Here is a 104,055-nt window from a genome sequence, read left to right as displayed (position 1 = left end):
ACCAGATCCGGGCGGTCGTCCATCCGACGACGGATCCGAACGAGCCGACCAGCCTGAGCGCCGACGATCTGATCAAGGTGACGGCCACGATCACCGACAAGGACGGCGACAGCCAGTCGGCCTCGGTCGACATCGGCAAGAACCTGACCTTCCTCGACGACGGTCCGACGGTTCTCGACAAGACGGATCTTTATTTCGCCAACAGCGGGACTGTCAGCGGCACCGGCGTCTTCGACTACTCCATCGGTGCTGACGGACATACGGCGTACAGCAGCCTCAATTCGGACTTTTCCGCCATCACTTTGGCTGGCAGTGTGGCTGGGAGCGCAATCACGGCGCCGACCGTGATCTGGGCCTCTGAGACGTCAACAACGGCCGTCTTCAATGTCAGCTTCAACTATCTCACGGGTGGGGTGTCTACCCAGGAAACGGGCACCCTCACGTTCGACAAGGTTGCGGGAACCTACACCGTGGACCTGACCGACCCGATCTCAGCAGTAACGATCAGTACAGTGAGCAATTCGTCCTCTATCGTTGGCTATCAACCGGGATCCTCGACGGTTGACAACAGCCAGCCGGATGTGGCGGTAGCCCAGGTCAATCCAAATCTGTTCATCCAGTTTACCGGCTACGCGGAACCGGGAGCTGGCACCGGGGCTGACAACCTGCAATCGGGTTCGATTGATGGCAATTCGCTTACCTACGTGAACGGAGAATTGCTCACCCAGAGTTCGGCATACGTGTCCATCTCCGGCACAGCAAACGGCGTTGCGGGCGATACAATGGGCAAGGGAGAAGTCATGGACATGGACTTCTTCACCACAAACCCGACTGGATTCACGAATTTGGCCCCTGACGCTCAGGTAAGTTCGATGTTCCTGAAGTTCGATGGCATCGGGAACTCCGAAGACTTCATCGTCATCCTGAAACTCTACGATACGGTTGCCGGCACCTATACGACCAAGGCAATGTTTGTCGAGAACGGCGACATCTTCAAGGGCCCGGGCACTGGTCCGGGCATCTACTCCAGCGTAACGCTCGACAACAATGACGGCCTGTTGATCATCGAATCGAATGACTACAATGCTGCTGGTCAGCACTACGTGCTGGTGGGCGCACAGATCACTCCGACCGATGAAGGCATCACCGGCACAGCTATCAATCTAAACGGTGCGATCGGTGCCGGCGGAGCGAGCACGACGACGCAAAATTTGAGTTCGGATGTCAACGATCTGGGCTTCAAGGTCTCGGACATCGGCCTGGTCAGCACCACGACGACGGCGCAAAATGCCGATCTAACTTTCAATGTCACCGTGAAAGACGCGGACGGCGATACGTCACCGGCACAGCAGCTGGACGTTCACGTTGTCAACGGTGTTACCTATGCTGGCACGGCGGATGCCGAGACCATGCAGGGTACGGCCAATGGCGACACGCTGAACGGCAACGGAGGCGACGATATCCTGCAGGGGTTTGGCGGAAACGATACACTGACCGGCGGTGCCGGCGCCGACACGATGACCGGCGGCGCTGGCGCAGACACCTTCGTGATTGGGGCTGGCGACTCGACGCCCGTCATCAGCGGATCAGGCGACCTCGGCACGATCTCCGGCTATGACATCATCACGGACTTCGTCGCCGGGACCGATAAGCTAAGCCTGCCAGGCACCCTCGTGGCTGCGACGGGCGGCAACGTCGATGGGGGGAACACCACCTTGACGATCGGCGGAGACACGGTTCAGTCCCATTCGGTCACGAATGGCATCGCCACGTTCTTCGGGACGGACAGCTTTACAACACCGTTGACGGTCAACTCGACCGCAAGCTTGGCGGCGGCTGTCCAGTATCTGACGATAACGGATATCGGAAACGCCGGGGCGACGCTCGCCTTCACCGCAACGATAGCGGCGGTGAGCCATACATTTGTCTACACCCAGACTGGTGCAGGTGCCGGCGTGGGAACTCTCGTCGATCTCCAAGGGGTCACGATCGCGAACCTGAACACCCTGCTCACAGGGTCGATCGATCCCATTATCCTCGACCTGAACCACAATGGGTTTGCCTTCTCAGACGTCAGTCATGGTGTTCAGTTCGACATGAATGGCGATGGTGCCAAGGAACAGCTTGCCTGGAACACATCCCATGATGGGATGCTGGCGGTCGATCTCAACCATGACGGCAAGATCGACGATGGCACCGAACTGTTCACGCCGAACTTCGGCGGTGGCAACTTCGCCAGCGGCGCGGCGGCATTGGCTTCGCTCGACAGCAACCATGACGGTGTCATCGACCACAACGATACCGCCTTCGACAGCCTGCTGATCTGGAAAGACGCCAATGCCAACGGCACCAGTGACGCCGGAGAATTGTCACACCTCGCTGACAACGGTATCGTCTCCATCAGCACAGCGGCTACTCCGACTGTCGGCGAAATCGACGGACAGACCGTGACAGGCAACGGAACCTTCCAGATGGCCGACGGCACGACCGGCAACTATGTCGAGGTCGAACTCGACACCTCACTTGTTGCGCCGGCAGAGCAGACCGCCGGCAGCACGGGCGCCGACACCTTCAAGCTTGACAACCTCGACATCAAGGATCTCATCACCGACTACCACGGCACAGGCCCTGGCGGTGAGGGCGACAAGATCGACCTGAGCGCGCTGTTCGACACGGCGTCGGGGGGCAACATCAATGACTATGTGCACTACGACGCCGACACGAAGACACTGAGCGTCGATACGACTGGTTCGGGCAATGCGGCCAATTTCGTGGACGTCGCCGAGTTGCAGAACGCACCTGCCGCAGGCACGATCACGATACTCTACGACGACACGGCGCATGTACAACACACGGCAACGATCTAACGCCATGGCGCACGGCCACGCGACTATGTTATACATCGCTAATATCGAGGGGAGCTCAACATGAAACGTTCTGCAAGACTGCTGGTTTCCGCTGCGACGCTGTTGCTGGCAGTCGGGTCGACGGGGTATGCCGCCGACATCATCGATGGCCCGACCGGCGATTATTGCCGTGTCGTCGGCACGTCCAACCTGGTGCTGAACGACAACATCGTCGACCTCAGGGAGCAGGTGGTGAAGCTGATGGACGAGTCGGTCGCAGCCGCCAACAGTTCGGAGTGGATCAACTCCTCCCGGCCCGTCTTCGTCTGGGCATCGGAAGCCAAGGTCGCCTGCGGCATGGCTTACGGCTACCTCAAGACGAACTACAAGGACGAAGACACCCTCAACAAATGCGAGTGTTTTCACGATCGCATGGTCGAGTACATGCACTGACCGGCTAGGCGAACCACGCCTGTTGGCCATCATGACAGCCGACGGATCCTTCCTGAAGGCGGTCGCGGGCGCGATCGTGTTGCTTGGCTTTGTCCAAACGGTCACGCCGGCCAGTGCCAACTGGCTGGAACGACCGTCCGTGAAACAACGGCTTTCGGCCGGCCTGAAGCAGGCAGTGCGCTGTGATCCGGCTACGGAGTGGACCCGGCAGACATTCAAGGCATTTGCCAGCTGCCAGGCATCGATCTATGGCCTGGAGCCGCTGCTGGCGCATGCGGTGATGGAGATCGAAAGCGGCTTCGATCCCGGCGTGCAGGGCGCCGACGGCGAAGTCGGCCTGATGCAGGTGATGCCGGCGACGGCCAGGATGCTCGGCTTTCGAGGCTCCCTCGACGATCTGAGCGCGCCGGCGGCCAACATCGCGCTGGGGGTCAAATATCTTGCACAGGCCAACAGGCTGGCCGGGGGCGATCTGTGCACCACCGTCATGAAGTATCGCGCCGGGCACAATGAAAGCCGGTTCTCGGCCCTTTCGGTCCGCTACTGCCAGCGTGCACGGGCAATCCTGGCAAGGGAAGGGATCGAAGTGACCGGACCGTTGCCGGTGGCGACATTTGGCTTTGCCGCATTTTCGCCAGGAGGGGAGGAGGGAGCCCCAGCCCAGGAAAAAGGCGTTTGCGTGCGCCGCCTGTTCGGGCCCGGGCCGCGATACATGAAATGCGCCGACTATCGAAGTGCCGGGCAAGCAAGGCAGATCAGGGCGCTCAGAGGCAGGCTTTTCGGCGGCTAAAAGAACTACAGACGGCACTGCAAGTCCGCCGTAACATGCGTTGGAGACCAGACCGGGAACAATATCCGGCGGCACATAGGGGTGGAGCATTCATGGAAGCTGGCCGACAGGTCCACTGTCCGCGGACATGGGCAATCGCCTTGGCGCTCGCCGCGATCTTATCGGGCTGCCAGTCGAAAGGCGGCGTGTCCGAAGTGCTCGATCCGGCGGCGATTGCCGCGCCTGCCGGGCAGAATGGCGCCGCCGGTGCCGGCCCCGTCCAGGCGACCCAGTCGCTGGGCACCGGTTCGACCAAAGTCACGATGCTGCTGCCGTTGTCCGGCTCCGGAACAGCGGGCGAAAACGGCAGGAAGATGCTGGATGCGGCCAAGCTGGCGATGACGGATATTGGCAATGGACTGCTTACGCTGACGGTAGAAGACACCAAAGGCGACAGCGCACTGGCCAGCAAAATGGCGATAACGGCCATAACGACGGGCTCGAAGGTCGTGATCGGCCCGACCGAACTGACGGCAGCCCAGCATATTGCCACGCTGTCTGGATCGAAGCGGCCACCGGTCCTGGCGCTCGCCGATAATTTCGCCGGTGGCGCCGGGGTTTATGCCGTGCTCCTTGGCGAAGCGGACAGCGCCGCCGCGGGCGCCGCGGGACTAGCCGCGAAAGGCAGCAAGAAGTTCGTACTGCTTGTCGCGGATGGCCCAAACGCCGGCGCCATGGAGAAGCGGGTCGCAAACAGCCTCAGCATCTACGGCGCGGCGCTCGCGGTCACTCTCCGATATTCCGCCGGCGACGGCGCCGCGAAGGCGGTCGACGAAATGGGCTCACTCGTGGACGCCCCCGACGCCGTCATTGTCGCCAGCGGCAATGGCAGTCCGTCGCCTGTCCTTGCCGCCCTCAAATCGAAGGGCATTCCGGGAAAGACTATCTCCGTCGTCGGAACGAACCGTTGGCTGGAGCACCCCATGGATCCGCTCTTAGAGGGGGCGTTTATCGCCACGCTCGATCCAAGTGAAACCGGGCCGATCGCCGACCGCTTCAGGACGGCATACAACTATCCGGCTGACGTCAATGTGGCCTATGCCTATGACATGGTTGCCCTGACGGCAGGGATTGCCAGCGCGATCGGGCCTGATGGCTTCAGCAAAAAGGTTCTCGAGAATCCAAACGGCTTTCGCGGGTCGACCGGCCTGTTCCGGTTTCGGGCCGACGGATCTAGCGAACGCTCGATGCCGTTCTATCGGATTGAAAAAGGTGCGCTCAAGCTGGTTGCCAAATCGACGTCGGGTTTCTGACCGGCGCAAATCCCTGAGATCCTGTTCAAGCTGATGGGCAGGCCGGGCCGCAGCCGCTTGGCGATCGCGCTCGGAAGCCTGCTGCTTCTGGCCGGGATACTGCTGATCATTCAAGGTGGCGCGTTGCTTTCGGTCGATCGGCCTGTCCGTGCCCCGTCGCGGGATGTTGACGATACGCAGCCTATCCGGCCGGTTGCCCCGGTAGCCGGCGCACAACGCCTGGAGCCGGCGCGCAAGGTTGCTCAAGACCTGATCGCTCCGCCACGGCTTGATCCCGCTGAGATCGAACGGACCGAGCCCCGTCCGCCACTCAGCGAGCTCGGTCTCGCCGTGCCCCCGAAAACGCCAATGCCTGGGGATTGGCGGGAGGTCTTGCTCTACCGCCCGGTTGCCACATCGTCGGCGATGTTCGAATCCATGGGCCGCAAGGTGGTCATCAGCGGAGTGCGAGGCATCGATCTCGACAGCTCCTGCTCGTTTCATGACGTCACCTGGCCTTGCGGCCTGCGCGCACGCGCCGTTTTCAATTCCTGGCTGAGGGGACGCGGGCTGCACTGTTTCGTACCTCCGGACGTCGAGCGTTTAGCCGTCGCCGCGCCATGCAGGCTAGGCAAGCAGGATGTTGGCGCCTGGCTTGTCTCCAACGGCTGGGCCACGGCGCTGCCGAGCGGCATCTACGGCAAGGCGGAGGCGACAGCCAGAAAGGCTGAGATGGGCATATTCGGCCCGGCACAATAGCCTGCCATTCAACCCTGATGCTTGTCTGTTCACCGCCACGGGCGCAGCTTTGCGTCTGTCTTTTATGCATGTCCTTTTCCCAAAGCCGAGGTCATGCATTGGGAGCAAGCCGATTTCGTCCGCAGCCTTGATGGGGTCATCGCGCAATCGATTAAATTGCAAGGTTCCTTGAAACTGAAATTGCAACACACCGGCCCTATACCAGCCCATCCACAGGAGATCGGCCAGTGACAAAGACTATGGCGAGCACCACCGACCAGGCATGGAAAGGCGTCGCTTTGCTGACGTTTCTGGGAACCACTGCAATCCTGGGCGTTTCCGTCGGCCTCAATTATCTGCTCCTGTTCTCCGAGGCGCTGACGCCATTTGGGCGCAGCATGATCACGGCAATCCTGTTGCCTGTTGTCCTTGGTGTTCCGCTTTTTCTGTTCGTTGGATTGAAACAGATCGAGCTTCGTCGCTATCGCCGGGAACTCGACAAGTCGGCAACCTTCGACACCACGACCGGCTGCCTGAACGGAGCGGTCTTCACGTCGATGGTCGAAAAAAGAACGGCAAGGCCGTCGGTGCCGGGGCCTAAATCGGGCGCCTTCCTGGTCATCCATTCGGAGCATCTGCGGTCCATCAACCTGCGCTTTGGTCTTGAATGGGGCGATCAAGCCTTGCGGCTCATAGCCTCGACCATACAATCGTCGGTGCGCGCGGAGGATCTGGTTGGACGCATGGGAACGTCGATGTTCGGGGTTTTCCTCGCCGGTGCGACCGAAGCAGAAGCCAGGGAAATCGGCCAGCGTATCGAGGCGCGGATCGCGCAAGTCTATTTCGCGCCAAAGGGGACCGAGGATGCCCTGACCGTCAAGGTCGGCGGCGTGGTGTTCGAAAACCAGGTGGAGTTCGCGGACATGTTCCGGTCCGCCGAGCAGCGCATGGCCGGCGTCCAGGACGGAGCCGCGTTTGAACTGACGCATCTCCATAGCTGACATTCTCCGGGAACCAGAGCCATTCGGAACCCAGGGGAATTGTCGGACGCGGCCGCGGTTACGCTGACGACGGGGTAGCCCGTGAAGACGCCGCCCAGGTTTCGGCTACGGCGACGATCGCGGCATTGATCGGTCCGCTCGGGATCGCCGGCATCACCGAGGCGTCGACGACAAAGGCATTGTCGAAGCCGTTCAGCCGCAAGTCAGGATCGACGACGGCCTCAGTGTCACGACCCATCCGGCACGTGCCGGCCGGATGGTGATGGGTGGAAGCAGCCCTGGCAATGAAAGCATCGAGTTCGGCATCGGACTGAACCGGGGCGCCTGGCAGGATCTCCATATCGCGCCATTCGTCCAGAGCCGCATGATGGCCGACCATGCGCGCCCGCTTCAACGCCATCCTGAATGTCGCGCGGTCGTGTTCGGTTTCGAGATAATGTGGGTCGATGACCGGCGCATCGTTGCGGCCCGGCCCGCTTGGTGTGATGCGCCCTCGGCTTGTCGGATGGGTGACGCCGCACAGGATGGTAAAGGCGGAGCCATAGGGCGGGGTCTTCAGGCCCTCGGCCGCGGACGGGGCGACGACGCAGGCGAGCACGATATCGGGACTTCCCGTAGAGCGGGTCGGATCGTCGCTGTGCAGATACATCAGCGATTCGGAGTGCTGCAGGCGGGAGGGCGGCACCGGCTTTTTCGTGCTGTAGACATTTCCGAGAGCCAGCAGATGATCCTGCAGGTTGCGGCCCACATCGCCCCGATCGGCTAGGCAGCGTATATCAGCCTGCTTCAGCGTATCGGGACAGCCAATGCCCGACCGCATGAGGATGAGCGGCGTGGATACGGCGCCGGCGCAAAGAACGATCCGGTCGGCGGAGAGTGTTCCGGTCTCACCCCCGCACACCACGCTCACGCCCGTGATCTTGTGGCCGTCCAGCACTAGATGCTCGACCTCGTGGCCGGCGAGCAAGGTCAGGTTCGGCCGCGCCATGACCCGCGGCGGCAGATAGGCGTCGGCGACGCTCAGGCGCTTGCCGTCACGTATATTGAGTGAATTGGGACTGGTGCCGACCAGTTCGCCGCCGTTGTGGTCGCTCAGGGCGGGAGCGCCCAGGGATCGCCCGGCGGCGATGTAGGCACGCACGACCGGACTGACCTCGGCGTCCGGCAGATAGACGTCCAGCGGGCCGCTCTTGCCGCGTGTCGGCGCATCGAAGGCGGTGAAGGCTTCGCTGCGGATGAAGCCCGGCAACAACCCCCGATAGGACCAGCGCTCGCCACCGGCTTGTGCCCAAGGTTCGAAATCATCGGGATGGCCGCGCACATAGGCCATTGCATGCAGGCAGCTCGAGCCGCCGACTATCCTGCCGCGCGGCCATTCATGGACGCGGTCGGCAGTGAAGGGCTGGGGCACGGTCCGGTAGCTCCAGTCATAGGCGCGGCCCTGGAGCATCGTCCATTTCAGCGGATCGGCGATGTCGGGATCGGCCGGCATCGCCCCGGCCTCGATGAGGCCGACCTGGCACGACCGGTCTTCACTGAGCCGGCTGGCAACAACCGAGCCTGCGGATCCCGCGCCGATCACCAGCACGTCGAAATGACGTTTCAATTTGAAATTCCCCGCACAGGCTCGATGTCAGAGGTGATACGATCACGCGGCAAAGGCGCCGGCGTTCGACCGTTCCATGATCTGTCTCTGCACGGACAAAAGGTGCGCGCGCATTGCGGTCTCTGCCGCTTCGGGATCGCGCTGCGAGATCGCTTCGGCGATCAGGCGATGCTCGCCGTCGCGGTGGGCGATCCGCTTGGGGCAGGTGGGTGCCGCGGTGCGCGCAACCTTCACCCGCGCATCGACACCGACCTGGCGCAGCATCTTGTAGAATTCCGCGGCAAGGTGGTTGCGGGCCGCGGCGACGATCGCGAGATGGAAAGCGAAGTCGACCTCACCCGACGGGGCGTTCTCAGGCGTGGTTGCCGCGTCGAGGATCCGCGCCGTCTCGAAAGAGGAGGCGCGCAGCGACGCCAGTCGGGCAAGGCCCGGCTCCATGATCAGGCGCAATTCCAGGACCTCGATCGGATTGGTTACCCTGACCAGTTCCTCGCCATATCTCGGAAGGGCAGTCGGCGCCCGCCTGGCGCGCGCCGGCTTGAGGTCGCCCGAAAGGCGCAGCACTTCAAGCGCCTTGCGAAGCTGATGGCGCTTGACGCTCAGATGTTCCGCAAGATCGCGCTCGGACGGAAGCTTGCCGCCGCCCTGCTGCAACTGGCGGACCGCGGCGATGATGTCGTCGAGATCCGATGGTCCGACCTGCGGCTCGAATGCGCTCAAAACCAAATCTCCTGTCCGATCGGCAGACCGCCGACTCAACGTCCCGACATCATATTGTGACACGAAAACCTGTTCGACGGCACTCAACCAATTCAACCAATCTACAACTGTACGCAATGGTTGACAACACCAGTTGCGCAATGGTTGACTGCCCATGTCGACGGTTGCCATCGCGGCGGACCGTCTTTCTCCCGAGGATCACGCATGCCGGCTGACGAAACCTTTGACTACGTCATTGTCGGTGCGGGATCGGCCGGCTGCGTGCTGGCGAACCGGCTGAGCGAAGACCCTGCCGTGTCGGTGCTTCTGCTGGAGGCGGGGGATTGGGACCGCGATCCGATGATCCACATCCCGCTCGGCTGGGGCAAGATCCTGACCGAACGCCGCCACGACTGGATGTATTTCTGCGAGCCCGAGGCCAATGTCGGCGGGCGCAAGGTCGAATGCGCGCGCGGCAAGGTCATCGGCGGCTCTTCCTCCACCAACGCCATGGCTTATGTGCGCGGCAATCGCGGCGACTATGATCGCTGGGCGGCAAGCGGCCTGACGGACTGGTCGTTCGACAAGGTGCTGCCCTACTTCAAGAAGCAGGAGCGCTGGGAAGGAGGCGAAAGCCGGTATCGCGGCGGCAGCGGGCCGCTGAACACCCAGTTCTGCCGCTACAAGGACGAACTGATCGATGCGTTCGCGACGGCCAGCCGTGATGCCGGATATCCGCAGACCGACGACTACAACGGCGCCATACAGGAAGGCTTCGGCCGCCTGCAGATGACAATTGCGAACGGCCGCCGCTGCTCGACCGCGACCGCCTATCTGCGGCCGGCTATGCGTCGCGGCAACGTCAAGGTGCTGACCGGCGCGATGGCGACGAAGATCCTGCTGAAGAATGGGCGCGCAACCGGCGTTGCCTACACCAGAGGCGGGGCGAGCCATGAAGTTGTGGCGCGGCGCGAGGTCCTGCTTGCCGGCGGCGTCATCAACACGCCGCAGCTGATGATGCTGTCAGGCATAGGCGACAGCGGCGAGCTCGCGGCGCATGGCATCGAGACGAAAGTCGATCGTGCGCAGGTCGGCAAGAATTTGCAGGACCATGTTTCGGTCATCCTGATGTATCGTCGCAAACAACCGGGACCGTTTCTCAAGATGATGCGGGCCGATCGTATCGGGCTGGATTTCGTCAAGACCTATCTCACCGGAAAGGGCTTTTCGGGAGATGTGCCTGGCGGCGTCGTGGCATTCCTGAAGAGCGACGCAAGCCGGCCGTTGCCGGACGTACAGCTGCTTTTCACCGCCGCACCGCTTGGAGCATGGCCTTACATGTCGCCGTTCAAGGCGCCGTTCGCCGACGGCTTTGCGACCCGTATCGTTGCCGTGCAGCCGGAGAGCCGCGGCAGCGTCAGGCTGGCGTCCAGCGATCCGGTCGCCGCGCCCCTGATCCATCAGAATTTCCTGTCCTCGCAGCGCGACTGGCAGTCGCTTCGCGCCGGCTTTCGTGTTGCGCGCAACCTTGCCAGCCAGCCGTCCATGGCTCCGTTCGTTGGTGCGGAGTTCTTCCCCGGCCCGAAATGCGAGAGCGACGAAGAGATCGACGAGCATATCCGCAAGACCTCGATCACCGTGCATCATCCGGCCGGCACGTGCCGCATGGGCGTCGATGCGGCATCGGTGGTCGATCCGGAATTGCGGGTGCGCGGCATCGCCGGACTTCGTGTCGTGGACGCCTCGGTCATGCCCGACCTCGTCTGCGGCAACATCAATGCGGCGGTCGTCATGATCGCCGAAAAGGCCGCGGATCTGATCCGCAGCCGCGCCCAACAGAGCGTGGCGGCCTGACAGAGGCGGCCGGAATACAACCAAAGTCTTTTGGTTGAGATTGAAAACTGCGTTGGTTGGACCGTCATGTGCCTCCGCCTGGCCGTGACGAGGCGGCTTCATGCCCTGATTTCAAGGCATATTTCGAGCATTCTTGGGCTATTTCTGCCTGTTTCTGGGCATTTGCCTCTCAAAAATGCACCTCAACCAAAAACTTATAAAATTCGCAATTTGGGTATTGTCGCGCAAAACCAATGCGAATACGGTTGAGTTGGTTAGAAGTATTTTCTTCGTGACGAGAGGTGTCCGATATGTCCCTGGCGCAACCAGCTAACGATGTGCTCACCAACAAGAAGGCAGCACTCAAGGGCCTCTATGACGCCCTCTACGCAAAGAACATGTTTCCGTTCTGGGCGACGTCGGAAGGCGTCGATCATGACGAGATCAAGCAGCTGATGGCGACGTCGAAGGCCGTTCCCTTCGTGTGGTCCTATTCGGACATCGAGCCGCTGCTGCAACGCGCCGCCGAACTGGTGACCATGGACGACAGCGAGCGCCGCTCGCTGATCCTGGTCAATCCTGGCCTTGCGCCCAAGCGTGCATCGGTCAGCACCATGTACACCGCCTACCGCCTGAATGATCCCGACGAGATCATGCCGCCGCACAAGCACTCGCCGAGCGCCATCCGCTTCGGCCTGACCGGCAAGGGCAACTTCACCGGCGTCGAGGGCGAAGACGTGGTCTTCGGCCCCGGCGACATGGTGCTGACGCCCAACGACGCCTGGCACAATCATGGCACCGTCGGCGGCGAGCAGGCGGTCAACCTGTCGGTGCTCGACCTGCCGCTGGTCGAAACGCTGCACGCCGTCCATTTCGACCACAAATACACCGAGATGGTCGACGGCAAGGAAGTCGAGAAGAAGGTGCAGACCGCCCGCTATCCCGGTGACTATTCACAGCGCATCTATGGCGAGGGCGGCCTGATGCCGCGTTTCGTCGACCACAAGCGCGGCGGCGGCCTGTCGTCTCCGATGTATGTCTATCGCTGGGAGAAGATGGAAGCGGTCCTAGACGCTCACAAGGATTGGGATGGCGACCCTCATGAAGGCATCGTCATCGACTATGTCGATCCGACGACCGGCGGACCCGTCTTCCACACCATCAATTTCTACGTGCAGATGCTGCGCCCCGGCGAGAAGACCTTGCCGCAGCGCGAGACCGCCAGCCTGCTCTTGGCGCCGTTCCGCGGCAACGGCCATTCGATCATCGACGGCAAACGATATGACTGGAACCAGTTCGACACCATCGCCATACCCGGCGGTTCCTGGGTCGAGCATGTCAACGGCTCGTCGAGCGAGCCGGTGATCTTCTTCGGCGCCACCGATGCGCCGACGCAGAAGGCGCTGCTCCTCTACAAGCGCTGGGGCCGCAACCAGGCCGGCGATCTGCTCCGTCTCGTCTAGTTCCCATCCTACTGCCCCGCCGCCCTTGGCGGCGGGGACATTGAAATGACGTTTCAGCAGCAAGGGCGTATGCATTTGGTTTCGGCGTTCAACACCAAGCAGATCGGCCATGTCGACTGCCCAGGCGGCGGCCAGGTCTGGGTCGACGGCAACATCCTCTATATCGGCCACATGCGGCCGCCGAGCGGTACGACGCTGGTCGACATTTCCGACCCGCGCAATCCGCGCAAGATAGCCACGATCGATGTTCCGCCCGGCTGGCACTCGCACAAGGTGCGCGCCAAGGACGGGCTGATGATCATCAACCACGAGCGCTTTGGCGATGCCGGCCCGGCCGATTTCGGCGGCGGGTTGGCACTCTACGACACAACCAAGCCGGCACAGCCCAAGCTCATCTCGAAATGGATAACCGGCGGCAAGGGCGTCCACCGCTACGACTTCGACGGCCGTTACGTCTACATCTCGCCGACCGCCGACGGTTATGTCGGCAACATCGTGATGATCCTCGACCTGATCGATCCCACAAAGCCGGTCGAGGTCGGACGCTGGTGGATACCCGGCCAGTGGACGGGTGGCGGCGAGGAATACCCCTGGCACGACTATGTCACGCCGCGTTGCCACCATCCTTTGCGCATGGGCGACCGGCTGTATGTCAGCTACTGGCATCACGGCCTGTTCATCCTCGACATTTCGGACATCACCAAGCCGAAGCTGGTCTCGCACGTCAATTCGAGCCCGAGCTTTCCGCATCCCACCCACACCTGCCTGCCGATTCCACAGCCGCTCAAGGGCCGCAACATCATGGTGGTGGCGGACGAGGACGTCGCCAAGCTTCGGCCATCACCGCCGGCCTTCACGTGGATCTACGACATCACCGACGAGACCAACCCGTTGCCGATCTCGACCTTCCAGGTGCCGGGCCTCGACCCGGATGGTTCACCGCAGCCGCAGATGACCGGCTGCCATCAGCCTTCCGAACGGTTCAAGGGCACGATCATTCCGTTTGCATGGTTCGCGCAGGGGCTGCGCCTCGTCGACATCGCCGACCCGTTCGCGCCAAAGGAGGTCGGCCATTTCGTGCCCGACGCGCCCGAGGGGGCGGAGCGTTCCTCGTCCAACGACGTGACCATCGACGACCGCGGCATCGTCTACCTGATCGATCGCATCCGTGGCGTCGACATCATCGAAACCAGTGTTCTCTAGGAGCAGGCATTGAGCGACAGCACGCGAAAATCCGCCAGCCATTACGCCATCGGCAACAAGAACCCGAACCTGCCGTTTCATCCGGCGGTGCGTGCCGGCGACTTCATCTTCGTCTCGGGCCAGGTGCCGAAGGACGACAACAACAACATGATCAGCGGCACGATCGAGGAAGAGACGCTGGCCACGCTGAAGACCATCGCGCGCGTCATCGCGCATGAGGGCGCGACGCTGTCGGATGTCGTGCGGATCACCACCTATCTCGAGGATACGCGCGATTTCGGCCGCTACAACAAGGCGTTCCTCGAAGGGATCGGCGATGCCGTGCTGGCGCGCACGACCGTCGAGGCAAAGGCCGTCATCAACACCAAGATCGAAATGGACGCGATCGTCTACAAGCCGCTCCCAGCGAGCAAGTAGGCATTGGACACAATCGAGGAGACGACATGTACAAGCTGTTAGGCCGCCAGACATCAGGCAACGTCCAGAAGGTGCTCTTCATGCTCGAAGAGCTTGGGGCATCCTACAAGCGCGAGGACTATGGCCGCCAGTTCGAGAACACCCAGACGGCGGAATACAAGGCGCTCAACCCGACCTCCAAGGTGCCGACGCTGGTCGACGGCGACACCGTGATCTGGGAGTCCAACACCATCCTGCGCTATCTCGCGGCATTCGGTGGCGAACAGTTGAATGGCGCCACGCCGGCGGAAAAGACCGAGGTCGAGCGCTGGATGGATTTCCTGCTGGCGGCGGTCAATCCCGGCTACCTGGCGGCCTTCAAGGGCGCCAAGCTCACACCCGAGGAACAGACCGCCGAATACAAGGAACAGGTGAAGGACCTTGTCGCGCAACTCAAGATCGTCGATGGCCACCTGGCCGGCAAGGACTTCCTGGCGCTGGACAAGCTGACCCTTGCCGACATCGCCTGCGCGCCGATCCTGAAGCGCTGCGTCGACTTCAAGATCGACCGGCCGTCGATGCCCGATCTGGAGCGTTGGGTGGCCGCGATCGCCGCCCGGCCGGCCTTCAAGGCGGCAACCACTGCTGCTCCCGCAAAGGCCGCATAATGATCAGGCGCGCCGCTCTCATCGGATTGGGAACGATGGGTCCAGGCATCGCCGCGCGGCTTTCGCGCGGCGGCCTCGATGTCACGGCGTATGATGTTTCACAGGCGTCGGTCGAGCGTGCCCGCGGCATGCTCGATCTCGCCGGCGGCGTGCTCGATCGTCTCGACATCAAGGCGCCCGGGACAGGCGCCGGCAGCGTGCGATTCGTCGAGACGATCGCCGAGGCCGTCGATGGCGCCGAACTGGTGATCGAGAACGTGCCCGAGAATATCGACATCAAGGCGCAGGCCTATCGCGACATCGATCCGCTGATCGGCCCGTCCGTCATCGTCGCTTCCGACACGTCGGGCATCCCGATCACCAAGCTGCAGGCGCATATTTCGCATCCCGAGCGGATGGTCGGCATGCACTGGTCGAACCCGCCGCACATCATCCCGATGATCGAGGTGATCGGCGGCGAGAAGACCGCACCTGAAACCGTGGCTGTTATCCGCGATCTTATCCGCTCGATCGGCCTGCTGCCGGTGGTGGTGAAGAAGGATGTTCCAGGCTTCGTCGAGAACCGCGTGCTCTATGCGCTGCTGCGCGAGGCGGTTGATCTTGTCGAGCGCGGCGTCATCGAGCCGGAAGACCTCGACACCTGCGTATCCTGGGGCATCGGCTACAAGATCGCCGTCATCGGTCCGATGGCGCTGCTCGATATGGCGGGGCTGGATATCTACAAATCCGTCTCATCCTTCCTGAATGCCGATCTCTCCAACCGCGACGATGTCGCGCCGATGGTGCTGGAGAAGACGGCTGCGTTGAAGTTCGGCATCAAGTCGGGCGAGGGCATGTTTGCCTACACGCCCGAGCAGACAAAGGCGCTGCAAGGCGAACGGGCGCGCAAGCTCGTCGCGGTGCGGCGCATCCTGGAAGGCCGGGAGTAGCTAATGTCAAACGGTGCGCAGAGGGCAGGCCGGTTCGAGGAGTTCCACCGGTCGGCTGTTTGTGTGAAGGGTGCCTTCGCCATCAAGACGGCGTGGCTGCGGCCGACGAAAGCGCGCGGGGCGACAAGCCATGCGCATTGAAACCATTCGAGCCGCCGGTGACAGGCCGGCCCATATCCGCCATGACAATCTGATCTCCGCCAAGGGCGTTTCGGTGGTCATCGCCCGGCAGCTGATCCTCAGCAACATCGATCTCTCGGTGCCGAAGGGGTCGTTTGTCTCCCTTATCGGCCCTTCCGGTTGCGGCAAGAGCACCTTGCTCAAGGTGCTGGCCGGGCTGGTGAAGCCGACCCAGGGCAGCGTTGCGATCGCCGGGCTCGCACCGGTCGAGGCGGCGCGCAGGCGCATGATCGGCCTCGTCTTCCAGGACGCCAACCTGCTGCCGTGGAAGAACGCCGTCGACAATGCCTCGATGCTGCTCGGCATCGCCGACAAGTCGCTGTCGCGCTCGGAATTGCGGGCGCGCGGGCAGGAGATGCTGGAGCTGGTTGGGCTGGGCGACAGCGCCCACAAGCGGCCAAACGAGCTGTCGGGTGGCATGCGGCAGCGGGTCGCCATCGCACGAGCCCTGGCGCTCGATCCGGCGGTCCTGTTGATGGACGAACCGTTCGGCGCGCTCGATGCCATCACCCGCGATTCCATGGGTCAGTCGCTGCTGGAAATCTGGCAGCGTACCGGCAAGACGATCGTGCTCGTCACCCATTCCATCGACGAGGCTATCCATCTGTCGCGCCATGTTCACGTGCTGGGGATCAAGCCGGGGCGGATCACCGAGAGCCTCGACATTGCGCTGCCTTATCCACGCGACCTGACGGTCACCGAAGATCCGGAGTTCGTCAGGCTGGTGGTCCAGTTGCGAACGATGCTGCGCTCCAGCCATCAACCGGGAGGCGCGTCTTGAGCGACCAACCCATCACGGACCTTTCCGAGCCGCGGCTCGCCTCCAGCTGGAGTGCGGCGACCGGCAGTTGGCTGCCGGCGGTCATCCTGCTGCTGGTGACAATCGTAGCGTGGGAAGCCGCCGTGCGGATCTTTGCCATATCCGCCTTCATCATTCCCGCCCCGTCCGAGATCGCGAAGTCGCTGGTGGCGCAATGGGGCACGCTGATGCAAGCGACGCTGGTGACCGCGGGCGAGATCCTGTTCGGCTTCCTGGTCTCGGTCGTGGTCGGCATTGCCATTGCGCTGGTCATCGTGCGCTTCGACTGGCTGGGACGCGCGCTGTATCCACTGGTGGTGCTGTTCCAGAACGTGCCGAAAGTCGCGCTCGCGCCGATCTTCATCCTCTGGTTCGGCTATGGGCTGGCGCCCAAGATCGGCCTCATCCTGGTCATCGCCTTCTTCCCGGTGACACTGTCGATGCTGGCGGGCATGCAATCGGTCGACCGCTCGCTGCTGTCGCTGATGAATTCCGTCGGAGCCAGCCCGACGCAGATCCTGTTCAGGATCCGTGTTCCGCATTCGCTGCCGAACCTGATGGCCGGAACCAAGATCGCCGCCACGTTGAGCGTGATCGGCGCCATCGTCGGTGAGTTCGCCGGGGCGTCGGACGGTCTCGGCTACGTCATCCAGTTCGCTTCGACCCAGCTCGACACGGCGCTGGTCTTCGCAGCGCTGCTGCTCGTTTCCGTGCTTGGCATCGCCTTCTACTACGCCGCCGAAATCCTCGAACGCATCGTGGTGCCGTGGGCGCCGAAATTCAGCCAGTCCTAGGTCCGCTCGATCAACCAAATTCATAAAAGGGAACAAAAAATGCTGAGACGCTCACTTATCAAGGCCGCTACCTTCGCGGCGTTTGTTGCAGCACTCGGTTTTTCCAACGCTGCTCTGGCGGCGGACAAGGTCAACGTTCAGCTCGACTGGGTGGTGCGCGGCAATCACGCCATGTTTTTCGTCGGCAAGGAAAAAGGCTTCTTCGCCAAGAACGACATCGATGTGGCCGAGATCCGCAAGGGGTCCGGCTCGCCGGACGCGATGCGGCTGGTGGGCAATGAGAACGCGGATTTCGGCTTCGGCGATCTTCCCACGCTTGCCGTCGCACGGTCGCAGAATGTCCCGGTCGTGGCGCTGGCGGCCGTCAATCAGCACTCGCCGCTGGGGATCATTTCGCTGGCCAAGACGCTGAAGCTCACCAAGCCGTCCGACCTCAAGGGACTGACCATCGGCGTTCATCCGGCTGGCTCCACCTACATCTTCTTCAAGGGCTTCCTGGCCGCCAATGGCCTGACCGAAAAGGACATGACGCTGAACAGCGTCTCGCCTCCCTATGAAAGCTATCTGCTGCTGGGCCGGGTTCAGACGGTCGTCGGCTATATCGACGCGGAGGTTCCCGAGCTGGAGGCGAAGGCCGGAGGCCCCGGCTCGCTCAGCATCATGATGGGGGCGGACCATGGGTGGAAAGCCTATGGCTCGGGCCTGTTCACCTCGCAGGCGATGATCAAGGACAAGCCGGACGTCGTGCGCCGCTTCGTCAAGGCGTACAGGGAGGCCTTCGACTATGTCGTGGCTCATCCGGAAGAGGCCGCCGAGATCACGGCCAAGGCAGCGCCCGGCTATGCGGACAAGAAGGACGTGCTGCTGGCGCAGATCAACGCCGACATCGCCTCGACATTCAGCAGCCCCGACACCAAGGAACACGGTCTCGGCTGGATGACGAAGACGCAGTGGGAGGAGACCCTAAAGACGCTGACGGACCAGGGCGTGCTCAAGGCGGCTCTGTCGGCGGACGACGTCTTCACCGACGCATTCCTGGCAAAAGAATAAGGGGCGCGCGGTGTTCGAACGGAAAGATCGATGAGCGCCTACCGGCAGACCAGGCTGTCCTGCGCGATGGCGCAGGACACATCACGCTCGCCTTTCGCCGCATCGGCGCGGTCGAGCGTGACCTGCACGCGGGTGGCATATGCCCGGCTCGCCAGACCGCACCACAGCCGCTCGACGGGCAGGTTCTCGCGCTTGTCGTTGAGGATCGTGAACGTGCCGGTCTTCGCATCGAACCAGAGCTCGACGCGGGTCTTCTTGCCCGGCTCGATCGTTGCGATCCCGGCTGAATACCAGTGGGCGAAGTCGGCGTTGCAGGAGAGGCCTTCGCTGCCCGCATTCGAAATCGTCAACGGAACCATGTCGAGCCCGTCAGTGCCGGTGCGGACGGTGACATGGTGCAACTCAACCGCGTTGGCGAAGGACGACAACGCCAGCATCACCGGAAGGGCATAACGGATCTTCACTTTGCCTGAGCTCCATATATAAATTTCGCAGGCAGTCTATCTCGCTTTCGCGCAATAACAATAAGAATGTTGATTGGTAAATCAAAACAGAGAGGGTAACATGTTAAAGATTTTCAAGAGCAGTGTAAGTGCAGTTATATTGAGCGGTGTCTTGATGAGCGGCGCGCTTGCCGGCGAGGTCAAGTCGATCGCCATCCTGACGCCCGAAGAAGGCACGGACTATGGCTGGAACCAGCAAGGCATCGACGCTGCCAAGGCGGCGGGCAAAGCCGCAGGTGTCGAAGTGGTCGTGGCCCAGGGTCTCGGCTATGGCGACGTTCGTCCGACCTTGCGGGAACTTGCCTCCGACGGCGCCAGCCTGCTGATCGCGCATGCCAGCGGCTACAACACCTCGGCGCCCGAAATCGCCAAGGAATTGAAAGTTCCGGTGGCGATCGTCGACACGCCAGCCGGCCTGGAGAAGGGCCTTGTCGCCGACTACACGCTGAGCGGCCACGAGGGTGCCTATCTCGCCGGCCGTCTCGCCGCCAAGGTGTCGCGTTCCAAGTCGGTCGGCATCGTCGTCTCGGGCGAACCGCCATCGTGGAATTCGCAGTCGGCGGCGTTCGCACAAGGCGTGAAGGCGGAAAACCCTGACGTCAAGATCACTTATGCGGTGATCGGCCCTGCCGCCTACAGCGACGCGGCCGGCGGCAAGCGCGTCACCGAAAGCGTGATCGCATCGGGTGCCGACATCATCTTCGGCCAAGGCAACGGTTCGAGCTTCGGCATGCTGCAGGCGGTCGAGACGACCAAGGCAGCCGATGGCGGCAAGGTCTATTTCATCGACGTCATCGGCGACAAGTCACCGATCGACAAGGGCTTCCTGCTGTCGTCGGTGGTGTGGAACATCGAGCCGGTCTATGCGGCAATGATTGCCGACCTGAAGGCCGACACGTTCGGCACCAAACACTATACGATCGGCCTCAAGGACGACTCGGTCAAGCTGCTGAAGACCGCTGCGATCCCGGACAATGTCTGGACGGAAATCCAGGCGCTGCGCGAGGACGTCATTTCCGGCAAGATCAAGGTCGAGCCGGTCTATGACGCGGCCGCCGTAAGGGCACTGATGACCAGCGTCGCCCAGTAAGGCGATCACGGTCAACTGCCGGAGGGGTGATCCGTTCACCCCTCCGGACGATTCCCGTTTTTTTGGTGCTGGGCTTTCATGAGCGGTTTTTCTTCATCGTCCGTTGCCGGGCGCGACATCGTCGCGCTTGAAGGCGTGACCAAACGGTTCCCCGGCATCGTTGCCAATGACAGCGTCGACCTGTCGATCCGCCCGGGCGAAGTGCATGTGCTGCTGGGCGAGAACGGCGCTGGAAAATCGACACTGATCGGCATGTTGTCCGGCCTGCAGCAGCCGGACGAAGGACGCATACTGGTCGACGGCAAACCGACGCCGATCACGTCGCCGCGCCATGCGCTGGCACTCGGCATCGGCACCGTATTCCAGCACATGATGCTGGTGCCGACGCTGACGGTGGCGGAGAACCTTCTGCTTGGCGGGCCGTGGTGGCAGCGCCCCAGGACCGGGGAACTGGCGGCGCGCGTCGCCGAGATCACCGGCACGCTCGGCATCACCGTCAAGCTTCAAGCCAAGGTATCGGAGTTGTCGCTCGGCGAGCAGCAGCAGGTCGAGATCCTGCGCGCGATGCTGCGCAACAGCCGGCTGCTCATCCTTGACGAGTCCACCTCCATGCTGACGCCGAAAGGCATCGACGAACTGGGCGCGCTGATGCGCCGCCTCGTCGAGCAAGGTCTGGCGATCGTCTTCATCACCCACAAGCTCAAGGAGGCGGCTGCCTTCGGTGACCGCATCTCGGTGCTGAAGCTCGGCCGCAAGGTCGGCGAGATCCCGCCCGAGCGGTTTCACGCGCTGGGCGAACAGGAGATCGTCTCGGAGATCGTGGAATTGATGTTCGGCAAGCAGAAGGATGACCCGGAAGCCGTCGAGCGTCCTGTCCGCACGGCCCGCGCCGGAGCAGCCCCGCTGCTTCAGGTTACGGATCTGGCGGTAGCACCGACGGACAATGCACCGGGCCTGTCGTCGATCTCCTTCGACATCCGCCCGGGCGAGATCCTGGGCATAGCCGGCATCGACGGCAACGGCCAGAAGCAGCTGGCGGAAGCGCTGGCCGGCCAGCGTACAGCTGCCGGCGGCTCGGTGCGGCTGGAAGGCGCCGCCATCGAGACGCTGAGCGTCGGCGAGCGCCGCCGGCGCGGCCTTCGCTACCTGACCGACGACAGGCTGGGCGAGGGCACTGTCGGAACCTTCCCGGTGTCGATCAACTTCTTCCTCAAGCAGGTCGGCGCGGCCCCGTTCTGGCGCAACGGCGTCGAGCAACGCGCGGAGATCGACAAGCGCGCCGCCCAGCTCGTGCGCGAATATGACGTGCGTACGCCGAGCCTGAAGACGCCTGTCGCGCGGCTGTCCGGCGGCAACATCCAGAAGGTGCTTCTGGCGCGAGAACTGGCTGAGGGCGCCAAGGTGGTGATCTTCAACAAGCCGACCTATGGGCTCGATCTCGCCAACACATTGGCGTCGCGCCAGCGCATCCGCGACACGGCGGCGCGTGGCCTCGCCGTGCTGCTGATCTCCACCGACCTCGAGGAATTGCTTGGCATGTGCGACCGTATCGCCGTCATCGCCGACGGAGCTTTGGTAGGCACCGTCGAGAACGTAGACGACGCCCGCACCAAGGTCGGTCGCCTGATGATCGGACTTGCCGCATGAGCATCGACACCGCCCCCACGGTCAGTGCTACCGCACTCGATGCCACGAGCGGGGCGGCGACGCGCCGCGACATCCTGCATCGGCTGCTGATGACGCTCGGCCCGATCCTCATCGCTCTCGTCATAGCCGGCTGTATCCTGCTTGCCGTCGGCGTCGACCCGCTCGCCTATTATGGCTTCGTGCTGGAGAAGGGACTGTTCTCGCCGCTCGGCATCCAGCAGACGCTGACGCGCATGGCGCCGCTGCTGTTTCTTGCCGCCGGCCTGATCGTGGCCTTTCGCGCCGGCATGTGGAATCTCGGCGGCGACGGGCAGTTCCTGCTTGGCGCGGTGACGGCGGCTGCCAGCGCTCCCGTGTTCGTGCAGATCATGCCAGCTTGGCTGGCGCTGTTCTGCTCGTTCCTCGTCGCCATGGTGGTGGCGATGATCTGGTCGCTGGTGCCGGCCCTGCTGCGTGCCTATCAGGGCGTCAACGAGATCATCACCACGCTGATGATGACGTTCCTCGGCACTTCGCTCGCCAATGTGCTGGTCAAGCTGGCATTTCGCGATCCGGGAACGACCGTGCCGCAGACGCGCACGCTGCCGGTGGAGGGCCGGCTGCCGCGCCTGTTCGAAACGACCATCACCAGTGGCCTGCTGCTTGGGCTGGCGGCGATCGTCATCGTGCATCTGGTGATGACGCGCACGGCGTTCGGGCTGAAGCTGAGGATCGTCGGCGCCAATCCACGCGCGGCGGTTCACTCGGGGCTCGGCGTTCCCGGCCTGACCGTTGCCGTCTTCGCCATTTCCGCCGGGCTGGCCGGACTTGCCGGCGCTGTCGACATCATCGGCGTCCAGGGCAATGTTCGCGCCGACTGGAATCCCGCCTACGGGCTTGCGGTGATACCCGCTGTCTTTCTCGCCCGCATGAACGGCTTTGCAGCCATTGGTTTCGTGTTCCTGCTCTCGGTGCTTTCGATCGGCGGCGAGAGCGCGGCGCGCCGGCTCGGCGTGCCCAATCATTTCACGCTGGTGCTGGTTTCCATCGTGCTGATCGTGCTCGCGCTCGCCGAATATTTCGATCACCGATACAACCAGTCGCGGAGGGCCTAGGGCATGACCGGGCTGTTCAGCGAAGTCTTTCTCAGCGCGCTCCTGTTCGGCGCCGTCACCGCGGCGATCCCGCTGCTGCTTGCCGGGCTCGGCGAGCAGATCTCCGAGAAGGCGGGCGTGCTCAATATCGGCATCGAAGGGATGATGCTGGCCGGCGCCTATCTCGGCTTTGTCGGCGCTTTCTATTCGGGGTCGCTGTGGCTGGGCTTTCTCACCGGTGCCGCTGGCGGCGCCGCGGTGGCGCTTGTCATGGCGCTGCTTTGCGTGCGCATCGGGCTGAACCAGATCGTCATCGGCATCGCGCTGACCTTGGGGCTCGAGGGCCTGACGGCACTGCTCCACCATTTCCAGTTCTCACGCAGCTACCCGCGCCTGCCCGCGGCGGATGCTACCGTCATTCCGCTGCTTTCGGGCATCCCGGTCATCGGGCCTGCATTCTTCAAGCATCATCTGATCGTCTATCTGGCGGTCGCGCTGGTTTTCGGCATGAGCTACCTCTATCGGCGCACGCAACTCGGCCTCAATTTGCAGGCGGCAGGCGACAAGCCGGCCGCGCTCGATGTCGCCGGCATCGATGTCGTGCGGACCCGCACCATCGCCGTGTTGACGACCGGAGCGCTGGCTGGGCTCGGCGGCGCCTATCTCGCCAATGTCGGGGCTGGGCTGTTCATTCCGTTCATCACCAATGGCGCGGGCTTTCTCGGCATCGTGCTGGCCATGCTGGCGCGCGGTCGCCCGATCTGGGTGCTGTTCGGCGCGTTGCTGTTCGGCGTCTGCCTGTCGCTGACGACGGCCATGCAGGTGGCCGGCATCAACATACCGACCGACATCATCCAGATGCTGCCGTTCCTGGCGGTGATGATCATGCTGGTGCTGTTCGGCCGGCGCGCGAGCCTGCCGGCGGCGCTCGGCATTCCATACGAGCGCGGCGCGCGCTGAGCACAATTCATGCGCGGACGGGACCCGCGCCAATAAAGGAGGCAAGAATGTCGGATACCAAGGTCTACCTGCTCGACGGCGGCTCGCTCGTTCTCGACGGCTATCATGTGTTCTGGAATCGCGGCCCTGGCGGTGAAGTGCGCTTCCCCGTCTATTCGATCCTGATCGAGCATGCCGAGGGTCGGTTCCTCATCGACACCGGCTACGACTACGACCACGTGATGAAGGTGCTGCCGTTCGAAAAGCCGATCCAGGAAAAGCACCAGACCATCCCCGGCGCCCTGGCGCTGCTCGGCCTTGAGCCGAAGGACATCGACGTCGTCGTCAACTCGCATTTCCACTTCGATCATTGCGGCGGCAACAAGTATTTTCCGCATGCCAAGAAGATCTGTCATCGGACCGAGGTGCCGCAGGCCTGCAATCCCGAGCCCTTCGAACATCTCGGCTATTCCGACCTGAGCTTTTCGGCGGAGGCTGCCGAAGCGCGTGGCGCGACCGCACAATTGCTTGCGGGAACGACACGGGCGAATTCGACCTTCGAAGGCGTCGATGGCGACGTCGAGCTTGCCAAGGGTGTCCGGCTGATCTCGACGCCCGGTCATTCGATCGGCCATTACAGCCTGCTGGTGGAGTTTCCCAAGCGCAAGCCGATCATGTTCACGATCGACGCGGCCTATACGCAAAAGAGCCTTGAAATGCTGTGCCAGGCGGCCTTCCACATCGACCCGGTGGCGGGCGTCAATTCGATGCGCAAGGTGAGGAAGCTCGCCGAGGACCATGGCGCCGAGCTGATGTACTCGCACGACATGGACAACTTCAAGACCTACAGGACCGGCACGCAATTCTACGGCTGACCGCCGCCAATCGGGAGACAAGACGATGCGCTATCTCGAACACGCTGATCCGGTCATCACCCTGACCGCGGGGCCGGTGAACGCCTATCCTGAAGTGCTACGCGGCCTCGGCCGCACGGTGCTCTACGACTACGACCCGGCGTTCCAGCTCTTCTACGAGGGTGTGGTCGACAAGGCGCAGAAGGCGATGCGGCTGTCGAACAAGCCGGTCATCCTGCATGGCGAGCCGGTGCTTGGCCTGGAGGCCGCCGCGGCCTCGCTGATCACGCCGGACGATGTCGTGCTCAACCTTGCCTCGGGAGTCTACGGCAAGGGCTTTGGCTATTGGGCGAAGCGCTATTCGCCACATCTGCTCGAGATCGAGGTGCCGTACAACGAGGCGATCGATCCGCAGGCGGTCGAGGCAATGCTGAAGGCACATCCGGAGATCACCGTCGTTTCCGTCTGCCACCACGACACGCCGTCCGGCACCATCAACCCGATCGACGCCATCGGCGCGCTGGTCTCGGCGCATGGCGGCTATCTCATCGTCGACGCCGTCTCGTCCTTTGGCGGCATGAAGACGCATCCCGAGGATTGCAAGGCCGATATCTATGTCACCGGCCCGAACAAATGCCTGGGCGCGCCTCCCGGCCTGACGATGATGGGCGTCAGCGAGCGGGCCTGGGCCAAGATGAAGGGCAACGAGGCGGCCCCCCGCGCGTCGATGCTGAGCATCGTTGACTGGGAGCATGCGTGGTTGAGGGACAAGCCGTTTCCGTTCACGCCGTCGGTCTCGGAGATCAACGGGCTCGATGTCGCGCTCGACCTCTATCTCAATGAGGGACCGGAGGCGGTGTGGGCGCGCCACGCGCTCACCGCCAAGGCCATGCGCGCGGGTGTCGCCGCGATGGGCCTATCGATCTGGGCCGCCAGCGACAGCATCGCGTCGCCGACCACGACCGCCGTCCGCACGCCCGAAGGTGTCGACGAGAAGGCGCTTCGCCAGGCCGCGCGTGCCCGCTACGGCGTGGTGTTTTCGTCTGGCCGCGGCGAGACCTTGGGGAAGCTGACACGCATCGGCCATATGGGACCGACCGCGCAGCCGATCTACGCGATCGCGGCGCTGACGGCACTTGGCGGGGCCATGAACGCGGCCGGCCAGAAACTGGCGATCGGCAAAGGCATCGATGCGGCGCTGGCCGTGATCGACGCCGACGCCTGAACAGACATCATCAGATCACGGATTGAGGGAGCATTTTCATGACTGAACGGCTTGCGGGAAAGACGGCCCTGGTTACAGGCGCCGCGCAGGGTATCGGCAAGGCGATCGCAGCGCGGCTTGCCGCGGACGGGGCAACCGTCATCGTCAGCGACATCAATGCCGAAGGCGCCGGGGCGGCGGCCGCGGCGATAGGCGGAAAGGCGAGGGCGATCGCCGCCGACATTTCCGATCCGGCATCCGTCAAGGCACTCTTCGCCGAAATCCAGGCCCTGACCGGGGGCATCGATATTCTGGTCAACAATGCCAGCATCGTGCCGTTCGTCGCCTGGGACGATGTCGATCTCGACCATTGGCGCAAGATCATCGACGTCAATTTGACCGGCACCTTCATTGTCAGCCGCGCCGGTACGGACCAGATGCGTGCGGCGGGGAAGGCCGGGCGGGTGATCAGCATCGCATCCAACACCTTCTTTGCCGGCACGCCGAACATGGCGGCCTATGTCGCGGCCAAGGGCGGCGTCATCGGCTTCACCAGGGCGCTCGCCACAGAACTCGGCAAATACAACATCACCGCCAATGCGGTGACGCCCGGCCTGATCGAGAGCGACGGTGTCAAGGCTAGCCCGCACAATGAGGCGTTCGGCTTCGTCGAGATGCTTCAGGCGATGAAAGGAAAGGGGCAGCCGGAACATATCGCCGATGTGGTCTCGTTCCTGGCCTCCGACGATGCGCGCTGGATCACGGGCCAGACGCTCAATGTCGACGCGGGGATGGTGCGCCACTAGCCAAAGCGCATCCCAAAAACGCTACGACCCTTCTGGGCGACCTGCATTTTGGGTCGCAACAGCGGATGAGCGCGGCCGTGCCCGCAAGGCCGTGCCGCAAATAGCCAATCAAGGAAAAATCATAGTGGACTTCGGATTCGACACGTCGGTTTTCGACGGGCTGACGATTGCAATGCTGATCGCCGGTCTGGCCATGACCGGAATTGCCTCCGGCGTGCTCGCCGGTCTGCTGGGGGTCGGCGGCGGCATCGTCATCGTCCCGGTGCTGTTCTGGGTGCTTAGCCTGTTCCACTTTTCGCCTGCTGTGATCAGCCATCTGGCGGTCGCGACATCGCTTGCGGTCATTATCCCCACCTCGATCTCGTCGATGCGGTCACACAACAGGCGCGGCAATGTCGATCGGCCTCTGCTCAATCTTTGGGGACCGGCGATTTTCGTCAGTGCCCTGGTCGGCGGCATCATGTCGAAATTCATCCCGGGCGCCGGCTTGCGGCTGGTCTTCGGCGTCGTCGGCCTGCTGGTGGCCGTCAACATGGCGTTGCCGAAGCACCTCGTGATCTCCGATCACCTGCCGCAAAGCGGCTGGATCAACCGCGCGATCGCTGCTGTGATCGGCTTTGTCTCTTCGCTCATGGGAATTGGCGGCGGCACACTCTCGGTGCCGACGCTTTCCAGTTTTTCCTTTCCGGTGCACCGGGCCGTCGGCACATCGTCGGCGCTTGGCCTGCTTATCGCGCTTCCAGCGGTGGCCGGCTTCATCTGGTCGGGTCTCGCAATTGCAGGCAGGCCTCCGCTCAGCCTGGGCTATGTCAGCTTGCCGGCGGTTGCCATCATAGCGCCCATGAGCTTTCTGTTCGCACCCTTGGGCGCCAAGCTCGCCCACGCGCTCAACCCGCGCTACCTGAAACTTGCCTTTGCGTTCTTCCTGGCGATCACGGCCGGGCGAATGTTGCTTTCCTGAATCCGGTTCAGCGGCCTACGGTTATTTTTCCCGCATGGCCCGGCGGAAGTTCTGCGTGATCGGCTCGGCGAGATAAGAGAGCACGGTGCGGGCACCTGTCCGGATCATCGTCTCGCTCGACATGCCGGGCAGTAGCTTGCGGCCCTCCAGCTTGCCGAGTTCGCTCTTGTCGATCAAAACGGTCGCGGCGAAATACGGTGCCCCGCTGCGCTCCTCAACCATGCGGTCAGCCGACACGATCTCCACGACACCTTCGAGTGGCGGCAGGTTGTAGCGGGCGAAGGCCGGGAAGCTGACGCGCGCGGGCTGTCCGGGTGCGATCGTCTCGACATCCTCAGGCTTGACCATAGCCTCGACCACGAGTTGTTGTCCGAGAGGCACGATCGTCATCAATGTCTCGCCGGGTTTCACGACACCGCCCGCCGTATGGACCTTCAGGTCCATGACAATGCCGTCAACGGGCGCGACGACGTTGGTACGGCTAAGCACGTCCTTGGCGGAACGCTCCTGCTGTCCGAGGTCGAACAACTCCGCCTCGACCTTGCTCAACTCATCGACGGCCTGGTTCAGCCGCACTGTGTTGAGGTTCAGGATCTGCATGTCGATCTCGGCCATGGCGCTTCCGGCACGGGCGATTGCGGCAATGTTGGTAGCGCGCTCCCCCTCGATCTCCCGCTGTTGGCGTCTGAGCAACAGGTTCCGTTCGCGGGTGGTCAGCCCTTTCTTGAGCAGCCCCTCAAGGTCTTTGCTTTCATCCTCGATTGCCTCGATCTGTTTGTCTTCGGTGACGACAAGCTGCTCCAGTCCCGTTATCTCTTCCTCGACCTGGTGACGGCGCTGGCCGAGAATTTCCCGCTCGTCCTTCAGATTGTGGTGCTTCGCGGCAAACACGTCACGCTGTGCTGCCACCGCGTCCTTCACGGCGGTGGCGGGGTTTGCGAGCAACGCCGGATTGAACTCTATCCCAGTCTTGCCGTCACGCTCGGCCCTGAGACGCGCGGCCAGCGCCTCACGCGTTGCTATCCGGTTCTGGATCAGGTCGAGCTGCGCCTTTGCCTGCGTGTCGTCGAGCCGGATGAGGATATTGCCGGCCTTGACGATATCCCCGTTGGCGGCGTTCAACTCCGCGATGATGCCGCCCTCGAGGTGCTGGATGAGCTTGCGGTCGCCGGCGACCTTGATAACGCCCGGCGCCACAGCGGCGCTGTCCAACGGTGCCAGCGCCGCCCAACCCCCGGCTACGCCGAAGAACAGGAACATGATCGCGAACCCGGTGAATTTCACGCCTCCCAGACGCAGGGGTACCGGTTCCAGGAGGGAGGGTGGGGGGAGGGGCAGCGGCACGACGTTCAATTGCGGGGGGCGGCTCATGCTTCCTTGACCTCTTTGATTTCCTTGACCATTTCGAGGGTAGGCAACTGGGCCGCTTTGGGCAGATGGGCCACCTTGCTGGCGCGATTGGCGAGTTCGTTGAAGACATGGTCGCGCGGCCCGAAGAGATCTTGCTGACCTCTGTTGAGCACCAGTATCTTGTCTATCTTGTCCAAAAGGTTGGGGCGGTGCGCGATCAGGATAACGGTTGTGTTCGTGGCCTTGGCCACGCCGAGAGCAGCAATCAATGCCTCCTCGCCCTCTCTGTCGAGGTTGGAATTGGGTTCGTCGAGGATAAGCAGCGCGGGGTCGCCGTAGAGTGCCCGCGCCAGCCCGATGCGCTGGCGCTGCCCGCCTGACAGGACGGCGCCGGATTCGCCGATCTCGGTGGCGTAACCCTTCGGCAGTCCCTTGATCAGTTCGTGGACTCCTGCCAACTGCGCGGCCTCGACCACCTTGTTGAAGACCGCCGGGTTGAGCGTCGCGAAGCGGCAAATATTTTCGGACACGGTGCCGGCGAAGAGTTCGATGTCCTGCGGTAGGTAGCCGACATGACGGCCACGGTCTTCCGCCGCCCATTGGGCAACATCCGTTCCGTCCAGCAAGGCGCGCCCCGCGGACGGGCGCCAGGCACCGGCGAGTATGCGCGCCAGGCTCGTCTTGCCAGCCCCGCTCGGACCGATCAACGCCATCGCTTCACCCGGCTCGAGGCGGAAGTTGATGCCTTTCAGGATATGTTCGCCACCCTGTCGGGCAAGCACAAGGTTCTCGGCCTCGAACCTGCCTTTCGGTCGTGGTAGCGGCAGAACCGGTGTGGATTCCCGGTGCTGTCCGGCGACAGCGGTGAGACGCCGATAGGCGGCACGCGCTCCGAGCGTCGCCTTCCATGTGCCGATGGCTTGCTCGACCGGTGACAATGCGCGGCCCATCAGGATCGAGGCGGAGATCATGATACCGGGCGAGGCCTCGTTGCGAAGTACCAGATAGGCGCCGAGGCCGAGTATCGCCATTTGCAGGGCCAGCCGGTGACAACGCGCGATAGCCGCGATGGCCCCACCCCGGTTGGCGGCAAGAACATGTCCTTTGTTCGCCTCGTCCTGCTGTGCCTTCCAGCCCTCCAACAGGGGCTTCAGCATACCCATGGCCTGGACGACCTCGGCGTTGCGGATTGCAGCCTCGGCCTGCACATATGCCCGCGACTGCGCACCCGCAGCCTCGGTCAAGGGCTTTCGCGTGACGTATTCGTTGAGCAGCGCCAAAGCGAACAGGACGATCCCGCCGCCGAGCGCCAGCCATCCAAGCCATGGGTGCATGACAAAAATGGCAGCGAAAAACAGCGGCGCCCAAGGCGCGTCGAGGATCGGGAAGACGCTCGGGCTGGTGAAGAAATTCCGCACCTGGTCCAGATCGCGCAGCGGACGGGCGTTGGCCTGGCCAGGCGCCGACGCGGCGTATTCCACCGATGCGGTCAGCAGAACCGGTCCCAAGCGCGCGTTCATCCAGGAACCGACCTTGGCCAGAAGACGCCCGCGCACCACCTCCAGCCCAGCCATCGTCGCGAGTGCGCCGACCGCCATCAGCGACAGCATCACCAGCGTTTCCAGGCTGTGGCTAGACAACACGCGGTGGTAAACCTGGAGCATGTAAAGCGCCCCGGTCAGCATCAGCACGTTGATGCCGCCGCTGAACCAGATCAGCGGCCGGATGGCGCGTCTTGCCTCTTTCATCACCACCTGCAGGGCAGGGGGCTGTTGCTTGGTTTTCATCGTTATTTCTCTGGTGTGCGGAATGACATCCCGTGCGAGGGATTGCAGGGGGCAGCAGCAGCTGCCCCCACTGGTCAAGTGTCAGGCGACGTCGACAAGTATGTGCGACTGCTCGGGCAGAATCGGGGTCAGGTCCCCGTCCGCGTCCGCCACATTGAAGGCGAAGTCGAGGCTGGCATCGACAGTCCCACTGGTCTGCTGCACAAACCCGATGTCCACGATCTTCAGAACATCGTTATCGGTCGTGTCCCAAGCCGATAGACCAGAGGTGGCATTGCTGTCACCGCCCGCTCCGATGGCTCCATTCAGGTTTATGGCGTCACCCGTCAGCCCATTGGCGCTCTGCATGATCTGCACGCCCTGTATCTGGAACGTCTCGGTGCCATCATTGTAGTCGTTGCTCTCCAAGATCAGGAGGGCATCGTTGTTATCGAGCGTGAACTCGGTGTTGTATGGGAAGGGGACATTGGCGTTGCCCTTGATCAGGTCCGAATTCTCTACATTGACCGCCCTTGTGATCTCATTGCCGTTGGCATCTTTGAGATCGAGGATCAGGACCAGGTCCTCGCTGTTGCCGATGCCGTCGAACTTGATGACGACGCCACTGGCGCTCGCGGTCGGGTCAAGCTGCTCAGTACCACCATTGGGCGCCTTCGGGTTCACATCGCCCAAAATGTTCTCGTCGAAGAACCGCAAGGTCAGAGCTTCACCCTTCTGGATTGTGTCGCCGGCGACCCCGTTCGTCGCCTGGGTTGCAGACACCCAGTCTTCGTGGACGTTGGTGATCATATCGTGGGTGGCACCGGCGTTGTTGAACGTGGTGTCACCGATCGCCGCTCCGTCGCCGGTCGAGTTGAAGCCGAACTTGATGGAGTTGGTTGTCGAGTTTGCGGTGAACTGCACGAAGAACGGATTCGGATCGCCGTCAGGCGTCAGTTGCTCGGCGACGATCAGCGGGTGTCCTGTGTTGCCGATGGGCGCCTTGGCCAACAACTCATTGGTGTGCAGCACGTCGAAGCTGAAGCCTTCGAGCGGGTCGGCCAGGGTGATGGTATAAGTGCCGTCATCCTTGTTGAAGAGGAGGGTGCCGTCCGCGGTGCCGGTCTGGACGTCATCCGCTGGGTCCTTGTCATAGGTGAAGGTGAAGTTGAACGTCGCCAAATGAGAGTCCTCTGACGCGAGCGTGACGTTCGAGGTGATGAGATTGCCTCCGCCTCCGCCGGTGATCGTGCCGGTGAGTGCAATTTGGACGCCATCAAGCGGGTCGCCATTGCTATCGACAAAGTCAGAGTGCGTGGCGTCGTAGTACAAATCCGGGCGAGCATCCGCCCCGATGTCGTAGCCGAAAGCACCGGAAGCCGTTGCGCCGGCCGCGTTGGCCAGGGTTTCGTGGGTACCATCGCTACCACCACCGGATGCATCACCGTCGAACGGCACCGTGATCGTCGGAGCATCGTCCTTGAAGATGAGGCTAGTGCCAATGTTGACAGTGTCGTCGTCTTGATCGCCGTCACCGTCGGTGATGGTCGCCGTCAAAGTGACGAGATCATCGGACGCCAACGTCGTTGCCTGATCCGGTCCGCTGTCGGGCGAGTGTATGACAGAACGCGCCTGATCGAGTGTCACAAGGCCGGCGGCGCTGACGCTGACCGTGAACACGAGGTCGCCGGTGCCGGCGGTGCGGCCTTCCACGGCACCGGCGCCATTGACCGAGAGGAGGACCGCCTCACCGGTTAAGGTGTCGGTTAGGCCGCTATCGTTGGTGACCTGGTTGATGTCAAGCACATAGCTGATGGCGTCGCCATCGGCACCGGCATTCGAGGTGAACGCCGCCGAGAAGCTCGCGCTATTGTCACCCAAGCTGGACTCGTCGACCGTGATCGTCGGCTCTGTGCCATCGGCCGTGATGCTCGGGCCGTCGTCCTTGAAGATCAGATGGTCACCGATTTCCAGCGGCGCGGCGGCAGTATCACCATCGCCATCCGTGATGGTCGCCATCAGGACAATGATGCCGGCTGCCAGCGATACGCTCTCATCGGCGCTGGTATGATCCGAGTGAACAACCGAGCGGGACTGGTCGAGAGTCACGACACCGGTGGCGGCATCCACGCTGACGCGGAATACTTCGTCGCCATTACCGTTTTCACCGATGACGACACCGCCGACGACTGACAGCGTGACCGGGGTACTGGTCAGCGTGTCGACGAGGCCGCTGTCAACGTTGCCGATGCTAAGTGCGTAGGCAACGTCATCGCCGTCTGCACCGGGAACGGGTGCGAAGTTACCGGCGAAGCTGTGCGAGTCGTTTCCGGCAAAATTGGATTCGTCTACCGTGAGGTCCGGCACAATACCCGTTGTCGAAATGCTAGGCCCGTCGTCATCGAAGTTGATGAAGGAGCCGACCTCTTCGTTATAGGCGTTGGCTACGTTGCCAGCAAAGTGGACTTCCTTGACATCGAAATAGTCTTTCTCGGTGTCGATATTCTTGATGGTGAAGCGATCAAAGGTTCCGCCAACCCCACCCGCGGTCGTGAAATCGACCGTCACGCCCTCGCCGACATCCTGTAGGATCGCTCCAGTGCCGGTGAGATCGACCGTGATGCCGAGTTGTGCGGCAGTCATCGTGACGCCGTTCAGTTTGAACGTCACGCCGGTGATATTGATCTCCGTACCGAGGGCATCACCGGGGAACGCAGCGCCCTCTTCGTTGCCGGCTTCATTATAGGCGTGGATCTCGATGTCGGCCTTGGTGTTGGTCGGCGTGGACTGTGAAATCGAGAAACCCGCGCTGGAGACGGTCTCGATGTGGGTGCCGTAGTCTGGCGCGGTGGGCGTATTGGTAAAGTTCTTACCCGCGCTCTGGGTGCCGCCATTGATCAGGTCGATCTGAAGGTCACGGCCAAAGCGCACGTCTTGAGATGAGACACCCAGGCCTTGCGTGCTGACGTTGACTTCAGCTTGCACGCCATTGTCGTGCGCCGTGACGAGAATCTTCTGCGTGCTCGCAACATCGGCGTCCAGGATATACCACTTGTTGTGTCCAGGAGGGGCGTCACCAAGCTGGCTGAAATTGAGCACGGAGGTTCCCGTGACCGAGGCATACACCTTGCCGCTCAGATCGATTAGATCGACGTCCGCCTTGTCAGGATCCGGATTCATCAACGCCACGTACTGGACCAGGTACAGGTCCGCATTGGTATTGCTCGTGCTGACCAGCCCAAACGAGAAGGCGAGCGGGCCGTTCGCAGCAGGTGCGATACTGGCAGAGGTACCGATAACGCCGATCACGACGTTTGGATGCGTTTGGTCCTGGAACAGCCAGACATATTTGCCGTCAACTGTCTGAATGCCGCTGTACACGCCAACGGTGGTGGAAAATGGAGTTCCCGAGTCGTTCTGCGTGAGAACGACCGAGGTGATGGTTTCCCCTGAGGTCGCCGAGGCCTCCACGAAGTTGGCCTGGAAGGCGACCTGCGGTGAAGCCAGCCCGCCCGCGTCGTCGAGACCCAGGAGATATTGCACCGTGGTATTGGTGTCGTACGGCGGAATGGCCGGGTTAATATCATCGTCCGTAAAACCGATGGTCTCGTCGATGATGATGTCTTGAGCTACGATGTCGAGTGCCATGGAGATTCTCCTTGGTTCAAAATGCTTTCTGGAAAAGGGATGCAGCCCCCAAACGCCGAAGATGCACCTACCCCAGTGCATCCGGTCGCATACTGAAATGCGCCCCTCCAACTTCATTGTGCCGCCGGCGCAGAGGGCGCGTCCATTCCCGCTTGGATAGTATTGCGGTCAATGTCCGCGCCTGATCGAACGATATATATCCTTCGATAGATCAGGCTGGCGGGCGCTGCGGGAGGTCGCGCAGGCACGAGCCGGATGCCGTCAGACGGCTCTCCGGCCGTTGCCGTGCGTACAATGTCGGTGCGAGTGGAGAGTGTTCAGAGCAGGCCGGTTCGGCCCGTTCCTGGACGCCCGGAGCCTTTGCCGTGCGTCATCCAGGCAAGTTCCGCCCGGCCGCCGAGGTGCAGCTTCTCGTAGACGTGATGCAGGTGCATCTTCACCGTGCCTTCGGATAAATGCAGCCGCTGCGCGATGGTCTTGTTGCGCAACCCGCGCGAGACGAGATCGGCGATTTCGGTCTCCCGCCCGGTCAGCCTGGACATTGGCTGCGGCTGCGATCCGGGCATCAGCAGCTGCTGGACGATCTTGTTGTCGATCCACTTCTTGCCTGTTGCCACCGCATTCACGCATTCGATGAGAAAGCGGTGGCTGATGCCGTCCAGAAACAGGCCGTCGACGTCGAGCGTCTGTATCTCCTTGACATCGAGCCTGCCGGTTGGCTGCACGATGAAGATGATGCCGAGAGCGCTGTTGCCGGCCTTCAGCCGTGAGGAGAGACCTGATGTTTGCTGGTCCGCGAGATCCACGCCCACGATGACGATATCAGGCTGATGGCGCTCCACATGAGCGAGAACGTCCACAGGGCGGCGGCACTGGGCGACAACATCGTGTCCAGCCTTCTGCAAAACCCATTCCAGACCGGCGAGATATACCCCTCGCGGGTCCGCCACGACCAACGTCGACATGCGAACACCGTCCGTAAAAAACGCAACGAACTTGGTTAAACACCCGTTAAATCAGGAAACCAGAGCCCAGGCAGATTGTCAAGGAATAGCTAATATGCATGTTGCTATAATGACAATCCGCCGTCTGCCAGGCGGATCGGCGCCGTAAAAAGCCAACCTATGATATGCCTGTCACTTTCAAGGTTCTAACGTCCCTTGCCGCGCGGCCCAGTCGTACGGGTACAGGCAGTAAAAATAGCCGGTGCGTTCGGTTGCGATGTATTTCAGATGCGTGCCATTGGGCAGCCAGACGATGTCGCCAGGGCGGCATTCGTGGCGGCCGTCATCCAGTTCGATCGTCAGCGTGCCTTCATGGATGAACAGCACCTCGTCATAGGTCACGGTCCAGTCGATCGAGGCGTTCTCCAGATACTCGATGCCACCGCCCATGGTCCGGCTGATCTCGGCATTGATCACGCGCGCGATCGACGACGTTCCGGTCGGCGTGACTGATGGCTTCAGAGTCAACTCGCTGTGCTTGAAAATCTTGGCCTTGGACATCGTCATCCTTTCTTTGCGCGAAGATTGGCTTTGGAGGGAGTGACGCCGGACGGAGCCATCCCGGCGAGCCATCTCGTCACCGGATCCAGCTTGCGCCCGGCATGTTCGAGATCGTCGCGCCGACGCACCGCGCCACGGACGAAATGCGCACCGACGAAGCGAAAGGGTTCGGGCGGGAAACCGCGCGCCACCGGACGCACCAGCGCCGAATGCGTCAGTTCCGATTCGCCGTCAGTCAGCAGGCCGGTGAGGATCTCGCCGCCGATATAAGCCATTGTCGTGCCATTGCCGGAAAAGCCGTAGCCGTAGACGACATCGCGGTTAGCGGGCAAAGCGCCGAACAGCGGCACGCCGCTGACCGTCCGGTCGATCGGGCCGTTCCACGATGTCTCGAGCGGGAAATCGGCGAGCGCTGGGTGGCCATCCCGCAGCGCGCGACGCATTTCGGCGACCCGTGGCGACAGGCCATGGAAACGCTGGTCGACGATGCCGCCGAAGCCAATGACGCCACCGCTGACGCCGACGGACAGCCGACCATCGCGCGTCGGAGACCAACCGCCAACGAAGACGCGGGAATCGATCATCAGCGGCGCCCGGCGGTAGCCGACCTTGTCGAGAAGGTCTGGAATGGGCTGTGACATGGCGTCGTCGCTGGAGATGTTGAAGATCGCAGGGGCCAGTTCCGGAATCGCGCCGGACCAGGCATTCATGGCAAGCACGACCTTGCCGCAGGACACAGTTCCTTTCGCCGTTTCCACCGTGAGCTTGCCACGTCGTGAAAACCGCTTCATCGGCGACTTTTCATAGATCCGAACGCCGCGGTTCAGCGCTGCACGACGCAGGCCGCGCACCAGGAACCCTGGATGCACAGTTGCCGACGAAGCGTCGAACGCACCGCCAAGGTGGCTCGTCGTACCGGCCATCGCCGCGATCTCAGGGCGCGAAACTCGCCGCGCCGGAACGTAGCCATGCGCTGCCAGCTTGTTTAACGCGTCGTCCCAGGCGCCAAGCTGTGCTTCGCACGTAGCGCCCCAGATCCAGCCGATGCGATCGAACCAGGCGTCGATTGCCTCTGCCTTGCAGAAAGCCTCGATGCCGCCGATCGCGGCTTCGGATGCCTTGATGATCGAAAGCGCGTCGTTTCCGTCGCGCAGCGCGGCAAGCGCGCTGTATTTGGTCCATGCCGAAAGCACCATTCCGGAATTGCGGCCGCTCGGGCCACCACCACAAATGTCGCGCTCTACAATGACAACATCGAAGCCTGGATTGTGCTGCTTGAGGCGAATGGCGGTCCACAGTCCGAGATACCCGCCGCCAACGATGCAGATGTCGGCCTGCGTTGTCTCTTCGAGCGGAGGCGCAAGGTCCGGGTCCTCGGGCAATGCCTGCCGCAGCCAATGGCTCCGCCAGCGGATGTCTTTTTCCGGCAACTGCATCACGATGCGCCTGCCGCGGACAGGCGGCGCTCCACCAGCCTGACCCAAAGACTGGCGCCCATCGGCAGGATAGCGTCGTTGAAATCGTAATTGGTGTCGTGCGCGGCGGCCTGGTGCGCGTCGTCCGCCTGGCCAAGCAAGAAATAGCAGCCCGGCCGCTGTTCCAACATGTAGCAGAAATCTTCAGAACCCATCTCGGGAGGCGGATCGACGACGAGACGTTCCGAGCCCATCACCTCGTTCGCAATCGCGATCATCGCGTCGGCTTGCGCCGGAGTGTTGATCGTCGGCGCGAAGGGCGTTTCGTAGCGAATATCGACGCTGGCGCCAAAAGCTTCAGCCTCGTTTTTCGCGATGCGGCGGATTGCCGTCTCCAGCGTCTTTTGAACCTGATGGTCGAAGGTGCGCACGGTGCCGGTCAGAAACGCCGCATCGGGGATGGTGTTGAAGGCTTCGCCGGCGCGCAGGCCGCCAACGGTGACGATTGCCGGAGAGTGCACATCGGTCAGGCGTCCGGGCAGGGCTTCTATCGCCAGCAGGATGCGCGCGGCGCTGGGAAGTGGATTGATCGCAAGATGCGGCATCGCCGCATGGCCGCCCCTTCCATGCACGACGATCTCGAAGCGATCGGCCGCCGCTGCCACCGTCTCATGGTGGACGGCGATCTCGCCCAGCGGCCGTTCGCAATTGTGCAGCGCGTAGACTTCATCGCAGGGGAAACGCTCGAAAAGGCCCTCATTCAGCATGGCGAGTGCCCCACCTCGGCCCTCCTCGGCCGGCTGGAAAATGAAATGCACGGTGCCGGCGAAGTCGGGCGAGCGGGCAAGCGCCGAGGCTGCGCCGAGCAGCATCGTCGTGTGACCGTCATGGCCGCAGCCATGCATCCTCCCGGGAATGCGGGACGCATGCGGCAGCGGCCGCGCCTCGGTCATCGGCAGGGCGTCCATGTCGGCTCGGATGCCAAGCCCGCGACCAGCGCCGAGCCTGCCCCTGAGCGTACCCACGACGCCTGTCCGACCGACGCCTTCGATCGTCTCGATGCCCCACGAGCGCAGTTTGTCCGCCACGAAACGCGCCGTCTCGAACTCTTCGAAGCCGAGTTCTGGATTGGCATGCAGATGCCGCCGCCAGGCCGTCATCTCTGTCTCCAACTGCTGCACCGATGGAACCAGTCTCATGCCGATGCCCTTGCGCGGAGAGTTTGCGAGCGGCTCTGAAGGATGGCGATGACACCAAGCAGGGTCGCCGAGAAGGCGATCAGCAGCACAGCGACGGCCGCGATAGCAGGGCTGATGGACTCGCGAACCCCGGAGAATATCATGCGAGGCAAGGTTCGCTCCGCGCCTGTCGAGAGGAAACTTGCGACGACGACTTCGTCGAAAGAGATGATGAAGGCGATGATGGCCCCTGTAATGACGCCCGGCGCTATCAGCGGCAGCACTACCTTGAAGAATGTGCGCATGGTGCCGGCGCCGAGCGATGCCGCCGCGCGAACCAATGTCCGGTCGAAGGTCGAAAGGCTGGCGACGACAGTCGTCAGCATCACAGGCACGGCCATCGCCGTATGCACCAGAATGATCGATAGCTTGTTGCCGACGAGTCCCAGTGTGGCGAAGAATGAAAAGGCCGCGACGCCGACGATGACAACCGGCGTCACCAAGGGCGCGGCGATGACCGCGTAGAGGATCCGTTTGCCGGCAAAATTGCCCCAGGCGAGTCCGATCGCCGCAGGTATGCCGAGCAGCAACGCCAGAACCGTGGTGGATATCCCGATGACGATCGAGTTCCACAGCGCGTTCGGCCAACGCTGGTCGACCCACAGTTCGGCATACCAGCGCAGCGACCAGCCCGGCGTCGGAAATGCCAGCGAATTGCTCGAGGTCAGCGACATAGGGATCACGATCAGCAGGGGTAGGATGATGAACGCCAGCAACGTCGCCGCATAGGCATACATCAGCCACTTCCGGAAGCGGTCGGCGCTCATGCGACATGCGCCTTGCGGCGGAAGAGGACGGACGCCGTCCAGAACAGCAACGCAAACAGGACGAGGATCATCAGCAGTTGCAGCGAAAGCGCTGCACCCATGCCCCAGTTCAGTGTGCTGTTCGTGTAGAAAGCTATGTAGCTGGAGATCATCTGGTCGGTCGGCCCGCCGACAAGCGTCGGGGTGATGTAATAGCCGAGAGCGAAGACAAAAACGATCGCCCCGCCAGACAGGATTCCTGGCAGGATCAACGGCAACTGCACGCGGCGCCATGCCGTGAGCCACGGCGCACCCAGCGAAAGTGCCGCGCGCATGTAGGTGGTCGGAACCCGCCGCATGACAGCGACGACGGAGAGCACCATCATGGGCAGCAGAACCTGAACCATCGCCAAATAGAGCGAAAAGCGTGTGTAAATGAGATTGAGCGGCTCGCTGACGATGCCGAGGCCAAGCAGCGTGGAATTCACGGGTCCGTTCTTCTGCAGCACGATAATCCAGATGACGGTGCGCACCAGCAGCGATGTCCAGAGCGGAAACAGGATCAGCGCGAACATGAGCTTCGACCAGGCCGGCGGCGCGCTGACAATTGCCTGCGCCAGCGGCACGGCGAGCACCGCGCAGATGACGGTCACCACGATGCTGATCCAGATCGTGCGCAGCAGCGCGTCGACGAAGATGGCGCGGTCGGCGGAAACGGCTTCGATCGAATTGTCCGCGCCTCGCTTCAGGTCCAGGCTCGCAAGCAGATAATAGTCCGTTCGCGCGCTTTGTTGACGCGCGATGACCTGCCAGAGATCGATGTCTTTCCAGCCGGCCTGTTTGGAGAGCACCTCGTCGCGCACGGGACGCATAGTCAGCTTGCCGTCGGCCGCATCCTTTGCCGTCTTGATGACGAGGAAACGGCTGCCGACGACGCGCTGGTTCACGAGTTGCGCCAGGACGCCTTCCTTCCCGGCGCGCCGCGCGTCGGCCAGGTCCTCGACGAGTGCTGCAAAGACGGGTTCGCCAGGCAGGCCGCTATCTGCTTTCCAGCCCGCCAGAGCGGCAATTGTACGCGGCAGGTTGTTCGAGAAATCCGAGTTGTCGACGGCCAGAGCGAGGAAGCGCGCCACCGGCCACAGAAACAGAATGACGACGAACAGGATAAGCGGGGCCGTCAACAGGGCGAGCATGCCGCCCCGTTGACGCCGCTTCATAGCCGGCTTTGCCCCGACCAACATGCCTAGGTTACTTCGCGAGCCAGGCCTTGAAGCGTTCTTCCAGTGCTTCCTTGTGCTCGGTCCAGAAGTCGTTGTCATAGGAGGCGCCGTACTGAAGGTGCTCCGGCGACGTCGGCAGGTTGGCCTTCCAATTCGCGGGAATGAGGTCGGCGGCTTCCTTGCGGCCGGTGCCATAGGCATAGAGTTTCGAGAAGCCGGCCTGGTTTTCAGGGATGGAGAACCACTTGAGGAGATCCAGCCCGGCCTGCTGGTGCGGCGCGCCCTTCACCACCGCCCAGTAGTCGGTGCCATAGAAGAAGCCAGCGTCCCATGCGATCGTATAGGGCTTCTTCTCGTTGATGGCTTCGTTGGTGATGCGCGCATTGAACCCGTCGCTGAGAGCCACTTCACCACTGTCGAGGTTCTGGATGCCCTGCGTCGTTGTGGACCACCAGACGACGTGCGCCTTGATCTTGTCGAGCATGGCGAAAGCCCGGTCGACGCCTTCCGGCGTGCCCAGCACCTTGTACATGTCCTCGCGCTTAACGCCGTCGGCCATCAGCGCGTTTTCCAGCGTGAACTGCGCCTGCTGGTAGAGGCCGCGCTTTCCCGGAAATTTCTCGACGTTCCAAAAATCCGCCCAGCTCTTCGGCGCGGCGTCGCCCTTGTAGACATCTGTGTTATAGGCAAGGACCGTGGCCCAGGTATCAGACGCGACGCCGCATTCGTGCAGGGTGCCCGGCAAATAATTGGCCGCGTCGCCTGTGATTTCTGGCGTCAGCGGAACGAACAGGCCTTCGGCGCAGCCGACTTCCATGGCGGGCGCTTCGACCGAGACGACGTCATAAGTGATGTTGCCCGCCTGCACCTGGGCACGCACCTTGGCGACCTCGCCGCCCCATTCTTCCATGACGATCGGAACGCCCGTTTTTTCGGTGTACTTGTCCCAGACCCCATCCTTATAGGCCTTATCCCATGTACCACCCCAGCCGACCACTGTGACGGGTTCGGCCGCGGACACGGCAAAACTCGAGGTCGCGAGGCAGATCGCGGCGGCAGATACGGCTTGCAGATAAGTCCTCATTGCAGTTCCCCTTTCTTTCGTCGTATATTTGATCAAATTTCAAGCGCAAAATGGATTGATTAGCAACAGGAATTTGCGATACGGTGCAAAAAAGTGAAAAAGCCAAAGGGATTTGATCGAATGCTGCAAGGCACTAGAGACGTGCGCGCCAATGTCAGTCTCGCTGCTGTTCTGGACGAGGCCCGACAGCGTTTCGCTGACGCCAACCCGAACAGCCTGGCGCGGCAGAACGAGGCCGCGGCATCGTTGCCGGGCGGCAATACGAGGGCTGTTCTATGGTATCCGCCATTCCCCGTATCGTTTGTTTCCGGCGAAGGCTGCAGGGTGACCGATCTGGACGGGCACATCTATGTCGACCTGGTCTCGGAATACAGTGCCGGTTTTTACGGTCATTCCGACAAGGCGATTTCGGCGGCCCTGGTGAACGTCATAGAGGGCGGCATCATGCTGGGTGCGCCCAACCGCTACGAAGCGCGCCTGGCTGCCGCGGTGGTTGACCGCTTTCCGGCAATCGAGCGCGTTCGCTTTTGCAATTCCGGCACTGAAGCCAACATCATGGCTATTTCGGCGGCTCGCGCCATCACGCAGCGCTCGAAGATACTCGCATTCCGCGAGGGCTACCACGGTGGTGTACTCACCTTTGCGCATGGCGGCTCGCCACTCAATCTACCGTTCCCCTTTGTCTTCGCCGACTACAACGATAGTGCCGGCGCCGTGGCGCTCATAAAGGAACAGGGCGACGAGCTTGCCGCGGTGATCGTCGAGCCGATGATGGGCGGCGGCGGCTGCATCCCGGCGACGCGTGAGTTCCTGGAAGCGCTGCGCGCGGCGACGAAGGAGACCGGGGCGCTGCTGATTTTCGACGAGGTCATGACTTCGCGCCTCGACTACCGCGCGCTCCACGGGGCGCATGGGATTTTTCCCGATTTCGTGACGCTCGGGAAGTATATCGGCGGCGGCGCCAGTTTTGGCGCATTCGGTGGACGCGCCGACCTCGTCGATCGCTTCGATCCGGCTTTGCCCGGTTCGTTCTCGCATGGCGGGACGTTCAACAACAATATTCTCAGCATGGCTGCTGGCTTCACCGGTCTGACCCAGGTGCTGACGCAAGAGGCGAGCCGCGCGATCAATGCGCGCGGCGACCGCCTGCGTGAAGCGATGAACGTTTCCCTTGAAAGGCGTGGCGTCGAGGGCATCGTCATCGGGCGAGGGTCGTTGATGAACCTGCATTTCGTCAGGGGGCCGGTGGACACTCCGGCGCGGCTCGACGATGCCGATCCTTCGGTGATTGCGCTTTGGCATATCGAAATGCTGTTGCGAGGGTACTACGTGACGCCGCGCGGCATGCTGGCGTTGTCACTGCCATTCGGCGACGCCGAACTCGACGGCTTCGCCGGCGCATTCGACGATTTCCTGTCGAGCAACCTCAAAATACTGCCGCGCCGGACAAACTGATGCTGGATCGCAAGGATGCCAATGCCGGCTCGGCCGCGCAAAAGACAGCTCATGTTCGTGTCCATATGGGCTTGAAGGAAGCACTGATGAACGGTGACTTCCTGCCCGGCCAAAGACTGGTCGTGCGACAGCTTGCCGAACAGTACCGGACCAGCGCCATGCCGGTGCGCGAGGCCTTGCGGCAACTCGTCAGCGACGAGGCGATGTTCGACCACCCAAATCGGGGCGTCATCGTCCCCGAGGCCACGGTGGCGCGTATTTCGGATCTGGTGCGTGTGCGCTGCAGCGTCGAAGGAACGGCGGCCGAGTGGGCCGCGACGACCATCACGCCCGAAGAACTCGATGAATTGGCGAAGCTGAACGGGCTGATGCGCGAATGCGTCGAGAGCAATGTCATGGCTAGCTATCTCGGCTTGAACAGGCGCTTCCATTTCACGATGTACCATGCCGCGCGGTCACCTCTCATCCAGCAAATCATCGAGAAATTGTGGCTGCAAGCAGGACCGTTCTTGAACATCGTCCGCTCGGACGTGACCTACGGCCTGGGCCTGGACCATCATGACGAAATGCTCGCGGCGCTGCGTCGCGCCGATGGCGCGGCTGCGCGCAAGGCGCTGGTGGCCGACCTGCGCGAGGCCGCCGACATCATTCTTCGCGCCGCCGCGGCGGCTGAGGCTCAGCCTGCGCGCAAACGCCCGGCTTCGGCACGCCGTGATCCCAAGGCGCAGGCGCGGTGATGGGCGGATCCCCGCGTGGCCCGGTTCATGTCGAGTTTCGTGGCGTCAGCAAGCGCTACGGGCAGACGGTCCAGGCGGTGCGTCAGCTCGACCTGGAAATCATGCGCGGCGAATTCCTGACGCTGCTGGGGCCTTCCGGGTCTGGCAAGACGACGGCGTTGATGATGCTTGCGGGATTCGAAGATACGACCGAGGGCGAAATCCTCATTGACGGTCAGCGCATCGACAACGTTCCCGCCAATCGTCGCGGCATCGGTATGGTGTTCCAGAACTACGCGCTTTTCCCGCACATGACGGTCGCCGAAAACCTGGCTTTCCCGCTCGAGGTCCGCAAACTTAGCCGCGACGAGGTGACGCGACGTGTCAGGAACGTTCTCGACATGGTCCAGTTGCCCGAATTCGGCAACCGGCGTCCGGCGCAGCTTTCGGGTGGGCAGCAACAACGCGTCGCGGTTGCCCGCGCCCTGATCTTCGAACCGAATCTTGTCCTGATGGACGAACCGCTCGGCGCCCTCGACAAGCAATTGCGCGAGCAGATGCAGTTCGAAATCAAGGATATCCATGCCCGGCTTGGCGTCACGTTCGTTTATGTGACACACGACCAGACCGAGGCGCTGACCATGTCGGACCGGATCGCGGTGTTCAGCGCCGGCCGCATCGAGCAGCTTTCGACACCACGCGAACTGTATGAGCGTCCGACGGGCAGCTTTGTGGCGAGCTTCATCGGCGAGAACAACCGCATGTCCGGCACGGTGGTTGCCGGCGGTGAAAACGGTGGCGTGGCCGTCCGTCTCGACGATGGCGATCTGGTGTTGAACGCCATTTCCCCTGGCGCGACGCCCCCTGCGGGCGCCAGGGTGACGCTGTCGATCAGGCCCGAGCGCATGTCCTTATTGCACGATGGCTCCACCGCCCTCAACGTGATTGCGGCAACCGTCGTTCAGTCCGTCTATGTCGGGGATCACATCCGGCTCGTCGCTGTGACGGCGGGCGGCCTGAAATTCATTGTCAAGCTTGCCGCATCGTCGTCTCGGTCCGAACTCAATGCGGGCGAGGCGGTTCGATTGGGCTGTGGTCGTGAGGATTGCCTCGCGCTCGATAGATAACAACAAAAGGCAGACAAGGGAGAGTTCAACCATGAAGAAATCGCCGAAAGTCGTCATAACCTGTGCGGTCACCGGCTCGATCCACACGCCGACGATGAGCCCGTATCTGCCGATAACGCCGTCCGAGATCGTCGACGCCGCTGTCGGAGCAGCCGAAGCCGGAGCGTCGGTGATCCATCTGCATGCCCGCGATCCGGAGACCGGCAAGCCTACCCCTGATCCAAAGCTGTTTATGGATTTCCTGCCGCGCATCAAGCAGCAGACCCACGCCGTGATGAACATTTCCACCGGCGGCGGGCTGAAGATGACCCTCGAAGAGCGCCTTGAAGCCGCGCACGCTTCGAAGCCGGAACTCTGCTCGCTCAATATGGGATCTATGAATTTCGCCCTGCACCACATCGCGCCGAAATACACCGACTGGAAGTACGACTGGGAGAAGGGCTACCTGGAAGACACAAAGAAGGGCATCGTCTCCAACACGTTCGAGCAGATCGAGCGTATCATCGTCGAAGTCGGCCAGGCCTACGGCACGAAGTTCGAGTTCGAGTGCTACGATGTCAGTCACCTCTACACGCTTGCGCACTTTCTAGACCGCAAGCTGCTGAAGCCGCCGCTTTTCGTCCAGACGATCTTCGGGCTGCTGGGCGGAATCGGCGCCGACCCAGAAGACATGATGCACATGCGCAGGACGGCTGATCGGCTGTTCGGAGACGACTATCTCTGGTCGATCCTTGCCGCGGGCAAGCACCAGATAAATCTCTGCACGATGGGCGCGATCATGGGCGGCAATGTACGGGTCGGTTTGGAAGACAGCCTCTATGTCGCCAAGGGCACGCTCGCTAAGAGCAATGCCGAACAGGTTGCCAAGATAAAGCGCATTCTCAACGAGTTATCGCTCGAAATCGCGACGCCCGACGAAGCCCGTCAACTGCTGGATCTCAAGGGCGCAAACGAGGTCGGGTTTTGACGCCCGGCATCGAAACCTATGTCGGCGTCGTGCATCCTTGGATGTGCGACGCGATGGGCCATCTCAACGTCCGTCATTATGTGGCCATGTTTGATGACGCCAGTTTCCAGTTGCTGGGCAGGATTGCCGATCCTCGTTTGACGCCGACCCTCGGCTGGGCGGATGTGAGGATGGAGATCGACTACGTGCATGAAACCGCGGTGGGAACTCTGGTCACCGTTCGCAGCGTTATAGAAAAGCTTGGGAAATCGTCGCTGACTTATCTGCATGAAATGCGCGGTACGCTGGACGGAGTCCTGCATGCGCGCATGCGCACTGTAACCGTGCGCTTCGATCTTCAAGCGCGGAGCAAGATCGAGATCGAAGGCGAAGCCCGGCAGGCGAGCGCGAAACTCCCGAGGGGTGAAGCCGATACGCGTGGGTGACGGCGAGAATGTCTGGTGACGGCATCGTTAGCCGCATTGGCGTCACTGAGCGAGATGCTGTAGGTCGCTGAAGGCTTCTACTAGGAAGGTCAGATATAGCCGCTATCGCACAGGACACCGCATTGGGCAGCCCGCCACAATCGGCCATTGCGTACGATAGTGGGGTTTGAAGTGGTAGCGGGAGAGGGACTTGAACCCCCGACCCCAGGATTATGATTCCCGTGCTCTAACCAACTGAGCTACCCCGCCAGGGCGGCGAAAGGCCCGAAATCCGCCTCAAATCGAAAGGCATGTCGGAGGCGTTCGCCAAGGTCGCGCGGATATAAGGTTGGGAGGGTGAGCCTGTCAAGCTTCGAAGCAACCGGCTTGCCGGCTTATCGTCATTATCGAAAAGCTTTGCCGTGCGGACATTTGGTTGCCGCCGCCGGGGTTGAGTTCGAAGGGGCACGTCGCTATGTCTCGGCCAAGAGTTTTTAGAGTTTGAAACAGATGAAGCCGCGCATAGCAGTCCTCGGTTGCGGATACTGGGGCAGCAACCACATCCGCACTCTCAAGGCGCTCGGCGCGCTGCACGCGGTCTCCGATACCAACCGGGCTCGGGCAGAAGGCTTCGCCAGCGAGCAGGACTGCCTGGCGATCGAGCCGGACCAGTTGTTCGTGCGTGACGATATCGACGCCATCGTCATGGCGCTGCCGCCGCAATTCCATGCCGACCTTGCGGTACGCGCCGTCGAGAACGGCAAGGACGTGCTGGTGGAAAAGCCGATCGCGCTGACGGTTGCCGATGCCGAGCGCGCGGTGCGGGCGGCCAAGGACAATGGCCGCGTCTTCATGGTCGGCCATGTCCTGCGGTTCCACCCCGCCTTCGAGACGCTGAAAGGGCTGATCGACAAGGGCGAACTCGGCGAAGTCCGCTACATCCACTCGCACCGCCTCGGCCTCGGCAAATTCCACACCGAGAACGATGCGCTGTGGGACCTGGCCCCGCACGATTTGTCGATGATCCTGGCGATCACCGGCACCGAGCCGATCGAGGTGCGCGGCGAGGGCGCCGCTCTGCTCGACAGTCTCAGCGACTTCGCGCATCTGCACATGCGCTTTCCCAACGGCCTGCGCAGCCATCTCTTCACCTCGCGTCTCAATCCCTATCGCGAGCGGCGGCTGACCGTGGTCGGCACCAAGGCGATGGCGGTGTTCGACGACGTCGAGCCATGGGAACGCAAGCTAGCCGTCTACCGCCACGCGGTGTGGCAGGACAGCGGCCAATGGGCCTTCACCACCAATGAGCCGTCCTATGTCGCGGTTGCCCAGGGCATGCCGCTGACACGCGAGCTGGAGCATTTCATCCAGTGCATCGAGACGCGTGCCGAACCGCGTACCAGCGGCGAGGAAGCGATCAGGGTGCTGCGCATCCTGACCGCCGGCACGGTCACCCACACCAAGTCGAATTCCTGAAGCGCGGATTATTCGGCGGGAACTTTATTCGACAGGTATCTGGGCCGGCCTGGCGGCAAGCCGGGTCAGCATCGCCTCGGCCTCGGCGCCACGCTCCGAACGCTCGATGAAGCCGCCGCCGAACACGCGAGCTTCGTTGCCGTCATCGGAGTAGAGCACGCAGGCCTGGCCCGGCGCGATGCCGGACTCGCCGTCGATCAGTTCCACCCATGTGGCACCGGCACGATGATGCAGCACGGCCGGGCGCGGCGGCCGCGTCGAGCGGACCTTGGCGAACAGCTCCAGGCCGCCAGCAGGGACGTCTGTGAGCGGTCCGTCGCCCAGCCAGTTCATATTGCGCAGATAGATCTTGTGCGTCTCCAGCGCCTCGCGCGGGCCAACCACGACGCGAGCGCGGTCGGCATCGAGGTGGACGACGTAAAGCGGCTCGCCGGAAGCGATGCCGATGCCACGGCGCTGGCCGATCGTGTAGCGCAGGATGCCCTCATGGCGGCCGAGCACGCGGCCGTCGATGTGGACGATGTCGCCCGGATTGGCCGCGGTTGGCTTCAGCTTGGCGATGATGTCGGAATACTTGCCCTGCGGCACGAAGCAGATGTCCTGACTGTCCTGCTTGGCGGCAACCGCCAGCCCCATCTCCTCGGCAATGGCGCGAACCTGAGGCTTCGACAGGCCGCCAAGGGGAAAGCGCAGATAATCGATCTGTGCCTGCGTGGTGGCGAACAGGAAATAACTCTGGTCGCGGTCGGCGTCGACCGGACGGTAGAGAGCGCGGTGGGCGCCATTGGCGCCGGAACGAATGTAGTGGCCGGTGGCCAGCGCATCGGCGCCAAGCTCCTTGGCGGTGGCCAGGAGGTCGGCGAACTTCACCGTCTGATTGCAGGAAACGCACGGGATCGGCGTCTCGCCGGCGACGTAGCTCTCGGCGAAGGGATCGATGACCGCCTTGCGGAAGCGTTCCTCGTAGTCGAGCACATAATGGGGGATGCCGAGCGTCTCGGAGACACGGCGGGCATCGTCGATGTCCTGCCCGGCGCAGCATGAGCCGGCCCGGTGCGTCGCCGCGCCGTGGTCGTAGAGCTGCAAGGTGACGCCGACGACGTCGTAGCCCTCGCGTTTCAGCAGGCCGGCGACGACCGAGGAATCGACACCGCCCGACATGGCGACGACGATGCGGGTGTTTTCGGGACGTCCGGGAAGATCGAGACTGTTCATGATGCTTTCGTTCTGCACGGCGCCTCAATGCCAATGTCGAGAATATAGGTCAAGCTTTACCGGCGCGCCAGCGTGCAGGGCGATTCACCGGTTGCGTCCGATCTCCGCCAGGGGATGCATTTTCCCCGGCAAATCAGGGTTTGCGGGCAGATGTTTCAAATGCCGGCGAAAAGACTAACGCGGCGTTCATGATCCTTACCTAGTCATTAGGGTCTGCTTAGGCAATTTTTAAAGCTGTGGCGGTAACGTGGCGGGGATTGGGTCTTTGAGTTTTTTGTAGAGAGTACGATGACCGATCTGGTTAGACCGAGAGTCAAATATGTTATCGGGCCTGACGGCAGCCCTCTTACGATTGCCGATCTGCCGCCGACCAATACACGTCGCTGGGTTATCCGGCGTAAGGCGGAAGTGGTTGCGGCCGTGCGCGGCGGGCTTTTGAGCCTGGACGAGGCATGCCAACGCTACAAGCTCACCACCGAGGAATTCCTGTCCTGGCAGGCGTCGATCGACGAATATGGCCTTGCCGGGCTGCGCACCACACGCATCCAGCAATACCGGCACTGACCATCGCGAATTTAGACGAAGGGCGCGGCTAACCCCGCGCCCTTCTGTTTTTCACCGCTCCCCCTCAGAGCGATAGCACAACCTTGCCGATCGGCTTGGTGGCGAGGAAGGCGTGAGCGGCTCCCGCATGGTCCAGCGGGAAGCTCTTCGCCACATGGACGGCAAGCTTGTTGGCATCGATCAACCGAGCCAGTTCCAGCAGGCCCTCACTGTCGGGCACGACGGACATACGCTCGACCCGAATGTCTCGCGCGCCGGCCTGGGCCCTTGTGTTGTCGCTGACATCGAGCAATGACACCAGCACGCCGCCACGCTTGAGCACCTTCAGCGAGCGTTGGGCGTGGTCGCCGCCCATTGGATCCAGCACCAGATCGATGTCGCGGATCTGATCGGTGAAATCGCCCTTGGTGTAGTCGATGACTTCGTCGGCGCCCAGTTTGCGGACGAAATCGAGCTTGCCCGGGCTGGCCGTGGCGACGACGTAGGCGCTGCGCGCCTTGGCGATCTGCACCGCCAGATGACCGACGCCGCCGGCTCCCGCATGCACCAATACGCGCCGATCCGATTTCAGTCTGCCGTGACGAACAAGCCCTTGCCAGGCGGTGAGGCCGGCCAGCGGCAAGGCGCCCGTCTGGAGGTGGTCCGCGCCCTTCGGCTTCAGTGCGATTTGATCGGCAGGCACGGCAGCCAGCTCGGCATAGGCCGCCGCCTGCTTGGGGAAGCGCGGCATGCCGAACACCTCGTCGCCGATCTTGAAGCCGGTGACGCCGGGGCCGAGTGCTTCGACAGTTCCCGAGATGTCCCAACCCAGGATGAAGGGCGGCTCGCCGAGCAAGCGGTAGTAGCCGGCACGGACGGCGCCGTCGACCGGATTGATGCCTGCGGCCTTGACGCGAACCAGCACTTCGCCGGCCTCTGGCGTGGGATCCGGCTGATCGGCGATGACAAGGACGTCGGGTCCGCCGACGGAATTCTGGATAACGGCACGCATTGAGATGTCTCCTGTTGATGCCGCTATCATTTGGATAGTAATAGTCTCTTGTCCAGTATGTACCTTTCTGATACATACGCACCTCATGGATAGTGAAGATGATTGCGGTTTCGGCTATGATGCGTTCCGGCGGACGTGTCCTTCGCACACCGTGCTGGAGATGCTGGCCAGCAAATGGGTCTATCTGGTGGTTTGCGCGCTGCGCAAAGGCCGGCTGCGCAATGGCGAGCTCGCCCGCAAGCTCGAAGGCATCACGCCGAAGATGCTGACGCAGACGCTGCGGGTGCTCGAGCGCGACGGCCTGGTGCGGCGCGAGATCTTCCCGGTCATTCCGCCGCGCGTCGAATATGAATTGACCGAGCTCGGCCAGAACCTGGCGGGACTGCTTACCCAAATCAGGTCATGGGCGGAGCAGCATGCGCCGGATATCAAGGATGCCCGTGCAAGGGCAATTGCCGAGAGTGAAGGGGATTGGGCCGCGTAGGGCGGATTCATTTTTCCCGCCGGAGCCGCAAGCCGCGACAATGCGCCAGCCTGATGGCGGGCGTTGGCGCGGCAAACCGCCAGGTCTTAGCCGATCATGGCGCTGCGGCCACCGACTTCCGCTTCGCGGATCTTCGTGTCGCGCGATTCCAGCATTTCCGCCTTGGAAAGCTCCGCTTCAGCTTCGCCGAGTAATGATTCGGCGGCGCTTCGCTGCTGGGCGAGGTCGCTTTGGGAATTCCTGAGGTTGTCGCGGCGCAGGCGAGCCGCCTTGGCGAAGGTCGGATAGGCGAAATGGTTGATGTCGGTGATGCCGGCCTTCTTTTCCTCGGCGGTGATCTGAAGCTCCAGCTCGACGGCCATGCGTTCGAACTCGGCGATCATCATGTCGAGCTGCAGCAGCTGCCGCCGCTTCTCATTCACCTGAAACTGTTTCAGCCGAACGAGGTTTTCACGTGACTTCATGATTCGGTACTCCCGGAAACGCACACCCGCATCTATCGTCCAAACCACCTGGAAACGCCCAGGCCGCACCCGTGTCCACCGCCTTTCCCCTAACTATGGGAAACAAAACCCTAAAGTTTTTTGCCGGCGGTAACCATTCGTTTACGGGCATTGTTAATCATACGGGTCAGGACTTAAGGCCGGGTAAAAATTCCGGCCACCGATGCGGAAGCGACGTCGATGAGTCCCTGGAGTCGCTTAGTCCAGGTTGTTAATGTGTTGCATTAGGAATTTGGTTCTGAGATTCGTTATTAGATTCAAGAGGGTGTAGAAAGAGGTTAAAAAATCTGGTACCGTCATGGACGGGAAATTAGGATTTGTTAACCATTCAATGGCAGCCTCTGCACAAGGCAACCACTGCTCCGGGTCCGGACGGGTCGTGAAATGGTCCGGCAGCAGAAAAGGGGAATGAAATGCGTGTTCTGCTGATAGAAGATGACAGTGCAACCGCACAAAGCATCGAACTGATGCTGAAATCGGAAAGTTTCAACGTCTACACGACCGATCTCGGTGAAGAGGGCGTCGATCTAGGCAAGCTCTACGACTACGATATCATTCTTCTCGATCTCAACCTGCCTGACATGTCGGGCTACGAGGTCTTGAGAACGCTTCGCCTTTCCAAGGTCAAGACACCTATTCTCATCCTCTCCGGCATGGCCGGCATCGAGGACAAGGTGCGCGGCCTCGGCTTCGGCGCGGACGACTACATGACCAAGCCGTTCCACAAGGATGAGCTGGTTGCCCGCATTCATGCCATCGTGCGGCGCTCCAAGGGCCACGCCCAGTCGGTCATCACCACCGGCGACCTGGTGGTCAACCTCGATGCCAAGACCGTCGAAGTCGGCGGCCAGCGCGTGCACCTGACCGGCAAGGAATACCAGATGCTGGAGTTGCTTTCGCTGCGCAAAGGCACCACGCTGACCAAGGAAATGTTCCTCAACCACCTCTATGGCGGCATGGACGAGCCTGAGTTGAAGATCATCGACGTCTTCATCTGCAAGCTGCGCAAAAAGCTCGATGCGGCATCGGGCGGTCAGAACTACATTGAAACGGTCTGGGGGCGCGGCTATGTGCTGCGCGAACCGGAAGACATTCGCGTCAGCGCCTGAGCGACGAATCGTTCGAATCTTTTCAAAAAAAACCCGGCTTCGGCCGGGTTTTTGAATGACGGGCTGGTAACGGTCTGTTTTTGGGCTTCCGAGCAGGAAACCGTCACGCACTTTTTCTGGAATTGCTCAAGGGTGCCGAATCAGGTGCGCTCTTCAAGGTGCGAAAGCGCTCGAGCAGTTGCGGGCGGTTGAACGGCTTCAAGAGATAGCCCTGGGCGCCGGCGCGCTTGGCCCGCATGATCGAAGCAATATCGAGCTCGACCAGGGAAATCAGGATCTGCGGCCTTATCGGGCTCTCCATGGCGCGGACGCGACGGATGAGATCGACCGCCGGTACGTCGGGCAAGGCGCCATCGACGACGATGATGTCGGGCATGTCGGCGGCGCACATCTCCAGCGCGTCAAGTCCGCTGGCAGCCTCGATGACAATCATTTCGGAGCCGCCCAGGATGCGTTTTGCAACCTTCCTGATGACGCTTGAATCGTCGACGAACATGCAGCGTTTCATTTCCGGGTCCTCTTTGCCTTCTGGCAGTCCGGTAGCGTCGGGGGCATCCAGGGCGGACCATAGGCCAATCTGGTAAAGAAGCCGAAAAGGCGTTAGGTAAAATTTTTACAAAGATGGGCAGGTGCCTGCTTTTATTCGCGAATGCTTTGGCACTGCCTGGACGAACAGATGCCTCCCAAGTCGATGAGCTGGAATTACAGATTTCAGTGTAGAAATACTTCGCTTTATCGGCTGCGCAATCAGGCCGCAGAAAGCACGATTTCTTCCGGCGTCGCGTGGATCGATATCGTCATGCCGGCTTCGCGCGCCAGAAGCAGCGTGTAGTAGGGCTGCACGGAATGCGCGTCGATCGGTTCCTCCGGCTTGTGGCCGGAATGCAGTTCGAGGAACTTCGGCGGCACACGCAGCATCGGGCCAGCCGACGCAAGCGCGAAACGCGGTTCGGTCTCAAGATTTTCCAGCGTCACGGAAAGCTTGCCGCCGCGCGGAATGGCGGCATTGGCGACGAGGATCAGGTTGAGCAGCAGCTTGACCTTGTTCTTGGGCAGCAACGCGCGGGGCCCGTTCCAGGTCAGTTCCGGCTTTTCGTTCTTGAGGAAGGCGATGGCGACCGCTTCGGCATCGCCGGTATCGATCAACATGCCGGCCGAGCCGGCGGCACCGAAGGCGATGCGGGCGAACTGCAGGCGGGCCGAAGCGTTGCGGGCGCTCTGGCGGATCAGCTTCATGGCGTCCTCGTCGGCGCCGCCTTCATCAAGCAATTCGAGCCCGTTGTTGATCGCGCCGACCGGCGAGATGATGTCGTGGCAGACCCGACTGCACAAAAGCGCTGCCAGATCGGGTGCGGAAAGGGTGAACAGATCGGCCATCGGCGAAAAATCCCTGCAAAATCTCACAACTCGTGGCCGGGCGATCGATCGTCGCCTGCCACACGAATCACGCACTCTCTCCTCGGGCTTTCTGAATACACAGCGCCCGTGCGTGCAGCAACAAATCCAAATTGTGGTTGTGGCAAATGGCGTGTTCACGCAGGCTGCCGGCCCCACTTGAGCGACCCCAAACAGCCTTCGAACCGCCATGTTCATGTGTGAGCTTAATGGTTGAAAAAGGATTACGGCATAGTTTGCCCCTAACAGTTACCCTTAACGGCCGGCTAAAAGAGCCGTACGGGGTGCGAGGCGTCGGCGAAGGTGCTCCCTGACGGAGATTGGAAGCATGTTTTCCCGATACTACGACCGGAGCTTTCTCCGTGTCTTCTCAATGGCGGTCACGCTCCTGGGCGTTCTCGTCTTCTCGACTTCAGCCCTGCGGGCCCAGGAATACACCGCTCAGGAGATTGTCGATTCCGGTCACAAATTTTTTGGCGCGACATCGGGCGGGCTCGCCACGGTGATCGAGAAGATTTTTGCCTCCTACGGCCTGCCCAACGGCTATCTGCTGGGCGAAGAAGGCTCGGGTGCGCTGATCGGTGGCCTGACCTATGGCGAAGGCACGCTCTACACCAAGAATGCCGGCGACCACAAAGTGTTCTGGCAAGGCCCGTCACTCGGCTGGGATTTCGGCGGCGAGGGGTCGCGGGTGATGATGCTGGTCTACAATCTCGACGATGTGGGCAGCCTCTACAACCGCTATGGCGGCGTCGCCGGTTCGGCCTATGTGGTGGCTGGCGTCGGCTTCAACGTGCTGAAGAACAACAATGTGATTTTGGTGCCGATCCGCACCGGTGTCGGTGCCCGGCTTGGCGTCAATCTCGGCTATCTGAAGCTTACCGAGCGCGCCACCTGGAATCCGTTCTAAGCTGAAGTCCTTGGCTGTCGTTGCCCAAAACCGGGACCGCTTTTGGGTCGACATGCATTAAACTCGTGGCGTTGCGGCAAACCCTTGCCGCAACGCTGGATTTCCGCCATGTCAACGTGGCACAGTCAAGCGCTCTATGCGCTTTTGGTTTATCTGGTTTGATGCTTACCGGCCACAACGGGTAGTCACTTGGTCCAGTCGGTCCTGTTCTTCGTCCTCGGCTTTCTCTGCGCTGGCTTTCTGGCGCTCATGGTGGCTCCGGCCATATGGCGTCGTGCGGTCGCGCTTACACGCAGACGCGTCGAATCCTCGATCCCTCTGACGCAAACCGAGATCCAGGCGGACAAGGATCGCATCCGCGCCGAATACGCTATGACGACGCGCCGCCTGGAAATCGGCGTCAAGGCGTTGCGAGAGAAGGCGGCCGAACAACTCGTCGAGATCAATCGCGGTCGCGAGGCCATAAAGGGCCTGGCGGTCGAGCGGACGGACAAGAACCAGGCGCTGACCGAGCTGGGCGCGAAGAACGAAGCGCTGCGTCAACGAGAGGGCGAGTTGCAGCAGCTTTCGGAGCGGCTGAAGGAAACCGAGCGCAAGCTGGAAAAGCGCGCAGTTGAGCTGGAAAAGCTGGAGCGCATGTATGACGACGCCAGTTTTTCCTCGAGCAGCCGGCAGATCGAGCTCGTGGCGCGAGAGTCCGAAATGCAGAAGCTCGCCAGTGACATTGCGATGCTGCGCGGCCAGCGCAAGGAAGCCGACAGGCGCGGCCAGGAAATCGTGGCTGAAAGCAAGGCCGCGCGGGAGGCCCTGAAAGCCGAGAAGAAAAGGACCGCCGAGCTCGACAAGAAGGTCGAGCGGCTGCTGGCCACACTTGCCGATCGCGAAGACAAACTCGACCGCCGCGAAAAGGAACTGGCACGCATGCGCGAAAGATCGAAATCCGAAGACAGCGCGCCAGCCTTGCGGCTGGTCGGCAAGGGCGGCGATGTCGCGGGGAGCGATGATTTCGACAAGGCAATCGCCAAGCTCGACAGTGACCGTGAGCAGCTCGAGGCGAGGCTGGCGGCGCTGGCGCGAGAGAACAAGCGGCTGAAGGCGGATCTCACCGCACTGGCAGTGTCCAAGGCCACGGACAGCAGCTCCGCCTTGCGCGAGCAGATGAACGAACTGGCGGCGGAGGTCGTCCATCTGACGGCCAAGCTCGAGGGGCCTGGTTCGCCGATCGCCAAGGCATTGGCGGTACCGTCGGACGCCCGCTCCGGCAACGATGACCGCAGTCTTGCCGACCGCGTGCGCGCGCTGCAGAAGGCTGACGCGACAAGCTGAATCAGGCTTCTTTAGAGTATTTCACCGTTTCACGGAAACGGCGAAATGCCCTAACTCTTTGCTTTGACGCAATTCTGGACGGAAAACCGCTTCACACTTTTCCTGAATTGCTCTAGCCGAAAAATGATGCAGCGCGATGGCTGAAGCCGCGGCGACATTCAGGCTGTCGAAGCCTTCCGCCATGGTAATCCGCACGTTGCGCAGGCTTGCGAGCAGGTTGTCCGGCAAGCCTTCGCCCTCGGTGCCGAGATAGAGCGCCAGGCGCTTACTGCGCTGCGCATCGCGGATGTCGGTCTTCCCGCGTGGCGACAGCGCGAATTGTTCGAAGCCACGTCGGGCGAGCATCGTTGTGAAGCCGGCGGTGTCGGAGAACGATGCGAAGGGGATTTTGAGCGCGGCGCCGACCGAAACGCGGATCGCCTTGCGATAGAGCGGGTCGCAGCATGTCGCATCCAGCAGAACCGCGTCAGCGCCAAAGGCGGCGGCATTGCGGAAGATCGAGCCCACATTGTCATGGTTGGCGATACCGACGAGCACTACGACGAGCGCCCGAGGCGGCAAGCCATCGAGCAGGTCTTCGGCCGGCTGCGGCTCTCCCTTGCGGCCAATGGCCAGGATGCCGCGATGCATATGAAATCCGGCGATAGCGTCCATCACCGCGCTGGTGGCGACATAGACCGGGAGGTCGGCGGGCGCCTTGCTCAGGATGTTGTCGAGACCTGCCAGCCGGTTTTCCAGGACCAGGATCGATTCGGCGGCAAAGCGCCCGGTCGAGAGCAGCAGGTCGAGCACCACCTTGCCTTCGGCGACGAAGCGGCCTTGCCGGCCGGCGAGGTCACGCTCGCGAATGTCGAGATAGGCAGCGACGCGCGGATCTTGCGGGTCGTCGATGCGAATGGGATCCATGCATTCCTCGCGACCGTCGCATCGGCCCGAAAATCCGGACCGCTTCCCGGCGCTCATCTTGTTTGGAAAGCACGATGCGACAATTCGGGACAATCAGCCAGCTTTGTGCGCCCCGGATGGGCGCATGTCGCTCTGAAATCACCGGCGAGATCGGCGGTTATGTGGTCAGGTTCCAGCACGGCGCAAACGGTGCGCCATCTGGGAGAGGTCATCCTTGCCGCTGCCGAAAATGCCGTCCAGCATGACAAGCAGTTCTCGCACGGCGTCGGATTTGCAGGAGTAGTAGATCATCTGCCGGTCGCGGCGGGTCTCGACCAGGTCGAGCGCCCGCAACTTGGCGAGGTGCTGGGACAGGGCGGATTGGCTGAGCATCACCTTCTCAGCAATGGCTCCAACCGACATTTCACCTTCGGCGAGATAGCTCATGATCAACAGTCGCTTCTCATTGCCCATCAGCATGAGAAACTCTGCCGCCGATTCGGCGTTCACGATTAGCTTTGTCGAGACCATCGATCCCCCATGCTTCCTGTTCATCCCGACGCCATGGGGGCAATGGCGTCTGATTCCATAAATTCACTTGTCGATCGGCGCTGGCGATTCAGCGTCACCAAAAGGTAGAGCATTTCACTTAAATCTCAAGTGTTGCCTTTGATCCAGCATAATTAAGTCTCAGTCCCGGCGTCGGCCATGGCTCGGCCGGCCTTGGCCATATCGACCAGAACGTGCCGCAATTCGCCTGCCGCCGCCAAAGGGTGTGGGTAAAAGACCCGGCAAACATCGTCGCCCGACACCAGATCCATGCCATCGGCATCGAATCCGGCAACACGCCAGCCGTTTCCGGACGCTTTGGCGAAATGCTGTGCGTAAACGGCGATTGCGTCGAGATGGTCGGCGTTCATGTGGTCGATGGCGGATTGTTCGCGCGCCGCGAGTTCCTCGACGACCGGTCCGCTGGCGAGCAAATCCGATCGATCGAGCTGATAGGCCTTGCCGAAGCCGCCGTTGAGGCTGGCGCGTTGCGGACCGAGGCGAAAGATCGAAAAGTCGCCGAGACCGGCGTAAAGATTCGCCCTGGGATTGTGATTGAGATAACGGCGCTCGGTGCGGGCGTGTTCGGCTGATCCGCGCTCAAGCCGTGCCGCCTGGCAGATCAATGTCAGGCGCGGGTGCGCCAGCGGGTCGCCCTTGCCCGGTTCGCCGAGCAACAGGGAACAGCGCGGATCGGCAAGCAGAGCGCCGGTGTGCGCCGAAAGCATCGAAACCAGGATCAGCGGCGCGCCGTCGATGTCGGTGGCCACGCCGACCCTGCTGGCCAGCGGCGAGCCGGTTTGCGGTTCGATCACCGCCAGGGCGCCAAAGCGGGCGCTGCGCAGAAGCGTCTTCGCCAGCCGGATCGCTTCGGCGTCCGTCTCGCGGATCACGTCCTTTTTCGGCTCGTCCAAGGCAGCACCACAGTAAGTTGATCTTTCTTCTCTAGTTATCGGTCAGCAAGCTGGATTTGACAAGATCGTCGATCTCGGCTTTCGCAAAGCCGAAACGTGCCAGAATTGCCGATGGCGACAAATCCTCATTGCCTGGCATAGTGGCCAATGTCGGTTGCGAGCTCGAGAAACGCGGCGCGGGGGCCGGGCGCTCAAATGCACCTGTCGTCACAGAGGCGTTGCGTGCCCGATTGTGCGGGTGGTGCTTCGCCTCTTGCAGCGACAGGACGGGTGCAACGCAGGCATCGGTTTGCGCGAACAGCCGGTCCCAGTCGTCGCGTGGTTTCTGCCGGATCCGATCGGCAATTGCGGCGCGCATCGGCGGCCACAGGGCCTTGTCGTACTGGCCGGACGCAAAGCGCTCGTCGAGCGGCAGCAGCTTGGCGAATTCGGCGAAGAATTGCGGCTCGAGGCAGCCAATGGCGATGTGCCCGCCATCCGCCGTCTCATAGGTGTCGTAGAACGGGGCGCCGGAATCGAGCAGGTTCGCGCCGCGCTTGTCGCTCCACAAGCCGGCCGCCGTCAAGGCGTGCAGGGGCACCGCCAGCATCGAGGCGCCGTCGACCATCGCTGCGTCGATGACGTCACCCTTGCCCGTGCGCGAACGTTGGAACAGGGCGGCCAGCACGCCGGCAATCAGCATCATGGCGCCACCGCCATAGTCGGCGACAAGGTTGAGCGGCGGGACGGGACGGCCGTCGGCATGGCCGATGGCGTGCAGCACGCCGCTATAGGCGAGGTAGGTGATGTCGTGGCCGGCGCGGCCGGCGAGCGGACCGTCCTGGCCGAAGCCGGTCATACGGCCGTAGATCAGCGCCGGATTACGCGCCTGCACCGCTTCCGGGCCGAGGCCGAGCCGTTCCATGACACCCGGGCGAAAGCCTTCGAGCAACATGTCCGCCTTTTCGGCAAGGCGCAACAACAGATCGGTGCCTTCACGGCGCTTCAGGTCTAGGCGCAGGACGGCGCGGCCATGGCGGTTGATGTTGTACTCATCAGGCAGCGACAGGAACTGGCTCGTCCCCGCCCGTTCGATGCGCAACACTTCGGCGCCCATCTCCGACAGCATCAGGCCGGCCAGCGGCACCGGGCCGAGCCCGGCCATCTCGATCACCTTCAGCCCGGCCAGCGGCCCGGTTTTAGCGGCAGCGGACAGGCCGGCGCTCATGACCTTCTATTTCGGCGCCATGCGAATGGCGCCGTCGAGGCGAATGGTCTCGCCGTTCAGCATCTGGTTCTCGACGATGTGCAGGGCGAGAGCAGCATATTCGGATGGTTCGCCCAGGCGCGACGGGAATGGCACGGCGGCGCCCAGCGAATCCTGAACTTCCTGCGGCATGCCGGCCATCATAGGCGTCTTGAAGATGCCGGGAGCGATGGTGCAGACGCGGATGCCGGAACGGGCAAGATCGCGCGCCACCGGCAGCGTCATGCCGACGACGCCGCCCTTGGAAGCCGCATAGGCGGCCTGGCCGATCTGGCCATCATAGGCGGCAACCGAAGCGGTGTTGACGATGACGCCGCGCTCGCCACCCTGCAGCGGCTCGAGCTTCGACGCGCGCTCGGCGACGAGGCGGATCATGTTGAACGTACCGATCAGATTGACCTCGATCACCTTGCGATACTGGTCGAGGGGATGGGGACCATCCTTGCCGATCGTCTTCACGCCGATGGCGATGCCGGCGCAGTTGACCAGGATCCGTGGCTGGCCAAGCTTGGCCGTAACGTCGGCGAGGGCAGCGGTCCCGCTGTCGGCGCTGCTGACGTCGCACTGGACGGCTATACCGCCGATCTCGGCCGCGACCTTGGCCGCGCGGTCAATACCGACATCGAAGATGGCGACGCGGGCTCCTTTGGCGGCCAGCGCGCGCGCCGTTGCCTCGCCAAGGCCGGAGCCGCCGCCGGTGACGATCGCGATCTGGCCGTTCGGGTTCATGGCGTCATCCTTTGATCTCAGGAACAGTGGGACGGATCAGGCGCCAGATCGACGGGGAAGGTCAAGCCGTCACCTAGACGTGCTCGCCGACCCTGGCCTGGCTGGCATGGCAGACCTCGCCCGAGAGCCTGGCGACCGCGCCCGGCGCGATCTCGTGCGACAGCAACCGGTCGAGATCGACGGGGCGCGGCATCGAAACCTGGCCGCGTGGGATCCGTTTGAAGCCGAGCGGCCCATAGTAGGGTTCGTCCCCGACCAGCATGACCGCGGGCGCACCGGTTTTGGCGGCGGCCTCCAGCGCGATCGCCACCAGCCGGCGGCCGATGCCGAGATTCTTGAAGGCCGGCCGCACCGCGAGCGGCCCGAGCATCAATGCGCGGCCGGCGCCGGCGGCGATGCGGGTCATGCGCACCGAGGCGACGACAAGGTCGCCGTCGACGGCGACAAAGGACAGCGAGCGCTCGTGCCCTCCGGCTTCACGGATCTTGTAAGCGGCCAGCACAAAGCGGCCGGGCCCGAAGGCTTCGTCGTTGATGGCTTCGATCTCGGGGTCGTGCGCCGGGGTTTCCGGCAGGTATTTCACGTCAGCAAGGCTCATGGTCTTTGCGGTCCGGTACAAGGAGGAAAGGTTTGCTGCAAACGGCAGCATTCGCCAGTCAGCGCTTCATCAAGCGCGGGCGCCCTTTCGTCGTCGGTCAGACCGGATCAAAGCAAAGTCGAACATGCGGATTGTCCGCTAGCATCAATTTCCCGCCGCTGCAATCGGCCGTTTTTGTCCATCATTTCTGCCAAGTGACGGTCTGTTCAGCACCTGACGTCTTCGACAGGGCAACCTTGCGCCTACATCAACCAACAGGACGCAAGGAGATTTGCATGGGATTGCTGGTCGAAGGAAGATGGCAGGACCGCTGGTACGATACGGCGGACAATGGTGGCAGGTTCGTGCGGACGCAGTCGCAATGGCGCGACTGGATCACCGTTGACGGGGCGCCTGCCGAAGGCCGGACGCGCGGTTTCAAGGCTGAGCCCGGCCGCTATCACCTCTATGTCTCGCTTGCCTGTCCGTGGGCCCACCGGACATTGATCTTTCGCGCGCTGAAGAAGCTGGAAGGCGTCATATCGGTGTCGGTGGTGCATCATTTCATGGGCGCCAATGGCTGGACGTTCGTGGCTGAGGACGGCGCCACGGGCGACACGCTCTACGGCCTCGACTTCCTGCACCAGATCTATGCCAAGGCCGATCCCGCCTATACGGGCCGGGTGACCGTGCCGGTGCTGTGGGACATGAAGAAGCAGACCATCGTCTCCAACGAGTCTTCCGAAATCATCCGCATGCTGAATTCAGCCTTCGACGAATGGGGCGACGCCAGCCTCGATTTCTATCCGAAGGCGTTGCGCGGCGAGATCGACCGCATCAATGCGCTGGTCTATCCCGCGGTCAACAACGGCGTCTATCGCGCCGGCTTCGCCACCGCGCAACGTGCCTACGAAGAGGCGTTCGGTGAATTGTTCGCAGCGTTGGATGTGCTGGAGGAGCGGCTGTCGAAGCAGCGCTATCTCGTCGGCGATCGTATCACCGAAGCCGACTGGCGGCTGTTCACCACGCTGGTGCGCTTCGATCCGGTTTATGTCGGCCATTTCAAATGCAATCTGTGCCGTATCGCCGACTACCCGAACCTGTCCAACTATCTGCGCGATCTCTATCAGGTGCCTGATGTGGCCGGGACGGTGAATCTGCATCATATCAAGGCGCATTATTACGGCAGCCACCAGACAATCAATCCGACGCGGATCGTGCCTGTCGGACCGGATCTGGATTATGCCGCACGGCATGACCGGGCGCGCTTCGAGAAAGCGGCAGCCTGATCTACCAGTAGGGCGAGGGCTGCTCGCCGTCAAAAACCTCGGCGATCCGGCGCAGCGTCGCCGGCGTCGTGCCCTCGGGCAAGCCGTCGAGCGGGAAGAAGCCGGCTTCGGCGATTTCGTGGTCCGGCAGCTTCGGCGCCGTCTGGCTGAAATGCTCAAGCAAATAAAAGCCGACATGGTCGCGGCGGCTGGAGCGGCGGTTGAAATGCATCGATTTGAGCACCGGCGGGGCGGTGAGAGCGATGTTGCCTTCCTCGGCCAGTTCACGGGCCAGTGCCTCGTTCATCGTCTCGCCGACTTCGACGCCGCCGCCGGGAAGCTGCCAGCCCGGTACATAGGTATGGCGAATAAGGAAGACGGACCTGGACGCCCTGTCGTGGATCAAGCCGCGCACGCCAAGCGTCATCGGCCTCCGCAGCACGAAATAGAGATGGAACAGCCTGGCCCTCAAACCTGGCCAGCCGGTCTGGCGGAAGGCATCTTCAGGGCTCGTCATTGATAGCGAAACCGTGGGTGGAAAGCCGCGCGCGGGTCGCCTATGAAGGTTGTATGTTCAGGCTCGCGCATATTTCCGATGTCCATCTGGGGCCGCTCCCCGATGTATCCTATCGCGATCTCGCCTCCAAGCGCGTGCTCGGCTATGTCAACTGGCAGCGCAACCGCCGCCGCCATATGCATGATGCGGTCATTGACACGATCGTCGCCGACATCAAGGCGAACACGCCTGACCACCTCGCCGTCACCGGCGACCTGGTCAATCTGGCGCTCGACGGCGAGATCGAGATGGCCAGGCACTGGTTGGAGACGCTGGGGCCGGCGCATGATGTTTCGGTCGTTCCGGGCAACCACGACGCCTATGTGCCAGGCGCCTTCGACAAGGTCTGCCGATCCTGGGCGGCGTGGATGAGCGGCGACGGCGTCAACACGCCGGTCGATCGTAACGCATTTCCCTATCTGCGCGTGCGCGGCAACGTCGCGCTGATCGGTGTCTCGACGGCGCGCGCCACGGCACCCTTCATGGCCAATGGTTTCTTCATGGAAGGCCAAGCGAAGCGGCTCGGCAAAATCCTCGGGGATACCGCCGGACAGGGGCTGTTCCGCGCCATCATGATCCATCATCCGCCGGTGCGCGGCGCGGTCCCGCAGCACAAGCGGCTGTTCGGCATTGCCCGCTTCAACAAGATCATTCGCCGCCACGGCGCCGACCTTGTCCTGCACGGCCATTCACATCTGCCGTCGCTGTTCTTCATCGGCGGTCGCGGCGTCAGGATTCCGGCGGTCGGCGTCGCCGCCGCCGGCCAGGCGCCGGGCGGCAAGAACCCGGCGGCGCAGTACAATCTGTTCGACATTGACGGCGAGACGGGCAATTGGCGGATCCGGCTGACGCGGCGCGGCCTGACCGGGCCGTCCATGCCGCCATCCGATCTGCAGACGCTGGAACTCGGTGCCGTGACTGGCGCCGCTATGGCCGCAAGCTGACTACCATGGCGACGATGCGGTCCCAGAACAGGACGATGGACACGAGAAGACCGACCAGGGCACCGGCAGCCACAAGGCCAAGCCCGGACAGAAAGGCCGACCAGCGTTTGCCGCGCGCCGTCTCGCGCAGCGGCGGTTCGGCTTCCGGCACATAGGCACGTTTCATGCCGGCGACGGCCGGTTCGACGCCGCCTTCCAGCATCCTCTGACGCTCGACAATGCGCTCGGCGACATAGCGTGTCACGGAATCGGCAACCGGCTTCATCTCGGTGGATTCGGCAAGCACCACCCGGCCGATACGGGTGTCCTTGAGGAAGCGATAGGTCCGGCGGTCGCGCCCCATGGCGACATGACTGATGGCGTCGATCCACAGGCGCGGCTGCAAGCCGGACGAGACGACAAAGTCGAAATTGTCCATGTCGGCCGGAACATCGGCAAAAACCGGTGCCAGTTCGGCGGCGAGCAGATCGAGACGCATGCGATGCGCCTCGCGCATGTCGACGACGACGTCGTCGCGGTCGGCGAAGGCATTTTTGACATCACGGATGGCATCGGACAGTTTCTTGGACTGGTCAATGGTCTTCTCGCCTGCTTCCTTCATCGGCGTCTGCCTCGTGGGTTTGGTTAACACCGGGTTAACACAGCCGCCGGCAAAATGCACTGGCGAGATCGACGGCCCCGGGGTGCCCAGGAAGGTTGTCGTGCGCGAAAAAGGTCAGCTGGCTGCTGCGGCGAATTTCTGGCGATGTGGCCTGGCGCGACGATTGGCGTTGCGGCGAATGATCTCGGCAACGAGGTCGGGAGCTTCCTCAGCCAGCATATGGCCGGCCTCCAGCACGTGGTGCACGTGAAAATGCGCCGGCAGGTCATCCGCCTGGGTAAAGGGCAGCACCGCATCGTTGATTCCCCATGCCACCATCACCGGCATGTTCAGTCCATCGAGGCGATCGTGCGGGATGACGCCTTGCCGACCGTCCACGGTCATGGCGGCTGCGATCTCGACGAGCTTTTCGAGTTGGCCGGGTCGCCTGCGCATTTCCCAAAGGGTGTCGACCGTATGTTCGAGCGGCGGGGCTGAAGGTCCCGACATGACGGCGAGGCAGGAGCGGATCTCGGACCGATCCGAGGCTTCGGCATAGCGGCGCAATAGCGGTGCATTGATTTCGGGGCCAAGGCCGCCCGGCGCCAGAAGCGTCAGCGAGGCTATCTTTTCGGGCTCGGCCAGCGCCATCAGCGCCGCCACGGCACCGCCCATCGAGTGGCCCACGAGATGAACGCGCTTCAGGCGACGCTCCGAGAGATCGGCGAGCACGGCCTTGGCCGCCACCTTGGCCGGACCGGCGGCGGGAAAATTGAGCGACATCCCATACCCAGGCAGATCATAGGCCAGCGTATGCGTGGAAGGCGTCAGGGCGGAAATCACCTCGCGCCATACATCATGGCAGCCGCCGAAACCGTGCAGCAGGACGATGGCCTTCGAGCCAACACCCTCTTCGGCGGCAAAAAGTGATGCGGTCATGAAAGCTGATTTTTTTGTTATTGCAGAATGCGCGACACCAATGATGGCTGAATTGCTCCTAGTCCAACGTGATGACCAGTAAAATTTTCGCGATTTGTACGGTTGTGTACAGAACTTGGCCACCAATCGGCAATCGGCGATCGGAGCGCAGGAAATCCATCGGGACGCGGCGCAGCCAGTGCGCGGACGTCGATGGTGTCAGCTTGGGCTGCCGAGCCCGGCAGCGCGGAGTGCCTGGACCAGCCGGTCGGTCAGGTCGGCCGGATATTTCCGCTCGACGAAAGTCGCCCGTGGATCGGCGGCAAATTTGGGGAACTCGGTGGTCAGCTGTTTCAGCAGCGTGCTCACCAGATGGTCCTGTCCGGCAGCCTTGGCGCCGACCAGCCGCGCCGCCAGATAGTGTGATTTCGTTGCCGTCGTTCTCAGTGCCATGCTGGCCGCGACCGCCTTGTTCATGTCGCCGAGCATGAACTCACCGACGAACAGCCCGTAATCCCACCATGTCGGGTGCCCGCTGAAGGTCTCCGCCGCATGATCGAGGATCGGCGTTCCCTCGGCATATCGTCCGGCGAAGATCAGCCCGTAGCCGTAAGCGGCGGCCATGCCGAAGTCGTAGGGGTTGAGTTCATAGGCCTTGCGCATCCAGCGGATCGCTTCGTCCGTATTGCCGAGGCGCGAACTGACATAGCCGTAGGAGCGATGCGCATAAGGGCTGGTCGGACCCATCTGCACGCCGCGATGGGCAAACTCGACGGCTGTTTCAATCGTCGCATTGGGCGGATAGGCGTAATGATCGGACACCGCCTCGAGATGCAGGGAAGCAAGTTCCGAATAGACGAGCGAGGACTTGGTTCCACCATTGGCCAGCTTCTCGAGGCAACGGTAGGCTGCCTCATGGGTCCTGGCGTTCTGGTCGAGATAATATTTGCCGTTGAGCAGCAGACATTGCGTCAGGCCGTTTGGCGTGCCGGTCTGCTCGATATAGTTGTAGATGGTGCCGGAGGCGGGGAGTGCCGAGCTCAGCATGTCGGCGATACGGTCTTCGACCGCGGCAGGTGCGCTGTCGGCGGGGGTGAGATTGCGCGATAGAAGCACCCGTCCGGACGCCATGCTTTGCAGTTCGATCGTGATGTCGCCCGCGTCCAGTCCGGGCAGGACGTCGAATATGAAGCTCGCAGCGTCGTCAGCCGGATCGCCGACGGTGTCGCGGCCGATGAAGTCGATGGTATCGAAGCCACTCAGGCCGGCGCGCAGCGATGCGGCGACACGGCTGGCGTCGGGGCCGTCAGCCTTGAGTCCGATATAGACTTGCGGAAGGGCGTCAGCCCTTGCCGATGCCGTGACGCTTGCGGTTGCGCCAGCGATCTCCGGCGTTGCCGAGATGTCGCCGCCTGCCAGCAAGGCAGTGCTGCCCTGGCGAAGGATCAGTACGCCCAGCATGGCGATGACCAGGGCGATCGCCATCCAGAAAAAGCGGAGATGGCGCGCCACCGAGGGGGCAGGCGAAGACGGTATGGAAGCCAGAGACATCGCGTCCAGCATGCCCGTGCCGGCTTCGTTTGATCGATCGGCGGACGCGGCGCCGTCCAGCCTGAGTTCGGGAACAGCCTCGGCAATATCCGGCAGGCGGATCGCGTTCAATTCATAGGCAGGAACATAGCCGCCGCGCGGAATGGCAATGCGGACCGGCTCGGCAATTCCCTCATTGGCAAAATAGTGTTGCAGAAGCTCGCGCAGCCTGCCTGCCTGCACCCGCACCACGGCATCGGTGGACGGATCGAAATCGCCGTCCTTGCCGAAAACATCCATGGCAATGGAAAAGCCCTTGAGCCTGTCGGCTTCGCCGGCCTGTTCACGTTCGACAAGATAACGCAGCAGCTTGCGCGCGCGTTCGGATCGGCCGAACGTTTGGCTGGCAAGCAGTCGCTCCAGTGTCTCGCGCACTGCGGGGGCGGCAGGCGTGGCATGCTGCAAGTGTCGATCCTCTCGAAGTCGGCACAGGTTGAGGCGCGATCATATAGGTCCCGCACCACCACACAAGTATACACCCCGTTATGCGATCACGTACCCACCGGATAATTCCGCGGTGGTTAATGGCCCGAAAGATCGGAACCGTTCACCAGGTTGGGAGGGTTCCGATCTTTGTTCCCGTCGGGCGTCAGCCGGCCTTTTTACGGACGATACGGTTCGCGGCAGACATCACCGCCTCCAGTGAGGCGGCGACGATGTTGGTGTTGATGCCGGCGCCGAACAGCTTGCCGCCGGGATATTCCATCTCGACATAGGAAATGGCCGAGGCGTTCGAGCCACGCTGCAACGAGTGCTCGGAATAGTCGAGCACCGACATCTCGACGCCGAGATGGCGCGACAGCGCATCGACGAAGCCGTCGATCGGACCGGTGCCTGTGCCGGAGATCGTCACTTCCTTGCCGTTGTCGAGGATGACCGCCTCGACGACACGCCGGCCCTTGATCTCGGTGCTGGGATAGGTGTGGTGATCGAGGAATTTCAGCCGCGCGGCCGGCTGATCGACATAGGTCTCGAGAAAGCGCTCGTAGATACGCCTGGCCGGCACTTCTTTGCCCTCGGCATCGGTGATCGCCTGGATTTCCTGGCTGAACTCGATCTGCAGATTGCGCGGCAAATTGAGGCCGTAATCGGCCTGCAGCACATAAGCGATGCCACCCTTGCCGGACTGCGAGTTGATGCGGATGATGGCTTCGTAGCTGCGCCCGACATCAGCCGGATCGATCGGCAGATACGGCACTTCCCACAGGCTCGTATTGGCCTTCTTCAGCGCCTTCATGCCCTTGTTGATGGCATCCTGGTGCGAACCGGAAAAGGCGGTGTAGACGAGTTCGCCGACATAGGGGTGGCGCTCGGGGATCTTCAACTGGTTCGAATATTCGTAGACGTCCTTCATCCGGTTGATGTCGGAGCAGTCGATCAACGGATCGACACCTTGCGTGTACATGTTCAGCGCCAGCGTGACGATGTCGACATTGCCGGTGCGCTCGCCATTGCCAAACAGCGTGCCTTCGACACGGTCGGCGCCGGCCATCAGGCCGAGTTCGGTGGTGGCGATGCCGGTGCCGCGGTCATTGTGCGGATGCAGCGAGACCAGCAGGTTCTCCCGGTTGTCGAGGTTGCGGCACATCCACTCGATACGGTCGGCATAGATGTTGGGGGTCGACATCTCGACCGTCGACGGCAAGTTGACGATCAGCTTGTTGTCCGCCGTCGGCCTGACGATCTCGGTGACGGCGTTGCAGATCTCCAGCGCCACTTCGAGTTCGGTGCCGGTAAAGCTCTCCGGCGAATACTCGAAACGAAAGCCTCCGCCGGCCTTGGCCGCCATGTCGGTGATCATCTTGGCGGCGTCGGTGGCGATCCGCTTGATGCCGCCGACGTCCTTTTCGAAGACGACGCGACGCTGCAGCTCGCTGGTCGAATTGTAGAAATGGACGATCGGGTTGGTGGCGCCCTTCAGCGCCTCGAAGGTGCGGCTGATCAGCTCCGGCCGGCACTGCACCAGCACCTGCAGCGAGACATCGGCGGGCACGTTGCCTTCCTCGATGCACCAGCGGGCAAAGTCGAAATCGGTCTGCGATGCCGACGGGAAACCGATCTCGATCTCCTTGAAGCCCATGTCGAGCAGCAGGCCGAACATGCGTGCCTTGCGCTCGTGGCCCATCGGATCGATCAGAGCCTGGTTGCCGTCGCGCAGGTCTACCGAGCACCAGATCGGCGCCTTGTCGATCACCTTCGAAGGCCAGGTCCGGTCGGTGAGGCCGACGGTCGGATAGGCCTGATATTTGCGAGCCGCGTCGGGCATCCCTTTGGCCGAATCCGTGTCGGCTACCGCGGCATCGGAGCGGATTTCTTCTCGTGCGTTCATCGTCGTTTCTCCCGGCGGCTCATGGATCCACCTTCAGGTGGATTGATGGCGAGCGGCGCCTTTACCAGAATTCGTTCGCTTGATGTGATTGCCAAGGAGCATGCGCTTGCGCGGCGGTTCGACCGCCGGGCGCTCCTTCAGCGAACCCGGCGATCGCCGATAAGGCCGAGAAGAAGCAGGGTCGAAGCCAGCGCGCGCACGGTCTCGCCGGGAAAACCGGTCGGACGGGAAGCGTTGGTGGTGCGCGTGTTCATGGCTGATCTCATATAGGAGCGGCTTGTGGGAGGCAAGTGGGGCCGCATTGCGAGTAATGCTGATGACTGCGAGTTCGGCAGTGTTGGCAGCTTTTGTGCCGGCAGCTTTCCACGATAGGAATTTTTTCTTGACTCGGTGACCTCAGCTATGGTACATATTCGTCCATGGTGCTGATCTGCGCCAGTGACCCGCCGCACAGGCGGGTTTTTCGTTTGATGCTCCGTCAGCCAACGCGCCGAAGGCTCCGAGGGAACCCGAGTTCGGTGCCTTGGCATTGCTGGCCGGATCTTGCTGGATATTGTCCCCACCGCACGTGCCCTTCCCCAGGCGCTGCAAATGCGCCAGACTTGGGCATCGACGGGTTGCGATGGGGTTGTCCATGAATTTCGTGTTCTTCTCGCCGCATTTTCCCGCCAACGGCGCGGATTTCTGCGACCGTTTGAAGAAGGCCGGAGCCAGGGTGCTCGGCATCGGCGACGCACCCTATGACGCACTCGACGCCAAGCTGAAGGCGGCGCTTTCAGAATATTACCGTGTCGCCGACATGGAAGACTACGATCCGGTGTTCCGGGCGATGGGGCATTTCATCCACAAATGGGGCCGCATCGACCGTTTCGAATCGCTCAATGAACATTGGCTGGAGCTGGAAGCCAACATCCGCTCCGACTTCAACATCTACGGCACCAAGCTCGATTTCGTGAAGAATCTGAAGCGCAAGAGCCGCATGCGCGCCTTCTTCCGCAAGAGTGGCGTCGACACCATCGCGCAACGCAAATGCTCCGACCGTGCCGGGGCCATGACTTTCATCCGGCGCGTCGGCTATCCGGTGGTGGTCAAGCCCGACAGCGGTTCCGGCGCATCGAACACCTTCAAGATCTCCAACGCCAAAGAGCTCGACCAGTTCTTCCGGGACAAGCCCGAGGACGTGACCTTCGTCATGGAGCAGTTTATCGAGGGACTGGTGGTGACTTATGACGGGCTGGTCAACCGCGACGGCGAGGTGGTGCTGGCGGCCAGCCACCGCTATGACCAGAGCATCATGGAGGTGGTCAACAAGGACCGCCACATGAGCTACACCTGCTTTCCCAAGGTTAGACCGGCGATCGAGGAGGCCGGCCGCAAAATACTGAAGGCGTTCGACGTGCGCGAACGCTTCTTCCACATCGAGCTGTTCGAGACCAAGGACGACCGGGTCATCGCGCTGGAGGTCAACATGCGCCCGCCCGGCGCCTGGATGACCGATGCGATCAACTATACGTTCGACGTCGACGTCTATGCGGCATGGGCCGATATGGTGGTCAGAGATGCCGCCGGCGGCCCTTACGAGGGCAAATACTTCACCGCCTATGCCAGCCGCAAGCGACGCCTCCACTATTTGCACAGCCATGAGGACGTGCTAGCCGCGCACCGCGACAAGATCGTCCACCATCAGGCCATCGAAGAGGTTTTCAGCCGCGCCATGGGAAATTACGCCTATCAGATGCGCTCGAAGGACGAAGCAGCGTTGCGCGAGGCAGTCGCCTATATCCACGCGGAAAAGGCGTGAGGCGATGGACATTTCCTATCACAAGAATTTCTCGAGCCAGCTCGGCCGCGACATGGAATACAAGCGCTACGGCCATGCCGGCCGGCCGGTGGTGGTGTTTCCGACCTCGCAGGGCCGGTTCTACCAGTTCGAGGATTCCGGCGGCGTAGGCGCACTGGCCGAATTCATCGACACCGGCCGCATCCAGCTGTTCACGGTCGACGGCGTCGATTCGGAATCCTTCTTCGACAAGCATGCGGACGCCGCGCACCGCATCGCCCGCCACGAGGCCTATTTCCGCTATGTGCGCGAGGAGGCGCTGCCGGAGTTCCTGTCCGCAGCCGAGCAGGCCAATGGCGGCCGCAAGCTGAAGCCGCTGTTCTCGGGCTGTTCGATGGGCGGCTATCACTCGTCGAACTTCGTCTTCCGCTTTCCCAAACTTGCCAGCGGCGTCATCGCGCTGTCGGGCGTCTATTCGGCGCGCGACTTCTTCGGCAAAGCGCTCGAGGGCGACATTTTCTACAACTCGCCGCTGGACTATCTGCCCGGCATCGTCGATCCCAAACTGCTGACCCGGCTGAAGGCGCTCAGGCTGATCTTCTGCTGCGGGCAGGGCGCATGGGAAGAGCGGATGCTGGTCGAGACGCGCAGGTTGGAACAAATCCTGCGCGACAAGTCCATTCCCGCCTGGGTCGATTATTGGGGTGGCGATGTCAGCCACGACTGGCCGTGGTGGCACAAGCAACTGGTCTATTTCTTCGGCCGCTGGCTGGATGAGGACCTGATGCACAGGCTCGATTGATAGCGGGGGCCGTCCGCTGACTGCTACCCTTCCTGCGGCACTGCCTGGACGTCGACACTTTCACCTGAAGCCGATCCGCGACGCAGGCCAAGGAAGACGACGATGGCGGTGACGACGGTGATCGCCGCCAGCACGATCAGCAGCCTGTCGAACGCCGTCTCGTAGGCCTGGACCAGAACGATGGCTCCGGCCTGGGGCAGATGTTGTGCTGCTTCGCCGAGATTGCCGGTCACCAGCAGCTGGGCTGCCGCCGCCGCCTCCGTCGAAGATGCCGTTTCCTCGGCGGCGACCTGCGCGGCGGTAAAGCCGGAAAGGGTCGCCATGACGATCGCGAGCGCCACACCCTCGCAGGCGACGCGGGTGGTGTTGAAGATGCCGACCGCCATGCCGGCGCGCTCTCTCGGCACGACACTGACGGCAAGCCCGTCCATCAATCCCCAGGGCAGGGCGATGCCGACGCCGATCAGCATCAGCGGCGCCACCAGCGCACTATCGACCGGTGGTGTCAGGCTCAGCCAGACAAGCCCGGCGGCAGCGACAAGCAGGCCGACGCCGCAGATCGTGGCCGGCGCGATCCAGCGCGCCAGCTGTCCGGCGAGCATCGGCAGGATCAGCAGCGGGCCTGATAGGCAGATCATCAATTGCCCGGCCTTGATCTCGCTCATGCCCTCGATGCCGATGAAGCGGATCGGCAACAGGACGAGCAGGACGACGAAGGCGTAAGCGGGTGCCGCAGCCAGAAACTGGACGCCGACGAAGCGGGGATAGGCAAACAGCGTGAGGTCAAGCATCGGCCGTTGTGCGCGCCGCTCGACAAAGACGAAGGCGACAAAACAGATGACAGAAGCGGCCAGAAGGGTGACGACAAGGGGATCGGCCCAGCCGCGCTGCGGGGCCTGGAGCACGCCATAGGTCAGCGACGCCAGCGCGATCGTGAAGGTGCCGGCTCCCGCCCAGTCGAGGCCAGTCGCATCCGGATCTCGCGATTCCCTGATGGTGCGCAGGCCGAGCATGGCGGCGGCAATCGCGAGTGCTGCAACCAGAATAAAGATCGACCGCCAGCCGAATGCAGAGATAAGCAGGCCCGACGCGATCGGGCCGAAGGCGAGGCCGATGCCGAAACTGGTGCCGAGAAAGCTGAAGGCGCGCAGCCGCAATGGCCCTTCGAATTCCTGGGCGAGTGCCGAGGCGCCGCCAGCGAAGGCGGCCGCACTGCCGATCCCCTGCGCGGCCCGGAAAATGTCGAACCAGATGATGTCCGGCGCCAGCATCGCGCCCAGCGACGCCAGGACATAGAGGGAGAGGCCGACGAGGAAGAGACGCTTGCGGCCATGGTTGTCGGCCAGAGCGCCCGACGCCATCAGGGTGGCGCCGAAGGTCAGCATGAAGGCGTTTGTCACCCAGTTGAGCTCGATCGGACTGCCGCCGAGATCGGCCGCGATGCGCGACAGAGCGACGGCCGGACCGGTGAAGGTCAAGGGCATCGTCATCGCGGCAAGGCAAACGGACAAGAGCACGAGCCATCTCTCGGCAGAGCCGGTTGTGGTCCTAGAAGTCATGGATTTCCCTATCTGAAACAGCACTCGCCGGTCGGCCGCGCGTTTGCGGATCCGGTCGTGACGACAAGATAGGTCGTCGGCATTTCAGGAAAAATGGTGTTATATCTCCTGGTATATCGGACTGAAACGCTCGAATGGAATGACACGATGGATCGTCTCAACGGGCTCCTGGCCTTCGCCCGCACCGCCGAATTCGGCAGTTTCGTCGCTGCAGGGCGGGCGCTCGGCATCTCGGCTTCCGCCGTCGGCAAGAGCGTCGCGCGGCTCGAACAGGAGCTCGGCGTGCGGCTGCTGCAGCGCAGCACGCGGCGGATTGGCCTGACGGAAGAGGGCAGACTGTTCAACGAGCGCGTGCGCCGCATCCTCGACGACATCGACGATGCCGAAGCGATGCTGTCGCGGACACGGGAAACGCCGCATGGGCGGCTGCGCATCCACTCCGATCGTCACCTATCATTTGCTGCTACCGGTGCTGTCGGAGTTCATGGCCCGCTATCCGGAGATAGAGCTCGACATCGATTTCAACGACCGGATCGTCGACGTCATCGACGAGGGCATCGATGTCGCGATCCGTAGCGGCGAACTGCCGGATTCGCGCCTTGTTTCGAGACCCGTTGCCCCCTTTCGCATGCTGCTGTGCGCGGCGCCCTCCTATCTGGATCGTCATGGCGCCCCCAGTGTGCCGGCGGATCTCACCACGCATTTCGGCATAAACTTCCGCTTCCTGAACAGCGGCAGGTTGCTTGAGTGGCCGTTCATGACCGGAAGCGCCGAACCGCAGATCCGCTCGATGCTGACCTGCAACAACATGGAAGCCTTGAAGGGCGCCACGCTCGCCGGCCTCGGCATAGCCTGCATGCCGGATTTCCTGGTGCGCGAGGCGCTGCACGAAGACAGGCTGCGTACCGTCCTCGACGTTCATGTCGACGGCCGTGGCCAGTTCCGGATGCTGTGGCCCTCCAATCGCCATTTGTCGCCGAAGGTGCGCGTCTTCGTCGACTTCCTTCCCGAGCGGCTTGCTGCGCGGTAGGCGTTCATCGCTAAATATGAATTTTATAATCAAGTTTATGTGGAAACGCCGCAGCGGCTGTGGCATGTCGCTGACGGCGGTGGCGCTGCGTCGCTTGCCGAATTGTTGCGAAGGACTGAGCGATGGACCAACTTAGCGCGCAAACCCGGATCAGCGACGCGGCGATCAGGTTGGTGATGGACCGGCTGCGCGCAGAGCACAGCGAATTCGAGATTGACACTGGCGTTGCCGACCAGTGGGAGCTCCGCCTCTACTACGGCTCGTTGAGCGCTACGCTTGATGATGAAAGCGTGCTGATCCGGGTCGCGGCGACAGACGAAACCTGCCTGTCCTACATGAAGATGACGGTCGCCGGCCATGTCGCCGAACATCTCGGCACGACCAAGGGCATCCATTGGCAAGGTGACGGCAGCGCCGCCGGTACGCCGGTCTTCTTCCGCGAGATCGCGGTGATGTCGTCAACGCGGATATCGGCGCACATGCAGCGCCTGCGCTTCGCCGGCAAGGATCTCGGCCGATTTAGCCATGGCGGCCTGCACATGCGGCTGCTGCTGCCGCCGCCTGGCCGCCGGCTGGTTTGGCCGACGATGGGCGCTGACGGCTTGATCGTCTGGCCTTCTGGCGACGATGCGCTTGCCGTGCGGGTCTACACGATCCGGGCGGTGGACGCCGCAAGCGGTTGGCTCGACGTCGATTTCGTGTTGCATCCAGGCCAGGAGACGCCCGCCGCCGCCTTCGCGCAAAGCGCACAGGCAGGAGACGTGATCGGCATGATCGGACCCGGTGGCGGCGACGCCCCGGTGGCGCAGACCTTGCTTCTGCTCGGCGACGACACCGCACTGCCAGCCATCGGCCGGATTTTGGAGCATTTGCCGGCGTCAACCCGCGCCGAGGCACTGATCGAGGTCGATGGCCCGGATGACCGGATCGCGCTGGCGCAAGGGGACAATATCGATATCACCTGGCTCTACCGGCACGGCCGAGAGGCCGGCACCGCCGGCCTGTTGCCAGCCGCCTTGCGGGAGCGCAGCCACATGGCGCTTGCCGACGGTCTTTATGTCTGGGCCGGATGCGAATTCGGCGATTTCCGGGAGATCCGCAAGATCGTGCGCAAGCAGTGGAACCTGTCGCGCGACCGGCACCTGGTCACCGCCTACTGGCGCCGGGACGCGCACAGCGTGGGCGAGGGCGGCGAGGAATAATCCGCGGCTTATGACCGTCTCCGGCGTCGGTTTTGCCTATTGTCTGACGCTTCTCGCCACCAGCCGCGCGACGCTCGGGCCGACCAACAGCACGATCAGGAAGCGTGCCGACTGCAGGGCCATGACGAAGGAGATGTCGACGTTCTGCGCTGCGGCGGCGATGATGGCGATGCTGTCCATGCCGCCGGGGCTGGTCGCCAGGTAGGCGGTCAGCGGATCGATGCCAAGCAGATGGCTGATCATGAAGGCCATGCCACCGCAGAAAGCGATCAACGCCACGATCGAGGCGATGATCTGCGGCAGAGCGCGCGCCGCATGGCGCAGGATCGCCCTGGTGAAGTTCAGGCCGATCGACCAGCCGACCATGGCGTAGCTGACCGCCAGCAGCCATTGCGGCAATTGCATCTCCACGCCCAAGCCGAGATGGACGACGGTGCCGAAGACGAAGGTGCCGAGAAAGAAGGGCGAAGGCAGCCGGCACAGCTTTCCCGCCAAGCCGCCGATAAACGCGATGCCGATGGTGGCGGCGAAGGCTTGGGCGTCGATCGGCGGGAACCAGACGATGGCGGGGATTTCGACGCCGGATGTGTCGACCCACATCTTGGCAACGAGTGCCGCCGTCATCGAGACGAAGATGACGCGCAGATATTGCATGAAGGCGACGAAACGCTGGTCAGCGCCGAAGGCACCGGCCATCAGCACCATGGCGGTGGCCGCACCCGGCGACGAGCCCCAGACGGCGGTGGTGCCGGGCAGGATGCGCCAGCGGCTGATCAGCCAGCCGAGCAGGCTGGAGGCCGTGACGGTTGCCACCACGACACCGAGAAACAGCGGCCATTCCTTGTAGAAGACCGGAAAGATGTCGGCCGAGATCGAAGCGGCTACAAGGCAGCCGACGATCGCCTGGGCGGCGCCGAACAGAAGGCGCGGCACGCGCACCGTGGCACCATTGGTGCCGGCGACGATGGCCGCCAGCATCGGCCCGATCAGCAGCGCCGCCGGCAGGGCCGCGAGTTCCAGCGCGCCGGCGAACAGCAGGGAAACAACCAGCAGGGCAAGCCACTGCCAGAGCTTGCGCATCCGCGCCATGCGCTCGAGTGTGGGCAGGTCCGGGGAGGGCTGCTCGGCCGAGGAATCCATGTTTCGCTCTTAGACCCGCAGGGCGAAAAATGCGAACCGCGGTTCATAGAAAACTATTGTTTCACCCGTCCAGGTGTCGAGTAACAGGTTTCATAAGCCGGCGTCGAACCGTTGCTCGATCTCATTGCGACCCATGCGGTCGAAATCGTCGGGGACGGAAAACTGGCCGGCCATAAAACCGACCCGTCGCGCCTGCAGAGCCGGTTGTTCGATCGGCACGATTCTGGCCAACGGCTTGCCGGCTTTGGCAATAACAAACGACTCGCCTTGGGCTGCACGTCTCACAAGGCGCGACAGATGGGCTTTCGCATCGCGAATGTTTACTGTCTGCGTCAAAGGTTGCTCCTCAAAGTTGGCATCGAACTCACCCCGTCTTGCCGTCGGCCAGGCCGAAGCCGCCGACAGGGTGGGTTTCGACCTGGAATTCGAAGCCGGCGATGAACGGCCGCGCCTTGGCGATCGCCGCCTGGACTTCGGGAAGCTGCAGCGAGGCCTTGTGGCTTTCGGCGTCGGTCCATACTTCGGTGACCCAGATCGCATCGGCATCCGCGGGGTCGCGGGCGATGATGTAGTTCAGGCAACCCGGCAGGGCGCCGGTGCTGGCGCGCAGGAGGTCGATGACCGCGTCACGCTGGCCGCGCGCCGCCCGCATCTTGCCGATCAGTCCGTACATTCCGTTGTCTCCCTTTGAGGTTTTCGACAAGAACATGCAGATCGCCAGTATGCCGATAGCCGCTCAAGGCATCAACTGGCCGCCATTCACCTCGATCACCTGGCCGGTGATGTAGCCGCTCAGAAGATCGGAAGACAGGAACAGATAGGCGCCGACGCAATCCTGCGCCGTGCCGGCACGCCCCTGCGGAATGGTAGCGATCATGCCCTTCATCTGCTCGTCGGTCGAATAGCGCTCGTGGAACGGCGTCAGGATAGTGCCGGGCGCCACCGCGTTGACGCGGATGCCGAAGCCGATCAGTTCCTTGGCCATGCCGCGCGTCACATTGGAGACGAAGGCCTTGGCCGAGCCATAAAGCCCGGCGCCGCCGCCGGCGCCATTGCGGGCGGCGATCGAGGAGGTGTTGACGATGAAGCCGCCCTGTTTCTTCAGCCACGGGATCGCCTTGCGCGAAGCAGTCAGTACCGAACGGGCGTTGAGGTCCATCACAGCGTCGTAATGCGCCTCGGTCTGCTCGGCATAGGGAATGCGGCCAAGCATGCCGCCGGCATTGTTGACCAGCCCGTCGAGGCGGCCGAAATATTGCGCGCTATCCTCGACGACGCGCTCGACATCGGCGGCAACGGAGAAATCGCCCTGAACGAGAAACACCTCGCCGCCCTTGTCGGCAATCGTCAGGCCGAGCTTCTCGGCGGCGTCTTGACTCGAATTGTAGTGCAGCGCCACCTTGCATTTCTGCGCTGCATAGGCCAGCGCGAGCGCCGCTCCGATGCCGGTCGACGCACCGGTGACCAGCACTGCCTTGCCGGCAAGATCGGGTATGCTGAGTGTGGTGGCTGGCACGGTTCTTCCTCCGGGACGTCTGCCTGTCCTTCGTAGGCCCTTGCCACCCCGGTGTTCAAGCCTTTGAGCAATTCAAGGAAACGTGTGAAACGGTTTCCCGGGAAAAGGAGTAGCGCTTTCCCTTGGGGAATTTGCGCCAAGCAAACCGCTCTACGGGTGCAGATAGGCGTAACCTTGGCCTTGCAGTTCGGCGAGTTTGACGACGCCGCCCTTGTCGGCGGCATGAAACCCGGCGAGCAGGTCGGGGAGCGAAATATCCATGCCTTGCATGGTGTTGGCGCAAGCATGGGATTCCAGCCCCTGCCGCACCAGGCCGGCGAAGCGCCCGGAAATCGCGGCCGATATTCCCTTCGACTTGAAGCTGGCCAAGGCCGGACCATGCACGACCAGCACGATGTCGACATTGCCGCCGGTGCCCTCATAGTGGTTCTTGATGTTGCCGAGCACGAAATTGACCTTGTCGGTGTCGCTCAAGTGGTAGGCGACTTTTTGCCTTGTGGGCTCGGTGGCGGCTGCCTGTGCTGCCCGCAAACCGAGAAGCGTTCCGGTTCCGGCAAGAACCGCGCGGAACATGTCGCGCCGACGCATGGCATCCTCCTTCGCTTGGCGGCCCGCCGCGAATTGCGTGGCTGCGGCCGCAATACTAGCATAAATTGACGTTGCGTCCTGTCGATGCGGAGGAGAGATCACGTGGCGTTCAGGGCAGGGGAATGGAAGACAATTGCTGGCGCGGCGCTGATTGCCACGCTTGCCGGCTCGGCCTTCGCCGATGATGCACTCAAGCTCACTGAACTCAGTCCCAACGGCACTGACGCCTGTTTCGGCCGCGTCTATGATGCGGCGCATCTCAAGGCGCACCCGAAGCAGAAGGTGGCGCGGATCTTCTTCTACTACGGCCATGATCCGGTCAGCCGGCCGAATGAAGAGCCGACCGTGAATTCCGACACTTCTTACAATGCCTTCATCGCCACCTCCGTGCGCGGCGCCAAGGCGCCGGAATGGGCCGGCGGCTGGTGCAATCATGTGTCGGAGGACGGCAAGACAGGCCCCATCCATTGCGGTATGGAGTGCGACCGGACGCTTGCATCGCTGAAGGTCGACGACAAGGGCCGGCTGCTTCTCTCGGATCTGCAGCCCGACATCTATCTCGATGCCGGATCGGAAGAGGAGCTTGGCGCAGCGGAGTATGACAGGCAGGCGCTCGGCTCGGAGGACGACAATTTCCGCCTCGACCCGATGCCGGCGGCGACCTGCAAGGCCGAGTTCGCGCGCATCGATCCGATCGCCCCTGCGCTCGGGGCTCCACTGCGCGAGCGGCTGAAGCCGGACCAGGCATTCTGCTATGGGCGCGACTACGATGCAGCGCATCTCGGCTCGCACCCCGATCAGCTCACCAAGTCGATCGGGGTTTTCCGCGGCCCGGTCGAACTGGCGTCGTTTGCTTCAGGGGGCGACGCAGCCAACTGGCCTGATGGCGCCGACATTGCCGTTACCGTCACCACACGGCAGAAATCGGCCAAAGTCACGCAGACCTATTCCTGCCAGGCCGAAGCCGACCAGTGGCGCTGCGCGGCCAGTTCGAAGATGAGCGATTTCTCCTGCGACATCGCGCAGAAGGAGATTTTCCTCAAGCGTGGTGCCGATGGCACGATGATGCTGGCCAATCCCAACAGTGCACTCGCGATCGTCGACCTGTGTTCGAAGGCCGCCGACGGCAAGACGAAATCCGACGACAAGGTCTATCGGCTGCAGCCGATGCCGCAATCGGCATGCGCTCCGTAAGCACCCAGCGTTTTCGTCATCCTATGGCGGAGCAAGGAGCGAAGCGACGCGGCGCAGACCATAGGATCCATGCCGTGACATCCGAGCGCTGCTGCGGTGCAGAATTCTGTTCCGCTGCACTCTGAGGCCAAGGTCGCGGCATGGATACTCGGGTCTCCGCGACGGAGCTTCGCTCCTGCTCCGCCCGTGGATGACGAAGTCGAGGGGCTTTGGCTAATTTTCCAAGGTCGTGACGGGAGACCGCCTCACGCAAACGGCACGGCCGTCGTGCCCTTGGGGAGCTTGGCCTCGTCGTCGGGCTCGACATGGATGGTGACGCGCACCGAGGGGATTTCGGCCTTCAGCGCGTCCTCTATCCGGTCGCAGATGACATGGCTGGCGCCGACCGACATGTCGGCATCGACGACCAGATGAAACTCGATGAAGGTGGCGCGGCCGGCGATGCGCGTCTTGAGGTCGTGCACCTCCAGCGCGCCCTTGCAATTGGCCGAGATGACGTCGCGGATGCGCATGTGTTCCTGGGTGTCGACGGCGCGGTCCATCAGGCCGTTCATCGACGAACCGATGACGTGCCAGCCCTGCCACAGGATGTTCAGCGCCACGAGGACGGCAAGTGCCGGGTCGAGAATCTGCCAGCCGGTCAGGATCGCTCCGACCAAGCCGCCGAAGACGCCGATCGAGGTGACCACGTCGGTCATGATGTGGTTGCCGTCGGCAACCAGCGCCGGTGACTTCTCCGCCCTGCCGGCGCGGATCAACGTCCAGGCCCAGAAGGCGTTGATGACTGTAGCGACGCCGTTGACGGCAAGACCTTCCCAGGGCTGTTCGAGCGGTGCCGGGGTCTGCCAGTGGCGCCAGACCTCGTTGAGGATCAAAAGGGCGGCGAGCACGATCAGCACGCCTTCCAGCACCGCCGAGAAATACTCGGCCTTGTGATGGCCGAAAGGGTGGTCCTGGTCGGCCGGCTTGTGGCTGACCTGGATCGCCCAGAAGGCTGCAACCGAGGCGATGACGTTGACGATCGATTCCAAGGCGTCCGAGTAGAGCGCCACGGAGCTGGTGACGTACCAGGCGGCAGCCTTCAGCGCGAGCACGACAAAAGCGACGATAATCGACCAGAAGGCGAGATTGGCGATTTTGCGCTTCGCGGCCGCCTTGGCCGCGATCGCCATCGTGTTCTCGGCTTCGGCCATGATCGTCAGGCGGCCTTTTCCTTGGCCTTGCGGGGCAAGTGGGCGACGATGTTCTCGATGATGCGCATGCCGGCATTGTGGCCGAGCGTCATGATCGATTCCGGGTGGAACTGTACCGCGGCGATCGGCTCCTTGCGGTGTTCGAAGGCCATGATGACACCGTCCTCGGTTTCGGCCGTGACGATGAAATCGTCGGGCAGGCGAACCGGATCGGCGAAGATCGAATGGTAGCGGCCGACGGTGACTTCCTTGGGCAGGCCGGAGAAGATGATGCCCGGCTTGGAAACGCGGATGCGCGACGGCTTGCCGTGCATCGGCACATGCAGCTGCCTGAGTTCGCCGCCATAGGCCTCGGCCAGCGCCTGCAGGCCAAGGCAGACGCCGAAGATCGGCAGGTCGCGGGCGCGCGCCTTCTTGATGGTGGCGGCGCAGTCGAAATCTTTCGGCGTGCCGGGGCCGGGCGACAGCACGACGAGGTCGGGCTTCAGCCGGTCGAAGACTTCCTCCGGCACCGGCGAGCGGACGGTCGAGACATTGGCGCCGGTCTGGCGGAAATAATTGGCCAGCGTGTGAACGAACGAGTCCTCGTGGTCGACGAGCAGGATGTTGACGCCGTCGCCGACGCGCGCGGTGGTTCGCTCGGTGCTGGCGGAATTGCCTGTCTTGGCGTCGCGAATGGCGGAGAGCATGGCGGATGCCTTCAGTTCGGTTTCGGCTTCTTCTTCCTCGGGAATGCTGTCGAACAGCAATGTGGCGCCGGCGCGCACTTCGGCAATGCCGTCCTTGATACGGATGGTGCGCAGGGTGAGGCCGGTGTTCATGTCGCCGTTGAAATTGACCATGCCGATCGCGCCGCCATACCAGGCGCGCGGGCTTTTCTCGTTCTGCTCGATGAAGCGCATGGCCCACAATTTCGGCGCGCCGGTCACGGTGACCGCCCAGGCATGCGACAGGAAGGCATCGAAGGCATCCATGCCTTCGCGCAGCCGGCCTTCGATGTGGTCGACGGTGTGGATCAGGCGCGAATACATCTCGATCTGCCGGCGGCCGATGACGCGCACCGAACCCGGCTCGCAGACCCGCGATTTGTCGTTGCGGTCGACGTCCGAGCACATGGTCAGCTCGGATTCGTCCTTCTTCGAGTTGAGCAGTTTCAGGATCTGCTCGGAGTCCGAAATGGCATCGTCGCCGCGCTTGATGGTGCCCGAGATCGGGCAGGTCTCGACGCGGCGGCCGTTGACGCGAACGAACATTTCGGGCGAGGCGCCGATCAGGTATTCGCCTTCACCCAGATTAATGAAGAAGGAATAGGGCGAGGGGTTGATTGCCTTCAGCTTGCGCGAAATCTCGGATGGCTGCGTCTCGCAGCGCTCGTAGAACATCTGGCCGGGCACGACCTCGAACAGGTCGCCGCGCTTGAACGAATCCATCGCCTTGCGCACCAGATCGGCGTATTCGCCGGGTTCATGGTCGCCGCGCGGCGGGATGCGGTCGGGGCTCTTGAACGGCTCGGCGATTTCGTCGCGCGGCAGCCCTTCGGTTGAAAACCCGTCGCCGGCATAGTCGTAGCGGTCGGTCCAGGCCTTGGCCGAATAGTGGTCGACGACCAGGATCTCGTCGGGCAGGAAAAGCACCAGATCGCGCTGGCTTGGCTTGCGCTCGAGCTTGTAGTCGACCGGGTCGAATTGGAAGGCGAGGTCGTAGCCGAAGGCGCCGTAGAGGCCGAGGTTGGCGTCTTCCTCGGTCTTGAACAGAGCGGTGATGGCGCGCAGGACCGTAAATACCGAAGGCACGCGGCTGCGCTCCTCTTCAGTGAAGACACGGCCGGGCTTGGCGACGTCGAGGCGGATCAGTTTCTCCGACGTCTCGGCGATGGTGACGTCGGCGAGGTCGCCCAGCGTCTTGCCGATGACCGGCAACAGCGTCTCGCCACGGCCGTTCAGCGCCTCGATGCGCATGGCACGGCCGCGCGCCGAGACGACCAGCGGCGGATCGATGATGGCGGTGTCCCAGCGCGTGTAGCGGCCGGGATATTCATAATTGGAGGAAAACACCGCACCGCGGCGCGAATTCAGGCCGTCGACATAGGCGTCAATCGCACCTGCATAGGGCCGGTCGTGGCGCGCGCGCGTGATGGTTATGCCACCCGCGGTCACGAAACTTTCCGCGCCGTTTTCCAGAACCTTCATCGTCATTGCCGTCTCCATCAGCTTCTTGGGCAACGGACCCGGGAATGGCTTGGAAAAAACAAATGGCCGCCCGGACTTTCCGTTGCGGCCACCCTCTCTTTTCACGCGCACGTGTTCGAACAGGCCGCTGTCAGCAGGCCCACCACCAAATGGTCTTGATCGAACGCATGTTCATGGCAAAATCCATAGCTGCGAAAGGGAGGATACGCAACAGGTTTGAAAAGCCTGTCCGGTGGCTGTCGCTTCTGCGCCTCATGGTACATCGCCAGAACCGGCTATGGCGCTTAGAATGTTCATCAACAGCAGGAAGACGAGAAAACAATCATGACCGAGCAGATCGAGCGTGCGCGGACGTTCCATTCCCTCCACGTCAAGGGAAACCCGATCGTTCTCTACAACGTCTGGGATCCGGGTTCGGCCAAGATCGTCGAGAAAGCGGGCGCCAAGGCGATCGCCACCGGAAGCTGGCCGGTGGCGGCCGCCTTCGGCTATGCCGATGGCGAGAAAATCCCGCTGGAGCTGGCGCTCGACAACATCAAGCGCATCGTCACTGCCGTCGACCTGCCGGTGACCATGGACCTCGAGGGTGGTTACGGCGTCGACCCGGAAATTGTTGCTCGCACGGTAACGTCGGCACTGCGGGCCGGCGCTGTTGGGTTCAATTTCGAAGACCAGGTTGTCGGTGGCAGCGGCCTGCACGACATCGCTGTTCAGGTAAAACGCATCGAAGCCGCGGCGGCGGCCGTCAAGGCTTCCGGGATACCGGCGTTCATCAACGCTCGAACCGACATCTTCCTCAAGGCGAAACCGGATGCGCATGATGACGCCCTGCTCGACCAGGCCATAGAGCGCGCACAGGCCTTCGAAAAAGCTGGCGCGCACGGCTTCTTTGCGCCGGGCCTTGGCGATGAGGGCCTGATCGAGACACTCTGCAAGGCAATCGCGTTGCCGGTCAACATCATCGCGCTGGCGCATGTGCCGCCGCGCCAGCGGCTGGCGGAACTGGGTGTCGCCCGCATCAGTCACGGCCCGGTGCCTTACCGGCAGATGGCCGAATGGCTGGAGGCGAAGGCGCGGCTGGCTATTTCGGGCTAGGCGGTGATGCTGCATGCAACGGGTTTGGGATTGGCCGAAGCCTCGCAACTTCGTCATCCACGGGCGGAGCAGGAGCGAAGCGACGTCGCGGAGACCCGAGGATCCATGCCGCGACCTCAGTTGAAGGGCGCAGCGGAACAGAATTCTGAACGTAGCGACGCTTTGAAGTCGCGGCATGGATTCTAGGGTCTGCGCCGCGTCGCTTCGCTCCTTGCTTCGCCCTAGAATGACGAAGCTATGGAGTGCTTCGGCAAACTACGAGGCAAAGCTTTCTCAATCTTCCAGCGTCCCCGACCGGGCGTCGGCGCTCTTCCTGTCGCCGACCAGCTTCAACAGATCCTCGCCGGCGCGGATGATGCGGCGCGAGCGGCGGGTCAGGATGATGCCATCCTGCGGCGCAAACACTTCGGTGCGGCCATCGGTTTCACCCGGTGCATGGACGATGGTGGCTAGGCGCGCGCCCTTGGCGACGCGGTCGCCGGGTTTCACGTCGTAGAGCACGGCACCGGCCCGTGGCGCCGGCATCATGTCGATGTTTTCCAATGGCGCCACGAAGCCGGTGAAAGGACCCGGCGCGGGCAGGGCGCTATCGGCGATCACGCCGCGTGCCGTCAGCAGCCGGTAGAGCCCGTCGGCGTCAGAGGCGGCCAAGGCGCCGTCGACATCGAGGATGCCGCGATATTCGACCGTGGTGGCGACGCGGCGGTCGAGCTTGGCTACATCAGCTGGGACATTCTGGTAGGGCATGATCGAGGCGCCCTCGAAGGTGCCGTCGGTGTCCTCGCTCCACAGCACGACTGCGTCGACGCCCATGGCCGCGGCGCAATCGGCCATATCAGGCCACAGGCTGGTGTGGACGTAGAGATAGGCGAGGCCCTCGTCATCGCAGTGCAGGTCGAGCACGATGTCATGGCCGAACGACAGCTGCACCAGCCGCGTCTTCAGCCGCTGGTCGACGCTGCCAAGGGTGGTGTCGGGCAAGAGGGCTGTGTCGGGCGCGGCGAGCAGCGGAAAGCCGCGGTTGAAATTGGTGCGCGTGCCGAGATGGAAGCGGCCCTGATGCTCGCCGAAATGATATTGCGCCCGGCCGACAGGGTTGGCCCAGGGCACGACGGTGAGGTTGCCCTTGATGCGGCCTTCGGCCTCCGCCCTGGCGAGCATCGGCATCAGCGCGTCGATGGCGACGACGCCCGGCAACTCACCGGCATGGAGCGCCGCCTGCAGATAGGCCGAAGGAGCAGCCTTGTCGGAACCAGTGAAGCGGAACAGCGGGAATTCGTAGCAAACCCCTTCGCTTTCGCCGGCGATGCGCTCGATCGATTTCTGCATGACTTCCTCCATCAAGGACCAGAAGACATGCGATTTGAAGGCGCCTATGTCGATTGGTCCAGCCCGCCGCGCTATGGGCGCAAGAGACTATTCAGCCGGGAGCGGGATGACCGGCGCGCGCCGGTCCAGCGCCTGCGACAGCACGGCGACGGTGACCGCCAACAAAGCGAGTGCTGCGCCGACCAGCGGCAAATTGGCATAGGAAACACCGGCGGAAAGGGCTACGCCGCCGATCCAGGCGCCGCTGGCATTGCCGACATTGAAGGCGCCCTGGTTCAGCGTGGCGGCGAGGTTCGGTCCCTCGGAGGCCGCCTCGACGACCCGGATCTGCAGCGGCGGCACGACGACGAAGATGAGCAGGCCCCACAGGAAGACGATGCCGACGGCAACGCTGGCGATTGCGCCGAACTGCCTGAAGCCAACGAAAAGCAGGGCCATCAGCAGCAGCGTGCCGATCACTGTCGGCATCAGTTTCCAGTCGGCCAGTCTGCCGCCGATAATGTTGCCGATGGTCATGCCCGCGCCGAACAGCAGCAGAACCCACGTGACTGCCGAGGTCGACAAGCCCGACACCTCGGTGAGGTAGGGTTTGATGTAGGTGAAGACGGTGAACAGGCTTGCGGAAGTCAGCGCCGCGATCAGCATGGCCAGCCAGACCTGCAGCTTGCCCAGCACGCGCAGTTCGCCGCGCAAGCCGCCACCGCTTGGCTGGGCGACATCGGACGGCACCAGCCAGGCGATCGCTGCCACCGAGATCAGGCCGATACCGACCACGGCAACGAAGGTGGAGCGCCAGCCGAAGGCTTCGCCAAGTGCGGTTCCGGCGGGAACGCCAAGGATGTTGGACAGCGTCAGCCCGGCGAACATCAGCGCGATGGCGCTGGCGCGTTTGTTGCGCGGCACCAGGCTGGCGGCAACGACCGAGCCGATGCCGAAGAAGGCGCCATGGCCGAACGCGGTGAAAACGCGCGCGGCCATCAGCGTCCAGTAGTTGGGCGAGATGGCGCAAAACAGATTGCCGACGACGAACAGCACGGCCAGCCCGACCAGCACCGGCTTGCGCGGCAAATGCGCGGTGGCCATCGCGACGATCGGGGCGCCGAAGACGACGCCCAGCGCATAGCCGGTGACCAGCAGACCCGCCGAAGGGATCGACACGCCGAGGTCGGCCGCGACCTCGGGCAGCAGGCCCATGATGACGAATTCGGTGGTGCCGATGCAGAAGGACGCAATGGCAAGCGCAAGGATCGGCAAGGGCATGGGGCGTCCAGACTGAATCGGTTCAAATCCAGACTGCGCGAAGGACGCCGCCGTGCGCAAGCGGCATTGCTGCATTGCAGCGATGCAGAAAAGGAAGAGCTTTGAAATGGGTCGCCAACAGGCTGTCAAGCCAGCGGCTTCAGTTCCTGAGCAATGGTGGGCAACAGTTCCGAGACATTCGGGTGGATATGCACGGCACGCGCGAGCGTGTCGACGGGCGCCTTGGCGTACATCAGGTCGAGCACGCAATGGATAACCTCGTCGCCGCCGGGTCCGAGCACCGAGCAGCCGAGGATCTCCCTCGTGTCTGCGTCGACCAGGATCTTCATGAAACCCTGCGTCTCGCCCTTTTCGATAGCGCGGCCGACGCGGGTCATCGGCCGCTGGCCGACCAGCGCGCGACGGCCGGATTTCTTCACCGCGGCCTCGGTCATGCCGCAGCGGCCGAGCGGTGGGTCGATGTAGAGCGCATAGGCTTCGATGCGATCACTGACCTTGCGCGGATCATTGTCCAGCAGGTTGGCGGCGACGATCTCGTAGTCGTTGTAGGAGGTGTGGGTGAAGGCGCCCCTGCCGTTGCAGTCGCCCATCGCCCAGATGCCGGGCACGCTGCTGCGCAACTGGTCGTCTACAGAGACGAAGCCGCGCTTGTCGACCTCCACGCCAGCCCTCTCCAGGCCGAGGTCATCGGTGTTGGGCGTCCGCCCCAGAGCCAGCAGCACGTGAGAGCCGACCACCGGCGGTTTGCCGGCGGAGAAGGTCACGGCAATGTCCTGGCCTTGTCTGGCGAAAGCGATGTCGTCGGCGCCGAGATGGACCGCGATGCCTTCGTTTTCGAGGATCGACAGGATGGCGGCAGAGACGTCCTCGTCCTCGCGGCCGGTCAGGCGTGGGCTCTTTTCGATGACTGTGACCTCCGAGCCGAAGCGGCGGAACATCTGTGCGAATTCGAGCGAGATGTAACTGCCACCGACGACGATGAGATGGCGCGGCAGCACGTCGAGATTCATCATCGAGGAATTGGTCAGATAGTCGATGTCGTGGATGCCGGGCAGGTCTGGGACCGAGGCGCGGCCGCCGGTGTTGAGGAAGATATTTTCGGCGGTCAGCAGATCGTCGCCGACGCGCACCGTGTTGGCGGATTCGAAACGCGCATGGCCGCGATAGAGGGTGCATTTGTCCATGCCGGCAATCCAGGTCTCGAGATTGGTGCGAGCGTCGATCGTCACCTTGTCCTTGCGCGCCTTGATCCTGGCATAGTCGACGCCGACGGGGCCACTGAGCGTCACGCCGTAGTCGGCGGCGCGGCGCGCCAGATGCGCGGCATAGGCGCTGGCGACCATGGTCTTGGTCGGCATGCAGCCGGTGTTGACGCAAGTGCCGCCGACCAGCTTGCGCTCGATCAGCGCCACGCTCCTGCCGGCGGCCGTCAGCCGGCCGGCCAGCGGAGGGCCAGCCTGTCCGGCACCGATGATGATGGCGTCGAAGGTTTTCGTCGTCATGCCACCGCAGCCACGATCAGCAGACCGCCGATGATCGCCACCGCGTCCTCGATGAAGGCGGCGGGCGGATCCTTGCCGAAGGCGGCTGCGAGCCGGCCGCGAGCTTCAGCGCCGCCCAGCGTGCCGATGACAGCGCCGATGGCGCCGGCAATCAAGCCGCCGATGGTGGCGCCGCCTGTCGCGCCGATCACCGCGCCGGTGAAGGCGCCCATGACGATGCGGGCGCCGAATTGCTGCGGCACTTTACGGCTCGGCGTCGACGGCAACTGGTCGGTGACCAGTTCGACGATGGCCAGGATGGTGAAGATGCCGACAGCCGCCCAGTGATTCATGAAGCTCGCCCAGGTGCCGGCAACCGGCAGCCAGCCGAGATAAGCGCCCCAGGCAACGGCAGCCGGCGCCGTCATGGCGCGAAGACCGGCAATGACGCCGATCAGAAGTGCGAGAATGTAGAGCATGGTCGATCCCCCTCGATCACCGGGCCAAGACGGCCTTGAGACACAGGCTACCATAGGTCCAATATTTGGCCAGTACTGGCATCGGCGCTTTTCTGTTGGCCGCACTTGTGCTTTGCAAGGACGTGAACTGGAGACGCGTCATGGTCGAAAGCGAGCGCGTGAAGATGGCGGCCGGCGAATGGTACACCTGCCTCGATGATGAGCTGGAGTCCTTGCGTGTTGTCGCGCGTGACGCGGTGTTCGAGCACAATTGCCTGCCGCCGCGGCAGCGCGGCAATCTCGGGCCGGGCTTGAAAACTTTGCTCGGCAACGCCGGTGAGGGCGCCCGCATCGAGGCGCCGTTCCACTGCGCCTATGGCTTCAACATCTTTCTCGGCGACGGGGTCTTTCTCAATGCCGGCTGCACCATCCTCGACACAGCGAGTGTGCGCATCGGCAAGGGAACGCTGCTCGGTCCCAATGTGCAGATCTATTGCGCCGAGCATCACAAGGAGGCCAGTGGGCGGCAGGCCGGACTGGAGATCGCCCGACCCGTCGAGATCGGCGCCAATGCCTGGATCGGCGGCTCAGCCGTCATCCTTGGCGGCGTCAGCATTGGTGAAGGTGCCATCGTCGGTGCGGGGGCGGTGGTAACGCGCGACGTGGCTGCGAACACCACGGTGCTCGGCAATCCGGCGCGGGCGATCAAGCGAGGCTGAACAGGTCAGGACGATAGGACGTACGTCATGCGCTCGTCCTGATCGGTCCTTCTGGAGAATTCCCGCCGGTATTGCGCCGGCGATGTCTTGAGCCGTGCCGAAAAATGCTGGCGCAGCGAGGTGGCGCTGCCGAAGCCGGCTTCGAAGGCCACTATGTCCATGGATTTCTCCGTCGCTTCCAGCAAACGCTGCGCCAGTTCGATCCGCTGGCTGGTCAGCCAATCGCCAAAGCTGGCGCCGATCGATTTCTGAAAGCGACGGGTAAAGGTGCGGCGGGTCAGGCCAGCGGCCTCGGCGACGCTGTCGAGGCTATGCGTCTCGCCAAGCGTCGCACGAACTGAGTCCAGGGCCTGGGTGAAGCGGTCGGCGTCGGCGCTTCTTGCCACCGGATGCTCGATGAATTGCGCCTGCCCGCCCTGCCGATGCGGAGAAAGAACGATCTGGCGGGCGAGCCGCAATGCCGCTTCCGCGCCGTAGCGGGCGCGCACGATGTGGAGACAGCAGTCGAGACCGGCGGCGACGCCGGCCGAGGTCACGATGTCGCCATTGTCGACATAGAGCACCGAAGCGTCGACGGCGACGTCGGGATGGAGTTTCTGCAACTGTTCGGAATAGGCCCAGTGCGTAGCGGCACGACGGCCCGAAAGCAGCCCGGCCGCGGCAATGGCGAAGGTTCCGAGGCACAGGCCGACGATCAAGGCGCCGCGTTGGTGCGCCCGGCGCAACGCCTCCATCAGCGGCGGCGATGCCGGCTCGCCGAGATGATGCCAGCTTGGAATGATGACGATATCGGCGCCGTCGAGGCCTTCGAGCCCATGCGGCGCGGCAATTGTCAGTCCGGCCTCGGTGTGGATCGGGCCGGGCTTGACCGCGCAGATGCGGAAGTCGAAGCGCGGCAGGCCAAGCGCCGTCCTGTCCTCTGCGAAGACCAGGCAGGGCACGGAAAGATGGAACGGGCTGATGCCGTCGAAGGCGAGGACGGCAATGATCGGGTCGGTCATGGGTGCTTCCGGCAGTTGAATGCGATTGTCCCAATTCTTTCGAATGATGTCAATTGGGCCACTTTCGGCAACCCAGCCACCCGGCTATTTTCGGTCCATCGCATTCGAGCCGGAAAGGAAAACACCATGTCTGACCCAGCCAACACCACGCCACGCCGGGCGCTGATCGTCGTCGATGTGCAGAACGACTATGATGGCGGCAGTCTTGCCATCCAGCATCCGCCGTTCCGCGACAGCGTCGTCCATGTGGCGCGGGCGATGGATGCAGCGACTGCTGCTGGCATCAAGGTGGTGGTCGTCAAGCAGATGGCGCCCGAGACATCGCCGATCTTCGCTAGGGGAAGCCATGGCGGCGAACTGCATCCCGAAATCGCCAAGCGTGAGCGCGACTATTATGTCGAAAAGAACCTGCCCTCCGCCTTCACCGGCACCGACCTCGAGGACTGGCTGCGCGCCAACGCCATCGATACGATCACGGTGGTCGGCTACATGACGCATAATTGCGACCTGTCGACCATCATCCACGCCGTGCATATGGGCTTTGCCGTCGAGTTCCTGTCGGATGCGACCGGCTCGGTGCCTTACGCCAACAGCGCCGGCTACGCCTCGGCCGAGGAGATCCACCGCGTGGTCACGATCATCCTGCAGTCGCGCTTCGCCGCCGTGCTCAAGACCGCCGAATGGGTCGAGTGCCTGAAGACCGGCGCGCTGCCGGAACGCGACACCATCTTCGGCTCCAACCAGCGGGCGCTCTCGCGCAGCGCTGCTTAGGGTTATCCGAAAACAGAAGGGCGCTGCATCGCTGCGGCGCCCTTTGCGGTTTGAACTGAAGGATTTTAGAACAGGCCTTCGATCTGGCCCATCTCGTTGAGGAAGATCTTTTCCGAGGACGGCGCCTTGGGCAGGCCGGGCATGGTCATGACCTCGCCGCAGATGATGACGACGAAGCCGGCACCGGCCGAAAGCCTGACCTCGCGCACCGGCACCGTGTGGCCGGTCGGCGCGCCGCGCAGGTTCGGGTCGGTCGAGAACGAGTACTGCGTCTTGGCCATGCACACCGGCAAGTGGCCGTATCCGGCGTCTTCCCAGGCCTTGAGCTGGTCGCGCACCGACTTGTCGGCGATCGCTTCCGAGCCGCGATAGATGCGCTGGACGATGGTGTTGATCTTCTCGAACAGCGGCATGGCATCGGGATAGAGCGGCGCGAACTGCGAAGCACCGGATTCGGCCAGTGCCACCACCTTGTTGGCGAGATCCTCGATGCCGGCCGAGCCGTGCGCCCAGTGCTTGCACAGGATCGCCTCTTCGCCCATCGAGGCGACATAGTCCTTCATCGCCTGGATCTCGGCGTCGGTGTCGGAGTAGAAGTGGTTGATGGCAACCACCGCCGGCACGCCGAACTGGCGGATGTTCTCGATGTGGCGGCCGAGATTGGCGCAGCCCTTCTTCACCGCTTCGACGTTTTCCTTGCCGAGGTCTTCCTTCTTGACGCCGCCATTCATTTTCATGGCGCGCACGGTGGCGACAATGACGGCCGCCGCCGGCTTGAGGCCCGCCTTGCGGCACTTGATGTCGAAGAACTTTTCAGCACCGAGGTCAGCGCCGAAGCCGGCTTCGGTGACGACGTAGTCGGCGAGCTTGAGCGCCGTCGTGGTGGCGACGACCGAGTTGCAGCCATGCGCGATGTTGGCGAACGGGCCGCCATGCACGAAGGCCGGGTTGTTCTCCAGCGTCTGCACCAGGTTCGGCTGCATGGCGTCCTTCAACAGCACGGCCATGGCGCCGTCGGCCTTGAGGTCGCGGGCATAGACCGGCGACTTGTCGCGGCGATAGGCGACGATGATGTCGCCGAGGCGCTTTTCGAGGTCCTTCAGGTCGGTCGACAGGCACAGGATGGCCATGACTTCCGAGGCGACGGTGATATCGAAACCGCCCTCGCGCGGGAATCCGTTGGCGACGCCGCCGAGCGAGCAGATGATTTCGCGCAGCGCGCGGTCGTTCATGTCCATGACGCGGCGCCAGACGACGCGGCGGGTGTCGATGCCGAGCTCATTGCCCCAGTAGATGTGGTTGTCGATCAGCGCCGAAAGCAGGTTGTGCGCCGTGGTGATGGCATGGAAGTCGCCGGTGAAGTGGAGGTTCATGTCCTCCATCGGCACGACTTGCGCATAGCCGCCGCCGGCGGCACCGCCCTTGACGCCGAAGTTCGGGCCCAGCGAGGCCTCGCGGATGCAGATGATCGCCTTCTTGCCGATGCGGTTCAGGCCGTCGCCGAGACCGACCGTGGTCGTGGTCTTGCCTTCGCCGGCCGGCGTCGGGTTGATGGCGGTGACGAGGATCAGCTTACCGTCCTTGTTGCCCTTCACCGATTTGATGAATTCAGCTGAGATCTTGGCCTTGTCGTGGCCATAGGGCAGCAAATGTTCGGTCGGGATACCGATCTTCTGGCCGATCTCCTGGATCTGCTTTTTCCTGGCGCCGCGCGCGATCTCGATGTCGGACTTCACTTCGGCCATGACGGCTTTCCTCTGGATTGGACGATGGAGGGGACGGGTTGATCTTACTCGCAGGCAGGTTGGACCCGGGCGCGGGCATGTTCTAACCCTGTCGCTGCCGCGGCGTCAACTTTCATGCAACTATGTTTCCTATAGAGAAAATTCCTCTGCGGACCGGCCGACCTGTCATCGGTTCTTCCTGGCTCCGTTGCCGCGCCGTATAGAAGCCAGAGGACACGCCGCGCCGCCGTCTCAAAACAGCCGCACAATGCACGGAATGCGACAGAGGCGACGGCGCAAATTCGCCATCGCCTGGTCCCTAATGGAACAGCGCTACTGCGTCAGAACGTTGCTGATTTCGACCATGTTGGAGCGCACCCTGAGCACATAGAAGCCCATCGTCGTCAGATGCGTCGGCAACAGCCAGCCATCCTCGCGGCCATTGGCGATGATGAAAGGCTGGATCTTCAGCGCCGAAACGAACTGCGAGTCCATTGTGTCCCACAGGTTCTGCAGATGCTTTTCCTTGATGACGTCCTCGAAGTCGGCCTGGGCGCCCTTCATCAGGCCGTAATAGCCATAGAGCTGGCCATAGGCGAACCAGTAGCGGTCGTCGGCGCGGAAGTCGAACCAGCCATTGTTGTGGTTCTCGGCGCGTTCCTTGAGGATCGCCGAGGTCGAGCCGATGTCGGACGAGATGCGGTCGATATACTGTTTCAGATTGTCGGCGCGGGCGTCGAATGTCGCCTGGCAGGTAGCAAGGCGAGCGTTGAAGGAACGCAGCATGCGCACAGCGTCGCGATAGTAGCTCGGTGTCGGCGTCTTGGGGCCGAACGGGTTCAGGCCGAAATACCAGGTCTCCTCGTCGAACTGCAGGTTGCCGCGGGCATTCTGCAGATCGCTGTCGATCTGCGAGGTGGTGCGGACGCGGCCGAGATTGTCAGCGAGTTCGGTCGCGGTGCGCCGCACCGCCTGGTTGATGCCGCGCTGGAAGGAGGCCTTGTTGTCCATCCACGGCGTGTTGTCCCAGTCGATGCCGAACAGGCCAAGCTTGTAGAGGATCATCGACGAGATCCAGGCATTCTGGTTGACGTTGTAGTCGGTCAGGTCGGCGGCGATCTGGGCAATGCCGGAGTTGCCGCAGGTCTTGGCGGTGTCGGTGCCGGCGCCGGCGGAGACCTGTTCGCCGGCGGAGACATTGCGCTTCTCGAACGTGTAGGTGTCGGGATAGTTCGGGTTGAAATTGTTCCACCATTGGGTGGCGTAGAAGAAATTGGCGTAGAGGCCGATCAGCACCAGCAGGGCGAGGCCGACCGCCGCCTTGAGGATCCAGCCGCGCTGCGTGTACCAGCGCCCGGCCCACAGGAACGGCCACAGGATGACGCCGATCAACAGGCCGATGCCGCGGCCAATCCACTGGAAAATGCGGGTGAAGAAATTCACGATCGGATCGAGCATGGCTGTGTCACCCCCTCAAAGCATGACGCCAAAAAGTTGCAGGCTTTTTGGATAACATCATGCGCCAAAACAAGAAGTTAGAACGACATAACGATTCATTTCGTTCTAGTCAGTCAGGCCGTAGAGGCGTGTGCGAAACGCCACCTTGTCCTTCAAATATGTGGTTTTGAGAACGTCCACAACATGCGATCGCCACGCGTCGCTGAAGCCGCCATAGTCCTCATAAAAGCCGTCCTTGTTGAAGATGTAGCGCGAAACGAAGTCCGACGGTACGAAATCCGAGATCAGCCGGTTGGTCAGCCAGGCGTCGGGGTGGTCAGGCTTGGCGCGGATGACAAGGAAACGTTGCTGCGGGAAGACATCCTCGATCTTGAGGTGGCCGAGTTGGGCGATCTCGCGCTTGGCGGCGTTGAGGAACGGAAAATTGCCGTCTCTGGTGATCAGGTCGGCATGGCTCTGGATCCAGGTCTGCAGCCAGACCTTGTCGACATCGGTCAAATTGCGGTTCGGCTCGGCATCGCGGATCAGCGCGCGCACCACCATCTCGGCGCGGTGCTCGAGATAGCCCGAGGTCTCCACCCAGGAGGCACGCGGCAGCTCGATGCGGCCGGTGGTGGCGAGGAACTTGAACACCTTGTCGGCGTCGTTGATCGAGAGATAGCTGACCTGCCACGGCCGCGAGCGGCGGAAACCGGGGGCGGCCGGATCGCTGATCACCGTCGTTATATCAGGGTCGACGAACACGTAGAGACCGCCGAAGTGACTGGTCCAGTAGGCATTGTGGCGGAAGATCACCTGGTCGGGCACCAGCGCGTTCTCGCGGATGTCGCCGCAGATCTTGGCAAGCTCCACCATCCGGTTCAGCATGGCGCTGTCGCGCCAGGCATCGGGCTCCTGCTTCAGCCGGTCCACGAGCTTGCCGAGTTCGGCGGCCTTGCCCAGCACATCCTCGGCCGACAGCACCTTGAATTCGACCTGGCTGATCGACAGCAAATCCTCGATGTCGTTGACCTTCGGAATGGAATCCTCGATCTCGCCGTAGATGACGTCCTTGATCGTCAGCGCATCGATGGCGCGCCGGTTCCTGGACATGAACTCGAACATCAGTTGCGAGGTGTTGGAGAAGGCGGTGTGCACCACCGGCAGGTCGATCTGCGACGGCGTCAGGATGATGAAGCGGCGGTTGACCTCGTTGGGATCGAGATAGTCATAATCATCGCATTCCTCGGCCACTTCAGGCGAGAAGCCGGTGCGGTCGATCTGCAAGCTCTTTAGTTTGGTCGGCTTCAAGCCGAATGCGGCGAGCGCCTTGTTGTAGCGCTGGATCAAATGCGGCTCGTCGACCGTCAGCAGCCGGCCATAGATCAGCTCGTTGTCGCGCAGGAGATCGGGTTTCTTGGCGGGTTTTGTGGTCAAGGTGCATCGCTCCCGAGGAGCGTGCCAGCACCCCCCTCTGGCCTGCCGGCAATCTCCCCCTCAAGGGGGGAGATTGGCAGCGTCGTCCGTGTCGCTTCTCCAGATAGGTCGAAGATTGGCAAAAGCGATGGTGAAAGTCGATCTCCCCCCTTGAGGGGGAGATGGCCGGCAGGCCAGAGGGGGGTAGGCGCGCACTCACGCATTCCACAGCCCCTTCTTCATCATCTCCTCCATCTCGCGCGCGGCCCGTTCGCGCAGGCGGGCGTCGCGCAGCAGCTTTTGTACGGCGGAGTCGTCGGACTTGTCGGAATAGCGGAACTCCGAGTCGGCGTAGCGGTTGATCTCCTGCATGACCATGTCCATCGAAAAGGGGCCGCGCAGTTCCTCGATCATCGCTTTCTTCTCGTCATAACCCTTGCGCATGAAGACTTCCGGCTTCTCGAACCAGTCGTCGGGAAGCTCGATGTCCATGGCGCGCATCTTGATGGCGTCGGTGACGTTTTTGATGGCGCGGCCGGTGAAGCGGGGCTCGGCATCCTTGATCAGGTGCAGATAGGTGCCGATGTCGGCCATCGTTTTCGGCGCGCCGTTCTCCTTCATGTAGCGCTCGTAGACCTTCATCAGCCCGTCTTCTTGCGGCTTCTCGTGCCCCTCATAGGCTTCGGTCACGGCGCGCTGGATTTCCTGCGCGGCGTAGAGATCGTGGTCGCCGAGCGGGATCTTGTGGTTTTTTCCCGCCAGCAGGACAAAAATATCGATGTAGTCGTTGCGGCTCTGCGGCCCGTCGACCAGCCAGCGGGCGCCGGCGCGCTGGCGCAGCGCGTCGTCGACATTTTCGGGATAGTTGGAGAACATGCCGAACGAGCAATTGCCGCGCACCACGGTCGCGGCACCGGCGAAGGCATCCATCAACACGCCGGTGATTTCCTGCTGGCCGGCCGAGGCGCGGTCGTCTGAGCGGCGCGCCGCCACCTGGTCGATGTCGTCGATGGTGCCGAATCCGATGACGCGCGGGTTCAGCACATTGTTGATGAACTGGCGGCAGTTCTGGCCTGATTTGCCCTGATAGGACGAGATCTGGTCGACGCCGAAATTCTCGTAGGCGAAGGGATAGCCGGCGACCTGGCAGTAGCCGTTGACGAGGCCGGCGATCATCTGGATCAGGGTCGTCTTGCCGGTGCCGGGGGCGCCGTCGCCGATGAAGGTGAACAGGAAGCCGCCGAGTTCGACGAACGGATTGAGTTCGCGCTCGAAGTCGTAGGCCATCAGCATCTTGGCGAGCTTGACCGACTGGTATTTGGCGATGTGATTGCCGACGACCTCTTCCGGCTTCTTGAATGTCATCACCAGCGGTTTTGAACGCTTGCCCGGCGCGACGTCGAAACCATCGAGGGTGAAATCGTCGGCATCGATACGGATATGCGCGCTCTCGAACGGGCCGATGCCGTCGAAGCGGCCCTTGCGGGCCAGAAGCCCGTCGATGGCGACGCGGGCGAAGGCACGCGCCCTTGTCATCAGGTCGGCGTCGTCGGACGATCCCGAGATCGCCTTGTCGAGGCCGGCCAGGATCGACTTCACCGCATCCTGCGGCGTGTCGAACAGGAAGTCCGGTTCGGGACTGTCGTTGGGCGCCTCGCCGTCGCTGTCGATCAGCTGGAACAGGTAGGAGGCGAGGCTGAAGGCCGAAATGTAAGCCGAGGCCGACAGAAGCTTCTTGAAGGTAGACGCCTCGTCGCCTTCGAGCGGCGCGCGGGTGTTCTTGGCCTGCAGACTTTCAAGGTCCGAGCCCTCGGCAAAGACGTCCGATATTGCCAGCGCGATCGCCGTGCCGCGCCGGGCGCGAAACAGGAGCGTGTGCTGCGGGATGGTCAGCAGCTGATCATCGGGATGAACGGCGCCGACGGTCTTCGACAGCTCGACCTCGCGCGTGCGGCGCACCGAACCGACCGAGACGGTCGAAACGAAGCGGCGGTTGGTGCCGGCAAGTGCTGTGCCGGAGGAGCTAGACGGGTCCTCCAGCACGACGACACGGGTGATGAAGCTCTGCGCGGTAGCGCGGTGCTTCTCGATGGCGGCTTCCGGGATGGTGGTCAGGCCGGTATCCATGAAGGGTGCTCCGTGGTGTGACGGTCAGACGTCTGAGATGACCTGTCCGTTGGACAGGATGTGAACCTTGTAGCCGGCAAAGATCTTCTGTGCCTCGCCGGCGGCGTAGAGCGCCTGATAGGCCTCGTGCGGGATCAGCGCGTGGTTTTCATAGCTCGACACGCCCTGGCGCGCGGCTTCCAGATCGTCGGTGTTGATGAAGAATTCCTGGGTCGTCTTCTCGCTGGAAAACAGGCCCTTGCGGCCGGGCTTCTCGGCCTTGGAATAGACCTCCTGGATGGTCCAGGTCAGCAGCCAGGCATTTTCGGGCTTGCGCACCTTGGCGAGTACCTCGGTCACCGTCGAATTGTTGTCGGTAATGCCAGCCGAATAGAACGGGCCGAGCACGACGCGGCGCAGCTGCTTGGGGTGCAGCGGCTCGAAATCCTTGTCGAGATTGACCGCGATGGTCGCCGGCGACAGCGTGTAGGCGGAGTTCTTCTCGGTGAAATCGTCGAAACGGTGGGCAAGCTCGGGATTGAGCAGGCCATCGACCGGCAGCGGAATGTCAATCGTCTCGTTCAGCTTGCCGTTTCTATCGACAAGCTGGCGAATCATCGTTTCGGACGAATCCTCCACTGTCACCATGTAGACTAGCGGCAGGTTGGCGCTGCCGTCGAACGTCGCCCAGTGGACGAGATAATAAGGCCGCCCCGTCTTCGGATTGACCGAGACCTTGGCCGTTTGCGCCAAGGTGAACGGGCCGAACGTGTTCTCGCTTTTCACGTCCTCGAGATAAAGCCGCTCGGCTATCGACTTCTGCAGCGCCGCGGGGAATTCCTTGTGGCGCAGGATGAAGTCGGCCATTTCCTCGCGCAACTCGCCGGCGAGCGGAATGTTGGCAAGCCGCGCGTCGGCCTGGCGTCGGTCGTTTTCCAGTTCGAGCAAGTTCTGGAACACCGGAAATCCGCTTTCGGCGCGCGAAATGTGGAATGTGTCCATGAAGCCGAGCCGGTTGCGCCAGCAGGAAAACGACTTGTCGAGCCTGGCGATGTGTTCGGCGACGATCTTGGCGACGATGCCATGCCGGTAGAGCGGCGAGCGATCGTCGCGCATGAACACTTCAAGGCCGCTGAGTGCGGCCGTGATGGCGGAAAAATACCGTGCCGCCGTTTCGTTTTCGGGGGTCATGCCTGTGCGCTCGCGGGCAGTCCTGTCACTCCTAAGACTGCACGTAGTTCGCCGAATTGTGCTTCTTCAGCACCTCGTCGAAGCGGCGGGCAAAGGCATCGTCGGCCAGCTTCTTGCGGCGCTGGATGTCGGCGGTAGCGACCATGTTCTTCTCGTGCATCTCGAGCAGGTCGCCGATGTGCTTTTGCGAAGCAGCACCGATGCCGGCCATGGTTTCCTCGGCGGTGTTGTCGACCTGGCTGCCCAGCGTGTTGATCTTGTGGGCGACGTCCTGCTGGGCGGCGGTCTTCAGCGAATCTTCCAGCGCTTTGTAGAGCACGATGCGCTGCTCGGTATCGATGGTCAGCTTGTTGATCAGCGTCGATTGCGCGGCGATCTGGTTGTTGAGCGAATCGACGAAGGTCTGGAACATCGAGGTGTAACGCTCGAGCGTCTGGCTCTCGGCCAGCAGCTCCTGCTCCTTGGCCTGCTTTTCGTTGTATTCCGTCGCCAGCTTGGAGCGTTCGCCTTCGAGCTGCGTGCGGTCTTTCTGGCTGGTCGAAGCGGCGATCTTGTTTTCGATGTCGAGCAGCATCGGGTTGAGCTCCTCGATGCGCTTCTGCACGGCTTCGAGATTGGTCATGGTGGTCTTGCGGCGCTCGATAACCTGAGACAGGCTGGTTTCCGAGGTCTTGTAGCGTTGGTCGAGAACCTCTTTCTGCGCCTTCAATATGCCGACGATGGTGTCGGATTTGACCAGCAGTTCCTGCAGATTGCCGGCCAGCGACATGTTGCGAACGCGGTCGGTGCGCATGCGCTGCTTGCTCTGGCTGGAGAAGATGCCAATGAATTTTTCCCAGCCGGTGTAGTTCTTCATGCTCTCGAACTCGGCGCCGAAGACGTTGGTGGCGTCCTCCAGCCCGATGATCAGGTCGGCAATGTTGCCTTCCATCACCTTCTGCTGCTTCAGCACATCCTCGATGCGGGCGTTCTCGAGGTCGAAATTTGCGTCGCCGATCTTCTTGTCTGATGTGGCAAGCGTATCAAGCATGGTGCCGGATTGCTCGATCTTGGAGCGCATGTCCTGCACGACCTGCTTGGTCTTGGCAATTTCGGCGTCGAAATTCTGCAATGTCGCCATTGGGGCCTCCCGCTTCGGCATGACGTCGCTGGTCGCGAACAGCGGCGAATATATGTGGGGCATCAGGGGATTGAAAGACGTGAAGATAAGGGCGGCGTGAAAACAAAAAAATTCGTCAGGGTCTTGAAAACCAGTGAAGGCGTGGGCTTAGCGTGATTAGCTTGCCGACCAGCCATAGTTCAGCTGTCATTGAACTTTCATGCTGCAAGGCGAAGGCGCACGGATGCCTTTGTATTGGGCAAACCGCCGAAGCAATCGCGGCCGCGATATGCGAGGAGAAAGCCGGCTTTACAGAGCTGACGAACAGCGGATCAGGGCTTGGGATCGGCCTTCAGATAAGCAATGACGTTGGCGATGTCGTCGTCTTTGGCCAGGCCGGCAAACGCCATCTTGTTGCCGGGCACTTTCAGCTTGGGTGCTCTGAGATACTCGGCGAGATTGGCTTCATCCCAGACCAGGCCGGCGGCGCCGGCACTCTTCATCGCCTCGGAATAGCGGCCAAGAAAACTCTCCGCACTTCCGGCGGTGCGACCAACGACGCCCAGCAGATGCGGACCGACCTTGTCGCGGTCGGTGGCTGCTTCATGGCAGGCCATGCACCGGTTGAAGGCCTTCTTGCCCAGGGCCGGGTCGCCGCCGGCATGGGCCACAAGCGAGCTGGCAAGGAGAAGGATGCTGGCGGACGAAGCGGCTCGAAACATGCTGCCTCCGGAGAGTTCTGGCTGGCGGCCTTATAGTACCGAGGCTTTAACAAACGCTGCATCGCGGCGGGATTGCGGAAGACAGGCCCGCGAGTCAGGCCTGTTGTGCCAGATCGCGGCGCAGGAAATCATTCAGCCGCTCGACCGCCTGGGTCGTCGACAGCGGGTTGCGAAGGATGCCGATTTCGAGGTCCGGCAGCACCGGAAGCCCTTCATTGCCGCCGACGATGCGCAGCGACGGTGGTACGCTGCGCAGGGCGAGGCCAGCCACCGCGAGCCCGGCCTGGACGACGGCGATCAGGCCAAGCAGAGAGGCGCTTGAATAGGTACAGCGATAGGAGCGGTCGGCATCGCCAAGCGCCTGCAGAACATTCATCCTGGCGGCGCAGCCCGGTTCGAACAAGGCGACCGGAAGCGGATCGGTCTCCCAGGCGACATGGTTTGATGAGGCGACCCAGACGAAGCGTTCCAGCCGGATCACCTCAAGCGGCTGCTCCGGCAAGCGGGTGATGATCGCCAGATCCAGCCGCCCCTCCGCCAGCGTCTTCACCAGCGCGGTCGACTGTTCGCAGATCAACTCCACCGTCACCAGGGGATGCTCCGCCGCGAAGCGTGAGAGCACGGGCGGCAGGAGGAAGGCGGCATAATCGTCGGGCACCCCCAAGCGGACGCTGCCTGTTTCCTTAGGCCGGGTGACGCTTGCCCAGGCTTCATCCGACAGTTTCAGCAACCGGCGCGCATAGATCAGGAAATCCTCGCCGATCGCATTGGGAGTGACGGTTCTGGGACCACGCACCAGAAGCTGGTTGCCGACCATCTCCTCCAGCCGCTGCATCTGCATGCTGACCGCCGACTGGCTGCGGCCGACCCTGGGTGCTGCATTGGAAAGGCTGCCGCTCTCGACGACGGCGACAAAGGTTTTCAGCAGATTGAGATCGAGTGGCGCGGCCATGGTGCTATCAGTATATCGAATAGGTCATCACAAATCTATTCGCTTGTTTGAAGGTGGCGCCAGTGACCAGATGGTTGCTGGGATCGCTGGGAAACCACCACATGACGGACGCCTCGACAGCCCGCTTTCCGGCCGCGAGCCTTGCTCTGGCAATGGTGATCGCCGGTACGGTCGGCGCCTTCGCCACGGAATCGGGGCTGCATCCCGTTGCCGTCGTCTTCTGGCGATGTGTGTTCGGCGCGATATTCCTTTTCTTATGGTGCCTGTTGCGCGGCTATCTGCCGGATCGGACGCTGTCGCCGTCTCGGCTTGCCCTTGCAGCACTTGCCGGCGTGTGCATGGTGCTGAGCTGGACGGCCTTCTTCGCCGGCTTCGCCATGACATCGATCGCCACGACGACGATTATCTACCATATCCAGCCGTTCTTCGTGGTCCTGATCGGTGTCGTCTTCCTCAAGGAGCGCATCTCGCTCGACCAACTGCTGTGGATGCTCGGTGCGTTTCTCGGCGTCGTGCTGGCCAGCGGCCTCGTCTTCGCGCACGGCCACGACGATGCCAACTGGGCGCCGGGCATTGCGCTGACGCTGGGCGGCGCAATGCTCTACGCCGTTACAACGATCCTCGCCAAGGGCCTTGGTCAGCAGCGCGCCGAAATTACGGTACTCTGCCAAACACTGGTTGGGGTCGTCATGCTCGCCCCGTTCGCCGGCATCGGCCAACATATTGCGCCTGCGTCATGGGGCTGGCTGCTCGGCATCGGCGTGCTGCACACTGGCATCGCCTACGTGTTGATGAATTCGGCCTTTCCGCGCCTGACGACACCGGTGATCGGCGTCATCACCTTCATCTATCCCGTCGTCGCCATCATCGTCGACTGGGCGATCTATGGGCATCCGCTCGGACCGGCGCAGGCTGCCGGCATGGCGCTGATTGCAGTGGCGACGCTGGGTGTGCGGCTGGGTTGGCGGTTTCCGAAGTGGCGTGTCTCGACCGTATGAGCCCGGTGCAATTCCAAGAAAAGCACATAGCGCTCCCCCTGGGAATTGCTCCAAAAACCAAGAGACAGAGTCAGCCCTTGATAAAGCCGATGAAGTCGTCGGGCGCGGCGCGGCCCATTTCTTCTTCCCAATGACGGCGGCAGAGCGAGACATAGACGTCCTTGCCGATCGCCACCTGCTCGCCCAGGCGCGCCACTTTGCCATCGGGGCCGAGGCGCACGACCATCGTCGCCTTGCGGCCGCAGCGGCAGATTGTACGCACTTCGCGCAAATCGTCGGCGATGGCCAGCAGCGCGCGCGAGCCGGAAAACAGCTTGCCCTGGAAATCGGTGCGCAGGCCGTAGCACATGACCGGGATATTCAGCCGGTCGGCGATGCGGGCGAGCTGCCAGACCTGCTCCTCCTCGAGGAACTGCGCCTCGTCGACGAAGACGCAATGCACTGACGTATGCGCGTGATGATCGGCGACGCGGGTGAACAGATCGTCGCCATCGCGGAACATCTCGGCTTCCGTCTCCAGGCCGATGCGCGACGAGATCAGGCCGGTGTCGCCCTTGCGGTAGTGGCCGGCGACGAACAGCATCGTGCCCATGCCGCGCTCGCGATAA

Annotated in this window: 95 protein-coding genes, 1 tRNA gene and 1 pseudogene (1 of these 97 only partly in view); 45 read left to right on the top strand and 52 right to left on the bottom strand. The window is 62.5% G+C overall.

Translation table 11 applies throughout. The annotated features are described in order from the left end of the window. The 6 genes from NKJ00_RS14305 to NKJ00_RS14280 all read left to right on the top strand — a co-directional run. Positions 1 to 2,867 (top strand): beta strand repeat-containing protein (locus NKJ00_RS14305; protein WP_352630134.1); only part of this gene is annotated, 2,867 nt, incomplete at its 5' end. Positions 2,868 to 2,927: 60 nt separating this feature from the next. Then, entirely contained in the window at positions 2,928 to 3,299 is a 372-nt protein-coding gene (locus tag NKJ00_RS14300; RefSeq protein WP_352610536.1) for a hypothetical protein, read from the top strand. Between the two features lie 31 nt (positions 3,300 to 3,330). Next, entirely contained in the window at positions 3,331 to 4,089 is a 759-nt protein-coding gene (locus tag NKJ00_RS14295) for a lytic transglycosylase domain-containing protein (RefSeq protein WP_352630145.1), read from the top strand. Positions 4,090 to 4,181: 92 nt separating this feature from the next. Continuing rightward, entirely contained in the window at positions 4,182 to 5,381 is a 1,200-nt protein-coding gene (locus NKJ00_RS14290) for a type 1 periplasmic-binding domain-containing protein (RefSeq protein ID WP_502895863.1), read from the top strand. 57 nt (positions 5,382 to 5,438) lie between these two features. Further along, the gene (locus NKJ00_RS14285; protein ID WP_352630130.1) at positions 5,439 to 6,119 is read left to right on the top strand and encodes a thermonuclease family protein; all 681 of its coding nucleotides are present in this window, start codon (positions 5,439 to 5,441) and stop codon (positions 6,117 to 6,119) included. A 227-nt stretch (positions 6,120 to 6,346) separates the two neighbouring features. Next, positions 6,347 to 7,099 carry a GGDEF domain-containing protein gene (locus tag NKJ00_RS14280; protein ID WP_128305808.1) on the top strand — a complete coding sequence of 251 codons (753 nt, stop codon included), beginning with the start codon at positions 6,347 to 6,349 and terminating at the stop codon, positions 7,097 to 7,099. Positions 7,100 to 7,157: 58 nt separating this feature from the next. Here NKJ00_RS14280 and NKJ00_RS14275 read toward each other — a convergent pair whose 3' ends face one another. Together NKJ00_RS14275 and NKJ00_RS14270 are read right to left on the bottom strand one after the other, a co-directional pair. Continuing rightward, positions 7,158 to 8,705: a GMC family oxidoreductase gene (locus tag NKJ00_RS14275; protein ID WP_352610532.1), complete on the bottom strand. Its 1,548-nt coding sequence runs from the start codon at positions 8,703 to 8,705 to the stop codon at positions 7,158 to 7,160. 42 nt (positions 8,706 to 8,747) lie between these two features. Beyond that, complete coding sequence (locus tag NKJ00_RS14270; protein ID WP_023809939.1) at positions 8,748 to 9,425, bottom strand: FadR/GntR family transcriptional regulator; 678 nt, start codon at positions 9,423 to 9,425, stop codon at positions 8,748 to 8,750. Between the two features lie 204 nt (positions 9,426 to 9,629). On the opposite strand from NKJ00_RS14270, the gene NKJ00_RS14265 reads away from it, so the two are divergent. The 9 genes from NKJ00_RS14265 (at position 9,630) to NKJ00_RS14225 (ending at position 18,719) form a co-directional block, all read left to right on the top strand. Next, positions 9,630 to 11,258, top strand: coding sequence for a GMC family oxidoreductase (locus NKJ00_RS14265; protein WP_352610531.1), 1,629 nt, complete (start codon positions 9,630 to 9,632; stop codon positions 11,256 to 11,258). A gap of 290 nt (positions 11,259 to 11,548) precedes the next feature. Further along, on the top strand, positions 11,549 to 12,700 hold the full coding sequence (locus NKJ00_RS14260; RefSeq protein ID WP_027039500.1) for a cupin domain-containing protein: 1,152 nt from the start codon (positions 11,549 to 11,551) through the stop codon (positions 12,698 to 12,700). Between the two features lie 45 nt (positions 12,701 to 12,745). Then, a complete protein-coding gene (locus NKJ00_RS14255; RefSeq protein ID WP_050592656.1) occupies positions 12,746 to 13,903 on the top strand; it encodes an LVIVD repeat-containing protein in 1,158 nt (385 codons plus the stop codon). Between the two features lie 9 nt (positions 13,904 to 13,912). Continuing rightward, positions 13,913 to 14,320, top strand: a complete 408-nt coding sequence (locus tag NKJ00_RS14250; RefSeq protein ID WP_023809936.1) for a RidA family protein — start codon at positions 13,913 to 13,915, stop codon at positions 14,318 to 14,320. Positions 14,321 to 14,346: 26 nt separating this feature from the next. After that, entirely contained in the window at positions 14,347 to 14,967 is a 621-nt protein-coding gene (locus tag NKJ00_RS14245) for a glutathione S-transferase family protein (protein WP_023809935.1), read from the top strand. Beyond that, complete coding sequence (fhmpcd1, locus tag NKJ00_RS14240) at positions 14,967 to 15,896, top strand: 5-formyl-3-hydroxy-2-methylpyridine 4-carboxylate 5-dehydrogenase (protein WP_352610530.1); 930 nt, start codon at positions 14,967 to 14,969, stop codon at positions 15,894 to 15,896. Before NKJ00_RS14245 ends, fhmpcd1 begins: the two co-directional genes overlap by 1 nt. 130 nt (positions 15,897 to 16,026) lie before the next feature. Beyond that, positions 16,027 to 16,857 (top strand): ABC transporter ATP-binding protein, encoded by an 831-nt coding sequence (locus NKJ00_RS14235; protein ID WP_352553328.1) that lies wholly within the window; start codon positions 16,027 to 16,029, stop codon positions 16,855 to 16,857. Then, entirely contained in the window at positions 16,854 to 17,669 is an 816-nt protein-coding gene (locus NKJ00_RS14230; RefSeq protein WP_224621906.1) for an ABC transporter permease, read from the top strand. The genes NKJ00_RS14235 and NKJ00_RS14230 overlap by 4 nt, the downstream gene beginning before the upstream one ends. 39 nt (positions 17,670 to 17,708) lie before the next feature. Next, entirely contained in the window at positions 17,709 to 18,719 is a 1,011-nt protein-coding gene (locus NKJ00_RS14225; protein ID WP_352630127.1) for an ABC transporter substrate-binding protein, read from the top strand. Positions 18,720 to 18,757: 38 nt separating this feature from the next. Here the strand turns inward: NKJ00_RS14225 and NKJ00_RS14220 are convergent, their stop codons facing one another. Further along, positions 18,758 to 19,183, bottom strand: coding sequence for a hypothetical protein (locus NKJ00_RS14220; RefSeq protein WP_023809930.1), 426 nt, complete (start codon positions 19,181 to 19,183; stop codon positions 18,758 to 18,760). Between the two features lie 154 nt (positions 19,184 to 19,337). Here NKJ00_RS14220 and NKJ00_RS14215 point away from each other — a divergent pair, with 154 nt between their 5' ends. The 8 genes from NKJ00_RS14215 (at position 19,338) to NKJ00_RS14180 (ending at position 27,796) form a co-directional block, all read left to right on the top strand. Next, positions 19,338 to 20,312 (top strand): putative B6 ABC transporter substrate-binding protein, encoded by a 975-nt coding sequence (locus tag NKJ00_RS14215; RefSeq protein ID WP_023809929.1) that lies wholly within the window; start codon positions 19,338 to 19,340, stop codon positions 20,310 to 20,312. A 78-nt stretch (positions 20,313 to 20,390) separates the two neighbouring features. Further along, a complete protein-coding gene (locus NKJ00_RS14210) occupies positions 20,391 to 21,959 on the top strand; it encodes a putative B6 ABC transporter ATP-binding protein (RefSeq protein WP_352630125.1) in 1,569 nt (522 codons plus the stop codon). Then, positions 21,956 to 23,053 (top strand): putative B6 ABC transporter permease subunit 2, encoded by a 1,098-nt coding sequence (locus NKJ00_RS14205; protein ID WP_352630123.1) that lies wholly within the window; start codon positions 21,956 to 21,958, stop codon positions 23,051 to 23,053. Before NKJ00_RS14210 ends, NKJ00_RS14205 begins: the two co-directional genes overlap by 4 nt. A 3-nt stretch (positions 23,054 to 23,056) precedes the next feature. Then, a complete protein-coding gene (locus tag NKJ00_RS14200) occupies positions 23,057 to 23,992 on the top strand; it encodes a putative B6 ABC transporter permease subunit 1 (protein ID WP_023809926.1) in 936 nt (311 codons plus the stop codon). Between the two features lie 47 nt (positions 23,993 to 24,039). Next, on the top strand, positions 24,040 to 24,846 hold the full coding sequence (gene pldA, locus NKJ00_RS14195; RefSeq protein WP_352630121.1) for a 4-pyridoxolactonase: 807 nt from the start codon (positions 24,040 to 24,042) through the stop codon (positions 24,844 to 24,846). Between the two features lie 25 nt (positions 24,847 to 24,871). Beyond that, positions 24,872 to 26,050, top strand: a complete 1,179-nt coding sequence (ppaT, locus tag NKJ00_RS14190) for a pyridoxamine--pyruvate transaminase (RefSeq protein ID WP_352630119.1) — start codon at positions 24,872 to 24,874, stop codon at positions 26,048 to 26,050. Positions 26,051 to 26,088: 38 nt separating this feature from the next. After that, positions 26,089 to 26,835 carry a pyridoxal 4-dehydrogenase, SDR-type gene (gene pldH, locus NKJ00_RS14185; protein WP_027039485.1) on the top strand — a complete coding sequence of 249 codons (747 nt, stop codon included), beginning with the start codon at positions 26,089 to 26,091 and terminating at the stop codon, positions 26,833 to 26,835. A gap of 124 nt (positions 26,836 to 26,959) precedes the next feature. Then, positions 26,960 to 27,796 carry a sulfite exporter TauE/SafE family protein gene (locus tag NKJ00_RS14180; RefSeq protein WP_352630117.1) on the top strand — a complete coding sequence of 279 codons (837 nt, stop codon included), beginning with the start codon at positions 26,960 to 26,962 and terminating at the stop codon, positions 27,794 to 27,796. 21 nt (positions 27,797 to 27,817) lie between these two features. On the opposite strand, the gene NKJ00_RS14175 is transcribed toward NKJ00_RS14180, so the two are convergent. The 10 genes from NKJ00_RS14175 to NKJ00_RS14130 all read right to left on the bottom strand — a co-directional run bounded on the left by NKJ00_RS14175 (position 27,818) and on the right by NKJ00_RS14130 (position 41,768). Then, positions 27,818 to 29,167: an HlyD family type I secretion periplasmic adaptor subunit gene (locus NKJ00_RS14175; RefSeq protein WP_352630115.1), complete on the bottom strand. Its 1,350-nt coding sequence runs from the start codon at positions 29,165 to 29,167 to the stop codon at positions 27,818 to 27,820. After that, complete coding sequence (locus NKJ00_RS14170) at positions 29,164 to 30,933, bottom strand: type I secretion system permease/ATPase (RefSeq protein ID WP_352630113.1); 1,770 nt, start codon at positions 30,931 to 30,933, stop codon at positions 29,164 to 29,166. The genes NKJ00_RS14175 and NKJ00_RS14170 overlap by 4 nt, the downstream gene beginning before the upstream one ends. 81 nt (positions 30,934 to 31,014) lie before the next feature. After that, positions 31,015 to 34,560 (bottom strand): DUF5801 repeats-in-toxin domain-containing protein, encoded by a 3,546-nt coding sequence (locus NKJ00_RS14165; RefSeq protein ID WP_128306006.1) that lies wholly within the window; start codon positions 34,558 to 34,560, stop codon positions 31,015 to 31,017. A gap of 317 nt (positions 34,561 to 34,877) precedes the next feature. Further along, positions 34,878 to 35,525: a response regulator transcription factor gene (locus tag NKJ00_RS14160; protein WP_352630111.1), complete on the bottom strand. Its 648-nt coding sequence runs from the start codon at positions 35,523 to 35,525 to the stop codon at positions 34,878 to 34,880. Positions 35,526 to 35,702: 177 nt separating this feature from the next. After that, positions 35,703 to 36,065, bottom strand: a complete 363-nt coding sequence (locus NKJ00_RS14155; RefSeq protein ID WP_164893115.1) for a EutQ-related cupin domain-containing protein — start codon at positions 36,063 to 36,065, stop codon at positions 35,703 to 35,705. Between the two features lie 2 nt (positions 36,066 to 36,067). Next, positions 36,068 to 37,501 (bottom strand): NAD(P)/FAD-dependent oxidoreductase, encoded by a 1,434-nt coding sequence (locus NKJ00_RS14150; RefSeq protein WP_352440328.1) that lies wholly within the window; start codon positions 37,499 to 37,501, stop codon positions 36,068 to 36,070. Further along, positions 37,501 to 38,679 carry an amidohydrolase gene (locus tag NKJ00_RS14145; protein WP_352630108.1) on the bottom strand — a complete coding sequence of 393 codons (1,179 nt, stop codon included), beginning with the start codon at positions 38,677 to 38,679 and terminating at the stop codon, positions 37,501 to 37,503. The genes NKJ00_RS14150 and NKJ00_RS14145 overlap by 1 nt, the downstream gene beginning before the upstream one ends. Beyond that, a complete protein-coding gene (locus NKJ00_RS14140; RefSeq protein WP_128306010.1) occupies positions 38,676 to 39,485 on the bottom strand; it encodes an ABC transporter permease in 810 nt (269 codons plus the stop codon). The genes NKJ00_RS14145 and NKJ00_RS14140 overlap by 4 nt, the downstream gene beginning before the upstream one ends. Beyond that, the gene (locus NKJ00_RS14135) at positions 39,482 to 40,681 is read right to left on the bottom strand and encodes an ABC transporter permease (RefSeq protein WP_164893116.1); all 1,200 of its coding nucleotides are present in this window, start codon (positions 40,679 to 40,681) and stop codon (positions 39,482 to 39,484) included. The genes NKJ00_RS14140 and NKJ00_RS14135 overlap by 4 nt, the downstream gene beginning before the upstream one ends. A 31-nt stretch (positions 40,682 to 40,712) precedes the next feature. Beyond that, entirely contained in the window at positions 40,713 to 41,768 is a 1,056-nt protein-coding gene (locus NKJ00_RS14130) for an ABC transporter substrate-binding protein (protein WP_352630106.1), read from the bottom strand. Positions 41,769 to 41,888: 120 nt separating this feature from the next. Between NKJ00_RS14130 and NKJ00_RS14125 the strand changes: the two genes are divergently transcribed. The 5 genes from NKJ00_RS14125 to NKJ00_RS14105 are packed head-to-tail and all read left to right on the top strand — an operon-like array spanning position 41,889 to position 46,458. Next, complete coding sequence (locus NKJ00_RS14125; RefSeq protein ID WP_352630104.1) at positions 41,889 to 43,223, top strand: aspartate aminotransferase family protein; 1,335 nt, start codon at positions 41,889 to 41,891, stop codon at positions 43,221 to 43,223. After that, a complete protein-coding gene (locus tag NKJ00_RS14120) occupies positions 43,223 to 43,960 on the top strand; it encodes a GntR family transcriptional regulator (protein ID WP_352630102.1) in 738 nt (245 codons plus the stop codon). Before NKJ00_RS14125 ends, NKJ00_RS14120 begins: the two co-directional genes overlap by 1 nt. Further along, positions 43,960 to 45,066 (top strand): ABC transporter ATP-binding protein, encoded by a 1,107-nt coding sequence (locus tag NKJ00_RS14115; RefSeq protein ID WP_352630100.1) that lies wholly within the window; start codon positions 43,960 to 43,962, stop codon positions 45,064 to 45,066. The genes NKJ00_RS14120 and NKJ00_RS14115 overlap by 1 nt, the downstream gene beginning before the upstream one ends. A 31-nt stretch (positions 45,067 to 45,097) precedes the next feature. After that, a complete protein-coding gene (kce, locus tag NKJ00_RS14110) occupies positions 45,098 to 46,033 on the top strand; it encodes a 3,5-dioxohexanoate:acetyl-CoA acetone transferase (RefSeq protein ID WP_352630097.1) in 936 nt (311 codons plus the stop codon). After that, the gene (locus NKJ00_RS14105; protein WP_352630095.1) at positions 46,030 to 46,458 is read left to right on the top strand and encodes an acyl-CoA thioesterase; all 429 of its coding nucleotides are present in this window, start codon (positions 46,030 to 46,032) and stop codon (positions 46,456 to 46,458) included. Before kce ends, NKJ00_RS14105 begins: the two co-directional genes overlap by 4 nt. Before the next feature lie 172 nt (positions 46,459 to 46,630). Here the strand turns inward: NKJ00_RS14105 and NKJ00_RS14100 are convergent. Next, a tRNA-Met gene (locus NKJ00_RS14100) sits at positions 46,631 to 46,707 on the bottom strand. A gap of 240 nt (positions 46,708 to 46,947) precedes the next feature. Between NKJ00_RS14100 and NKJ00_RS14095 the strand changes: the two genes are divergently transcribed. Further along, on the top strand, positions 46,948 to 47,913 hold the full coding sequence (locus NKJ00_RS14095; protein ID WP_352610520.1) for a Gfo/Idh/MocA family protein: 966 nt from the start codon (positions 46,948 to 46,950) through the stop codon (positions 47,911 to 47,913). Between the two features lie 24 nt (positions 47,914 to 47,937). Here NKJ00_RS14095 and mnmA read toward each other — a convergent pair whose 3' ends face one another. After that, positions 47,938 to 49,128 (bottom strand): tRNA 2-thiouridine(34) synthase MnmA, encoded by a 1,191-nt coding sequence (gene mnmA / locus NKJ00_RS14090; protein ID WP_352630093.1) that lies wholly within the window; start codon positions 49,126 to 49,128, stop codon positions 47,938 to 47,940. A gap of 288 nt (positions 49,129 to 49,416) precedes the next feature. On the opposite strand from mnmA, the gene sciP reads away from it, so the two are divergent. Then, positions 49,417 to 49,692: a CtrA inhibitor SciP gene (sciP, locus tag NKJ00_RS14085; protein ID WP_013529904.1), complete on the top strand. Its 276-nt coding sequence runs from the start codon at positions 49,417 to 49,419 to the stop codon at positions 49,690 to 49,692. A 64-nt stretch (positions 49,693 to 49,756) separates the two neighbouring features. Here sciP and NKJ00_RS14080 read toward each other — a convergent pair whose 3' ends face one another. Further along, positions 49,757 to 50,683 carry an NADP-dependent oxidoreductase gene (locus NKJ00_RS14080; protein ID WP_352630091.1) on the bottom strand — a complete coding sequence of 309 codons (927 nt, stop codon included), beginning with the start codon at positions 50,681 to 50,683 and terminating at the stop codon, positions 49,757 to 49,759. An 85-nt stretch (positions 50,684 to 50,768) separates the two neighbouring features. Between NKJ00_RS14080 and NKJ00_RS14075 the strand changes: the two genes are divergently transcribed. Beyond that, on the top strand, positions 50,769 to 51,167 hold the full coding sequence (locus NKJ00_RS14075; RefSeq protein ID WP_023809911.1) for a winged helix-turn-helix transcriptional regulator: 399 nt from the start codon (positions 50,769 to 50,771) through the stop codon (positions 51,165 to 51,167). Between the two features lie 86 nt (positions 51,168 to 51,253). Here the strand turns inward: NKJ00_RS14075 and NKJ00_RS14070 are convergent, their stop codons facing one another. Further along, complete coding sequence (locus tag NKJ00_RS14070) at positions 51,254 to 51,631, bottom strand: flagellar export protein FliJ (RefSeq protein ID WP_013529907.1); 378 nt, start codon at positions 51,629 to 51,631, stop codon at positions 51,254 to 51,256. Between the two features lie 452 nt (positions 51,632 to 52,083). Here NKJ00_RS14070 and ctrA point away from each other — a divergent pair, with 452 nt between their 5' ends. Then, positions 52,084 to 52,779, top strand: coding sequence for a response regulator transcription factor CtrA (gene ctrA / locus NKJ00_RS14065; protein WP_006203583.1), 696 nt, complete (start codon positions 52,084 to 52,086; stop codon positions 52,777 to 52,779). Between the two features lie 103 nt (positions 52,780 to 52,882). Here the strand turns inward: ctrA and NKJ00_RS14060 are convergent, their stop codons facing one another. Both NKJ00_RS14060 and chpT read right to left on the bottom strand, forming a co-directional pair. Beyond that, entirely contained in the window at positions 52,883 to 53,287 is a 405-nt protein-coding gene (locus tag NKJ00_RS14060; RefSeq protein ID WP_032901484.1) for a response regulator, read from the bottom strand. 239 nt (positions 53,288 to 53,526) lie between these two features. Next, entirely contained in the window at positions 53,527 to 54,156 is a 630-nt protein-coding gene (chpT, locus tag NKJ00_RS14055) for a histidine phosphotransferase ChpT (RefSeq protein WP_024504504.1), read from the bottom strand. A gap of 391 nt (positions 54,157 to 54,547) precedes the next feature. On the opposite strand from chpT, the gene NKJ00_RS14050 reads away from it, so the two are divergent. Together NKJ00_RS14050 and NKJ00_RS14045 are read left to right on the top strand one after the other, a co-directional pair. Continuing rightward, complete coding sequence (locus NKJ00_RS14050) at positions 54,548 to 55,084, top strand: DUF1134 domain-containing protein (RefSeq protein WP_245273156.1); 537 nt, start codon at positions 54,548 to 54,550, stop codon at positions 55,082 to 55,084. Positions 55,085 to 55,273: 189 nt separating this feature from the next. Further along, a complete protein-coding gene (locus NKJ00_RS14045) occupies positions 55,274 to 56,410 on the top strand; it encodes a coiled-coil domain-containing protein (RefSeq protein WP_352630089.1) in 1,137 nt (378 codons plus the stop codon). Between the two features lie 21 nt (positions 56,411 to 56,431). Here NKJ00_RS14045 and NKJ00_RS14040 read toward each other — a convergent pair whose 3' ends face one another. The 6 genes from NKJ00_RS14040 to NKJ00_RS14015 all read right to left on the bottom strand — a co-directional run bounded on the left by NKJ00_RS14040 (position 56,432) and on the right by NKJ00_RS14015 (position 61,331). Then, entirely contained in the window at positions 56,432 to 57,316 is an 885-nt protein-coding gene (locus tag NKJ00_RS14040; protein WP_352630087.1) for a TrmH family RNA methyltransferase, read from the bottom strand. Between the two features lie 165 nt (positions 57,317 to 57,481). Beyond that, positions 57,482 to 57,826 (bottom strand): ArsR/SmtB family transcription factor, encoded by a 345-nt coding sequence (locus NKJ00_RS14035; RefSeq protein WP_023809905.1) that lies wholly within the window; start codon positions 57,824 to 57,826, stop codon positions 57,482 to 57,484. 152 nt (positions 57,827 to 57,978) lie between these two features. Continuing rightward, the gene (locus NKJ00_RS14030) at positions 57,979 to 58,758 is read right to left on the bottom strand and encodes a HugZ family pyridoxamine 5'-phosphate oxidase (protein WP_023809904.1); all 780 of its coding nucleotides are present in this window, start codon (positions 58,756 to 58,758) and stop codon (positions 57,979 to 57,981) included. A gap of 31 nt (positions 58,759 to 58,789) precedes the next feature. Then, positions 58,790 to 59,965 carry a CaiB/BaiF CoA transferase family protein gene (locus tag NKJ00_RS14025; RefSeq protein ID WP_352630085.1) on the bottom strand — a complete coding sequence of 392 codons (1,176 nt, stop codon included), beginning with the start codon at positions 59,963 to 59,965 and terminating at the stop codon, positions 58,790 to 58,792. Positions 59,966 to 59,971: 6 nt separating this feature from the next. Next, the gene (locus NKJ00_RS14020) at positions 59,972 to 60,733 is read right to left on the bottom strand and encodes a 3-hydroxyacyl-CoA dehydrogenase (protein ID WP_128303701.1); all 762 of its coding nucleotides are present in this window, start codon (positions 60,731 to 60,733) and stop codon (positions 59,972 to 59,974) included. Positions 60,734 to 60,806: 73 nt separating this feature from the next. Then, on the bottom strand, positions 60,807 to 61,331 hold the full coding sequence (locus NKJ00_RS14015; RefSeq protein WP_352630083.1) for a GNAT family N-acetyltransferase: 525 nt from the start codon (positions 61,329 to 61,331) through the stop codon (positions 60,807 to 60,809). A 275-nt stretch (positions 61,332 to 61,606) separates the two neighbouring features. Here NKJ00_RS14015 and NKJ00_RS14010 point away from each other — a divergent pair, with 275 nt between their 5' ends. After that, on the top strand, positions 61,607 to 62,599 hold the full coding sequence (locus NKJ00_RS14010) for a glutathione S-transferase family protein (RefSeq protein ID WP_352630081.1): 993 nt from the start codon (positions 61,607 to 61,609) through the stop codon (positions 62,597 to 62,599). A gap of 1 nt (position 62,600) precedes the next feature. On the opposite strand, the gene NKJ00_RS14005 is transcribed toward NKJ00_RS14010, so the two are convergent. Then, positions 62,601 to 63,095 carry an NUDIX domain-containing protein gene (locus NKJ00_RS14005; RefSeq protein WP_127290254.1) on the bottom strand — a complete coding sequence of 165 codons (495 nt, stop codon included), beginning with the start codon at positions 63,093 to 63,095 and terminating at the stop codon, positions 62,601 to 62,603. A gap of 53 nt (positions 63,096 to 63,148) precedes the next feature. Here NKJ00_RS14005 and NKJ00_RS14000 point away from each other — a divergent pair, with 53 nt between their 5' ends. After that, positions 63,149 to 64,078, top strand: a complete 930-nt coding sequence (locus NKJ00_RS14000; protein ID WP_023809898.1) for a metallophosphoesterase family protein — start codon at positions 63,149 to 63,151, stop codon at positions 64,076 to 64,078. Here the strand turns inward: NKJ00_RS14000 and NKJ00_RS13995 are convergent. The 4 genes from NKJ00_RS13995 to leuA all read right to left on the bottom strand — a co-directional run bounded on the left by NKJ00_RS13995 (position 64,062) and on the right by leuA (position 69,495). Further along, entirely contained in the window at positions 64,062 to 64,679 is a 618-nt protein-coding gene (locus tag NKJ00_RS13995) for a hypothetical protein (RefSeq protein ID WP_352630079.1), read from the bottom strand. The genes NKJ00_RS14000 and NKJ00_RS13995 overlap by 17 nt on opposite strands. 114 nt (positions 64,680 to 64,793) lie before the next feature. Further along, positions 64,794 to 65,597, bottom strand: a complete 804-nt coding sequence (locus NKJ00_RS13990) for an alpha/beta fold hydrolase (protein ID WP_352630077.1) — start codon at positions 65,595 to 65,597, stop codon at positions 64,794 to 64,796. 198 nt (positions 65,598 to 65,795) lie between these two features. Continuing rightward, positions 65,796 to 67,571: a tetratricopeptide repeat protein gene (locus NKJ00_RS13985; protein WP_352630075.1), complete on the bottom strand. Its 1,776-nt coding sequence runs from the start codon at positions 67,569 to 67,571 to the stop codon at positions 65,796 to 65,798. Positions 67,572 to 67,755: 184 nt separating this feature from the next. Next, complete coding sequence (gene leuA, locus NKJ00_RS13980; protein ID WP_352630073.1) at positions 67,756 to 69,495, bottom strand: 2-isopropylmalate synthase; 1,740 nt, start codon at positions 69,493 to 69,495, stop codon at positions 67,756 to 67,758. A gap of 634 nt (positions 69,496 to 70,129) precedes the next feature. On the opposite strand from leuA, the gene NKJ00_RS13975 reads away from it, so the two are divergent. Together NKJ00_RS13975 and NKJ00_RS13970 are read left to right on the top strand one after the other, a co-directional pair. Then, positions 70,130 to 71,296: an ATP-grasp domain-containing protein gene (locus tag NKJ00_RS13975; protein WP_023809892.1), complete on the top strand. Its 1,167-nt coding sequence runs from the start codon at positions 70,130 to 70,132 to the stop codon at positions 71,294 to 71,296. A 4-nt stretch (positions 71,297 to 71,300) separates the two neighbouring features. Beyond that, on the top strand, positions 71,301 to 72,077 hold the full coding sequence (locus NKJ00_RS13970) for an esterase family protein (protein WP_352630072.1): 777 nt from the start codon (positions 71,301 to 71,303) through the stop codon (positions 72,075 to 72,077). A 23-nt stretch (positions 72,078 to 72,100) separates the two neighbouring features. Here the strand turns inward: NKJ00_RS13970 and NKJ00_RS13965 are convergent, their stop codons facing one another. Beyond that, positions 72,101 to 73,636, bottom strand: a complete 1,536-nt coding sequence (locus tag NKJ00_RS13965) for an MFS transporter (RefSeq protein ID WP_352630070.1) — start codon at positions 73,634 to 73,636, stop codon at positions 72,101 to 72,103. A gap of 147 nt (positions 73,637 to 73,783) precedes the next feature. Between NKJ00_RS13965 and NKJ00_RS13960 the strand changes: the two are divergent. Continuing rightward, positions 73,784 to 74,666: pseudogene (locus NKJ00_RS13960) on the top strand (LysR family transcriptional regulator). Between the two features lie 122 nt (positions 74,667 to 74,788). Continuing rightward, entirely contained in the window at positions 74,789 to 75,868 is a 1,080-nt protein-coding gene (locus NKJ00_RS13955; protein ID WP_352630068.1) for an SIP domain-containing protein, read from the top strand. 36 nt (positions 75,869 to 75,904) lie between these two features. Here the strand turns inward: NKJ00_RS13955 and NKJ00_RS13950 are convergent, their stop codons facing one another. From NKJ00_RS13950 to NKJ00_RS13930, 5 genes are all read right to left on the bottom strand, one after another. Beyond that, a complete protein-coding gene (locus tag NKJ00_RS13950; protein ID WP_352610512.1) occupies positions 75,905 to 77,008 on the bottom strand; it encodes an AbrB family transcriptional regulator in 1,104 nt (367 codons plus the stop codon). 90 nt (positions 77,009 to 77,098) lie between these two features. Next, positions 77,099 to 77,344 (bottom strand): type II toxin-antitoxin system Phd/YefM family antitoxin, encoded by a 246-nt coding sequence (locus tag NKJ00_RS13945; protein ID WP_023809887.1) that lies wholly within the window; start codon positions 77,342 to 77,344, stop codon positions 77,099 to 77,101. A 28-nt stretch (positions 77,345 to 77,372) separates the two neighbouring features. Beyond that, the gene (locus NKJ00_RS13940; RefSeq protein WP_127290228.1) at positions 77,373 to 77,681 is read right to left on the bottom strand and encodes a putative quinol monooxygenase; all 309 of its coding nucleotides are present in this window, start codon (positions 77,679 to 77,681) and stop codon (positions 77,373 to 77,375) included. Between the two features lie 63 nt (positions 77,682 to 77,744). After that, entirely contained in the window at positions 77,745 to 78,524 is a 780-nt protein-coding gene (locus NKJ00_RS13935; RefSeq protein ID WP_352610511.1) for an SDR family NAD(P)-dependent oxidoreductase, read from the bottom strand. 150 nt (positions 78,525 to 78,674) lie between these two features. Next, complete coding sequence (locus NKJ00_RS13930; protein WP_023809884.1) at positions 78,675 to 79,112, bottom strand: DsrE family protein; 438 nt, start codon at positions 79,110 to 79,112, stop codon at positions 78,675 to 78,677. Between the two features lie 102 nt (positions 79,113 to 79,214). On the opposite strand from NKJ00_RS13930, the gene NKJ00_RS13925 reads away from it, so the two are divergent. Next, positions 79,215 to 80,306 carry a hypothetical protein gene (locus NKJ00_RS13925; RefSeq protein WP_352610510.1) on the top strand — a complete coding sequence of 364 codons (1,092 nt, stop codon included), beginning with the start codon at positions 79,215 to 79,217 and terminating at the stop codon, positions 80,304 to 80,306. Positions 80,307 to 80,551: 245 nt separating this feature from the next. Here NKJ00_RS13925 and NKJ00_RS13920 read toward each other — a convergent pair whose 3' ends face one another. Continuing rightward, a complete protein-coding gene (locus tag NKJ00_RS13920) occupies positions 80,552 to 81,499 on the bottom strand; it encodes a cation diffusion facilitator family transporter (protein WP_352610509.1) in 948 nt (315 codons plus the stop codon). Positions 81,500 to 81,504: 5 nt separating this feature from the next. Then, complete coding sequence (locus tag NKJ00_RS13915; protein WP_352610508.1) at positions 81,505 to 83,694, bottom strand: anthranilate synthase; 2,190 nt, start codon at positions 83,692 to 83,694, stop codon at positions 81,505 to 81,507. A gap of 318 nt (positions 83,695 to 84,012) precedes the next feature. Here NKJ00_RS13915 and NKJ00_RS13910 point away from each other — a divergent pair, with 318 nt between their 5' ends. Then, positions 84,013 to 84,783: an isocitrate lyase/PEP mutase family protein gene (locus tag NKJ00_RS13910; RefSeq protein ID WP_023809880.1), complete on the top strand. Its 771-nt coding sequence runs from the start codon at positions 84,013 to 84,015 to the stop codon at positions 84,781 to 84,783. A 273-nt stretch (positions 84,784 to 85,056) separates the two neighbouring features. On the opposite strand, the gene NKJ00_RS13905 is transcribed toward NKJ00_RS13910, so the two are convergent. The 4 genes from NKJ00_RS13905 to NKJ00_RS13890 form a co-directional block, all read right to left on the bottom strand. Continuing rightward, a complete protein-coding gene (locus NKJ00_RS13905; protein ID WP_352553384.1) occupies positions 85,057 to 86,112 on the bottom strand; it encodes a succinylglutamate desuccinylase/aspartoacylase family protein in 1,056 nt (351 codons plus the stop codon). 87 nt (positions 86,113 to 86,199) lie between these two features. Then, a complete protein-coding gene (locus NKJ00_RS13900) occupies positions 86,200 to 87,372 on the bottom strand; it encodes an MFS transporter (protein WP_292702147.1) in 1,173 nt (390 codons plus the stop codon). Positions 87,373 to 87,497: 125 nt separating this feature from the next. Further along, a complete protein-coding gene (locus tag NKJ00_RS13895) occupies positions 87,498 to 88,874 on the bottom strand; it encodes an FAD-containing oxidoreductase (RefSeq protein WP_352610507.1) in 1,377 nt (458 codons plus the stop codon). Next, complete coding sequence (locus NKJ00_RS13890) at positions 88,871 to 89,332, bottom strand: DUF4126 domain-containing protein (protein ID WP_352610506.1); 462 nt, start codon at positions 89,330 to 89,332, stop codon at positions 88,871 to 88,873. Before NKJ00_RS13890 ends, NKJ00_RS13895 begins: the two co-directional genes overlap by 4 nt. Before the next feature lie 140 nt (positions 89,333 to 89,472). Here NKJ00_RS13890 and NKJ00_RS13885 point away from each other — a divergent pair, with 140 nt between their 5' ends. Further along, the gene (locus NKJ00_RS13885; protein WP_352610505.1) at positions 89,473 to 90,030 is read left to right on the top strand and encodes a sugar O-acetyltransferase; all 558 of its coding nucleotides are present in this window, start codon (positions 89,473 to 89,475) and stop codon (positions 90,028 to 90,030) included. Between the two features lie 5 nt (positions 90,031 to 90,035). Here the strand turns inward: NKJ00_RS13885 and NKJ00_RS13880 are convergent, their stop codons facing one another. Then, entirely contained in the window at positions 90,036 to 91,031 is a 996-nt protein-coding gene (locus NKJ00_RS13880) for a GlxA family transcriptional regulator (protein WP_352610504.1), read from the bottom strand. 126 nt (positions 91,032 to 91,157) lie between these two features. Here NKJ00_RS13880 and NKJ00_RS13875 point away from each other — a divergent pair, with 126 nt between their 5' ends. Beyond that, entirely contained in the window at positions 91,158 to 91,802 is a 645-nt protein-coding gene (locus NKJ00_RS13875) for a cysteine hydrolase family protein (protein WP_352610502.1), read from the top strand. A 65-nt stretch (positions 91,803 to 91,867) separates the two neighbouring features. On the opposite strand, the gene NKJ00_RS13870 is transcribed toward NKJ00_RS13875, so the two are convergent. The 8 genes from NKJ00_RS13870 to NKJ00_RS13835 all read right to left on the bottom strand — a co-directional run bounded on the left by NKJ00_RS13870 (position 91,868) and on the right by NKJ00_RS13835 (position 102,449). Continuing rightward, entirely contained in the window at positions 91,868 to 93,547 is a 1,680-nt protein-coding gene (locus NKJ00_RS13870) for a formate--tetrahydrofolate ligase (protein ID WP_023809872.1), read from the bottom strand. A gap of 312 nt (positions 93,548 to 93,859) precedes the next feature. After that, positions 93,860 to 94,984: a DUF2333 family protein gene (locus NKJ00_RS13865; protein ID WP_352630066.1), complete on the bottom strand. Its 1,125-nt coding sequence runs from the start codon at positions 94,982 to 94,984 to the stop codon at positions 93,860 to 93,862. 105 nt (positions 94,985 to 95,089) lie between these two features. Then, a complete protein-coding gene (locus tag NKJ00_RS13860) occupies positions 95,090 to 96,400 on the bottom strand; it encodes a DUF6638 family protein (RefSeq protein WP_352610501.1) in 1,311 nt (436 codons plus the stop codon). A gap of 195 nt (positions 96,401 to 96,595) precedes the next feature. Next, positions 96,596 to 98,506, bottom strand: coding sequence for an AAA family ATPase (locus tag NKJ00_RS13855; RefSeq protein WP_352630064.1), 1,911 nt, complete (start codon positions 98,504 to 98,506; stop codon positions 96,596 to 96,598). 24 nt (positions 98,507 to 98,530) lie between these two features. Then, entirely contained in the window at positions 98,531 to 99,676 is a 1,146-nt protein-coding gene (locus tag NKJ00_RS13850; protein WP_352610498.1) for a hypothetical protein, read from the bottom strand. A 31-nt stretch (positions 99,677 to 99,707) separates the two neighbouring features. Beyond that, positions 99,708 to 100,796: a hypothetical protein gene (locus tag NKJ00_RS13845; protein ID WP_127266549.1), complete on the bottom strand. Its 1,089-nt coding sequence runs from the start codon at positions 100,794 to 100,796 to the stop codon at positions 99,708 to 99,710. Positions 100,797 to 101,107: 311 nt separating this feature from the next. After that, positions 101,108 to 101,497: a c-type cytochrome gene (locus NKJ00_RS13840; protein ID WP_352610496.1), complete on the bottom strand. Its 390-nt coding sequence runs from the start codon at positions 101,495 to 101,497 to the stop codon at positions 101,108 to 101,110. A 94-nt stretch (positions 101,498 to 101,591) separates the two neighbouring features. Then, entirely contained in the window at positions 101,592 to 102,449 is an 858-nt protein-coding gene (locus tag NKJ00_RS13835; protein WP_128303730.1) for a LysR substrate-binding domain-containing protein, read from the bottom strand. A gap of 101 nt (positions 102,450 to 102,550) precedes the next feature. Here NKJ00_RS13835 and NKJ00_RS13830 point away from each other — a divergent pair, with 101 nt between their 5' ends. Beyond that, the gene (locus NKJ00_RS13830; RefSeq protein ID WP_128303731.1) at positions 102,551 to 103,447 is read left to right on the top strand and encodes a DMT family transporter; all 897 of its coding nucleotides are present in this window, start codon (positions 102,551 to 102,553) and stop codon (positions 103,445 to 103,447) included. 70 nt (positions 103,448 to 103,517) lie between these two features. Here the strand turns inward: NKJ00_RS13830 and NKJ00_RS13825 are convergent, their stop codons facing one another. Beyond that, positions 103,518 to 104,055, bottom strand: partial view of a thymidine kinase gene (locus NKJ00_RS13825; RefSeq protein ID WP_023809864.1) — the 3' portion only. It continues 74 nt past the right edge of the window; only the last 538 of its 612 coding nucleotides appear in the window; its start codon lies off the right edge, out of view; it ends in the stop codon at positions 103,518 to 103,520.

The sequence above is a fragment of the Mesorhizobium sp. M0227 genome, from assembly GCF_040321855.1.
Lineage (GTDB): Bacteria > Pseudomonadota > Alphaproteobacteria > Rhizobiales > Rhizobiaceae > Mesorhizobium.
Note: the sequence above shows the minus strand (reverse complement) of the source record. Positions and strands in the feature narration are given on the sequence as shown.

Coding starts and splice junctions, on each gene's coding strand:
- NKJ00_RS14130 (WP_352630106.1), bottom strand. CDS start 41,768: ATGAGGACTTATCTGCAAGCCGTATCTGCCGCCGCGATCTGCCTCGCG.
- NKJ00_RS14135 (WP_164893116.1), bottom strand. CDS start 40,681: ATGAAGCGGCGTCAACGGGGCGGCATGCTCGCCCTGTTGACGGCCCCG.
- NKJ00_RS14080 (WP_352630091.1), bottom strand. CDS start 50,683: ATGCGTGCCGTTATCCAGAATTCCGTCGGCGGACCCGACGTCCTTGTC.
- NKJ00_RS13845 (WP_127266549.1), bottom strand. CDS start 100,796: ATGGCGACATTGCAGAATTTCGACGCCGAAATTGCCAAGACCAAGCAG.
- NKJ00_RS13970 (WP_352630072.1), top strand. CDS start 71,301: ATGGACATTTCCTATCACAAGAATTTCTCGAGCCAGCTCGGCCGCGAC.
- NKJ00_RS14120 (WP_352630102.1), top strand. CDS start 43,223: ATGCTGGATCGCAAGGATGCCAATGCCGGCTCGGCCGCGCAAAAGACA.
- NKJ00_RS14010 (WP_352630081.1), top strand. CDS start 61,607: ATGGGATTGCTGGTCGAAGGAAGATGGCAGGACCGCTGGTACGATACG.
- NKJ00_RS14060 (WP_032901484.1), bottom strand. CDS start 53,287: ATGAAACGCTGCATGTTCGTCGACGATTCAAGCGTCATCAGGAAGGTT.
- NKJ00_RS14255 (WP_050592656.1), top strand. CDS start 12,746: ATGACGTTTCAGCAGCAAGGGCGTATGCATTTGGTTTCGGCGTTCAAC.
- pldA (WP_352630121.1), top strand. CDS start 24,040: ATGTCGGATACCAAGGTCTACCTGCTCGACGGCGGCTCGCTCGTTCTC.
- NKJ00_RS14260 (WP_027039500.1), top strand. CDS start 11,549: ATGTCCCTGGCGCAACCAGCTAACGATGTGCTCACCAACAAGAAGGCA.
- NKJ00_RS14160 (WP_352630111.1), bottom strand. CDS start 35,525: ATGTCGACGTTGGTCGTGGCGGACCCGCGAGGGGTATATCTCGCCGGT.
- NKJ00_RS13890 (WP_352610506.1), bottom strand. CDS start 89,332: ATGCTCTACATTCTCGCACTTCTGATCGGCGTCATTGCCGGTCTTCGC.
- NKJ00_RS14145 (WP_352630108.1), bottom strand. CDS start 38,679: ATGAGACTGGTTCCATCGGTGCAGCAGTTGGAGACAGAGATGACGGCC.
- NKJ00_RS14245 (WP_023809935.1), top strand. CDS start 14,347: ATGTACAAGCTGTTAGGCCGCCAGACATCAGGCAACGTCCAGAAGGTG.
- leuA (WP_352630073.1), bottom strand. CDS start 69,495: ATGAACGCACGAGAAGAAATCCGCTCCGATGCCGCGGTAGCCGACACG.
- NKJ00_RS13975 (WP_023809892.1), top strand. CDS start 70,130: ATGAATTTCGTGTTCTTCTCGCCGCATTTTCCCGCCAACGGCGCGGAT.
- NKJ00_RS13865 (WP_352630066.1), bottom strand. CDS start 94,984: ATGCTCGATCCGATCGTGAATTTCTTCACCCGCATTTTCCAGTGGATT.
- NKJ00_RS13930 (WP_023809884.1), bottom strand. CDS start 79,112: ATGCGTCGGCGCGACATGTTCCGCGCGGTTCTTGCCGGAACCGGAACG.
- NKJ00_RS14150 (WP_352440328.1), bottom strand. CDS start 37,501: ATGCAGTTGCCGGAAAAAGACATCCGCTGGCGGAGCCATTGGCTGCGG.
- NKJ00_RS13950 (WP_352610512.1), bottom strand. CDS start 77,008: ATGGATTCCTCGGCCGAGCAGCCCTCCCCGGACCTGCCCACACTCGAG.
- NKJ00_RS14215 (WP_023809929.1), top strand. CDS start 19,338: ATGAGCGGCGCGCTTGCCGGCGAGGTCAAGTCGATCGCCATCCTGACG.
- NKJ00_RS14015 (WP_352630083.1), bottom strand. CDS start 61,331: ATGAGCCTTGCTGACGTGAAATACCTGCCGGAAACCCCGGCGCACGAC.
- NKJ00_RS14295 (WP_352630145.1), top strand. CDS start 3,331: ATGACAGCCGACGGATCCTTCCTGAAGGCGGTCGCGGGCGCGATCGTG.
- NKJ00_RS13920 (WP_352610509.1), bottom strand. CDS start 81,499: ATGGCCGAAGCCGAGAACACGATGGCGATCGCGGCCAAGGCGGCCGCG.
- NKJ00_RS14175 (WP_352630115.1), bottom strand. CDS start 29,167: ATGAGCCGCCCCCCGCAATTGAACGTCGTGCCGCTGCCCCTCCCCCCA.
- NKJ00_RS14155 (WP_164893115.1), bottom strand. CDS start 36,065: ATGTCCAAGGCCAAGATTTTCAAGCACAGCGAGTTGACTCTGAAGCCA.
- NKJ00_RS13855 (WP_352630064.1), bottom strand. CDS start 98,506: ATGGATACCGGCCTGACCACCATCCCGGAAGCCGCCATCGAGAAGCAC.
- NKJ00_RS13895 (WP_352610507.1), bottom strand. CDS start 88,874: ATGACGACGAAAACCTTCGACGCCATCATCATCGGTGCCGGACAGGCT.
- NKJ00_RS14165 (WP_128306006.1), bottom strand. CDS start 34,560: ATGGCACTCGACATCGTAGCTCAAGACATCATCATCGACGAGACCATC.
- NKJ00_RS13995 (WP_352630079.1), bottom strand. CDS start 64,679: ATGAAGGAAGCAGGCGAGAAGACCATTGACCAGTCCAAGAAACTGTCC.
- NKJ00_RS14070 (WP_013529907.1), bottom strand. CDS start 51,631: ATGAAGTCACGTGAAAACCTCGTTCGGCTGAAACAGTTTCAGGTGAAT.
- NKJ00_RS14035 (WP_023809905.1), bottom strand. CDS start 57,826: ATGGTCTCGACAAAGCTAATCGTGAACGCCGAATCGGCGGCAGAGTTT.
- NKJ00_RS13880 (WP_352610504.1), bottom strand. CDS start 91,031: ATGACCGACCCGATCATTGCCGTCCTCGCCTTCGACGGCATCAGCCCG.
- NKJ00_RS14290 (WP_502895863.1), top strand. CDS start 4,182: ATGGAAGCTGGCCGACAGGTCCACTGTCCGCGGACATGGGCAATCGCC.
- ctrA (WP_006203583.1), top strand. CDS start 52,084: ATGCGTGTTCTGCTGATAGAAGATGACAGTGCAACCGCACAAAGCATC.
- NKJ00_RS13955 (WP_352630068.1), top strand. CDS start 74,789: ATGGACCAACTTAGCGCGCAAACCCGGATCAGCGACGCGGCGATCAGG.
- sciP (WP_013529904.1), top strand. CDS start 49,417: ATGACCGATCTGGTTAGACCGAGAGTCAAATATGTTATCGGGCCTGAC.
- NKJ00_RS14005 (WP_127290254.1), bottom strand. CDS start 63,095: ATGACGAGCCCTGAAGATGCCTTCCGCCAGACCGGCTGGCCAGGTTTG.
- NKJ00_RS14025 (WP_352630085.1), bottom strand. CDS start 59,965: ATGAGCGCCGGCCTGTCCGCTGCCGCTAAAACCGGGCCGCTGGCCGGG.
- ppaT (WP_352630119.1), top strand. CDS start 24,872: ATGCGCTATCTCGAACACGCTGATCCGGTCATCACCCTGACCGCGGGG.
- NKJ00_RS13915 (WP_352610508.1), bottom strand. CDS start 83,694: ATGACGATGAAGGTTCTGGAAAACGGCGCGGAAAGTTTCGTGACCGCG.
- NKJ00_RS13900 (WP_292702147.1), bottom strand. CDS start 87,372: ATGCCCTTGCCGATCCTTGCGCTTGCCATTGCGTCCTTCTGCATCGGC.
- NKJ00_RS13870 (WP_023809872.1), bottom strand. CDS start 93,547: ATGGCCGAAGTGAAGTCCGACATCGAGATCGCGCGCGGCGCCAGGAAA.
- NKJ00_RS14115 (WP_352630100.1), top strand. CDS start 43,960: ATGGGCGGATCCCCGCGTGGCCCGGTTCATGTCGAGTTTCGTGGCGTC.
- NKJ00_RS13875 (WP_352610502.1), top strand. CDS start 91,158: ATGTCTGACCCAGCCAACACCACGCCACGCCGGGCGCTGATCGTCGTC.
- NKJ00_RS14140 (WP_128306010.1), bottom strand. CDS start 39,485: ATGAGCGCCGACCGCTTCCGGAAGTGGCTGATGTATGCCTATGCGGCG.
- NKJ00_RS14205 (WP_352630123.1), top strand. CDS start 21,956: ATGAGCATCGACACCGCCCCCACGGTCAGTGCTACCGCACTCGATGCC.
- NKJ00_RS14300 (WP_352610536.1), top strand. CDS start 2,928: ATGAAACGTTCTGCAAGACTGCTGGTTTCCGCTGCGACGCTGTTGCTG.
- NKJ00_RS14075 (WP_023809911.1), top strand. CDS start 50,769: ATGGATAGTGAAGATGATTGCGGTTTCGGCTATGATGCGTTCCGGCGG.
- NKJ00_RS14095 (WP_352610520.1), top strand. CDS start 46,948: ATGAAGCCGCGCATAGCAGTCCTCGGTTGCGGATACTGGGGCAGCAAC.
- NKJ00_RS13905 (WP_352553384.1), bottom strand. CDS start 86,112: ATGCAGAAATCGATCGAGCGCATCGCCGGCGAAAGCGAAGGGGTTTGC.
- fhmpcd1 (WP_352610530.1), top strand. CDS start 14,967: ATGATCAGGCGCGCCGCTCTCATCGGATTGGGAACGATGGGTCCAGGC.
- NKJ00_RS13885 (WP_352610505.1), top strand. CDS start 89,473: ATGGTCGAAAGCGAGCGCGTGAAGATGGCGGCCGGCGAATGGTACACC.
- NKJ00_RS14040 (WP_352630087.1), bottom strand. CDS start 57,316: ATGGATCCCATTCGCATCGACGACCCGCAAGATCCGCGCGTCGCTGCC.
- NKJ00_RS13965 (WP_352630070.1), bottom strand. CDS start 73,636: ATGACTTCTAGGACCACAACCGGCTCTGCCGAGAGATGGCTCGTGCTC.
- pldH (WP_027039485.1), top strand. CDS start 26,089: ATGACTGAACGGCTTGCGGGAAAGACGGCCCTGGTTACAGGCGCCGCG.
- NKJ00_RS13910 (WP_023809880.1), top strand. CDS start 84,013: ATGACCGAGCAGATCGAGCGTGCGCGGACGTTCCATTCCCTCCACGTC.
- chpT (WP_024504504.1), bottom strand. CDS start 54,156: ATGGCCGATCTGTTCACCCTTTCCGCACCCGATCTGGCAGCGCTTTTG.
- NKJ00_RS13830 (WP_128303731.1), top strand. CDS start 102,551: ATGACGGACGCCTCGACAGCCCGCTTTCCGGCCGCGAGCCTTGCTCTG.
- NKJ00_RS14210 (WP_352630125.1), top strand. CDS start 20,391: ATGAGCGGTTTTTCTTCATCGTCCGTTGCCGGGCGCGACATCGTCGCG.
- NKJ00_RS14265 (WP_352610531.1), top strand. CDS start 9,630: ATGCCGGCTGACGAAACCTTTGACTACGTCATTGTCGGTGCGGGATCG.
- NKJ00_RS14050 (WP_245273156.1), top strand. CDS start 54,548: ATGGCGGTCACGCTCCTGGGCGTTCTCGTCTTCTCGACTTCAGCCCTG.
- NKJ00_RS14020 (WP_128303701.1), bottom strand. CDS start 60,733: ATGAACCCGAACGGCCAGATCGCGATCGTCACCGGCGGCGGCTCCGGC.
- NKJ00_RS13990 (WP_352630077.1), bottom strand. CDS start 65,597: ATGACCGCATCACTTTTTGCCGCCGAAGAGGGTGTTGGCTCGAAGGCC.
- NKJ00_RS13940 (WP_127290228.1), bottom strand. CDS start 77,681: ATGTACGGACTGATCGGCAAGATGCGGGCGGCGCGCGGCCAGCGTGAC.
- NKJ00_RS14235 (WP_352553328.1), top strand. CDS start 16,027: ATGCGCATTGAAACCATTCGAGCCGCCGGTGACAGGCCGGCCCATATC.
- NKJ00_RS13835 (WP_128303730.1), bottom strand. CDS start 102,449: ATGGCCGCGCCACTCGATCTCAATCTGCTGAAAACCTTTGTCGCCGTC.
- NKJ00_RS14225 (WP_352630127.1), top strand. CDS start 17,709: ATGCTGAGACGCTCACTTATCAAGGCCGCTACCTTCGCGGCGTTTGTT.
- NKJ00_RS14170 (WP_352630113.1), bottom strand. CDS start 30,933: ATGAAAACCAAGCAACAGCCCCCTGCCCTGCAGGTGGTGATGAAAGAG.
- NKJ00_RS14125 (WP_352630104.1), top strand. CDS start 41,889: ATGCTGCAAGGCACTAGAGACGTGCGCGCCAATGTCAGTCTCGCTGCT.
- NKJ00_RS14000 (WP_023809898.1), top strand. CDS start 63,149: ATGTTCAGGCTCGCGCATATTTCCGATGTCCATCTGGGGCCGCTCCCC.
- NKJ00_RS13850 (WP_352610498.1), bottom strand. CDS start 99,676: ATGACCCCCGAAAACGAAACGGCGGCACGGTATTTTTCCGCCATCACG.
- kce (WP_352630097.1), top strand. CDS start 45,098: ATGAAGAAATCGCCGAAAGTCGTCATAACCTGTGCGGTCACCGGCTCG.
- NKJ00_RS13840 (WP_352610496.1), bottom strand. CDS start 101,497: ATGTTTCGAGCCGCTTCGTCCGCCAGCATCCTTCTCCTTGCCAGCTCG.
- mnmA (WP_352630093.1), bottom strand. CDS start 49,128: ATGAACAGTCTCGATCTTCCCGGACGTCCCGAAAACACCCGCATCGTC.
- NKJ00_RS14200 (WP_023809926.1), top strand. CDS start 23,057: ATGACCGGGCTGTTCAGCGAAGTCTTTCTCAGCGCGCTCCTGTTCGGC.